Here is a 115343-nt window from a genome sequence, read left to right as displayed (position 1 = left end):
AGATCGGTCCGCGGAAGGGTGACAACGCTCCGATGGCGGTCATCGAGCTGGTCGAGCCGCTGGCCGAGCAGGTCGTGACCGAGGCGACCAGCGCCACCCGGCGCGCCGCTGCCGACGCTCCGGCCGCTGCCGCTCCGGCGGCGACGGAGGCTCCGGCCGACGAGACCGAGGCCGCTGCCGACGAGGCCGTCGCCGACGAGGCGAAGGCCGACGACGCCGAGGGCCCGGCCGAGAAGGCCTGACCCGCACGCAGCGCACTTCAGCAGCACCATGCAGCCCGCCGATCCCGAGTCCGGGGTCGGCGGGCTGCTGCGTGTCCGGCTCGACCTCGCCTACGACGGGACCGAGTTCTCCGGCTGGGCCGTGCAGCCCGGCCGGCGCACCGTCCAGGGCGTCCTCGAGGAGGCGCTGGGCCGGGTGCTGCGCATCGACCCGCCCCGGGTCACCGTCGCCGGGCGGACCGACGCCGGGGTGCACGCCCGCGGCCAGGTCTGCCACGTCGACGTCCCGGCGACGGCGTGGACGGCGGCGCCCGGCCGTTCGGACCGCACTCCGGCGGTCGCGCTGCTGCGGCGGCTGGCCGGCGTGCTGCCGGCCGACGTCCGGGTGCACGGCGCGGCCGAGGCGCCGGCCGGCTTCGACGCCCGCTTCTCTGCCGTCTGGCGCCGCTACCGCTACCGCGTCGCCGACGCACCGTACGGCGCCGACCCGTTGCTGCGCTCGTTCGTGCTGTGGCACGACCGCCCGCTCGACGTCGACGCGATGAACGCCGCGGCCGCCGGCCTGCTGGGCGAGCACGACTTCGCCGCGTACTGCCGGCCGCGCGAGGGCGCCACGACGATCCGTGCGCTGCGGGTGCTGACGTGGGAGCGGACGGCCGACGCCCTGGCCGTCGCGACCGTCGAGGCCGACGCGTTCTGCCACAACCAGGTCCGCGCGATGATCGGCGCCCTGCTGCTCGTCGGCGACGGCCGGCGCCCGGCCGACTGGCCGGCGACGGTGCTCGCGGCCGGCCAGCGCGACCCCGCCGTCGTCGTGATCCCGCCGCACGGCCTCACCCTGGAGGCCGTCGGCTATCCGCCCGACGCCGAGCTGGCCGCCCGCGCCCGCGCCGCCCGCAACGTCCGCACCCTGGGTTGAGGTCCCTCGCGAGGAGGGTGGGAAAGCTCGGGGAGATCCCTGAGGGAAAACGCGGCTCGAACGCGTAGCCTGGAGGGGTGTTGACCGATGCGATCGAGTTTGCCGTAGCCATCCTCGGACTGGGGCTGGTCGTACTGTCCGTGCGCCAGGCACGGGCGAAGGGCTGGGCGGCCTCGCTACAGATGGCGGCGGGCGGGTTCCTGCTCATGGGTGCCTCCGCCATCGGCATCGTCGGCTTCATCGCCGGCCTGGTGCTCTCGCCGGTCGCCTGGGTCGGTGTCGGCCTGCTGGCCGTGGCCGGCCTGCTGTTCGCGGCGGGCCAGAAGCTCGAGGTCCCGAAGGGCTCGGCCAAGTCCAGCGCCCTCGGCGAGTCCGGTCCCGCCCCCAAGGGCGCCGTCGACCCGGCCCCGAAGCGCGGCAAGAAGCAGCAGGCACCCGCCGACGACCCCGAGACCGACGACATCGAGGCCATCCTCCGCCGCCACGGCATCCAGTAACTCGCCGGCCGGCGGGCGCCGGTCCAGCTGACCCTGTCACCGCAGGTCAGTGTGAGTGCGCGGCTCCCTTTGCAATGAGCACCTATACGCACCAGCCGACGCCGATCCGCCGGTGGTGCGTATAGGTGCTCATTGCAAAGCGCGGGGCACATCGTCCCTGAGCTGCGGCGACTCGCAGCTCACGGCTCCAGGACGTCGCCCTCGCGGCCGACGGCGACGGGGAGTGGGGCGGCGGCGGCGTGCTTCGCGGCCAGCTCGTCCACGTCGTCGTCCGGGCGGGCGGGGGCGTGGTGGATCAGCACCAGGCGGCCGACCCGGGCACGGGCGGCCAGCGCGACCGCGTCGCCGACGGTCGAGTGGCCGTAGGCCTCGGCCCAGTACCGCTCGGCGTCGGAGAACTGGGCGTCGTGCAGGAGCAGATCGACGCCGCGGACGAGGTCGGCGGCGGGTCCGTCGCCGGCGCCGGCGGCGTGGTCGGGCAGGTAGGCGAACGAGGCGCCGTCGGCCTCGACCCTGATACCGAACGTGCGCCCGCCCTTGTGCGGCAGGTCGGCCAGCCGGATCCGCGCCCCGCCCGCCTCAAACCAGCCGGCGTCGCACGCGTCGAACCGCCACCGCCCGGCCAGCCCGTCCGGCCCGATCGGGAAGTGCGGCGGCGACATCGCCCGGCGCAGCAGCGCGGCCGCCGACCCGGCGACGCCCGGCTCGGCGCCGCTCTGGGCGGGCAGCCACAGCCGCACGTCGGCGCCGTCGACGTCGCCGGAGCGGAAGAACGGCAGCCCCTGCACGTGGTCCCAGTGCAGGTGGCTCAGCACCAGGTCACCGCGGTACGGCGCGCCCCCCAGCAGCGTCGTCAGGTTGGTGAGCCCGGTGCCCGCGTCCAGCACCAGCCGCGGGGCCGCCTCGCCCCGCACGGTGACCGAGACGCACGACGTGTGCCCGCCGGTCCGCACGAACGCGGCACCGGGTGCGGGCGTCGAGCCCCGGACGCCGTGCAGGACGACCTTCACGCCGGCACGTCCTCCCGGCGGTGCGACGCCGCGAGCTCGGCCAGCCGCTCGCGGTCGATGGCCGAGGCCTGCGCGACGGCGACCCGCACCGGCGTGACGGCGGTCAGCGTCGACGTCCGGCGCCCGCCCTCGAGGAGGGCCCGTTCGCCCAGCACCGCGCCGGGCCCGACGTCGGCCAGCCGCTGCCCGTCGACCTGGACCCGCAGGACGCCGTCGAGCAGCAGGTAGAGCTCGTCGCCGGGCTCGCCCTGCAGCGTGAGCAGCTCGCTCTCGGCCAGGGTGCGGATGCGCGGCTTCTGCGCGCCGGTCATCAGCAGTCGCGACAGCACCCGCTCGGCGGCGCTCTCGACCTCGACGGTCAGGGCGGGCGAGTCCTCCTCGCCCCACGGCGTCCGGGTGCCGAACGAGTGCGCCGACCACGCCGAGTAGTCCGTCAGCCCGGACTTCAGCGCCAGCGCACCGGCGGCGTCGTAGACCCAGTGCCGCGGGAACGGGCTGGCGCCGGCCAGGCCCGGCTCGGCGCGGCCGTCCGGGTGGATGGTCAGCGTCAGCGTCGTCCACACCAGCGGCGCCTGCAGCTTGACGAACGGCGGGTGCGGGACGGCGCGCGGCGCCGGCAGCGCGGTGCGGCCGCCGCAGGTCTGCGTGAGCACGACACTGCCGTCGGCCCGGAACTCCGGGTCGCGGCGCAGCACCGGCAGCGCGATCGCGGCGAACGTGGCGCCCAGCCGGCCGATGCGCACCGTCGTCGACCCCATCAGCACGCCCTCGGCGTCGCCGTAGCCGGCCCGGACGATCCGCCCGTCCTCGACGTCGGCCCAGCCGGTCAGCACGTTCGCGTACCGGAACCGGTCGTCGGCGCGCAGGCCCTCCAGGTCGTCGACGACATCGGGCGGCGGCGGGTCGTAGTGGGTGAAGCCGGTCTCGAAGGCGGCCTTGGTGAGGCCCGTGACGGCCTCGGACGGGATCCACGAGAGTGTCGTGGCGGTGGACTCGATGCGGGTGGTCATGTCTCCCCCCAGGTCAGCAGGTGGTATGCCTCAACGCTAGGGAGCGACGGCCCGGGCCGGCAGGGTGCAGCCTGGCCGGTCCGGAGGGGTGCTGGCACGCCCCCGTGTGACCTTGATCGCTTCGGGGTATTCCTTACGGTATGGGAGTCTTGACGCGGTATCGGACGACGACCGCCGCCGGCGTGATCGCGGTGTTCGTACTGGTCCTCGTGTTCGGCAGCCCGCCGTATGGCGACTGGGCCCGCGACAATGCGAACGGCACCGGCGCCCTTGACCTGTTCCTCTCCGTCCTCACCTGGCCGTCGTGGGACTTCTCGGCCGACCTACCGGTCCGCGACGTCGTCGCGGTGATGCTGCGGGCGATCCTCGTGGTCGCCTTCACCGCACTGTTCCTGGCCGCACTCACCGCGGCGCGCAGCGGCAGCGCGTTGGCGCAACTGTTCATCGGCTGGGCGGCCGTCGTCTTCGCAGGCGCCGCCGCCGGCCTCGTCACCGGCATCATCCAGAGCGACACCTCCGCGCTCGCGGTGTTCCAGCTGATCTCCTCCGGCGCCACGTACGGGATCTTCGCCGGTTGGATCGTCGGCCTCGCGACCCTGCGGGCACCAGCAAGGAGGTAGCCCGCACGCCCGCGGCGGGGATGCTGGCACCCCGCCGCATTCGGGTGGCTGCCGCACTGGTGCAAACGCGCCGGTAGGAGTGTCATGTCCGCATGACTTCCGCCGACGCGCGCATCACCGTGCTCCTCGCGGACGACAACCTGCTCGTCCGCGAGGGCGTACGGGCGCTGCTGCGTGTCGCCGGTGACGTCGACGTCGTCGCGATGGCCGAGGACTACGACGGCCTCGTGCAGCAGGCGATCGAGCACCGGCCGCAGGTCGTCGTCACGGACATCCGGATGCCGCCGCGGTTCGCCGACGAGGGGATCGAGGCGGCCAAGGAGGTCCGCAAGCGTCTTCCGGGAACGGGGGTCGTCGTGCTCTCGCAGTACGACGACCCGGAGTACGCGGTCGCACTGCTGGCCCAAGGGGCGGCCGGCTACGCATACTTGCTCAAGGAGCGGGTGGCGGACGGCGATCGGCTGGCCCGCGCGGTCCGCGAGGTCGCGGCGGGGGGTTCCATGCTCGACCCTGAGATCGTCCAGGCCCTGGTGACACCGGCGCGGGGCGGCGCCGGGCTGTCCGCCGACGAGGAACGGCTGCTCACCATGGTGGCCGAGGGGCGCGCCGTCAAGGCGATCGCCGCGAGCCTGCAGAGCACGCCGGAGGCGGTCGACCACGCCGTCCAGGAGCTGTTCCTGCACCTCGCCCGCGACGCCAGCTCCGGCGTGCGCGGCGCTCTGCAGCGGCTGCGCAAGCTGCACACCGCGATCCTGGAGCGCGAGGAGCAGGGCGAGACGCTCACCCGGCTGCTGCCGTCGGGGCTGGCCGACAAGCTGCGCGACGACCCCGGTGCGGTCGCGCGGACCGAGCGGCTGGTCGTCACCGTGCTGATGTCGGACGTGCGCGGCTACTCCGGCATCGCGGAGCGGTCCGACCCGTCGTCGCTGGCGCGACAGCTGAATTCGCACCGCCGGGCCATGAACGGTGCCATCCTCGACCAAGGGGGCACCGTGATGCAGTACGTGGGTGACGCCGTGATGGCGGTCTTCGGAGCACCGTTCCCGCAGCCGGACCACGCCGAGCGGGCGCTGCGCGCTGCCCACGACATGCATCGGCGGCAGGCCGTCGTCGACACCCAGTGGGCGGGCGAAGGGCTGGAGCCGTTCGGCATGGGCATCGGCCTGTCCACCGGCGAGGTGGCCGCGGCGCTGCTCGGCAGCGACGAGCGGCTGGAGTACACGCTGGTCGGCGACATCGTGAACCTGGCGCAACGCCTGCAGGACCTCGCCCGCCCGGCCGGAACGACGGTGGCCAGCGAGGCCACCGCGGCGGCCGCGCCCGCGTGGACGTTCCAGCGGCTGGACCCCGTGCGGGTCAAAGGCCGCGACGCTGCCGTCACGGCGTGCCGGGTGCTCGCGCCCGCCGCCGCGGACGACGAGGTGGAGGAGTACAGCCGATGACCGCATTGCTGGCTCGAGGGGTCCGCCGGACGTTCGAGGCGGAGCTGGCGCCCGTCCGCGCGCTGCGCGGGATCGATCTACAGGTGGACGGCGGCGAGTTCGTCGCGCTGATGGGGCCGTCGGGCTGCGGCAAGTCCACGCTGCTGAACATCTTCGCCGGGCTCGACCAGGCCGACGAGGGCAAGGTGGTCGTCGACGACCTCGTGGTGAGCGGCCGCGACGAGAACTGGCTGGCCCGGTTCCGCCGGCACCACGTCGGCATCGTGTTCCAGTTCTTCAACCTGCTCGAGGGCGTCTCGGCGCTGGACAACATCGCACTGCCGGCGATCCTCGGCGGGCTGCGCCGGAAGGCGGCCGAGTCGCGCGCTCGCGACCTGCTCGACCTGCTGGGCCTCGGCGACCGCACCGAGCAGTTGCCGTCGGTGCTCTCCGGCGGGCAGCGGCAGCGGCTGGCGATCGCCCGGGCGCTGGTGAACGAGCCGGCCGTGCTGCTGGCCGACGAGCCGACCGGCGCGCTGGACAGCGAGGGCGGCGCGGAGATCCTGGAGCTGTTCCGCCGGCTGCACGGCGACGGCCAGACCATCCTCATGGTCACCCACTCCGCCGACGTCGCGGCCGGCGCGTCGCGGGTGGTGCGCATGCGCGACGGCCGCATCGACAGCGACGACGGCGTGCGGGTCGGGCCGGCCGGCTCGGCGGCCGTGGTGGAGGAGCGCGCTCCGTGACCGCCGTCCGCGCCTGGCTGCGGCTGGACACCCGGCGCCGGTGGCGCTCGCTGCTGGTGATGGCGCTGCTGGTAGCGCTGGCCGCGGGCACCGTCATGACGGCGCTGTCCGGCGCCCGCCGCGGCACGACCGCCATCGACCGCCTGGTGGAGCGGACGCTGCCGGCCACCATCGCCGTGCTGCCGAACCAGGCGGGCTTCGACTGGGACGCGGTCCGCGCGCTGCCCGAGGTCGCGGGGCTGACGACGTTCGTGCTGACCGGCGCGTACGTGGTCGACGAGCTGCCGCAGGACTCGTACGCCGCCGGCTTCCCGCCCGGCGACGACGAGGTGTTCCGGACCATCGAGCGCCCGGTGGTCCTCGACGGGCGGCTGCCCGACCCGGCGCGGGCCGACGAGGTCGTCGTCAGCCGGAGGTTCGAGGAGACCTACGGGCTGGGCGTCGGCGACGCCATCACGCTGCGGCTGTTCTCGCCGGAGACGCAGGACAGCCTGCCGTTCGCCTCGACGGTGCTGCCCGAACCGGACGGCCCGGTCGTCGACGCCACGATCGTCGGGATCATCCGGTCGCCCTGGTTCAGCGACGTCGTCGGCGACTCCCAGGGCGGGCTGTCGCCGTCGCCTGGCCTGTTCGCTCAGTACCGCGACAACCTGCTCGGCGCCTCCGGTCAGGGCGAGCTCAACGCGCTGGTCCGGCTGCGCGGCGGCGAGGCGGACGTCGCGTCGTTCAAGGCCGGCCTGCAGGAGGTCAGCGGCCGTAGCGATATCGACTTCATGGACCTCGCCGAGGACGGCCGGCACCTGAACGACGTCCTCCGGTTCGAGGCCGACGCGCTGCAGGCGTTCGCGCTCGCGGCCGGCGCGGCGGCGATCTTCCTCGTCGGCCAGGCGGTGGCTCGGTACGCGGCGTCGGCGGCGGCCGAGCTGCAGGTCGCCCGGGCCCTGGGCATGACGGTGGGCCAGTCGACGGTGGCCGCCGCGGCCGGCCCGGTCGGCGCCGCTGTGGCCGGCACGCTGCTGGGCGCGGCCGGAGCGGTGGTCGCGTCGCGCTGGTTCCCGGTCGGCACCGCCGCGCTGTTCGAGCCCGACCCGGGCTTCGACGTCGACCCGCTGGTCATCGGCGGCATCGGGGCGGCGACGGTGCTGCTGGCCGCGGCCGGTGCCGGCATAGCGGCCCGGCTGGCCCTGCGCTCGGCCCGGACGACCCGCCGCGGCCGGCCGTCGGCGCTCGCGGCCGCGGCCCGGCGGGCGGGCGCCCCGGTGCCGGTGGTCGTCGGCGCCCGGTTCGCGCTGGAGCCCGGCCGCGGCCGGCAGGCGGTGCCGGTGCGTCCGGCGCTGGTGGGCGCTGTGGTCGGGGTGCTCGGCGTCATCGCGGCGTTCACCTTCTCCGACGGCGTCGAGGACGCGGCCGACCACCCGGAGCGGTTCGGGCAGGTGTACCAGCTGGCGTCGTTCGTCGGCGACGCCGGGGAGGACTTCGGCCCGGTCGACCAGGTGCTGTCCGTCTTCGCCGACGACCCGCAGGTGCGCGTCGTCAACGACACGCGGGTCGCGGTGGCCGTCGCCGAGAGCCGCCCGGTCACGCTGTTCACGCTGGACCAGGCCGGACGGGAGCCACTGCGGCCGGTGCTGGTGGAGGGCCGGGCGCCGGAGCAGCCGGGCGAGCTGGTGCTGGCACCGGGCAGCGCCGACGCGCTGGACGTCGGCGTCGGCGACGTCGTGACGATGTCCGGGACCGCGGGCGACCGCGACCTCACCGTCACCGGCCTCGCGTTCGTGCCCGAGGGCCCGCACAACAACTACGTCACCGGCGGCTGGGTCACCGGCGACGGCTTCGACACGCTGTTCGACCCGGCCAGCACGGTGTCGCCGGCGTTCAAGTACCACCTGGTGCTGCTCGGGCTGGAGCCCGGCGCCGATCCGATGGCGGTGATGCAGCGGCTGGAGGAGACGGTCGTGCCGGTGATCGCGGCGGCCACGGGGGAGCCGCCGGAGTCGATCACCGAGGTCGTCCTGCCGGTCGAGCCGCCCAGCCGGCTGGCCGAGCTGCGCCAGGTCAGGACGCTGCCGGTGTTTCTGGCCGGGTTCCTCGCCGTGCTGGCGCTGGGCGCGGTCGGGCACGCGCTGGCCACCGCCGTCCGGCGGCGCCGGCACGAGGTCGCGGTGCTGCGGGCGCTGGGCATGACGCGGTGGCAGTCGCGCTGGGTCGTCGTCACCCAGGCCAGCCTGCTCGCGCTGATCGGGCTGGCGATCGGCGTGCCGCTCGGCCTGGCCCTGGGCCGCACCGTCTGGCGCTACGTCGCCGAGACCACGCCGCTGCTCTACGTCGCTCCGCTGGCGGCGCTCGCGCTGCTGCTGGTGGTGCCGCTGGCGCTGGTGGCGGCGAACCTGCTGGCGGCCTGGCCGTCGCACCGGGCGGCGGCGCTGCGGGTCGGCAGTGTGCTGAGGGCCGAGTGATGACGGCGGCCTGGCTGCGGCTGGACCTGCGGCGCCGGTGGCGGTCGCTACTGGTGCTGGCGCTGCTGGTGGCGCTGGCCGCCGGGACGGTCATGACGGCGGTCGCGGGTGCCCGGCGCGGTGAGACCGCCGGCGACCGGCTGGCGGAACGGACGCTGCCGGCCGACGTCGCCGTCCTGCCGAACCAGCCCCTCTTCGACTGGGCCCCGGTGCGGGACCTGCCCGAGGTGGCGGCGCTGTCGACGTTCGGCGGCGCCGCCTACGTCGTCGACGAGATCCCGGCCGAGGCCGTCTCCGGCGTGGTCAGCGGCGAGGACGCGATGCGGGCGCTGGAGCGGCCGGTCGTCCTGGCCGGCCGGGCGCCGGACCCGGAGCGGGCCGACGAGGTCGTCATCACGCCGTCGTTCGAGGAGAGCTTCGGGCTGGGCGTCGGCGATGGCGTGACGATCCGGCTGTTCCAGCAGGAGTCGGCGGCCGCCTTCCGCGACGACCCGGCGGTGCCGCCCGACGGGCCGGTGGTCGAGGCTCGGATCGTCGGCATGGTCCAGTCGTTCTGGTACGGCGAGACGCTCGGGTCGCCGGGACAGCTGATCTTCTCGCCCGGCCTGGCCGCGCGGTATCCGGACGAGGTCGGCCCCAACTCGTCGAACGCCGTCCACAACGCGATCGTCCGCCTGCACGGCGGCGAGGCCGCGATCCCGGAGTTCCTGGCCGCGGTCGAGGGCATCGCCGGTCGCCCGATCGACACGTTCGACCTGGTCGAGATGTTCCGCAACCACGGCCGGGAGGTCACCGGCTTCGAGGCCGACGCGCTGATGGTGTTCGCTCTGGCCGCGGCGGCCGCCGCGGTGTTCCTGGTGGGCCAGCCGGTGGCCCGGTACGCCGCGGCCACGGTGGCCGACCTGCAGGCGCTGCGGGCCGTGGGCATGCTGCCGCGGCAGGTGGTGCTGGCGGCCGCGATCGGCCCGGTGCTGGCCGCCGCCGCCGGCGCCGTGGCCGGCGCGGCGCTCTCGGTGGTGGCGTCGCGGTGGTTCCCGATCGGTCTCGCGGCGACCGTCGAGCCCGATCCGGGGACGGACGCCGACGCGCTGGTGCTGGTCACCGGCCTGATCGCGGTGCCGGTGCTGGTGGCGGTGGCGGCCCTGGCCGCGGCCGCGCTGGCCCTGCGCGCGGCCCGGGCGGGGTCGTACCGCCGGCGCTCGGCGGTCGCGGGTGCCGTCGCCGCCGCCGGGCTGCCGGTCCCCGTCGTGGTCGGCACCCGGTTCGCGCTGGAGCCCGGCCGCGGCCGGTACGCGGTGCCGGTGCGGCCGGCCCTGCTGGGCGCCGTGACGGGCGTGGTCGGCGTGCTCGCGGCGTTCACGTTCTCCAGCGGCGTCGACGACGCGTCGGGCGACCTGCGCCGGTTCGGCCAGACGCATCAGCTGGGTGCGTGGTTCGGGGAGAACAACGAGCACTTCCTGCCGGAGGAGGAGCTGCCGGCCCTGCTGGCCGCCGTCGCCGCCGATCCCGACGTCGAGGCGGTGAACGACTCTCGCATCGGATCGGCCGACATCGACGGCGTGTCCGCGGCGGTCTACTCCTACGCCCCGGTCGGCGACGGCGCGCTGGACGTCGTCGTGCTGGAGGGCCGGATGCCGGTGCGACCGGACGAGATCGCGCTGGCCCCGGTGACCGCCGACGCCGTCGGAGCTGCCGTCGGCGACGTGGTCGACCCGGCCGGGACCGGCACGTCCACCGTCACCGGGATCGCGTTCGTGCCCGACGGCGCACACAACGACTACACGACCGGCGCCTGGGTCACGCGCGACGGCTACGACGCGCTCTTCGCCGACGCCTTCAAGTTCCACGAGACGCACGTCGCGCTGCGCCCGGGCGCCGACGCGGCCGCCGTGGCCGCGCGGCTGGCCGAGACCACCGGCCTTGAGCTGGCCCCGCCCGAACCGCCGACGCCGGTCGCGGAGATCCGGCAGATCCGGACGCTGCCGACGGTGCTCGCGGCGTTCCTCGCGGTGCTGGCGCTGGGCGCGGTCGGGCACGCGCTGGCCACCGCGGTGCGCCGGCGCCGGCACGAGCTGGCCGTGCTGCGCGCCGTCGGGCTGACCCGGCCGCAGGCCCGCGGCATCGTCGCCACACAGGCCAGTGTGCTGGCGCTGGCCGGGCTGCTGGTGGGCATCCCGCTGGGCATCGCGCTGGGCCGGGTGGTGTGGCGGTACGTCGCCGACACGACGCCGCTGTTCTACGTGCCGCCGGTGGCCGCGACGGCGCTGCTGCTGGTCGTGCCGGTGGCGCTGCTGGCCGCCAACCTGCTGGCGGCCTGGCCGTCGCAGCGGGCGGCGTCGATGCGGGTCGGCTCCGTGCTGAGGGCCGAGTGATGGCCGGGGCCTGGCTGCGGCTGGAGTGGCGGCGGCGGTGGCGGTCGCTGCTGGTGCTGGCGCTGCTCGTCGCGTTCGCGGCCGGCACAGTGCTGACGGCGGTCGCCGGCGCCCGGCGCGGTGACAGTGCCGTCGACCGGCTCACCGCGCGGACACTGCCGGCCACCGTCGAGGTGCGGCCCGAGGACCCCGGCTTCGACTGGGACGTCGTTCGCGACCTGCCCGGCGTCGAGGCCGTCGCCCTGGCAGCGCCCACGACGTGGACGATCGACGGGCTTCCGCCCGGCAGCGAGTCGTTCGAGTCGCCGGCCGATCGCGAGTTCTTCCGCTACGTCGAACGGGCCGTAGTAATCGACGGCCGGCTGCCCGACCCGGCCCGCCCCGACGAGGCCGTCGTCACGCCGGCGTTCGTCGAGCAGCACGGTCTGGGCGTCGGCGACACCGTCACGCTGCGGCTGCCCGTCGCGGGTGCCGTCGAGACCCGCATCGTCGGCATGATCCGATCGCCGCTGCTCAGCGACAGCCCGGAGCAGCCGGGCCGGCTGATGCCGTCCGCCGGGTTGTTCGCCGCCTACCCGGACGACTTCGCCGCGCCGGGAGGTGTGGCGTTCAGCGGGCTGGTGCGGCTGGCCGCGGACCGTACCGGGGAGCAGTTTCTGACCGACCTCGCCACGGCCACCGGGCGCAGCGACATCACCGTGTGGCCGCATGCGGCCACGATGGCCTATGTGCAGCGCATTGCCGGCATCGAGTCGGCCGGGCTGCTGGTGTTCGCCGCCGCCGCAGGGCTGGCCGCCGTCGCGCTGGTCGGCCAGGCACTGGCCCGCTACGCCGCGACGACGGCGGCGGACCTGCGGGTGGTCGCGGCGCTCGGACTGACGCCCGCCCAGGCCCGCCGGACCGCCGCTGCGGCGCCCGGGCTGGCGGCGGCCACCGGTGCGCTGCTCGGCGTGGCCGCTGCCGGCGTGGCGTCGCGGTGGTTCCCGTACGGCTTCGCGGCGTACGTCGAGCCGGACCCGGGCGCCGACCTCGACCTGCCGGTGCTCGGCACTGGCCTGGTGCTGATCCCGGCGCTGGCCGTCGCGGGTGCGCTGGTCGCGGCGCGGCGGGTCTGGTCCGGGACAGGCCCGGGCGGCCGTCCCGCCGCGGTGCATCGGCCGTCGGCCGTGGCGGCGCTGGCCAGCAGGTACGGGCTGCCGGTCCCGTTGGTCGTCGGTGCCCGGTACGCGCTGGAGCCAGGGCACGGGCCGGCCGCGGTCCCGGTGCGCCCGGCGCTGGCCGGAGCGACGATCGGCGTGCTGGGCGTCCTCGCCGCGGCCACGTTCGCCGCCGCCGTCGACGACGCCACCACGAACCCGGCCCGCTACGGGCAGGTGCACGACCTCGAGGCGCCGCTGGGCGCCGATCCCGCCTCGGCCGATGCCGTCCTCGCCGCCGTCGCCACCGACCCGGACGTCAGTGCGGTGAACGACAGCCGGATCGGCAGCGCGACCGCGGCGGGCGAGACCGTCGCGGTCTTCTCGCTGGACTCCGTCATGGGCCGGTTCGACCCTGTCGTGCTCGAGGGCCGGCTGCCCCACAGCGGCGACGAGATCGCGCTGGCGCCGTACACCGCCGAGGCGCTGGCCGCCGCGCCGGGTGACCGGATCGACCTGACCGGCACCACGGACGGCGCTCGCAGGCTGACCGTCACCGGACTGGCCTTCCTGCCCGAGAGCGCGGAGAACTACTACAACGTCGGGGCGTGGGCCACGCCCGCCGGTTTCGGTGATCTGTTCGACGGTCCCATGGCGCGGACGGCGCACATCGTGCTGCGCCCCGGGGCCGACGCCGCCGTCGTCGCCGAACGGCTGTCGGCGGCGCTGCCGGCCGCGGCCGACGGGGGCGCGGCGGTGCGGCCGCGGCTGGAGCGCGACAGCTCGCCGGAGCTGCTGCAGCTCCAGCGCCTGCCGCTGTTCCTGGCCGGGTTCCTGGGCGTGCTGGCGGTCGGCGCGGTGGGGCACGCACTGGCGTCGGCGGTGCGGCGGCGCCGGCACGACCTCGCCGTGCTGCGTGCGGTCGGGATGACCCGCCGGCAGTGCCGCGGCGTGGTGCTCACCCAGGCCAGCGTCGTCGCGGTGGCCGGGCTGCTGGTCGGCCTGCCGCTCGGCGTGGCGCTGGGCCGGACGGTGTGGCGCTACGTGGCCGACGCGACGATGGTCCACTACGTGCCGCCGGACGTGACGGCAGTCCTCCTGCTCGCCGTGCCGGTGGCGCTGCTGGCCGCCAACCTGCTGGCGGCCTGGCCGTCGCAGCGGGCGGCGTCGATGCGGGTCGGCTCCGTGCTGAGGGCCGAGTGATGGCCGGGGCCTGGCTGCGGCTGGAGTGGCGGCGGCGGTGGCGGTCGCTGCTGGTGCTGGCGCTGCTGCTGGCCGTCGCGGGTGGGGCTGTGCTGGCCACGATCGCCGGGGCCCGGCGCGGCGTCACCTCGATCGAGCGGCTCGACGCCGCGACGCTGCCCGCCACCGCTCAGGTCCACCCCGTCGACCCGCGCTTCGACTGGGACGCGGTGCGTGCGGTCCAGGGCGTCGCGGCCGTCGGCGAGGTGGCCTTCTGCTCCTATGAGCTCGACGGAACTCCGGTCGACGGGCCGGTCCCCGCCGACGGGAACGTCCTGCGGACCGTCGAACGGCCGGTGGTCCTCGACGGCCGGCTCGCCGACCCGGACCGGGCGGACGAGGCCGTGGTGACGCCACGGTTCGTCCGGACCTACGGGCACGGCGTCGGCGACACCGTCACCGTCGGCCTCTACCGGCCGGTGACGTTGGGGATTTCCGTGACGGACTGGCGCGGCCCGGTGGAGGAGGGCGCCCGTCCGCCGGCGGACGGGCCCGAGATCCGCGTCCACATCGTCGGTGTCGTCCGCTCGCCGCTGTTCACCGACATGCCGGGCGCGCCGGGCTGGCTGGTGCCCACCGCCGCCTTCTTCGCGGCGTACTCCGAGAACCTGCTCGACCCGCACGGCGCGACGGGTGCGATGGTGCGGCTGGACGACGGCGGCAGCGCCTACGCGGACTTCGCGGAGGCCGTGACGGACCTGACCGGCCGGACCGACCTCACCATGTGGAGTGAGGCGGCGGCGAGCGCCTTCAGCCAGCGCATCCTCGACATCGAAGCGACTGCGGTCACCGCGTTCGCGCTGGCGGCCGGCGCCGCCGCGGTGGTGCTGGTGGGTCAGGCGATCGCCCGCCACACCGCGGCGGCGATGCGCGATCTGCGGGTGCTCGGCGCGCTGGGCCTGTCGCCGCGGCAGCAGGTGGCGGCCGCCGCTGCCGGGCCGACCTTGGCCGGGATCGCCGGCATGACGGCCGGCGTCGGTGCGGCGGTCCTCGCGTCGGCGTGGTTCCCGATCGGGACGGCGGAGCAGCGCGAGCCCGCACCGGGGGTGGACGCCGACTGGACGGTGCTGGCCGTCGGCTGGTCCGTGGTCGTCGCCGCCGTCGCGGGCGGCTGCCTCCTCACGGCCGCCGTCGCGCTGCGGGCGTCGCGCTCCACGGCGGCGCCGCGTCGCTCGCCCGTCGCGGCCGCCGTCGCCCGCAGCGACCTGCCGCTGCCGCTGGTGCTCGGGACCAGGCTGGCGCTGGAGCCCGGCCGCGGCCGGCAGGCGGTCCCGGTGCGGCCGGCGCTGGTCGGCGCCGTCGCCGGAATCGCGGGGACGGTGGCCGCGCTGACCCTGGCGGCCGGTGTCGGCGACGCCGTGACCACGCCGGCCCGATACGGCCAGGTGCACGCGCTGGAGGCCACGCTGGACATCGGGGACGACAGGACCGGACGGGTGCTGGGCCTGATCGCGGCCGACCCCGACGTCGCCGCCGTCAACGACAGCCGGTCCGCGGTGGCGCAGGGCCGCGGCGCGAGCCCGAGGGTGTACACCTATCAGCCGGTCGCCGAGCCGCTGCCCGTCGTCGTGGACGAAGGACGGCTGCCCGCCACGGCCGACGAGGTCGCGCTGGGCCCGTTCACCGCCGAGACCTTCGGCGTCGGTGTCGGCGACACCGTCGAGCTGACCGGGACGCGGGCGGAGCGGCGGCTCACGGTCACCGGACTGGCCTTCCTGCCGGAGGGACAGGGGAACTACAACATCGACGGCGGCTGGGTCACCGGGGCCGGCTTCGACGCGCTGTTCGGCGCCGCCTCGATCCATGTCGCGCACATCGCGGTGCGCGACGGCGCGGACCCGGCGGTCGTGGCACAGCGGCTGGATCAGGCCGTGCGTGCGGTATCCGATGACGTGTCGGCGCACCCCGCTCTGCAGCGGGACCACTCGGTGGAGCTGCTCGTGATCCGGGGCCTTCCCCTCTACCTCGCGCTGTTCCTCGCGGTGCTCGCGGTGGCCGCCGTCGGGCACGCGCTGGCTGTGGCGGTCCGCCGGCGGCGGCGCGATCTCGCCGTCCTGCGGGCCCTCGGGCTGACCGGCGGCCAGTGCCGCGGCGCCGTCGTCACCCAGTCGTTGGTGATCGTGCTGGCCGGGCTGGTGATCGGTGCGCCGCTCGGCGTCGCGGCCGGCAGCTGGCTGTGGCGCTACATCACCGACGCGGAGGTGATCCAGTACGTGCCGCCGCCGGTGCTCCCGGCCGTGGCCGTCGTGGTCCCCGCGGCCGTGCTCGCCGCCGTCGCGCTGGCGGCGTGGCCGGCCCGGCGGGCGGGGTCGTTCCCGGTCTGGCAGACCCTGAGAGCGGAATGAGGAGGTGGGGACCATGAACGCGACTCCCGCTGCGGCCCGGGCCCGGAACCGGCGCGACGCCGCGCTGTGGGCCGGGTGGGCGGCGCTGGTCGCGGTCACCGCCGCGCTCGCGGTGTGGGCGCTGCGGACGCTGATCGACCTGCCGGGGGAGCTGCTGCCGTGGGCGCTGCTCGGGCTGGTCGCCGTCCCGGTGGCCGTCACGGCGGCGGTCCTGCCCCGGCTGCGGCGCCGCGCGGTCGCCGTCGCCGGGCCCACGCTGGTGCTCTGCGGCCTGGTGCTCATGGTGCTGGCGGTCTACCTGGTGGTGGTCATCGGGCTGGGCGGCGAGGTCGACGACGACGAGCAGGGCGTGCTGGCGTTCTCGATGCTGGCCGCGCTGACGGCGGTCGTGCTGGCCGAGCCGGTGCGCGGCCGGCTGCGAGAGCTGGCCGAGCAGTGGGCCGGCCGGCCGCAGCGGCCGGCGGCCTCGGCGCTGGAGACGTTCGGCTCGCGGATGACCCGCGCCGTCCCTATGGACGAGCTGCTGCTGCAGCTGGCCGAGACGCTGCGCTCGACGCTCGGCCCGCTCGGCGCGGAGGTGTGGACCGGCGAGGACGGTGTGCTGGAACGGACGGTCTCGGTGCCCGAGCGCGGACCCGGCCGGCTGACCCTCGCCGGCCCCGAGCTGGCCGCCGTCACCCGGGCCCGGGTGTCCGGCACCGCGTGGGCGGCGATGTGGCTGCCGTCGGTGCTGCCCGGCGAACGCCGGTCGGTGCGCGTCGCGTCGGTGACGCACCTGGGCCGGCTGCTCGGGCTGCTCGTCGTGGTGCGCTCCGCCGACGACCCGCCGTTCCGCGACGACGACGACCGCATGCTGGCCGACCTCGCCCGGCAGGTCGGGCTGGCGCTGCACAACGTCCGCCTCGACTCCGCGTTGCAGGCGTCGCTGGAGGAGCTGCGCCGCCGCAACGCCGAGCTGCAGGCGTCGCGGGCCCGCATCGTCTCCGCGGCCGACGCGTCGCGGCGGCAGATCGAGCGGAACCTGCACGACGGCGCGCAGCAGCGGCTCGTCGCGCTGGCGGTGAAGCTGGGGCTGGCCCGCCGGCTGGCCACCGGCGACTCCGCCGCGCTGCTGGAGGAGCTGCGCACCGACGTCCAGGAGACGCTGACCGAGCTGCGCGAGCTGGCGCACGGCATCTACCCGCCGCTGCTGCGCGAGCACGGCCTCGGCGAGGCGCTGCGCAACGCCGCCGGCCGGGCCGCCGTCCCGACCACCGTCGAGGCCGACGGCGCCCGCTACCTGCCCGAGGCGGAGGCGGCGGTGTACTTCTGCTGCCTGGAGGCCCTGCAGAACGCCGGCAAGCACGCCGGTCCGGGCGCGTCGGCGACGGTGCGGGTCGGCGGGTCCGCGTCGGGCGGGCTGGAGTTCGAGGTGGCCGACGACGGCGCCGGCTTCGACCCCGCGGCCACCAGCGAGAGCCACGGCTTCGTCAACATGCGCGACCGCCTCGGCGCGTTCGGCGGCGAACTGACCGTCGACAGCGCGCCCGGCGCCGGCACCGTCATCCGGGGCACGATCCCGACAGCCGCGCTGGCGCCGGCCGAGCCATGACCGCGTCCAGGCTGCGGTACGCGGCCGTCGCCGTGGCGGTGGCGATCGTGCCCACGGGGATCGCGCTGGTCCTGGTCTTCGACGAGCTGCTGCGCGACGCCGGACGCGGCGACCTCACGCAGGGCGTGACGAACGGGCTGGTCTACGTCCTCGCGATGGTGAGCGCGGCGACCGTCGGCGCCGGCCTGGCGCTGCACCGGCCGCGGCACCCCGTCGGCTGGCTGTTCCTCGGGCTCGCGGACCTGCAGGCGATCGGGCCCGCGCTGACCGGCTACGCGGCGTACGGGGCCATCGCGCGGCCGGGCGAGCTGCCGCTGGCGACCGCCGCCGGGCTGTTCGCCGACTCGGTGTTCGTGCTGTGGTTCGTCGCCATCGCGCTGGTGTTCCACCTGACGCCGGACGGGCGGCCGCTGTCGCCGCGGTGGGCGTGGGCGGCGCGGGCCACCGTCGTGGCCGGAGTGCTCGGCGTCGTGCTGGTGCAGCTCACGCCCTCGCTCGCGGAGCCGCCGCTGGATGGTCTGGACAACCCGTGGGCGCCCGGCGGCGCCGTCGGTGACGTGCTGGACGTCGGCCGGGGCGCCGTGATCATCGCGACCGGCGCCGGCCTGGTGGTGGCCGCGGTGTCGCTGCTCGTGCGGTTCCGGCGGGCGCGGGGGACGGCCCGGCAGCAGCTGCTCTGGCTGGCGCCGGCCGCCGTGCTGATCCCGGTGCTCGTGGCGGCGTCGTTCGTCGCGTCGTACGTGGGTTCGCAGGCCGTCCTGGGCGTGGTCGCCGGCCTGTTCGTCGTGCTGCTGCCGGTCGCGACGGCGCTGGCCATCACGCAGTACCACCTGTTCGAGGTCGACCGGATCCTCGGCCGGGCGTTGACGTACGCGCTGCTCACCGCGGTCCTGGCGGCGGTGTACGTCGTCGTGGTGGTCGTGGCCGGCGCCGCCGTCGGCGACTCGCAGCTGTCCGCCGTCATCGCCACCCTGGCCGCCGTGAGCGTGGCCGCGCCGCTGCGGGGACGGCTGCAGGACGCCGTCGACCGGCGGTTCAACCGGCGCCGGTTCGACGCCGTGCGCATGGTCCGCGACCACGTCCACGACCCGCGGCCCGGCGTGACCATCGAGCACGTGCTCCGCCGAGCGCTCGCGGACCCGGACCTGCGGGTGGCGTACTGGGTCGAGGGCCGGGGCGAGTGGGTCAGCGGCGACGGCCGGCCGGCGGTCCCGGGCGACGACGACGTCCTGCTTTCCGCGCCGGACCGGCCGATCGCGAGCGTCGGCGCCACGGCCGGCACCCCGCGGGACCTGCTGGAGGCCGCCGTCGGCGCGGCCCGGCCGGAGCTGGACAACGCCGGCCTGCGGGCCGCCGTCGCGCTGCAGCTGGTCGAGGTCCGCGAGTCGCGCGCCCGGATCATCACCGCGGCCGACTCGTCGCGGCGGGAGATCGAGCGCAACCTGCACGACGGCGCGCAGCAGCGCCTCGTGGCGCTGGCGGTGCGGCTGGGACTGGCCCGCCGGCTCGCGTCCGGTGACACCGCGGCGCTGCTGGACGAGCTGCGCGGCGACGTCGTGGAGACGTTGGCGGAGCTGCGCGACCTCGCGCACGGCATCTACCCGCCGCTGCTGCGCGAGCACGGGCTGGGCGAAGCGCTGCGCTCGGCCGCCGGTCACGCCGTCCGCCCGACGACCGTCGACGTCGCCACCGATCGCCGGTTCGCCCCCGGCGCGGAGGCCGCCGTGTACTTCTGCTGCCTGGAGGCCATGCAGAACGCCGGGAAGCACGCCGGGCCGGACGCGACGGTGACCGTCCACGTCGGGCTGAACGGCACCGGGCTGGCGTTCGAGGTGTGCGACGACGGCGCCGGCTTCGACCCGGCCACGGCCGGGCGCAGCCACGGGTTCGTCAACATGCGCGACCGGCTCGGCGCGCTGGGCGGCCGGCTGACCGTCGTCAGCGGGCCGGGCCGGGGCACCGTCGTGCGCGGGACGCTGCCGGTATGACGTCGTCCGTGACAGCGGCACCCGGTACGATCCCGCCCGTGACCACAGCCGCCAGGGTCCGCATCGTCGTCGCCGACGACGCCCTGCTGGTGCGCGAGGGCGTCCAGCGGGTACTCGGCCTGTACGACGACCTCGAGGTCGTCGCGGTGGCCGGCGACCTCGACGGCCTGCTCGCCGCCGTCGACGAGCACCGGCCCGACGTCGTCGTCACGGACATCCGCATGCCACCCACGTCGAGCGACGAGGGCATCCGCGCGGCCACCCGGCTGCGGCAGACCGCGCCCGAGACCGGCGTCGTCGTGCTGTCGCAGTACGCCGCCCCCGCGTACGCGCTGGAGCTGCTCTCCGGCGGCTCGCAGCGGCGCGCCTACCTGCTCAAGGAGCGGGTCAGCGAGCCCGACCAGCTGGCCGCGGCGGTCCGCGAGGTGGCCCGCGGCGGCAGCGTCGTCGACCCCCGCGTCGTCGAGGTGCTGGTGGCCGGCACCCGCCCGCCGGGCGACCCGCTCGCCGCGCTGACGAAGCGCGAGCTGGAGGTGCTCGAGCAGATCGCGCAGGGCAAGAGCAACGCCGGCGTCGCGGCCGCGCTGGTGCTCACCGAGCGCGCGGTCGAGAAGCACATCAACGCGCTGTTCGCCAAGCTCGGCCTCACCGCCGAACCCGACGTGCACCGGCGGGTCAGCGCCGTCCTGCTGTACCTTGCCTCGCTGCGCTGACGGGGGTGCTGGCACCCCCGCGGGTTCGGGTGCCCGCCGGATGGCACGGAGGGCACCGCACGAGCGATGCTGGTTGCATGGCCGGTAGTCCGCACACCCCCCACGCCGAGGCTCCGCCCGCCGTCGTCGACGTCCTCGTGGTCGACGACCAGGAGACCTATCTGTCCGTCGCGCGCTTCGTGGTCGGCGCCACGCCCGGGTTCCGGGTCGCCGGCGAGGCCGCCAGCGGTGAGGACGCGGTGGCCGCGGTGGCATCGCTGCGGCCGGGGCTGGTGCTGATGGACATCAACCTGCCCGGCATCTCCGGCATCGAGGCCACCCGCCGGCTGCTCGCCGCCCGGCCCGACGCCGTCGTGCTGCTGATGTCCACCTACCCGGCGTCGGACCTCCCGCAGGACGCCCGCACCAGCGGCGCGCGGGCGTACGTCCACAAGGAGGACCTCGCCCCCGACGTCCTGGTCGCCGTCATGTCCGGCGAGCAGCCGCCCGGCTTCTGACCCGCGAAAACCCCTCGACCGGTGCCGCTGGGCGGGGCGAGACTGACGTCATGGGCCACGTCGACCTCAACGCCGTCTCGTTCACCCTCCCCGACGGGCGGGTGCTGCTCGACGACGTCTCGTTCCGGGTCGGCGACGGCGCCAAGGTCGCGCTGGTCGGCGCGAACGGGTCGGGCAAGACGACCCTGCTGCGCATCGTCGCCGGCGACCTCGCCGCGCACGGCGGAGCGGTGACGCGCAGCGGCGGGCTCGGCGTCATGCGGCAGTTCGTGGCGCGCGACGCCCAGGACGTCCGCGACCTGCTGCTGTCGGTGGCGCCGCCGCGCGTGCGGGCCGCCGCTGCCGCCGTCGACACCGCCGAGCTGGCCATGATGGACCGCGACGACGAGCCCACCCAGATGACCTACGCCGCCGCGCTCGGCGAGTGGGCCGACGCCGGCGGGTACGAGACCGAGGTGCTGTGGGACGTCTGCACCACGGCTGCGCTGGGCATCCCGTTCGAGCGGTGCCGCTGGCGCGAGGTGTCGTCGCTGTCCGGCGGCGAGCAGAAGCGGCTGATGCTCGAGGCGCTGCTGCGCGGCCCCGACGAGGTGCTGCTGCTCGACGAGCCCGACAACTTCCTCGACGTGCCGGCCAAGCGCTGGCTCGAGGACCGGCTGGTCGAGTCGGCCAAGACGGTGCTCTACGTCAGCCACGACCGCGAGCTGCTGCACCGCACCGCCACCCGCGTCGTCACCGTCGAGCTGGGTGCGGCCGGCAACACCGCCTGGGTCCACCCGGGCGGCTTCGGCAGCTACCACGAGGCGCGGCGCGAACGGTTCGCCCGGCTCGAGGAGCTGCGCCGGCGCTGGGACGAAGAGCACGCCAAGCTGAAGGCGCTCGTGCTCATGTACAAGCAGAAGGCGGCCTACAACTCCGACATGGCGGCCCGCTACCAGGCGGCGCAGACCCGGCTGCGGCGGTTCGAGGACGCCGGCCCGCCCGAGGACCAGCCGCGCGAGCAGAACCTGCGCATGCGGCTGCGCGGCGGGCGCACCGGCAAGCGCGCCGTCATCGGCGAGTCGCTCGAGCTGACCGGGCTGATGAAGCCGTTCGACCTCGAGGTCTGGTACGGCGAGCGGGTGGCCGTCCTGGGCTCCAACGGCTCGGGCAAGTCGCACTTCCTGCGGCTGCTGGCCGCCGGCGGCTCCGACCCCGAGCCCGAGCACGAGCCGGTCGACGACGTCCCGATCGCGCCGGTCGCGCACACCGGGCTGGCCCGGCTGGGCGCGCGAGTGCGCCCGGGCTGGTTCGCGCAGACGCACGACCACCCCGAGCTGGTGGGCCGCACGCTGCTCGAGATCCTGCACCGCGGCGACGGCCGGCGGGCCGGCATGCCGCGCGAGGAGGCCAGCCGCGCGCTCGACCGCTACGAGCTGGCGCACGCCGCCGACCAGGCGTTCGAGTCGCTGTCCGGCGGGCAGCAGGCGCGGTTGCAGATCCTGCTGCTGGAGCTGTCCGGCGCCACGTTGCTGCTGCTCGACGAGCCCACCGACAACCTCGACCTCGTGTCGGCCGAGGCGCTGCAGGAGGGTCTCGAGGCGTTCGACGGCACGGTGCTCGCGGTCACCCACGACCGCTGGTTCGCCCGCGACTTCGACCGGTTCCTGGTGTTCGGCGCCAACGGCACCGTCTACGAGGCGCCCGAGCCGGTCTGGGACGAGGGCCGCGTCACCCGGGTGCGCTGATGCCGGCCGTCTCGATCGGTGTCGATGCGCAGGAGTTCTGGCAGCGCGTGCACGGGTGGCTGGAGCGCGATCCCGTGCTGCACTCGGTGCTGCTCACCACCGTCGATCGCGAGCGCCGCGGCGCCGGGCGGGGTGGCGTGTTCGCGATCCTGCCCGGCGGGGATGGCCGGGGCGGCGCCATCGCCGGGGTCGCCGTCTGGACGCCGCCGTTCCGTGCCTACGTTTCCGCCGCGCCGCCCGGCGCCGAGCGGCTCGCACTGGCGCTGCTCGAGCACTCCCCCGAGATCGACGGCGTCACCGGGGTCGCCGAGCAGTCCGCGGCGTACGCCGGGGCGTGGGCGGGCCGCACCGGCGGCACGGTCGCCGTCTCGATGGACCAGCGGCTGTTCGAGCTCGACACCGTCGTGCCGCCGCGGCCGTCGTCCGGTGCCGCGCGAGTGGCCGGGCCGGCCGACCGCGACCTGCTGGTCGCCTGGACGATGGCGTTCGAGGAGGAGTCCAACGCCGCGCCCGGCGCCAGCGTCGCCGAGCGCGTCGTCGACCTGCTGATCGCCGAGCAGCGCGCGTACCTCTGGGACGACGACGGCCCGGCCTGCTTCGTCGGCGTCTCACGCACGGTCGCGGGCGTCGCGCGGGTGGCGCCGGTCTACACGCCTCCGGACCGGCGCCGCCGCGGGTATGCGTCCGCGCTGGTCGCGGCGGTCAGCCAGGCGGTGCTGGACGCGGGAGCGTCGCGCAGCTCGCTCTTCACCGACCTGGCCAACCCCACCTCGAACCGCGTCTACGCCGCCCTCGGCTACCGCCCGGTCGCCGACGTGACGGCGTACTCCTTCACCCGCTGAACGGCATGGGTGAGCGTCTGCTGTCGTCCTGGCGACAGCAGACGCTCACCCATCGAAGCGGTCAGGCCGCCGGCTCGACGTTGAAGAGGTCGTCGTAGCTGTCCATGAGCATGGCGCGGCCCTTGACCTGCGAGATCACCTCGGGGCCGGCGACGCCGTCGATGCCGGGGAGTTGGCCGGCGCCGCCCTCGGGACCGAGCGGGATGGCGACCAGCGGCGGCAGCTTCTGGTAGCCGGCCACCTCGCCCTCGCCGGTGATCCGCGCGGTCAGGTTGGCCGCGACCAGCTCCGCCTGCAGCCGGGCGGTCGCCGCCATGTTGCGGTCGGCGTCGGCGATGTCGCCGATCGCGTACACGGTGTCGTGGCCGGCGACCCGCAGCTGGTCGTCGACGCGCAGGTAGCCCTGGGCGTCGCGGGCCGCGGCCAGGGCGCCGGTGAAGAACCCGGTGGCCGGGGTCACGCCGAAGGCGCGGAACCAGATGTCGGCGGTCAGCTCCTCACCGGCCTCGGTGGTGACGGTGACCGGCGCCGCCGTCGCGGCCGGGGCGTCCGGCAGCGCGTGCAGCGGGCTGCCGAGGACCAGCCTGACGCCGAGCTTGTCGAGCTGGCGGCGCAGCTCCTCGCGCAGTTCCTGGTCGTACGGGCCGGGCAGGATGTCGTCGGCCAGGTCGACCAGCGTGACGTCCTTCTCCGGGTAGGCGGACTTGATCTCGCCGGCCAGCTCCAGGCCGGCCGCGCCGGCGCCGATCACCAGGGCGCGGCCGGACTCCCGCAGCGCGTGGTGCGCCTCCAGGAACCGGCTGCGCGCGACGGCGACGTCGGTCTCGTCGGTCTTGGCCGGGAACGGGTAGGACGAGCCGGTCGCGAGGATGACGTAGTCGGCGGCCAGCCGCTCGCCGGAGGCCAGCGTGACGCCGGTGCCGTCGGCGTCGACGGCCCGGTCGCGGACGAACCGGCCGTGGGCGAGCAGCCGGTCGTACGGCAGGAAGATCCGGTCCAGCCACGCCGGCTCGACCAGCGCGCGCCAGGACGCGAGGTTGTGCAGGAACGTGTCGGACGGGTCGACCAGCGTCACGTCGGCCACCTCGTCGAGCGCCTTGGCGGCGTTGATGCCGCCGAACCCGCCGCCGACGATGACGACGGAGGGGCGCGAGCCGTGGGTCTCGGTCACGGAGTACTCCTCGGAGAGTCGAAGCTACGAGTCTTCTCGTAGCGGCTACGAAAATCGAAGCAACGTCGATCGCGTTAGTATTCCTCACATGACCGCGAGCGTCCGGGCCACCCCTGACGTGGAGGCCTGTGGGCGCACCGACGCCGCCCTCACCCGGGCCTTCACGATCCTGGGCAAGCGCTGGAGCGCCCTGGTCCTGGGCGGCCTGTCAGCGGGCCCGGCCGGGTTCCGCGAGCTGTCCCGTGCCATCGAAGGGCTCAGCGACTCCGTCCTGGCCGACCGGCTGGCCGAGCTGACGCAGCACCAGCTGGTGCACCGCCAGGTCGACGAGGGCCCGCCGGTCTCGGTCAGCTACGAGCTCACCGAGCACGGCCGGGCGCTGATGCCGGCGCTCGACCAGATTTCCGCCTGGGCCGTCGAGCACCTGCCGGAGCCGTCAGCGCAGTGACGGCAGCGGCTGCGGTGGCGGCGGGCCCTCGTACCGCCCGGTGACCCGCACCCGCAGCGCCCGCTCGTCGTACTCCTCCAGCGCGTGCGCGATCCAGCCGGCCGTCCGCGCCACCGCGAAGATCGTCTCGCCGGCCTCCGGCGGCATCGCGGCCGAGACGGACAGCGTGGCCAGTGCGAGGTCGACGTTCGCGGGCAGCGGCAGGTGGGTCGCGGCGGTCTCGGTGACGGCGTGCGCGGCGGCCAGCACGGGCGCGGCCTCGGGGACCGCCGCGAGCCGCTCGAACAGCACCTGCGCCCGCGGGTCGGTCGCGCGGTAGAGCCGGTGCCCCAGGCCGGGCAGCCGCCGCCCCGCCCGCAGGTGCTCCGCGACGACCGGCCCGGCGCCCCGCTCGAGCACGTCGGTGAGCATCCGGTGCGCCAACCCGCTGGCGGCGCCGTGCAGCGGTCCTTCGGCGGCGCCGAGGGCCGCGGAGACGACGGCGTACGGATGCGCGCGCGCCGACGCCGCCGCCCGCGCGGTGACGGTGGACGCGGCCAGCCCGTGGTCGATCAGCAGCACCAGCGCGGTGTCGAGCGTCGCGACGGCGTACGGGTCGGCCGGGCGAGTGGTCAGCCGCGGCCACAACCGCGCCGCGATCGAGTCGCCGGCGGGGTCGCCGTCGCCGCCGTCGCGGCGGGGCAGCGCGTCGACGAAGGTGGCGATGAGGCCGCGGGCCGTCGCCGCGACAGTGCGGGGGCGCAGGTCGAACCGGACCGGGTCGGCCGTGGCCGCCGCGACCGCCGCCACCCGCAAGCGGTCGACCAGCCCGGCCTGCGGCGGCAGCGCGGCACCGACCGCCCGGGCCGCGGCCAGTCCCGCGGCCGGCGCCTCGAACGCCGGCCCGGGCCGCTGGTCGCCGGTCCACAGCCACCAGGCGACCGCCTCGAACGAGACCCGCTGCGCCAGCGCCACCGGGTCGACGCCGCGGTAGAAGTAGCGGTCGCCCTCGATCAGCGTGACGGCGCTATAGACCGGGCCGGCGGCGTCCTGGTCGCGGGCCGACAGGGGAGCGGCGTCCGGGCGGCCGCGTCGCCGCCGCGCCAGCCGCTCGACCTCGTCGGGGTCGAACGTGCTGGCCCGGCCGCCGGGTCCGCGGCGGCTGCCGAGCAGGCCGCGGCTGACGTAGGCGTACACCGTCTCGGGCTTCACCCCGAGCCGGGCCGCGACCTGTTGCGTCGTCAGCCGGCGCTCTGCCATCGGCCACCCCCAGATTGACTCGAATCAATATATCTATCATGTCAATCAACCCTTGAGGGTCATGCAAGTACCGAGGGCGACGGGGGCCGAAGGCTCCCTGAGTCCTCGGTCCAGGGCGGATGCCGATTGGAGAGAGTTCGTGATCCTTGCATGACCTGAATTCTGAGATTGATTGATGCCGGTAGGAGGAGATCATGACTGCACAGGTGCCGCGTGGGCTGGCCGGGGTCGTCGTCACGGAGACGATGCTCGGCGACGTCCGTGGCCGCGAGGGCTTCTACCACTACCGCGAGTACTCCGCCGTCGAGCTGGCCGCGACACGTGGCTTCGAGGACGTCTGGTACCTGATGCTGAACGGCGCGCTGCCGTCCGCCGTCGAGGGGGCCGCGTTCGCCCGCAGGGTCGCCGAGCTGCGGGTGCTGCCCGACGAGGTGCGCGCGGCGCTGCCGGCGATCGCCCGCGCGAGCGCGGCGTCCGGCCCGATGGCCGGGCTGCGCACGGCGCTGTCACTGACCGGCGCCGCGGCCGGGTTCCGGCCGGTCTTCGACCTCACCGACGCCGAGCGGCGCGACGACGCGCTGCTGGCCGGCGCCGTCGTGCCGACGCTGCTGGCGGCGCTGTACCGGCTCGGGCAGGGGCTGGATCCGGTCGAGCCGCGCGCCGATCTCGGGCACGCGGCGAACTACCTGTACCTGCTGTCCGGCCAGGAGCCGGCGCCCGAGCACGCCCGCGCCGTCGAGCGCTACCTCATCTCCACCATCGACCACGGCTTCAATGCGTCGACGTTCACCGGCAGGGTCATCGCCTCAACGGGCGCCGACGTCGCCGCCTGCCTGGTCGGCGGCATCGCGGCGCTGTCCGGACCGCTGCACGGCGGCGCGCCGAGCCGGGCGCTGGACACGCTCGACGCCATCGGGACGCCGGACCGCATCCAGTCGTGGGTGCGCGAGCGCGTTCTGGCCGGCGACCGCATCATGGGCTTCGGCCACCCGGTCTACCGCACCGAGGACCCGCGGTCGCGGCTGCTGCGCGAGATCGCGGTCGGCTTCGGCGGCCCGCTGGCCGACTTCGCCGTCGAGGTGGAACGGCAGGTCGAGGCGATCCTGGCCGAACTCAAGCCGCACCGCGAGCTGCACACCAACGTCGAGTTCTACGCGGGCGTCGTCATGGAGCAGTGCGGGCTGCCGCGGGCGATGTTCACCCCGACGTTCGCGGTCGCCCGGGTGGTCGGCTGGACGGCGAACATCCTCGAGCAGGCCGCCGACAGCAAGATCATCCGGCCGGCGGCGCGCTACGTGGGCCCGCCGCCGCCCGTCCCTGTGCCGGCCGCCTGAGCGGCCGCACTCAGTCGATGATGATGGACTGCGCCTCGGCGACCGGGAGCGGGCCGTCGACCCAGGGGCTCTCGAGCGTCGTCGGCAGGCCGTCGATCTCGAGCGGCGCGCCGTCGTTGGTGAAGGCGATGTCGTAGACCAGCCGCATGGTGGCCGGGTAGCCGTCGGGGTGGTCGACCGACGCCTGCGCGTAGACGTGGTTGCACTCGTCGCTCTCGGCGACGGCGAACGGGCACTCCAGGACGCCGCTGCCGTCGCCGGGGTCGACCTCGATGCGGTTGGGCGTCGCGATGGCGTTGACCGCGCCGGTGGACTCGCCGATCAGCTCGCCGTCGGCCGGGCCGTCGGCCCAGTACCAGGTGGGCAGGTTGACGAAGGACTGGTCCGGCGGCGAGAACGCCAGCGTGAAGTCGGGCGTCGCGAGGTTGCCGAAGGCCTGCCAGGCGAGATCCCACAGGCTCGGGCCCTGCTCCTCGGGCGGCAGCACCCACGCCCAGTCGCCGCCGTCGCCCGGCACGCATTCGACGAACGTGACGATGTAGCCCTCGCCCGGCGAGGGCGACCCGGCGAGCTCCTCCCACTGGTCCTCGGGGAAGACCGACGGGAAGTTGCCCCAGCACGCCGTGGTGCCCTCGCACCAGAACGAAGCGCCGTCGTGGACGTCGTCGAAGATGCTGAGATCGCACTGCGGCTCGTACTCGCCGTCGCCGTTGTCACCGTCGTCGTCCTCGCCACCGCCGCCACCGGAGTCGTCGCAGTGCTCGACCCACTCGGTCTCGCCCTCGCCGGCATCGACCTCCTCGAGCCAGCAGTTCTCGCCGTCCTGGGCCGCCGCCGTCGGGACGATGGTGAAGAGGGCGGTGGCGACCAGCGCGACGCACAGCGTCAGACAGGCCGCGATACGGGTCAGCATGAGATGGTCGCCTCGCTCTGGTCGACAAGATCGACGACGATCCACTCACCGTCGATGCGCTCGAAGTCGATGACGCGAACGCGCACGCCGGTCTCCTGCGGGACCAGCTGCTCGTTGTAGTAGACGTTCCAGGGGGTCTCGTCGACGCAGCTCTCGACCCGCGCGGTGTCGCCGTCGACGCTCACCTCGGGGGCGCCGGTGTCGGGTGCGCCGTCGCGGGTGACGCCGTCGGCGACGAGGCCGCGGATGTCGGCGACCTGGCGCTGGGCGAGCTCGTCGGACATGACGCTCACCAGGGGCTCGTACGTCTCGTCGAGGTTGTTCTCGGAGGCGACCAGCACGTCCCAGTACTGCGCATAGGCGGCCTCGACCTCGGCGACCGCAGGGTCGTCGGTGGGCGTCGGGTCGGTCGTCTCAGCAGGCGTGGAGGACGTCTCGAGGCCGGTGGGCTCGTTGGACTCCCCGGAGCACGCGACGCACGCGAACACCACTCCCGCCGCGGCGAGAGTGGACACGACGACGCGAGCGGGTGTCATGACTCTCGATGATTCCATACGTCACGGCTTGGGCACACCTCGACCCATCGTTGAAAGCTTGCTGCAAGTCTTGCAACGACCGCCGGGGGTGGCTAGCGTCTCGGGCACCGTGACATCGACGTCCGCCCGGGAGTACCGATGCCGACCCTGCCGCCTGCCCGCCGTCTCCTCGTCTTCGCCGCCTCCCTGGGACTGGTCGTTCCCTTAGGACTCGTCGCCGCGACCACACAGGTCGCCGTCGCCGACCACACCCCGCCGCCGAGCGTCGTCACGCTGGCCGGCAGCCTGCAGAGCGAGCTCGGCTGCGCCGCCGACTGGGACCCGGCCTGCGCCGCCACCGAACTGACGCTCACCGACGCGGGCAGCTACGCGCGCGCCGTCGAGCTGCCGGCCGGCTCGTACGAGTTCAAGGTCGCCCTGAACGGCGGCTGGGACGAGAACTACGGCGCCGGGGGCGTCGCTAACGGACCCAACCTCCCGCTCGTGCTGGAGGCGGACGCCGAGGTCACGTTCTCCTACGACCACGGCTCGCACCGCATCGCCGTCGCGCCGACCCACCCGCAGCCCGGCCTGACCGACGCCGACCGCGAGCTGGCCGGCGACAGCCTGCGCGCCGGGCTCACCGACGAGCGGTTCTACTTCGTCATGGCCGACCGGTTCGACAACGGCGACCCGTCGAACGACACCGGCGGCCACGAGGTGCCGCCGGGGACGGCCGAGCCGCGGCTGGTGCACGGGTACGACCCCGAGGACAAGGGCTTCTACCACGGCGGCGACCTGGCCGGGATCCTCGACCGGCTGGACTACATCGAGGACCTCGGCACCACCGCGATCTGGCTGACACCGTCGTTCATGAACCGCCCGGTGCAGGGCAGCGGCGCCGACGTCAGCGCCGGGTACCACGGCTACTGGATCACCGACTTCACCCGGATCGACCCGCACCTGGGCACCAATGAGCAGCTGAGCCTCCTCATCGATGAGGCGCACGCGCGCGGCATCAAGGTGTTCTTCGACATCATCACCAACCACACCGCCGACGTCATCGACTACGAGGAGGGCGCGTACACGTACGTCCCGAAGTCGGAGGTCCCGTACGTCGACGCCGCCGGCACCGTCTTCGACGACTCGCAGTACGCGGCCGGCGACACGTTCCCGGAACTCTACCCGCAGACGTCGTTCCCGTACACGCCGTTCTTCCGGACGCCGGAGGACGAGACCGTCAAGGTGCCGGCCTGGCTGAACGACCCGACGCTCTACCACAACCGCGGCAACGCGGCCTTCGACGGCACCGAGGGCGACCTGTACGGCGACTTCGTCGGGCTGGACGACCTGTTCACCGAGCAGCCGGCGGTCCGCGACGGCATGATCGACATCTACCAGTACTGGGCCGGGTTCGGGGTCGACGGGTTCCGCATCGACACCGTCAAGCACGTCAACATGGAGTTCTGGCAGCGGTTCGCGCCCGAGGTGCTGGACGCGGCGCACGAGTCAGGCGCCGACGACTTCTTCATGTTCGGCGAGGTGTACGACGCGAACCCGGCCGCGATGTCGCGGTACACGACCGAGGGCGGGCTGCAGGCGACCATCGACTTCGGCTTCCAGGCCCGCGCGCAGGGCTTCGCGACCGGCCGCCCCACGACGGAGCTGCGCGACCTGTTCGCCGGCGACGACCACTACACCGACCCCGACTCCAACGCGTACTCGCTGCCGACCTTCCTCGGCAACCACGACATGGGCCGCATCGGGATGTTCGTCCAGGACACCGGGGTGGCGCCGGACGAGCAGCTGGACCGCTCGCTGCTCGCGCACGACCTCATGTACCTGACCCGCGGCCAGCCGGTCGTCTACTACGGCGACGAGCAGGGCTTCACCGGCGACGGCGGCGACAAGGACGCCCGCCAGGACATGTTCGGCAGCCAGGTGGCCAGTTACAACGACGACGACCTCATCGGCACCGACGCCACGACGGCGGAGGAGAGCTTCGACCCGGAGCACCCGATCTACCAGCGGCTGGGCGAGCTGTCCGCCCTGCGCGACGAGCACCCCGCGCTGGCCGACGGCGCGCAGATCCACCGGTACGCGAGCGACGACGCCGGCGTCTACGCGTTCAGCCGCATCGACGCGGAGGAGCAGGTCGAGTACGTCGTCGCCACGAACAACTCGACCGACCCGCAGACGGTCGGCTTCGCGACGTTCAACCCGCGGACGACGTTCCAGCCGGTCTGGCCGGCGGGGACGGCGTCGGTGCGGTCCGACGCGCAGGGCCGGGTGTCGGTCACCGTCCCGCCGCTGTCCGCCGTCGTCTGGCGGGCGCCGAAGCCGCTGAAGGCGTCGAAGGACGCGCCCGCGCTGCACTTCCGCACGCCCGGGCCCGGCGGCACCGTGGGCGGCCGGGCCGAGGTCGGCGTCTCCGTGCCGGCCGGCGGGTTCAACCAGGTCACGCTGGCCTGGCGTCCGCTCGGGACGTCCGAGTGGACCGCGCTGGGCACCGACGACAACGCGCCGTACCGGGTCTTCCACGACGTGACCGACCTCCCGCACGGCACGCTCCTGGAGTACCGCGCCGTGCTGAAGGACCACTCCGGCAACCTGTCCGTCGCGTCGACGTACGGCGTGGTCGGCGAGCCGCAGGACGACGGCGAGGACCCGGGCACCGGCGGGCCGGTCGAGCAGCCGGACCGCGTCACCGTCCCCGGCAGCCTGAACAGCGAGATGGGCTGCCCCGGCGACTGGGACCCGGCGTGCGCGCAGGCCGGGCTCACGCTGGATCCGAACGACGACGTCTGGAAGGGCACGTTCGCGCTGCCCGCGGGCGACTTCGAGTACAAGGCCGCCATCGACGGCTCGTGGGCGGAGAACTACGGCCTCGGCGCCCGCCGCGACGGCCCGAACATCCCGCTGCCGCTGGCCGCCGCCGGCGACGTCACCTTCTACTACGACCACGCGACGCACTGGGCCACCAGCGACGCGCAGGACCCGATCGTCACCGTGCCGGGGTCGTTCCAGTCCGAGCTGGGCTGCGGGGCGGACTGGGACCCGGCCTGCATGCGATCGTGGCTGAAGGACCCCGACGGCGACGGCGTCTACACGCTGTCGACGACGGGCATCGCCGCCGGGACGTACGAGGCCAAGGTGACGCACGGACTGAGCTTCGACAAGAACTACGGAGCCGGCGGCGCGCCGGACGGCGCGAACATCCCGTTCACCGTGCCCGCCGGTGCACGGACGACGTTCAGCTACGACGTCGCCACGCACGTGCTGACGGTGACGTCGTCGGCCGCGGAGTCGCAGGCCGACCTCACCCTGCAGAAGGCGCACTGGCTGGAGCGCGGGCTGCTGGCCTGGGACCTGCCGGCGGCCGCGGCGGACTGGACGTTCCGGCTGCACGCCGCGCCGTCGGGCGGCATGGAGGTCGACGCCGAGGCGGTGACCGGCGGGACGTCGTACCCGCTGACGCTCGGTGCGCTGCCGGAGTCCGTCCGTGAGGAGTACCCGCATCTCGCGGCCTACGACGGGCTGACCGCTGACATCAAGGGCATCGAGGACGTCCTCACCGGGCAGGTCGCCGTCGCCGCCTACGACGACCTCGGCCGGCTGGTCGACGCGACCGGTGTGCAGTTGCCCGGCGTCCTGGACGACGTCTACGCCGGCGCCGCGGACCGCGAGCTGGGCGTCGTCTGGCACGGACGGCGTCCGGACATCGCGCTCTGGGCGCCGACGGCGAAGCACGTCGACCTGCTGCTCACCCTGCCCGGGTCGGCGACCGAACAGACCGTTCCGATGCGCCGCGACCGCGACGGCGTCTGGACCGCCCGCGGCAACCCGCGCTGGGCCGGCGCGGCGTACGCGTTCGCCGTCCAGGTGTACGTGCCGGCGACCGACACCGTCGAGACCAACGTCGTCACCGACCCGTACAGCCTGGCGCTGACGACGAACTCCGCGCGGTCGCTGGTGGTGAATCTGGACGACGCCGCGTTGGCGCCGCCGGGCTGGGCCGGTCTGGAGAAGCCTGCGCTGGCCCAGCCGGAGGACTCCGCCATCTACGAGCTGCACGTGCGCGACTTCTCGATCGGCGACACGTCCGTGCCTGAGGCGCAGCGCGGCACCTACGGCGCGTTCACGCAGGCGGACGGGGCCGGCATGCGGCACCTGTCCGCGCTCGCCGACGCCGGGCTGAACACCGTTCACCTGCTGCCGGTGTTCGACCTCGCGACCGTGCCGGAGTCGCGCGCCGACCAGGCGACGCCCGACTGCGATCTCGAGGCGCTGACCGCAGCCGACCCGGCCGGCACGGCGCAGCAGGAGTGCACCGCTGCCGTCGCCGGTCAGGACGGGTTCAACTGGGGCTACGACCCGCTGCACTACACCGTCCCGGAGGGCTCGTACGCCACGAACCCGGACGGGCCTGGCCGCACGCGCGAGTTCCGCGAGATGGTGGCCGCGCTCAACGGCGCCGGCCTGCGCGTCGTCATGGACGTCGTCTACAACCACACCCACGCCGCCGGCCAGGACGACCAGTCGGTGCTGGACCGCATCGTGCCCGGCTACTTCCAGCGGCTGTCCGCGACCGGCACCGTCGAGACGTCCACGTGCTGCGCGAACACCGCGTCCGAGCACGCGATGATGGAGAAGCTGATCGTCGACTCCGTCGTCACCTGGGCGCGCGACTACAAGGTCGACGGGTTCCGGTTCGACCTCATGGGCCACCACAGCCGGGCGACGATGGAGCGCGTGCGCGCGGCGCTGGACGAGCTGACGGTGGCGCGCGACGGCGTCGACGGCGCGGCGGTGTACGTCTACGGCGAGGGCTGGAACTTCGGCGAGGTCGCGGACAACGCCCGGTTCCAGCAGGCCACACAGTTGGAGCTGTACGGAGCCGGCATCGGCACGTTCAACGACCGGCTGCGCGACGGCGTCCGCGGCGGCGGCCCGTTCGACGAGGACCCGCGGATCCAGGGCTTCGGCAGCGGCCTGTTCACCGACCCGAACGGCGCGGCCGTGAACGGCACGCCGGACGAGCAGCGCGCGCGGCTGCTGCACCTGCAGGACCTCATCAGGGTCGGGCTGACCGGCAACCTGCGCGACTACTACTTCACCGACGCCACCGGCGCGACCGTGACCGGCGCCGACGTCGACTACAACGGCTCGCCGGCCGGCTACACCGCCGACCCGGCCGAGGTGATCACCTACGTCGACGCGCACGACAACGAGACGCTGTTCGACGCGCTGGCGTACAAACTGCCGGCGGACACGCCGATGGCCGACCGCGTCCGGATGAACGTCCTGTCGCTGGCCACGACGGCGCTCGGCCAGGGTCCGACGTTCTGGCACGCGGGCGCGGACCTGCTGCGGTCGAAGTCGCTGGACCGCAACTCCTACGACTCCGGCGACTGGTTCAACCGCATCGACTGGACCGCGCAGCAGAGCACGTTCGGGTCCGGGCTGCCGCCCGCGACGGACAACGAGGCGAAGTGGGACTTCATGCGGCCGCTGCTCGCCGACCCGGCGGTCCGGCCGGGTCCGGCCGACCTGGCCGCGTCGACGACGATGGCGCAGGACCTGCTGCGGCTGCGGTACTCGTCGCCGCTGTTCCGGCTCGGGTCGGCGGCGCTGGTGCAGGAGCGGCTCTCCTTCGGCGACGGGGGACCGTCGCAGCCGGCCGGCGTCATCGTCATGCAGCTCGACGACCGCTCGGGTGCGGACCTCGACCCGGACCGCGAGCGGCTGGTCGTCGTCTTCAACGCGACGCCGTCGGCGGTGACGGCGCCGGTGCAGGACGGGGCGAGCCTGCGGCTGCACCCGATCCAGGCGGCCGGCGCCGACCCTGTCGTCCGGACCGCCACGGCGGGGGCAGCCGGCGTCACCGTCCCGGCACGGACGGTCGCGGTGTTCGAGCAGCCCTGACGGGGCGCGCGGCGGCGAGGTGCCGGGCCACGTACTCCGCGTCGGCCCCGGCGCCACCGACCAGCATGGAGCTGAACGCGCTCTGGAAGGCCAGGCCGGTGAAGTAGAGGCCGGGCGACGACGGCACCACGCCGCGCTCCTCGAGCGGCCAGCCGTCGTCGCCCAGGACCGGCAACCGGATCCAGCCGAAGTCCTGCCGGAACCCCGTGCACCAGACCACCGTCGCGACGTCGAGCACCCGGCCGCCGTCCAGGACCGGCTTCCCGTCCCGCACGCCGGCGACCCGCTCGGTCACCCGCTCGACCCCGGCGGCGGCGAGGTCGTCGGCCTGGACCCGCAGCAGCGGCCCGCCGTGCGTCCGGATCTCCGGGCGCAGCTTCCGCCCGATCGGCGTGCGCATTGTGAGCACGTGCCGGGCCAGGAACCACAGCACCGGGAACGCGGCCCGCGCCCGGCGCGACTCCAGCGGGACCGGGAGCTGCCCGTTCGTGCGGCCGCACAGGATGGTGTGGTGCTCGCGGGCCGTCTCGATCGCGATGTCCGCGCCCGAGTGCGACGCCCCGACGACCAGGACGGGCCCGTCCGTGAGCTGGTCAGGGCGGTGGTAGTCGGTGGAGTGCAGCTGCGCGATGGCCGGGTCCAGCTCGGACGCGAACGGCGGCACGTACGCCCGCGTCCCGAACGTCCCCGTCGCCACGACGACGTGGTCCGCCGTGAACCGGCGGTCGCCGCAGTCCAGGACGTACCGGCCGTCGCCGCCGGTCAGGGCCTCGACGTGGACGCCGTGCTCGACCGGCAGCTCGAACCGGGCGGCGTACGCCTCCAGATAGTCCGCGACCTGGTCCTTCGTCGGGAACGCCCGGCCGGGCCCGGGGAAGCGCAGCCCCGGCAGGCCGTCGTAGCGGGCCGGGCTGTACAGCCGCAGCGTGTCCCAGTGCCGCCGCCAGTTGTCCCCGGTCCGCCCGCGCTCGTCCAGGATCAGGAACGGCCGGCCCCGCTTCTTCAGGTGGTAGCCGACACTCAGGCCTGCCTGCCCGCCCCCGACCACGATCGTCTCGATGTGCTGGTCCATGACGCCCTCCCCGTACGTTCGGCCAGGTCAGGCCTTGACGCTAGAGAGCGCGGGGGTGTCGCCGCATCGGGCGAACCATGCATCTTCCCGGCCACGGCGGCATGGGGAGAACTGTCTAGGCGTCGCGTCCATGATCATGTGCGTTCGCGGCGTGTCAGCGACCGCGAGGGAACATGATCAAGGTGTGCCCAGGCCGACGTCCGGCGGAGCGGTCAGACCAGGCCGTGCTCGTAGGCGTAGGCGGTCGCCGCGGCGCGGGACGAGACGCCGAGTTTGGCGAAGATGTTGCTCAGGTGCCGCGCCACCGTCTTCTCGCTGAGCACCAGCGCGTCGGCGACCGCCCGGTTGGTCCGCCCGGCGGCCACCAGCCGCAGCACCTCCAGCTCACGCGGCGTCAGCCCGCCGTCCGTGGCCGCACCGCCGCCGGTTCCGGCCAGCGACCGCAGCCGCTCGAGGTCCGGGCCGGCCGACAGGCGGCGGAACGTCCGCAGCGCGGACTCGAACTCCAGCTGGGCGGCGTCGGCGTCGCCGAGGTCGCGGCAGGCCAGCCCGACCAGGACGCGGGCCCGGGCGGCGTCGTACGGGGTGTCGACCTCGCGGAAGGCGGCCCACGACCGCCGCGCGGCCGTCAGCGCACCAGCAGCGTCGCCGCGCGCGAGCCGCACCGACGCCGTCGCGTACGCCGACATCGCCGTCAGCACCGGCACCCTGGCCGCGTCGGCGATCTCGGCCAGCTCCGCCGCCGCGTCCGCCGCGTCCGCCGCGCCGCCGTCACCGTCGTCGCCGACGTCGCCCGCCACCACCAGCGCCTCGACCAGGGCCGCGAGCAGGCCCGGCCGCTCGATCGGGCTCGGCGTCTCGTCCAGGGCCCGGCGCAGCCCCGCGACGGCGGCCGCCACCTGCCCCTGCGCCAGCCGGAGCAGCGCCAGCCCGGGCTGCGGGTCCAGTCCGCCGAGCCCGGCCCGCCGGTACGCGTCCTCGGCGGCCGCCGCCTCGCCGCGCAGCCGGTGCAGTTCGGCCTGCTCGTAGTGGGCGGCGCCGGCGGCCGGCTGGCCCGGCGGGTCGGACAACTGGCGGCACGCGCGCCCGGCCTCGGCCAGCGCGTCGGTCCAGGCGCCCTGGTCGCGCAGCACATGGACACGGTGCACCTGACACTCGCCGCGGAACGGCACGAGGTCCGGCTGCGCGTCGCACCACCGGGTCAGCGCCGCCGTCCACTCGCGGGCCCGGCGCACGTCGAACGTCGCCCGGCAGGCGTCGATGACCGTGCAGTACACGATGCCGGTGAGCAGCGGGCCGGCCGCGCCCGCCGTCACGTCGACCATGGCCTCGTCCAGCAGCGCGACACCCTCGGCGACCTTGCCCATGCCGACCAGCGCCCGGCCGCGGCCCATGCGGCCGAGGATCACCAGATCGACGTCGTGGTGCCGCTGACCGGCGGCGACGGCCTCGGCGAACATCTCCGCCGCCACCGCGGGGTCGCCGGCGGCCACCGTCTGCCGGGCCCGGGCCGCGAGCAGGTAGCCGCTCTCGGCGCAGTCGCGCCCGGCGTCGTCGAGGAGCCGGTCCGCGCGGGCCAGCCAGCCGCCGGCCCGGGCGAACTCACCCTGGTTGAGCAGGACGACCGCCAGCCAGAACGCGCAGCGGACGGCCGCCAGCGGCCGGCTCTCGCGCACCAGCTCGCGGTAGCCGCGCTCCTGCAGCGCCGCGCTCTCGGCGTCGTGGCCGGCCAGGAACGCGGCGAGGGCGAGCAGCTCGAGGTCGCGGGTGGGCAGCGGCGACGCGGCGTCGGCGGCCGTGAACTGCGCGTACGCCTGCTCCCAGGCTCGCGTCTCGAACGCGGCCCGGCCCTGTTCCCGTGCCTCGGCAGTCGTCATGGGCGCCCCCGGCCGATCCTGTCGACACGCTACTCCTGTGGCCGGGGCACAATCGGAGGATGGCCGCCGCCGAGGAGATCCCCACCCGGGCCGGCGTGCTGACGGCGCGCCCGGTCGCAGCGCTGACGTCGGAGCAGGCGGCCGAGGCGATGACGCGGTCGTTCGAGGGCTACATCGTGCCGGTGTCGGTCGACGGGCCGGCGTTCGAGCGGCGGTTCGGCGCCGAGCACCTCGACCGCTACCTGAGCGAGGTCTACACCGCCGGCGACGACCTCGTGGGCATCTGCCTGATCACCCGGCGCGGCGCCACGGCGCGCATCGGCGGGTTCGGCTGCACGCCGGCCTACCGTGGCGTCGGCGTGGGCCGGGCGCTGATGGAGCGGGCCGTGGTCCGGTGCGTCGAGGCCGGTGCGACCAGGATCACGCTCGAGGTGATCACCAGCAACGCGGCGGCTGTGCGGCTGTACGAGCGGCTCGGCTTCCGCATCGCCCGGACGCTGGTCGGCTACCGCTGGGACCGCCCGGGCGCGGCCGGGCCGGTGCCTCAGACGGCGCCGGCGGCGATCGACCCGTCGCGGTTCGCCCGCGGGGTGGCCGCGGGGCTGAGGAGTGCGGACGAGCCGCCGTGGCAGCTCGCGCCCGAGACGCTGGCCGCCGCCGGGCCGCCGCGCCAGGCGTATGCCCTGGGGCCGGCCTCGGCGCTGATCAGCATCACCGAGACCGCCGCGGTGCTGAGCGCCGTCCACACCGATCCGGCCGCCCGGCGGCGGGGTCACGGACGGGCGCTGCTGGCCGCGCTGCGCGACGCGTTCCCGGGACGACGCTGGACGGTGCCGCCGCTGGTGCCGGAGCCGGACGGGGCCGAGTTCTTCCGCGCGACGGCTGGGTTCGCGAGGAACTGGCGCAGTATGAGATGGTGCACGGGAACGTGTGACCGGCGTCCGGTGGGGATTCTTCACCGTTTTGACCATGCGGCGCCCGCACAGGTATCCTGTCGTGTCGTTGTGCGTACCGGAGCGCGGCACGCCGACCACCCATCCAGATCCATCCTCTCGACCTCAGCGAAGGCTTACACCGTGCGCACGTACAGCCCCAAGCCCGGCGATGTCCAGCGCCAGTGGCACGTCATCGACGCCACCGACATCGTTCTCGGCAGGCTCGCCAGCCAGACCGCGACCCTGCTGCGTGGCAAGCACAAGCCCGTCTACGCGCCGCACGTCGACACGGGCGACTTCGTCATTGTCGTGAACGCCGAGAAGGTCGCGCTCACCGGCAGCAAGCTGGAGCAGAAGATCGACTACCGGCACTCCGGCCGGCCGGGCGGTCTGCGCTCCACGACCTACCGGGACCTCCTCGACAAGAACCCGCGCCGAGCCATCGAGAAGGCCGTCAAGGGGATGCTCCCGCACAACAGCCTGGGCCGGCAGATGCTGTCCAAGCTGAAGGTGTACGCGGGCCCGGAGCACCCGCACCAGGCCCAGCAGCCCGTGCCGTACGAGATCGGCCAGGTCGCGCAGTGAGTGAGGACATGACTGAGACCACCGTCGACGAGGTCGACACCGACGAGGCGCCCACCGAGGCTCCCACCGAGAGCTACACCTCCGAGTCCGCGCCGTCGCGCGTCTCGAACATCGAGCCCGGTGCGGCCACCGGCCGGCGCAAGCAGGCCATCGCCCGGGTCCGCATCGTTCCGGGCACCGGCCAGTGGACCATCAACGGCCGCACGCTCGACACCTACTTCCCGAACAAGGTGCACCAGCAGCTGGTCAGCTCGCCGTTCGTCGAGCTCGAGCTCACCGACCGCTACGACGTCATCGCCCGCATCGGCGGCGGCGGCGTCACCGGCCAGGCCGGTGCGCTGCGGCTGGGCATCGCCCGCGCGCTGAACGCCGTGGACACCGAGAACAACCGCCCGGCGCTGAAGAAGGCCGGCTTCCTCACTCGCGACGCCCGCGTCATCGAGCGGAAGAAGGCCGGTCTGAAGAAGGCCCGCAAGGCTCCGCAGTACAGCAAGCGCTGATTCGCGCACCTGCGCGAATTCCGCGAACGGCCCCGGGGGTACACGAACTCCGGGGCCGTTCGCGTTTCCACCTCTTCCGCCGCCCCCACTAGGAGCACCCTCAGTGGCTCGTCTCTTCGGCACCGATGGCGTTCGCGGCCTGGCGAACTCCGATCTCACGGCCGAGCTCGCCCTCGACCTCTCCGTCGCCGCCGCCCACGTGCTGGGCGAGATCGGCGCGTTCGGCTCCGGGCGTCGCCCGGTCGCGGTCGTCGGCCGCGACCCACGGGCCTCCGGCGAGTTCCTCGAGGCGGCCGTCGTGGCCGGCCTCGCCAGCGCCGGGGCCGACGTCCTCAGGGTCGGCGTGCTGCCCACCCCCGCCGTGGCGTTCCTCACCGGCATGCTCGACGCCGATCTCGGCGTCATGCTGTCGGCCAGCCACAACCCGATGCCCGACAACGGCATCAAGTTCTTCGCCAAGGGCGGCCAGAAGCTCGACGACGCCATCGAGGACGCCATCGAGGCCCGGCTGCGCGAGCCGTGGAACCGGCCCACCGGCGCCGAGGTCGGCCGCGTCCACGAGCACCCCGAGGGCCTCGAGACGTACATCTCCCACGTCGTGGGCACCGCGCCGGGCCGCCTCGAGGGGCTGCGCGTCGTCGTCGACTGCGCGCACGGCGCCGCCTACCGCGCCGCTCCCGAGGCGCTGCGCCGCCTGGGCGCCGATGTCGTCGCGGTCTGCGCCGAGCCCGACGGCCTGAACATCAACCACAACTGCGGCTCCACCCACCTCGACGTCGTCGCGGCCGAGGTCGTTGCCGCCGGCGCCGACGTCGGCATCGCGCACGACGGCGACGCCGACCGGTGCCTGGCGGTCGACGCCACCGGCGAGGTCGTCGACGGCGACCAGATCCTGGCCATCCTCGCGCTGGCCATGCGGTCCCAGGGGGCGCTGCGCCGCGACTCCGTCGTCGCCACCGTCATGTCCAACGAGGGCTTCCGGCTGGCCATGCGCCAGGCCGGCGTCAACGTCATCGACACCGCCGTCGGCGACCGCTACGTCCTCGAGGCCATGAAGTCCGGCGGCTACAACCTGGGCGGCGAGCAGTCCGGTCACGTCGTCATGCTCGACCACGGCACCACCGGCGACGGCGTGCTGACCGCCGTCCACCTGCTCGCCCAGGTCGCGTCGACCGGCACGCCGCTGGCCGAGCTGGCCGGGGTCGTGCAGCGGCTCCCGCAGGTCCTGGTCAACGTCAAGGGCGTCGACAAGAGCCGGGTCACGCTCGACGAAGGCGTCAAGACCGCCCTCGCCGAGGCCGAGGCCGAGCTCGGCGCCACCGGCCGCGTCCTGCTCCGCCCGTCCGGCACCGAGCCGCTCGTGCGGGTCATGGTCGAGGCCGCCACCCCCGAGCAGGCCGAGACCGTCGCCCGCCGCCTCGCCGCCACCGTCCAGGCCGAACTGGCCCTCTAGCGAAACCGAGTCGGAGGGGCGGAGGACGCGGAGCCGGCGTCAAGAGCGCACGCGGCATGCTTCACCGCCGCGAAGCGGAGCCGGCGCAGCGTCCTGCGCCCCTCCGACCCGCGAAAACCGGTTGCCGTGCCGGGGCGGCACGGGCGAGGCTCGACGGGTGCAGATCCGACCGATCCACGCCTCCGACCCCGACTTCGCCGCCTGGTACGAGGTCTACCTCGGCGCGCGCCTGGCCGACCACCCCACCGGCCCGCAGTGGCTCGAACCCGAGCTGAAGGTCGTCTACGCGGGCACCGAGCACCACGCCGCGAAGCTGTGGCTGGCCGAGGACGGCGGCAAGGCCGTCGGCGCCGCACTGCTGGGGCTGCCGCTGCGCGACAACCTCACGCTCGCCGAGCCGGAGGTCTTCGTCCGGCCCGACGACGCTCACCGGGGCGTCGGCAGCGCGCTGCTGGCCACCCTCGACGAGGCGTCGAAGGCCGCGGGGCGCACCAGCCAGCTGCTCTACATCGAGGGACCCACGGGCAGCGACGGCACGTCGGGCACGGTGTTCGCCGAGAAGCACGGTTTCACCCGCCGCATGACCGAGATCACCCGGGTGCAGCGGCCGCCGTTCGACCTCGACGGCATCGCCCGGGCGGAAGAGGCGGCCCGGCCGCACGCCGCCGACTACCGCATCGTCACCTGGCGCGACAGGGCACCCGACGAGTACGTCGACGAGTACGCCCGGCTCGAGGGGCGCATGAGCACCGACGCGCCGCTCGGCGAGCTCGACTACGAGCCCGAGGTCTGGGACGCCGCGCGCATCCGCACCTCCGAGCAGCGACGCGAGCGCATGAACCGCGCGACGTGGGTCGCGGCGGCCCTGGCCCCTGACGGCGACATGGCCGGCGTCACCGAGATCACGGTGTCGCGCGACAGCGACGTCAGCGGCTTCCAGGACGCCACCATCGTCGACCCTCGCCACCGCGGCCACCGGCTCGGCCTGCTGCTCAAGGCGGCCAACCTGCGTCAGCTGTTGGCTGACCGGCCCGGCGTGCAGACGGTGTGGACGTGGAACGCCGACTCCAACACGCACATGATCGCCATCAACGAGACGCTCGGCTACCAGGTCGCGGGCTGGTCCGCCGCCTACCAGCGGGATATCTGAGCGCGTCGTTCAGATCTTGCGCAGCCTGATGCGCTGCACCGAGTGGTCCGGGCCCTTCGTCAGCGTCAGCGTGGCCCGGCCGCGCGTGGGCAGGATGTTCTGCGCGAGGTTGGGCCCGTTGATGGTGTCCCAGAGCTGCTCGGCCTGCGTGACGGCGGCGTCGTGGTCGAGGTCGCCGTAGCGGCGGAAGTACGACTCCGGCCGCTGGAACGCCGTCTCGCGCAGCCGCAGGAACCGCTCGACGTACCAGCGGCGGACGTCCTTGGGCGAGGCGTCGACGTAGAGGGAGAAGTCGAAGAAGTCGCTGACCGCCAGGCCGGCGACCCCGTCGGAGCGGGGACGGGCCGGCTGCAGCACGTTCAGCCCCTCGATCAGCAGGATGTCCGGCCGCTCGACGCTGGTCCGCTCGTTCTCGACGATGTCGTAGGTCAGGTGCGAGTACACCGGCGCCGTCACGACCTGCTCGCCCGACTTCACCGCCGTGACGAACCGCAGCAGTGCCCGCCGGTCGTAGGACTCGGGGAACCCCTTGCGCTGCATGAGGCCGCGTCGCTGCAGCTCGGCGTTGGGCAGCAGGAAGCCGTCGGTCGTGACCAACGCCACCCGGGGATGTTCGGACCAGCGGGCCAGCAGCACCTTCAGCAGCCGGGCCGTCGTCGACTTCCCGACCGCGACGGAGCCGGCGATGCCGATGACGAACGGGGTGCGCTCGGCGAACCCGCCGAGGAACGTCGTGGTCGCCTCGTGCAACCGCGCCGTGGCCCGGAACCGCAGGTTGAGCAGGCGCGACAGCGGCAGGTAGACGTCGCGCACCTCGTCGAGGTCGACGGCGTCGCCGAGCCCGCGCAGTTCCTCGAGCTCCGCCGCCGTCAGCGACAGCGGCGTCTCGTCCCGCAGCCGCGCCCAGTCGGCGCGAGACAGGTCGACGAACGGTGAGGAGTCACGGACGACAGTCATGATGGCCCTCATTCTGGCCGACTTGTCCTGGCGATGCGCGCTCCGGGGTCGACTGCGATTACAGTGACCGCCGTGTGCGGGATCGTGGGATACACAGGACATCGCGCAGCGCTCGACGTCGTCGTCGAGGGGCTGCGCCGGCTCGAGTACCGCGGGTACGACTCCGCGGGTGTGGCGGTCGTCGCCGACGGCGCGCTGGCCTCGGTCAAGCGGGCCGGGAAGCTGGTGAACCTCGAGAAGGCGCTCGAGGAGCGGCCGCTGCCGGTGTCGGGCACCGGGCTCGGCCACACCCGCTGGGCCACGCACGGCTCGCCCACCGACCGTAACGCCCACCCGCACCTCGACGAGTCCGGCCGGGTCGCCGTCATCCACAACGGCATCATCGAGAACTTCGCCCGGCTGCGCGCCGAGCTCGAGGACACCGGCGTCCGGTTCGAGTCCGAGACCGACACCGAGGTCGTCGCGCACCTGCTGGCGGCAGAGGTCGCCGCCGGGTCCGACCTGACCGACGCCATGCGCGCGGTCTGCCGCCGCCTCGACGGTGCCTTCACGCTGCTCGCCGTGCACGCCGACGTCCCCGACCGCGTCGTCGCCGCCCGCCGCAACTCGCCGCTGGTCATCGGCGTCGGCGAGGGCGAGAACTTCCTCGCCTCCGACGTCTCCGCGTTCATCGCGCACACCCGCGAGGCGCTCGAGATCGGCGACGGCCAGATCGTCGAGATCACGCCCGACGACGTCACGCTCACCGACTTCTTCGGCAACGCCGTCGAGGGGAAGCACTTCCACGTCGACTGGGACGCGTCGGCCGCCGAGAAGGACGGCTACGACTACTTCATGCTCAAGGAGATCGCCGAGCAGCCCAAGGCGGTCGCCAACACGCTGCTCGGGCGCATCGGCAAGGACGGCCTGCTCGCGCTGGACGAGATGCGGCTGTCCGACGAGGAGCTGCGCGAGGTCGACAAGGTCGTCGTCGTGGCCTGTGGCACCGCCTACCACGCCGGCATGGTCGCCAAGTACGCCATCGAGCACTGGACCCGGCTGCCCTGCGAGGTCGAGCTGGCCAGCGAGTTCCGCTACCGCGACCCCGTCGTCGACCGCCAGACGCTGGTCATCGCGATCAGCCAGTCCGGCGAGACCATGGACACCCTGATGGCGCTGCGGTACGCCCGCGAGCAGGGCGCCCGCGTGCTGGCCATCTGCAACACCAACGGCGCCACCATCCCGCGCGAGTCCGACGCCGTCCTGTACACCCACGCAGGCCCCGAGGTCGCCGTCGCCTCCACCAAGGCGTTCCTCACGCAGATGATCGCCTGCTTCCTGGTCGGCCTCTACCTCGGCCAGGTCCGCGGCACCAAGTGGGGCGACGAGATCCGCTCCGTCGTCCGCGACCTTTCCGACCTGCCGGCCAAGGTCGACCTCGTTCTCGAGACCATGGAGCCGGTGCGCGAGCTGGCCCGGCTGCTGTCGAACTCGACGTCGGTGCTGTTCCTCGGCCGCCACGTCGGCTATCCGGTCGCCCTGGAGGGCGCGCTCAAGCTCAAGGAGCTCGCCTACATGCACGCCGAGGGGTTCGCCGCCGGCGAGCTGAAGCACGGCCCCATCGCACTGGTCGAGGAGGGCGTCCCGATCATCGTCGTCGTCCCGTCGCCCAAGGGCCGGTCGGTGCTGCACGACAAGATCGTCAGCAACATCCAGGAGGTCCGCGCCCGCGGCGCCCGCACCATCGTCATCGCCGAAGAGGGCGACGAGGACGTCGTGCCGTACGCCGACCACCTGATCCGCGTGCCCGAGTGCCCGGTGCTGCTGCAGCCGGTCGTCTCGACGGTGCCGCTGCAGGTGTTCGCCTGCGAGATGGCCAGCGCCCGCGGCTTCGACGTCGACCAGCCGCGCAACCTCGCCAAGAGCGTCACGGTGGAGTGAGCGGCGCTCAGAAGTCGCTCGACAGCAGGTCCATGACGAAGCCGTCGCGCCCGGTCATCAGCCCGACCGGGCGGAAGCCAACGGCGGCGTAGCAGCGGATCGCGACCTCGTTCGTCGCCGCGGTCTCGACGACGATGCGGTGGTGGTCGCAGGAGTCGAACAGGTGCCGGGCCAGCGTGCCGACGGCCTCGCGGCCCAGCCCGCGGCCGTGAAGGTCGGGGTCGAGCAGGATCTCCATGCCGGCGTGGCGGTCGCGCGGGTTGTCGATCTCCCAGTACTGGATCAGCCCGGCGATGCGCCGCCCGGCCAGGATCGTGTACCGCGTCGTCGAGCTGTCATCGAGCAGCCAGCCGTCGCCGAGGCCGGCCGGATCCCACCACTGTTTGACCTCCGGCGTGCTGATGATGTGCAGCAGCATCGGCACGTCGTCGGCGGCTACTGGGCGCAGGACGACATGCTCGCCGGCCAATCCGCCCACGAGTGTCAATTCGCCCATACGCGCGAGTGTAGGTCGACCATGGCGTATCGGCATGCGGAACGCCCCGTGGATGCACCCCCTAGGGTGGTGCAGGTGATCGTGGGCGTGGGTATCGACGTCGTGGACGTGCGGCGGTTCGCCGAGACGCTGGAGCGGACGCCGCGGCTGGCGGTCCGGGTCTTCACCCCGGCGGAGCGGTCCCGGTCGATCGCGTCGCAGGCCGCGCGGTTCGCCGCCAAGGAGGCGCTGGCCAAGGCGCTCGGCGCGCCCAAGGGGCTGCTCTGGCACGACGCCGAGGTGGTCAGCGACGCCGACGGACGGCCGTGGTTCGAGGTCCGCGGGACGGTCAAGGCCCGCTGCGAGCACCTGCGCGTCGAGACGGTGCACCTGTCGCTGTCGCACGACGCCGGGGTCGCGTCGGCCATCGTGATCCTCGAGGGGGCGGGCCGGTGATCGGCGTCCACACCGTCGAGGAGATCCGGGCCGCCGAGGACGCGCTGATGGCCCGGCTGCCCGACGGCGCGCTCATGCAGCGGGCCGTCGCGGGGTTGGTGACGGTGTGCGCGGGACTGCTCGACGGGGTGTACGGCGCGCGCGTGGTCGTGCTGGCCGGGGCCGGCAACAACGGCGGCGACGCGCTGTGGGCCGGCGCGCGGCTGGCCCGGCGCGGTGCGCACGCCGACGCCGTCCTGCTGAACCCCGATAAGGCGCACGCCGAGGGGCTGGCGGCGTTCCGCGCCGCCGGCGGGCGGCTGGTGGACCTCGGCGCCGCCGCCGGCGCCTTGGCCGCGGCCGACCTGGTGCTCGACGGCATCCTCGGCATCGGCGGGCGCGGCGGGCTGCGCGGCGACGCGGCCGAGCTGGCGGCGCTACTGCGGGCGGGGCGCACGGCCGGCGCCGTCGTCGCCGTCGACCTCTCCAGCGGCGTCGACCCGGACACCGGCGAGACCCCCGGCGAGCATGTCGTCGCCGACCACACCGTCACGTTCGGGACCGGCAAGACGGCGCTGGTCGTCGACCCGGCGGCCACGGTGGCCGGCGTCGTGCACCACGTCGACATCGGGCTCGGGCCGTACCTGCCGTCGCCGGAGCTGACGGTGCTCGACGACGCCGACGTCGCGACGCTGCTGCCCGATCCGGGCCGCGAGTCGGACAAGTACTCCCGCGGCGTGGTCGGCGTGCTGGCCGGATCGGCGCAGTTTCCGGGCGCGGCGGTGTTGGCGGTGGGCGGTGCGCTGCACGGCGGCGCCGGGATGGTCCGCTACGCCGGGCCCGACGCCGTCGCCGTCGAGGTGCGGCAGCGGTGGCCCGAGGCGATCGCCGGGCCGTCGCCGGACGTCGTCGGGCGCGTACAGGCATGGACGGTCGGGTCCGGGCTGGGCGACGGCCGCGAGGACGACGTCCGCGCGGCCCTGGGCGCCGGGCTGCCCGTGCTGGTCGACGCCGACGGGCTGCGCGGGCTGCCGGAGCGGTTCGCCGGCCCGGCGCTGCTGACGCCGCACGCCGGCGAGCTGGCCCGGCTGCTGGGCGTCGAGCGGGCCGAGGTCGAGGCGCGCCGGCTGCACCACGCGCGGGCGGCTGCGACGCGGTGGAACGCGGTCGTGCTGCTCAAGGGCTCGACGACGGTGGTCGCGGCGCCGGACGGGCGGGTGCGGGTCAACCCGACCGGCACGTCGGCGCTGGCCGCCGCCGGGACCGGCGACGTCCTGGCCGGGCTGGCGGGATCGCTGCTGGCCGGCGGGCTGTCGCCGCTCGACGCGGGCAGCGTGGCGGCGTACGCGCACGGGCTGGCCGGGCAGCGCGCGGCGGCCGGTTCCGGCTACCCGAGCGCCGCCGACGTCCTGGCCGCGCTGCCCGGGGTGTTGCGGTCCCTGCGCGGCGTTGTCGGTGCGGGTGCCGTCCACCCCTTGACCGCTGAGTAGTCGTCCGCGCCTTTGCAATGAGCACCTATACGCACCGCTGCCTGATGCGCGGCCCCGGCGGCGACCTCGGCCGCCTCTGTGCGGCGCGGCTGTGGGAACGGTGTGGGTGCGCTACGGCCCTGACGACAGCGCGGCCGCACGGTGGCGGCCGGGCAGCCACAGCGCCGCCGCACAGTGCTTGCGAAGAGCTCCTCTACGCACCGCCGCCGCCTGGAGCCCGGGTGGTGCGTATCGGTGCTCATTGCAAAGGGCGCAGCGACCACCCCGCCCGCCCGGTCGCGAGGGGCGGACAGTCGTTGTCGGCGGCGGCTGACACAATCGGGGACGTGGTGACCGATCAGTACGGCCCCGGGCCCGTGCCGCACGCGGAGGTGCGGGTCGACCTGGCCGCCATCCGCGACAACGTCGCCGAGCTCGCCGTTCGGGCCGCTCCCGCGCAGGTCATGGCAGTCGTGAAGGGCGACGCGTACGGCCACGGGCTGGTCCCGTCGGCGCGCGCGGCGCAGGCCGGCGGCGCCACCTGGCTGGGCACCGCCACGCTGGCCGAGGCGCTCGCACTGCGGGCCGCCGGGGTCGGCGGACGGCTGATGGCCTGGCTGTGCGCGCCCGGCGAGCGGTGGGCCGACGCGCTGGCCGCCGATGTGGACGTGTCCGCGTCGGCGCCGTGGGCGGTCACCGAGATCACCGCCGCGGCCCGCGAGACCGGCCACACCGCCCGGCTGCACCTCAAGGCCGACACCGGCATGGGCCGGTCCGGCGCGCCGCTGGCCGACTGGCCGACGCTGGTCGACGACGCGCTGAAGGCCCAGGCCGAGGGGCTGGTCGAGGTCGTCGGCCTCTGGTCGCACCTGGCCTGCGCCGATGAGCCCGAGCACCCCGCCAACGCCCAGCAGCTGGCCGCGTTCCGCGACGCCGCCGCGCTGGCCGAGTCGCGCGGCGTCCGGCCCGAGGTCCGGCACCTCGCCAACTCCGCCGCCACGCTGACCCTGCGCGACGCCCACTTCGACCTCGTCCGGCCGGGCCTGGCCACGTACGGGCTGTCGCCGGTGCCGCAGCAGGTCGGGCCGGCCGACGTCGGGCTGCGCCCGGCCATGTCGGTGCGGGCCCGGCTGGCGCTGGTCAAGCGGGTCCCGGCCGGTCAGGGCGTGTCGTACGGGCACCTGTACGTCACCGACCGCGAGTCCACGCTCGGGCTGGTGCCGCTCGGCTACGGCGACGGCGTCCCGCGGCACGCGTCCGGCGGCTCCGCCGGTCCGGGCGGGCCGGTACTGGTGCGCGGCGTCACCCGGCGCATCGCCGGCCGGGTCTGCATGGACCAGTTCGTCGTCGACCTGCGCGACGACGACGTCCGGGCGGGCGACGAGGTCGTGCTGTTCGGCGACGCCGAGGCCGGCGAGCCCACGGCGCAGGACTGGGCCGACGCCGCAGGTACCATCTCGTACGAGATCGTCACCCGGTTCGCCCCGCGGCTGCCCCGCGTCTACGTCAACGGAGAGCTGTGAGCAGGCTCGTCGCGGCCGGGCGCACCGCCGGCCTGATCGGCGCCTGGGTCGGCGTGGCGACCGCCGGCGCCGCCGTCGGGTTCGCCGCCGAGCGCTACGCCATGGGCCGGTCGCTGAAGAAGGACGACCCGTACGCCGACGAGCCGTTCGGCTCGCTGCGCGGCGCCGCCCGTACCGTCACCACCGACGACGGCGTCGACCTGCACGTGGAGGTCGACGAAGCGCCCGACGCCCGCGACGCACCCACGCTGGTGTTCTGCCACGGCTTCGCCCTCACCACCGACGCCTGGCACTTCCAGCGCCGCGACCTGCGCGGCACCGCCCGGCTGGTGTTCTGGGACCAGCGCGGGCACGGCCGGTCCGGCCCCCTGCCCGACGACGGCGAACTGTCGTTCCGCCGGCTCGGCGCCGATCTCGGCCAGGTGCTCGACGAGGTGGTGCCGAAGGGGCCGATCGTGCTGATCGGGCACTCCATGGGCGGCATGACGCTGCAGGCGCTGGCCGAAGACCGCCCCGAGCTGTTCGGCAAGCGGGTCGTCGCCGTCGCGCTCATCGCCACCAGCGGGCAGAAGCTCGACGTGTCCGGGCTCGGCCTGCCCGGCTACCTCGGCCGGCTGGCCGGGCGCGCCGCACCCGCCGCCGTCTCGATCCTTGCCCGCAAGCCCGAGCTGGTCGAGCGCGGCCGCAAGATGGGCAGCGACCTCGCCTACGTACTGACCAGGCGCTACGCGTTCGCCGAGGGCGGCTCGCCGAAGCTGGTCGAGTTCACCGCCATCATGAACGCGGCCGTGCCGATCGACGTCGTCGCGCGGTTCTTCCCGCTGTTCGGCGAGCTCGACGCCGCCGGGGCGATCCCCGTCCTGTCGAAGATCCCGGTGCTGGTCATCGGCGGCGAACGCGACCAGATGACGCCGGTGCAGCACGGCCGCGACCTCGCCGACGCGCTGGTCGACGTCGAGTACATCGAGGCCACCGACGCCGGGCACATGGTGCTGCTGGAACGGCACGAGGTGGTCACCGACGCGCTGCGCACCCTGATCGACCGGACCCGCCGCGGCGGCCGGCCGCGGCGGCTGAGCAGCCGCATCGCGTCCGTGCGCCGGCGGCGCAGCAAGGAGGACGAGCGGTGATCGACCTCGACGTCCCCGACGCCGAGTCCATGACGGCGCTGGGTGAGCGGCTCGCGGCCGTACTGCGGGCCGGCGACCTCGTGCTGCTGGGCGGCGACCTCGGGGCGGGCAAGACGACGCTCGCGCAGGGCGTCGGCGCCGGGCTCGGCGTGCGCGGCCCCGTCACGTCGCCGACGTTCGTCATCGCGCGCGTGCACCCGTCGCTGGTCGACGGCCCGCCGCTGGTGCACGTCGACGCCTACCGGCTGGGCGGCTGGGACGAGCTCGAGGACATCGACCTCGAGGCGACGCTGGACGAGGCGGTCACGCTGGTCGAGTGGGGCGAGGGCGTCGCCGAAGGGCTGGCCGGCGAACGGCTGGAGATCCACATCGACCGCTCCCACGGCGGCGACGACGCGGGGCCCGAGGGCGCCGAGGTGCGGCACGTGCACGTCCGCGCCGTCGGCCCCCGATGGGACGAGGCGGCGCTGGCCGTGGCGGTGCGGCCATGACCGACCGGCAGCCGCTCACCGACGACGAACTGGCCGCGTTGCTGGCCGCCGGCGCCGACGTCGAGAACGCCGACCTCGCCGGACGCGACCTGTCGGAGCTGCTGGAGCAGCCCGGGCCGGCGCCACGGGTGTTCCGCCGCTGCGATCTCACCGAGGCCCGGCTGACCAACGCCGCCCTCGTCGGCGCGACGTTCGAGGCTTGCACCATGGACGCCGCCGGGTTCGGCCGCGCCGACCTCGACGGCTCGGTGTGGAAGGGCGGCACGGCGCCGAAGGCGGCCTTCTCGCACGCCGACCTCTCCGACGCCACCTTAGACGGCGTCGACCTCGCCAACACCACCTGGCGCGGCACCCTGATCGCCGGCACGGCGTTCACCGGCTGCCGCATGGTCGGCGCCCGGTTCGACGAGTCGCGCGGCCTGGGCGCCACGTTCCAGCGCTGCAACCTCATGCTGGCCGGGCTGTCCGGCATCAGCCTGCGCGGCCAGCAGCTCGACGGCCTGCGCATGGACGACGCCGTGCTGTCCGGCGCCGACCTGCGCGACACTGTCTGGTCCGACTCGCGGCTGCGCGGCGCGGTGCTGCGGGCGGCCGAGCTCGACGGCGCCGACCTGCGCGGCGCCGACCTCGGCGACTTCTCCTGGCAGGAGGCCTACCTGCTGGCCGGCGCCACGATCTCGGGTGAGCAGGCGGCGAAGCTGCTCGCCCAACTCGGCATCGTTGTCGACTGACGGCTCAGCGCGGCGGCCTTGCGCCCACCTTCGTCAGGTCGATGTCGATGTCGTACGGCACCGACAGCACCAGCCGATCATGGTAGATCCCGCCCAGGCCGTAGCCGCCGGTCGCCGGGTCGATCTCATAGGCGTAGACGACCGTCCGGCCCTGCTCGTGCTCGACCCGCCAGAAGTACTTAATTCCCGCAGCGGCGTAGCGGCGCGGCTTGGTGTCGCGGTCGCGCTCGACAGAGTCGGCCGACACCACCTCGACCGCGAGCAGGACGTCGGCGGCGTTGTAGAACGTGAACGGCTGCTCGCGGTCGTAGGCGCGCGCCGCAACGACCAGGACGTCCGGCTCCGGCACCTGACGTACCGCAAGTCGCACGGACATCTCGCGGTCAGCCCGCAGCTCCGGTGGCGCCTGCCTGTCGAGCGCGTCGAGCAGGAGATTGATGACACGCACGTGCCAACTTGTTTGCGGGCTCACGAAGACGAGGCTCCCGTCGATCAGCTGGGTGTGCTTCGGTAGCCCCTCGAGCTTCAAGAACTTCTCTGCGGTGAACCCCCCGGGTGGATACACCCAGGTCGGCACCGGTTCCGCGACCGGCGCGGACAGTGTTTCGGCGACCATGCGACACCTCCTTCCGACTAGGCACCCACCGCTTCGAGGGTATCAACGAACGTCCGCGGCTGTCGCGTCCGCGCACGTCAGCCGGTTGTGTCCAGCTGGGCCGGCCGGTCACCAGGATGCCGCAGCGCGATGACGAACGCGACTGCCAGCGCCACCGCCATCGCGATGAGCACGGCGCGCATGCCGACGGCGAAGTCGTGGGCCACGGCCCGCTCGACGGCGCCGCGCGCCGAGGCGGGGACGTCGCCCAGGTCGGTGCCAGTGCCGCCGCCGGACGCCGCGCGCCCGGCCAGCTCGTCGGCGGTGCTACGGCCGAGGCCGAGACGGACCAGCGACGACGAGAAGCGATCGGTGAACACGTGGGTGGCCAGCGTGCCGAGCACCGCGAACCCGAGCGCCGACCCGTAGTTGCGGATGGTCTGGTTGATGCCGGTGACCTCGCCGTAGGACGCGTCGTGCGTGCGGCTGACCGCGTCGGCGCTGGACGGCCCGAGGAGGAACCCGATCCCGGCGCCGGCCAGCAGCAGCGGGTGGTGCTGGGCCGAGCCGTCCAGCGTCGTCACCTGCGTCGCCCACCACACGTAGCCGGCGACGGCGGTCACGCAGCCGAGCAGGATCGTCGGCTTCGCGCCGCGGGCGTCGAAGATGCGCCCGCCGACCTGCGCCGCGATCAGGAAGCCGAGGAAGTACAGGAGCAGCAGGTGGCTGGCGTCGGCCGCGTCGAAGCCGAGCGACACGCTGGCGTAGACGCTGAGGAAGTAGGACACCGGGACGAACGCGATCATGGCGAAGAACAGGACGCCGGAGTCGACCCGGAAGCCGCGCAGCCGGAAGATGTCCAGCCGGATCAGCGGTGGCCGACGCCGCCGCTCGACCCCGGCGAACAGCACCAGCAGGCCCGCGCCGCCGGCCAGGCAGGCCCAGGTCCGGACGCTGCCCCACCCCCATTCCGTCGCCTGCGAGAAGCCGACCACGCTGAGCGCCATGCCGGCCGCCACGATCGCCGCGCCGAGCCAGTCGATCCGGCCCGTCCGGCGGCGCTCGTCGATGGGTGCCAGGGCGACGGTGACGAGCGCGGCCGCCGCGACCGGCAGGTTGATCCAGAAGATCGTCCGCCACGACCACTCCAGCAGATAACTGCCCAGGATCGGGCCCAGTGCGGTGAACGCGCCGGTCAGGCCGAAGAACATCGCCATCGACCGGCCGCGCCTCTCCGGCGGCGCGGCGCCGTACACGATCGAGATCGCGGCCGGCAGCAACACCGCCGCGAAGACGCCCTGCGCCGTCCGCGCCGCGATCAGCCAGGTCTCGGCCCACGACGTGTCCGGCGTGGCGCCGCACAACGCCGAGGTGACGGCGAACCCGGCGACGCCGATCAGCACCATCCTCCGCGCGCCCCAGACGTCGGCGACCCGGCCACCGAGCGCGAAGGTGGCCGCGAGCGCGACCAGGTAGGCGTTGATCACCCATTCGCCCTGGTTGCTGGTGAGGCCGAGGTCGCGCTGGAGGTCCGGCGACGCGATCGCGACGATCGTCTGGTCGATGAACGACATGGAGACCGCCAGGATCATCGACACCAGCACGAGGACGGACATCCCGGCGGTGCGGGTCTGATCGCTCATGGACGTCCAGCCTCCGGCCGGGCCGCCGCGAGCGTGTCACCCGAACTGGGTGAGGTAGGCGCCGCGGACGTAGGGTAGGCGGGTGCTGTTGCTGGCCCTCGACACGTCGACGCCCGCGGTGACCGTCGCTCTGCACGACGGCGAGCGGGTGCTGGCCGACGCGACCACCGTCGACCCGCGCCGGCACACCGAGCTGCTGATGCCGCTGGTCACGTCGGTGCTGGCCGAGGCCGGCGCCGGCCGCCGCGACCTCACCGAGCTGGCCGTCGGCGTCGGGCCGGGGCCGTTCACCGGGCTGCGGGTCGGCCTGGCCGCCGCGCGCACCATGGGCGCCGTCCTCGAGCTCCCGGTCCGCGGCGTCTGCAGCCTCGACGTGCTCGCGTACGGCGCGCTGGTCACCGACCCGCCGGGCGAGCCGTTCGCCGTCGCCACCGACGCGCGCCGCCGCGAGGTGTACTGGGCCACGTACGATGCCGACGGCGCGCGCACCGGCGGGCCCGACGTCGGCCCGGCCGACGCCCTCGGCGCACAGGACCGGCCGGCCGCCGGCGCGGGTCCGCGGCTCTACCCCGGCGCGTTCGCCCGCGCACTCGACCCCGAGTACCCGTCTGCCGCGCACCTCGCCGCCGCGGTCGTCGCGCGGGCCGTCGAGATCCTCCCGCCCGACCCGCTCTACCTGCGCCGCCCCGACGCCACGCCGCCGAGCGCGCGCAAGAGCGTCCTCGCGCGGTGACGGCCGCGCTGCGGCCGATGACCCCGGCCGACCTCGATGTCGTCGTGGCGCTGGAGCAGGAGCTGTTCGCCGGCGACCCGCCGTGGTCGGCCGAGCAGTTCCGGTCCGAGCTGGCCGGCGTCCCGGACACCCGCTGGTACCTCGTCGCCGAGGCCGGCGGCGAGGTCGTCGGCTACGCCGGCCTGCAGGCCCCGGTCTTCGCGGGCGACCCCGCGGACGTCATGACCATCGCCGTCAGCCCAGCCCACCAGCGCGGCGGCGTCGGCACGCTGCTGATGACGGCGCTCGAGACGGAGGCCCGCCGCCGCGGCGCCACCGAGCTGCTGCTGGACGTGCGCGCCGACAACGAGCCGGCCAAGACGTTCTACGCGCGGCACGGATTCGAGCGGATCGCCGTGCGGCGCCGGTACTACGGCGGCGGCCGCGACGGACTGGTCCTGCGGAAGTGGCTGCGGGCCGCGGCCGAGGCGGAGCGATAATCAACGGCGTGAGCGACCAGCCCCTGATCCTCGGCATCGAGACCTCCTGCGACGAGACCGGCGTCGGCCTGGTGCGCGGCACCACGTTGCTCGCCAACGCCGTCGCCAGTTCCGTCGACGAGCACGTCCGCTTCGGCGGCGTCGTCCCCGAGGTGGCCAGCCGGGCGCACCTCGAGGCGATGGTGCCGACGCTGCACCGGGCGCTGTCCGAGGCCGGGGTGACGCTCGCGGACGTCGACGCGGTCGCCGTCACCGCCGGGCCGGGCCTGGCCGGCGCGCTGATGGTCGGGGTGTCGGCGGCCAAGGCGCTGGCCGTCGCCCTCGGCAAGCCGCTCTACGGCGTCAATCACCTGGTCGGCCACGTCGCCGCGGAGCAGCTCGAGAACGGCCCGCTCACCGAGCCCGTCGTCGCGCTGCTGGTGTCCGGCGGCCACACCGAGATCCTGCTGGTCGAGGACATCGCGACCTCGGCCACGCTGCTCGGCCAGACCCTCGACGACGCCGCCGGCGAGGCGTTCGACAAGGTCGCCCGGCTGATCGGGCTGAAGTACCCGGGCGGGCCGAACATCCAGAAGGCGGCGGTCGGCGGCGACCCCGCGGCGATCCGGTTCCCGCGCGGCCTCACCAGCCCGCGCGACCTGGAGCGGCATCGCTACGACTTCTCCTTCTCCGGGCTCAAGACCTCGGTCGCGCGCTGGGTCGAGACGGCGGAGCGGGCCGGTGAGACCGTGCCGGTCGCCGACGTCGCCGCCGGCTTCCAGGAGGCGGTCGCGGACGTGCTCACCCGCAAGGCCGTGCTGGCCTGTCAGGAACGCGGCATCTCGACGATGGTCCTGGCCGGCGGGGTGGCGGCCAACGCCCGGCTGCGCGACCTCACCCGCGAGCGCTGCGCCGCGGCCGGCATCGAGCTGCGGCAGCCGCGGTTCTCGCTCTGCACCGACAACGGCGCGATGATCGCCGCCCTCGGCGCCGCCGTCGTCGAGCGCGGGCTGCCGCCGTCGTCGCTGGACTTCGCCTCCGACTCCTCGCTCCCGGTCACCCAGGTGCTGGTCGGTTAGAGCTTGTCGAGCGCGGCCGGGAGGGTGGCGATGTCGTCGAGGACGGCGCTGGCGGTCGCGGCGAGGACGTCCGGGTCGGGCGGGAAGTGCGGGTTCGGCACCGCGATGACGGTCATGCCCGCGGCGTGGGCCGAGCGCAGCCCGTTGGTAGAGTCCTCGACTGCGGCGCAGCGCCGCGGGTCGGCGTCCAGGCGGCGGGCGGCCTCGAGGTAGACGTCCGGGGCAGGTTTGCCGACGGCGACCTCTTCGCTGGACACCACAACCGGCACCAGCTTCGTCAGACCGGCGTACGACAGGAACGACGCGATCAGCACCGGCGGGGACGAGCTGGCGATGCCGACCGGCTGCCGCGCGGCGACCGCCCGCACGGCGTCGACCGCGCCGTCGATGACCGGCGGCGCGTCGGCGTACCGGCGGGCCATCTCGTCCACGACGGCCTTCGCGACCTCGTCCGGCGTCAGGTTCGCCCCGAGGTCGTCGACCAGGTACCGGGCCCACTCCTGCGTGCTCATCCCCTGCATGGCCCGCGTCGCGGCGTCAGTCCACGCCCCGCCGTGCTCCGCCACCACCGCCCGCCGCACCTCGTCCCACGCCCGCTCGGAGTCGACCAGCACGCCGTCGAGATCGAAGACCACCGCATCCATGCCGCCACGTTATCGACCCCGGTCGGCGCGGGGCCGGGAGGTCAAGGTGCGTTCGCGCCTGTTGACTTGAGCGCCAACAGTTGGCGCTCAAGTCAACACGTCCGAACGGATGCACCGACTCCAGCGCGGCGACGCCGCAGCTAGCGGGGCTCGGGGATCAGCCAGAGACCGCCGCGGGGTCGGAGGGTGATCAGCGGGTCCAGCCGCAGCGGTCGGCCGGGGACGGGGCGCAGCCGCCAGCGCCGCGCGATGGTGGCGAGGCCGAGTACCGCCTCGGTCCAGGCGAACCCCTCGCCGATGCAGCGGCGCAGCCCGGCGCCGAACGGGAAGAACGCCCACCGCGGCCGGTCGCCCGAGCCCGAGCCGGCCCCGGCGCCGTCCAGCCAGCGCTCCGGGTCGAACGAGAACGGCTGCGGCCACCAGCGCGGATCGTGGTGGACGACCCACTGGGGCAGGAGGACGAGGTCGCCCGGCTCGATGACTTGGTCGCCCACCTGGTGCGAGACGAGTGCTTGGCGGCCCATCATCCACGACGGCGGGTAGAGGCGCAGCGCCTCGGAGACGACGGCGCGGCACAGCGGCAGCCGGTCGGCATCGGACGGCTCCGGCCGGGCGTCGTCGGCGCCACGCCCGCCGACCACCGCGTCGACCTCGTCGTGCACGGACGCCTGCACGGACGGGTGCGACGCCAGCAGGTGCAGAGCGAACGCCAGCGTGTTGGCCGTCGTCTCGTGGCCGGCCAGCAGCAGCGTCGTCGCCTCGTCGCGCAGTTCCTCGTCGGACAGCCGCTCGTCCGGCGAGCCCAGGACCAGCGCCGACAGCAGGTCGCCGCCGTCGCGGCCGGACGTCTCGCGCTCGGCGACCACCGCGTCGACCACGCCGTGCAGCCGCTTCCGCCCGCGCCGCAGCCGCCGCATCGGGCCGACCGGCAGCCCCTGCAGCCGCTGGCTGAACGGCAGGAACGCCAGCTTGTAGGCGCTGAGGAAGTCCGCCAGCGCCCCCTCGACCGTCCCGACGTCCACCGACGCGCCGAGCAGCGTCGACCCGGCGGTCTCGACCGTCATCCGGACCGTCGCCGCGTGCACGTCCAGCGGCTCCCGCGCCGGCCACGACGACGCGACGGCCGAGGCGCGGTCGATCATCACCGACCCGTAGCCGGTGATCCGCCGCGAGTGGAACGCCGGCTGCACGAGGTCGCGGTGGTGACGGTGCACGTCGCCCTCGGCGGTGAGCAAGCCGTCGCCGAGCACGACGCGGGCGCGCTGCAGCACCATGCCCTTGCGGAACCCGGCCGCGTCGGTCACCAGCACCTGACGGACGTAGTCGGGATGCGCCAGCTGCCACACCGGGAACGGCCCGAGCCGGAACCGGGCGACGTCGCCCTGGTCGCGGTGCATCGAGGTGACGAAGCGGAGCCGATCGGACTGGAACGCGAGCAGATCACCGACGACCGGCAGCGGGCGGCGCATACCCTGACGCTACGAGCGCGCCGCCGCCACCGCCACCCGTTCGCTCACGGGGCGGACGGCCGGCGTGGCAGACTGGCGGAAATGCGGCGACTGATCCTCCTCCTCGCCGGCGCGGTGCTGCTGGCCTCCTGCGGTTCCGGAGGCGACGGCGACACCGGCGGCTCCAGCGACGACGACGCCGACACCCCGGCCACGACGTCGAGCGCACCGACCACCAGCCCGTCGCCGACCCCCACGACCGCCCCGCCGCTGGCCTGGGGACCCACGCAGGACGAGTACGACCAGGCCGCCGCCATCGTCGCGGACCTGCCGGTCGAGCGGCAGGCCGGCCAGGTCATCGTCGCGCGGTACGCGGGCCTCGAGCCGCCGGTCGAGCGCATCGCCGACCTCGGGCTCGGCGGCGTCATCCTCATGGGCGACAACGTCGAGTCGCCGCAGCAGGTCACCGACGCGACCGCGGCCATCCAGGAGGCCGGCGGCGACCGCGGCTACCCGGTCATCGTCGGCATCGACCAGGAGGGCGGCACGGTCGCGCGGATCACCGAGCCGGCGACGGAGTTCCCCGCCTACATGACGCTGGGCGCGTCCCGCGACACGGAACTGGCTGCGCAGGTCGCGCAGGCCAGCGGCGAGGAGCTGCGCGCCATGGGGCTGACCATGGTGTTCGCGCCCGACGCCGACGTCACGACCGGCGCCGACGACCCCACCATCGGCACCCGGTCGGCGTCGTCGGACCCGCAGGTCGTCGCCGAGACCGTCCAGGCGTCGCTGCGCGGCTACGCCGAGTCGGGCATCGTCGCGGTGCCCAAGCACTTCCCGGGGCACGGCTCGGTGCCGGCCGACAGCCACGAGGAGCTGCCGGTGCAGACGTCGAGCCTGGACGAGCTGCGTGCCCGCGACTTCGTCCCGTTCCAGGCGGCGGTCGAGGCCGGCGCCGAAGCGATCATGGTCGCCCACATCGACGTCGAAGCCGTCGACCCGGGCGTGCCGTCGTCGCTGTCGCCGGAGGTCATCGGCCTGCTGCGGGACGAGCTCGGCTTCGAGGGCGCGGTCGTCACCGACGCGCAGGACATGGCCGCGATCAGCGACGGCTACGGCTCCGGCGCGGCCGCCGTGCGGGCGCTGGCCGCCGGCGCGGACATCGTGCTCATGCCGGCCGACGTCGAGGCCGCGCACACCGCCATCGTCGACGCGGTCGCGAGCGGCGAGCTGCCCGCGGACCGGCTGGCCGAGGCGGCCACCCGCGGCGTCGCGCTCATGCTGCACGAGGCGGCCGGCCCGGCGCCCGACGCGGCCGCCGTCGGCTCGCACGAGGACCTCTCCTACGCGGAGTCGCTGGGCGGCGTGACGGTGGTCGCCGGAGCCTGTGCGGGGCCGCTGGTCGACGGCGTCATCCGGGTGGTGGGCGGTGAGGAGGCCGACCGCGTCCGCTTCGACGAGGCCGCGGCCGCCGCCGGGCTCACGACCGATGCCGGCGCGCCGACCACGGTGCGGCTGCTCGGCGGGACGGAGCCCGGCTCGGGCGACGTCGTGGTGGCGCTGGACCGCCCGTACGCCCTGGGCGCCAGCGACGCGCCGGTGAAGATCGCGCTGTACGGGCGGACGCCCGGAGCGTTCCGGGCCTTGGCCGAGGTGCTGGCCGGCACGTCACCGGCCCGCGGCACCCTGCCGGTCCCCGTCGACGGCGCCGAGCAGCAGGGCTGCCCGGGCTGAAAGCCACAAGGGGTTTATGCGTTTCATCATGGGGTAGTTAGTGGAAATGTAACTACGTGTTCCCACATTGAAATGGAGAAACTACCGTGAAACGGGCAATTGTGTCGTGCGCCGTCGCCGCGGTGACCGCAGGCGGCCTGCTGGCCGGCGGTGCGGCAGCCCCGGCCGCGGCGGTGCCACCCCCATGCGGCTACTACCAGGTGGGTACCGCATTCGTCCACGTTTCCGGCTATTTCCGTGACCCGATCGTCAACGCCTATTCGGAGGGGGAACCGTGCAGCGATCCCGACGAACCCTGGGGCTGAGCGCGGCGGCGGCCGGACTCGTGGCGAGCCTGCTGGCCGCCGGGGTCGCTCCGGCGCCCGCCTCCGAGGTCTGCGGAACCTACGTGGTCAACGGCAACCGCTACTGGTCGAACTGCACGTCACAGGGGCAGGAGGTCCGCTGGCACATCGTCCTGCCGCCGGCGCCGTTCAACTACGACTGCGTTCCCGCCGGCGAGAGCCAGTACATCGGCCCGGCCGCCACCGTGTGGGAGGTCGTCGCCACCGGCGACCCCTGTTAGCCGGCGAGGTCAGCGCGACGCGGTCAGCGCGGCCAGCGCCGTGCTGACGAACGCCCGCACGCCGTAGCCCAGCGCCTTCTCGTCGATGTCGAAGTCGCCCTGGTGGAGGTCGCCCATCTTCGCCAGCGCGCTGCCGTGCACGCCGATGCGGGCCAGCGCCAGTGGCACGTGCTCGCCGTACCAGGCGAAGTCCTCGCCGCCCATGCTGGTCGACGTGCCGGTGACGGCGTGCGCGCCGAGCTCGGCGGCGAGGGCCTGGCGCATCAGCGTGACACTGGCCTCGTCGTTCACCACCGGCGGCACACCGCGCTCGTAGTCGATCTCGACCCGGGCGCCGCTGGGGTGCGCGAGGTCGCGGACGACGGCGCGGACGTACTTCTCCGCGTCGGCCCAGGCCGCGTGGTCGAGCACCCGGACGGTGCCCCGCAGGACGCCCTCGGACGGGATGGCGTTGGGCGGGCCGCCGGCCTGGACCGACCCCCACACCAGCGAGAACCCGGCGCGGATGTCGATCTGCCTGGCCAGCAGCGCCGGCGCGTCGACCGCGATGCGCGAGATGGTGTCGACGATGTCCACGGTCAGCTGCGGCCGCGCGGTGTGGCCGCCGGGGCCGGACAGGCGCACCTCGACGAGGTCGCAGGCCGCCGTGATGGGCCCGGACCGCACGCCGACCTGGCCGACCGGCAGCCGCGGGTCGCAGTGCAGCGCGAACGCCCGCTCGACGCCCTCGAGCGCGCCGGCGGCGATGACCTCGCGGGCGCCGGCCATGATCTCTTCGCCGGGCTGGAAGATCACCCGCACCCGGCCGGGCAGCTGCGGCACCTTCGCCAGCGCCATGGCCGCGCCGAGCGCCATGACGGTGTGCGCGTCGTGGCCGCAGGCGTGGCAGACGCCGTCGACGGTGGAGCGGTACGGGACGTCCTTGAGGTCCGGGAGCGGCAGAGCATCGATGTCGGCGCGCAGCGCGACGGTGCGCGAGCCGGTGCCGATGTCGACGACCACGCCGGTGCCGCGCGGCAGGACCCGCGGCTCGAGGCCGGACATCGTCAGCTGCCGGACGAGCAGGTCGGTGGTCTGGTGCTCCTTCAGGCCGAGCTCGGGCCGCGCGTGGATCATGCGGCGCAGCGCGATGAGTTCGTCGGTATGAAGATCGAGCCAGCTCGCAAGCCAGTCGTAGGTCACTCGGTCACAACCCCGTTGCCATCTCTTCCAAGAGGCTGTCGACGACCTTGGTCAAATCACCGCCGTTCGCCTCTGCAATTGTCCGTTGCCGCTGATAGCTGGCACCTTGCGCGACAATGCGTTCGATGCCGGCGAGTTCGGCGGTGCAGGACAGTCTACGGGCAATGGGCATGAGTTCGTCGGCCAAATCGAGCAACGCCCTGCGCACGGGCACGACGGTGTCCTGGTCGTCGACGATGATCTCCGCGTCGAGGCCGAACCGGGCCGCGCGCCACTTGTTCTCGCGGACCACCCAGTTCTTCGGCGACGGCAGCCGGTAGCCGCGGTCGATCTCGCGATCCAGCCGTTCGACCAGACACTGGGCCAGCGCGGCGATGGTGCACACCTCGTCCAGCGTGGGCAGGCCGTCGCAGATGCGCAGCTCGACGGTGCCGAAGTCGGGGTGCGGGCGGATGTCCCACCAGACCTCGCGGACCGAGTCGATGGTGCGGGTGGAGATCAGCGTCCCCATGTAGCTCTCGAACTGGTCCCAGCCGGACAGCTGGTACGGCAGCCCGGCCGTCGGCAGCGCCTCGAACACCTTGCTGCGCGCCGACGCCAGTCCGGTGTCGTGGCCCACCCAGTACGGCGACGAGGCGGACAGCGCCAGGAAGTGCGGCACGTACGACGTCAGCGCGTTGACAATCGGGATGACTTTCTCCGGCGAGCGCACGCCGACGTGGACGTGGACGCCGAAGATCTGCAGCCGGCGGGCCAGCCACTGCAGATTCTCGACGAGTTGCTCGTAGCGCGGCTTCGGGCTGATCTTCTGGCTGTTCCAGTTGGTGATCGGGTGGGTGCCGGCGCACATCAGCGCCAGGCCCCGGCGGTCGGCGGCCTTGGCCACCGTGCGCACCGTCTCGGCGAGGTCGGCCCGGGCCTCGCCGACCGTCTGGCACACCCCGGTGACGACCTCGATGGTCGACTGCAGCAGCTCGTGCTTGGCCTTGGGGTGCTCGTCGGCGCCGGCCGGGCGGATCTCGTCCAGGATCTCGACGGCTCCGGAGGTCAGTTCGCGGGTCTCGGGGTCGACCAGTTGCAGTTCCCATTCCACGCCCAGGCTGCTGTGGGTGGACGACGTGAAGGGGATCTGCATGTCCGGAAGTGTTACACGCCTTCCGCTAATTACGGAATGCCCAATCTCACGCCTTTTGCGTAGTGAAACCACTCAACGCATTGACAAGAGGCATCGCTTCGCCAGCGAGTGCGAGTCACAGGCATCGCGCCTGGCGGGGACGACGCGCACCCGACGCGGCCAGCGGCGGGCATGGGCAAGCGGTGAGCGGGCTGGCTCAAGATCCAATCCTCGCAGCACGACCACGTCGTGACAAGGGTTGAGAGGATGCACCGATGAGCGTCCCCAGGATCCCGCCCATCACGTTCGCGCACCGTGGCGCCATGGCGCGGGAGCGCGAGAACACGCTGTCGGCGTTCGAGCTGGCGCTGCGCCTGGGCGCGTCGGGCCTCGAGAGCGACGCCTGGGTGAGCGCCGACGGCGTCGTCGTGCTGGACCACGACGGCGTGGTGGGGCCGCGGTTCCGGCGCCGGCCGATCGCGGAGCTGCCGCGCTCGGAGCTGCCGGCGCACGTGCCGTCGCTGGCGGAGCTGTACGCCGCCTGCGGCACCGACTTCGAGCTGTCGCTGGACGTCAAGGACCCGGCCGCGTTCGCGCCAGTGGTCGCGGCGGTCCGAGCGGGCGGCGCGCCGGAGCGGACCTGGCTGTGTCACCCGTCACTGTCGGTGGTGACCGCGTGGCGGGCGCAGGCGTCCGACGTCCGGCTGGTCGACTCCACCCGGGTGAGCCGCCTGCAGGACGGCGTCCGCGGCCGGGCCCGCACGCTGGCGGCGCGCGGCGTCGACGCGGTCAACCTGCACCGGCTGGATTGGACGCCGATCTACGTGGACCTGTTCCACGAGGTCGGCGTGCACGCGTTCGGCTGGGACGCGCAGAGCCGCTCGGCCATCGACCAGCTGCTCGCCACCGGCGTCGACGCCGTCTACGGCAACCACGTCGACCGCCTGGTCGCGGCGGTCGCCCGCTTCAGCTGACCAGCCCGGCCAGGCGGTCGAGGAAGGCGGCCTGGGCCTTGACGATCTTCTCGCGGGCGACGTCGAGCGGGAACCACGCGACGCGGTCGACCTCGGGGAACTCCTGGGTGTGGCCGGAGCGCGGCGGCCACTCCAGCTCGAACGTGCCGGGCACGACGGCGCCGGGGTCGAGGTCGCCGCGCAGCGCCCACGCCGTCACCGTCTTGCCGCCGGACTGCTTGACGGTGCCCAGCTCGACCAGCTCGCCGGCCGGCACCGGGAGGCCCAGCTCCTCGGTGAACTCGCGCCGCGCGGCCGCCTCCGGCGTCTCGGTGTCGTCGTACTCGCCCTTCGGCAGCGACCACGCGCCGGCGTCCTTCTTCGCCCAGAACGGCCCGCCCATGTGCCCTAGCAGCACCTCGACGCCGTCCGGTCCGGCCCGGTGGAGCAGGATCCCCGCGCTCTGCTTGCCCGCCATGTCCACAAGGATCTCAGAGCGGGTCGGCGACGATCACCGTCGCCGTGCCGGCCACCCGGGTGACGACGAACGTCGCGGTCCGGTCGCCGCGCGGCCGGACCGCCGCCCGCAGCTTCTCCGGCTCGACGCCGACGCCGCGCTTCTTCACCGTCAGCACGCCGATGCCGTGGTCGCGCACGTACCGGCGCAGCGCCTTGACGTCATAGGGCAGCGTGTCGAGGACGAGGTAGCCGCGGGCGAACGGGGTGCTGACGGCGGCGTCGGCGGTGACGTACGCGATGGACGGGTCTATCAGGCCGCCGCCGACCCGCGCGGCCGCCGCCGTCACCAGGCCGGCCCGGATGACGGCGCCGTCCGGCTCGTACAGGAACTCGCCCAGCGGGCGGACGACCGGCCCAGGATCGTCCCGGTCGGTGAGCGTCGCCCCCGACGGGAGCAGCGTCGCCCGCCGCCCGACGCGGGCGCCGTCGCCGGCGAGTCCGCCGGACCAGAGCGCGGCCTCCTTGACCTCGCCGCGCTCGGACACCCACTCCGCCTCGACGCGGCCGGGGATCCGCTCGTGCGGCAGTCCGGGCGCGACCTTGACGCACGCCGTCCCGGCCAGCAGCTCCAGCACGAACGACCACGGCGGCCGGTACGCGTCGGGGTCGAACACCCGGCCGCGGCCGCCGCGGCGGGCCGGGTCGCAGACGACCGCCGCGTACGCCGTCCGGTCCACGGTCGTCGCGTCGGCGCACACGACCTCGGCCCGCACGCCCAGCGCCTCGGCGTTCGCCGTCGCCATGTCCGCCGTCAGCGGGTCCACGTCGACGCCGGTCACCGTCAGCCCGGCCCGGGCCAGCTCGACGAGGTCGCCGCCGACGCCGCAGCACAGGTCCGCGACGGCCGCGCCGGGCCCGAGCGCCGTCGCCAGCCGCGCCGCCCGGTGCCGGGCGACGGCGACCCGGGTCGCCTGCTCGTAGCCGTCCACCGTGAAGAACATCCGGGCCGCGTCGGCCGGCGCGAACTTGTCCGTCGCGCGGGCCCGCAGCCGGGCCTGCGTCAGCGCCGCCGCCACCAGGTCCGGGTCGTGCGTCCGCCGCAGCCGGGTGCCCAGCGCGAACCCGTCCTCGCGCCCGTACGCCGCGGTCGCCTCGGCCAGCAGCGCGGCGCCGGCGGCGGTCCGGAGCGCGTCGAACGTGGCCGTCTGCACGGCCGTCAGCCTCTCACCAGGTGCGGACTAGCACTCATCTCGACCGAGTGCTAACTTGAGGACTGGCACCCTCACCATGAGAGTGCCAACGGTCGAGGTCGCCGGCACCCGCGACGGCGGCGGCATGCGGCCGGTCCACAGAAGCATTCGTGACATCCCGCGAAAGGGGAGGTCAGACAAGTGTCGGTCTCCATCAAGCCACTCGAGGACCGCATCGTGGTCAAGCCGCTCGAAGCGGAGCAGACCACGGCGTCCGGGCTCGTCATCCCTGACACCGCCAAGGAGAAGCCCCAGGAGGGCGAGGTCGTCGCCGTAGGCGAGGGCCGCTGGGACGACGAGGGCGAGAAGCGCATCCCGCTCGACGTCAAGGTCGGCGACGTGGTGCTCTACTCCAAGTACGGCGGCACCGAGGTGAAGTACGGCGGCGACGAGCTGCTCATCCTCTCCGGCCGTGACGTTCTGGCGATCGTCCAGAAGTGACGCGCTGACGCCCTGACCCGACTCGGCCTCGTTGCCGGCTCGGGTCGGGGCGTTTTTCACGTTCAGCAAGACCCTCCGAAAGGGACCGGTTCCCCATGCCCAAGATCCTCGAGTTCGACGAGGAAGCCCGCCGGCGCCTGGAGCGCGGTGTCGACGCCCTCGCGAACACGGTCAAGGTGACGCTCGGCCCCAAGGGCCGCAATGTCGTCCTCGACAAGAAGTTCGGTTCTCCCACCATCACCAACGACGGCGTCACCATCGCCCGCGAGGTGGAGCTGGAGGACCCGTACGAGAACCTCGGCGCTCAGCTGGCCAAGGAAGTCGCCACCAAGACCAACGACGTCGCCGGCGACGGCACCACCACGGCGACGGTGCTCGCGCAGGCCATGGTGCACCGCGGCCTCAAGTCCGTGGCTGCCGGCGCGTCCCCGCTCGGCATCAAGCGCGGCATCGACGCGGCCGTCGAGGCCGTCCGCGCCCGCCTGGTCGAGTCGGCCCGTCCGGTCGACGAGAAGTCCGAGATCGCCGCGGTCGCCGCCATCTCCGCGCAGGACCCGACCATCGGCGAGGTCATCGCCGACGCGTTCGACCGGGTCGGCAAGGACGGCGTCATCACCGTCGACGAGTCGCAGACCTTCGGTACCGAGCTCGAGTTCACCGAGGGCATGCAGTTCGACAAGGGCTACCTCAGCCCCTACTTCGTCACCGACGTGGAGCGTCAGGAGGCCGTCCTCGAGGACGCGTACATCCTGATCCACCAGAACAAGATCTCGTCGGTCAGCGACCTGCTGCCGCTGCTCGAGAAGGTCGTCCAGGCCGGCAAGCCGCTGCTGATCGTCGCCGAGGACGTCGACGGCGAGGCGCTGTCCACGCTGGTCGTCAACAAGATCCGCGGCACGTTCACCTCGGTCGCCGTCAAGGCGCCGGGCTTCGGTGACCGCCGCAAGGCGATCCTGCAGGACCTCGCCGTCCTCACCGGCGGCCAGGTCGTCGCCGAGGAGGTCGGCCTCAAGCTCGATCAGGTCGGGCTCGACGTGCTCGGCTCGGCCCGCCGCATCGTCATCACCAAGGACGCCACCACCGTCGTCGACGGCGGCGGCGCCCAGGCCGACATCGACGGCCGGGTGTCGCAGATCCGGGCGGAGATCGACAACACCGACTCCGACTGGGACCGCGAGAAGCTGCAGGAGCGGCTGGCCAAGCTGGCCGGCGGCGTCGGCGTCATCAAGGTCGGCGCGGCCACCGAGGTCGAGCTCAAGGAGCGCAAGCACCGCATCGAGGACGCGGTGTCGGCCACTCGTGCGGCCATCGAGGAGGGCATCGTCTCCGGCGGTGGCGCGGCCCTGGTGCACGCGCGGTCGGCCATCGACTCGCTCGACCTCACCGGCGACGAGGCCACCGGCGCCTCCATCGTGCGCGGCGCGCTGGTCGAGCCGCTGCGGTGGATCGCCGAGAACGCCGGCGAGAACGGCTACGTCATCGTGGCCAACGTCGAGAACGGCACGCCGGGCCACGGCTACAACGCCGCCACCGGCGAGTACGGCGACCTCATCGCCCAGGGCGTCCTCGACCCCGTCAAGGTGACCCGCTCCGCGGTCGCCAACGCGGCGTCGATCGCCAGCCTGCTGCTCACGACCGAGGTCATCGTGGTCGACAAGCCCGAGGAGCCGGTGGCCGAGGGTGGCCACGGCCACGGTCACGGCCACTGAGGTTCTGCCTCTCTGTTCGACGACGGCCCGGGTCCCCTGCGTGGGGGCCCGGGCCGTTCGCTTGAGAGCATGGCCGGCATGAGGGTGTTGCGACGCTTGGTGGTGCCGCTGGCTGTGCTGGTCGTGGCCGCGTGTGGTTCGGAACCGGCCGACGGGGACGAGCTGGCCTCCCGCGCCGCCTCGATCGGCGTCGATCCGGACGCCGTCTACGCGGTCTCGCTGGACGGGTTCGAGCCGGCCTCACAGTCGGTCGGCGTGTCCGGTGACGCCGGGTTCAGTACGGCGTACGTGTCGCCGGAGGGCGGCATCGCGATGCTCACCACCGACCCGAGCGGCGGGGCCGACGCCGGCTGCGTCGTCGCGGGCGACCAGCACGAGTGCGTCGCCGTGCACGACGGCGTCGCGGTCACCCTGAGCGCGCCGGTCGAGTTGGTCGACGAGGACACGCTGCGCGCCGCGGTCGACGATGCGCGCCCGCCGAACGCCGAGGAACTGGACGAGCTCCTTCCAGGCGTCGATGGCGGCACGCCGGTGGAGCGGGGAGACCTGCCACCGTCGGGTGACGGCGCGCCGCTGGATCCCGAGGGGGCGGCCGGGTGATCGACCGCCTGGACGTGCTGGGCGAGAACGCGGCCGCCTACGCCCGCACCGCGCTGACCTGCATCGGCCGCGAGTACCCGCACCTGCCGATGATCTACGCCGTCGAGCCCGGACCGTACCGGCAGCACCGCGACCAGCACCCGGCGTTCTACGGCTCGCTCGACTGGCACTCGGCGGTCGAGATGCACTGGGTGCTGATCCGGCTGCTGCGGCTGGCCGGCTCTGACCTGCCTCCGGCGCTGGCCGACGAGGTCCGGGCGGGCCTCGGCGCGCACCTGGCCCTGTCGAACCTGGAGCGCGAGGCCGAGTTCTTCGCCTCCGGGTACGGCCGCGCTCGCGAACGGCCGTACGGCTGGGGCTGGCTGCTCACGCTGGCGCACGAGCTGCGCCTGTGGTCCGACCCTGACGGTGTCGCGTGGGCGGCCGCGGTCCGTCCGCTGGCCGACGTGCTGACGGCGAACCTGCTGGCCTGGCTGCCGTCGCAGACCTACCCGGTGCGCGGCGGGCTGCACCCGAACTCGGCGTTCGGGCTGCTGCGCTCGTACGACTGGGCGTCGGCGGACACGGAGCTGCGGGCCGCGATCGACGACGCCGTCCGCCGCTGGTACCTCGCCGACACCGACTACCCGGCGCACTATGAGCCGTCCGGCAGCGACTTCCTGTCGCCGGCGCTGGCCGAGGCCGAGCTGGTGGCACGGGTGCTTCCGCCGGACGAGTTCGGCGGGTGGTTCGCCGCGTTCCTGCCCGGCGCCGCGACGTCGTCACCGGCGCAGCTGTTCGCGCCGGTCACCGTCTCCGACCCGTCGGACGGGCAGTTGGCGCATCTGGCCGGGCTCAACCTCAGCCGGGCGTGGTCGATGCTGGCGGTCGCGGGCGCGCTCCCGGCCGGCTCACTCGCCGCGCCCGCCCTGACGGAGTCGGCCGCGGTGCACGCCGAGGCCGGCCTGCCCTACGTCGTCGTCGGCGACTACATGGTGGAGCACTGGCTCGCCGCCTACGCCGTCGGCTACCTGACGGAGTAGGCACGAAGAAGCCCCGGCGCGCGGCCACAACAGCACGCACCGGGGCTTGGCCGGGATCAACGGTGTTAGAGCACCTACTCCAGCCACTGCCCATGGTAGCCGTTGACGGGCTGATTGTCCGAATGTCATGATGGTCGGCTAACTACATCGGGAATTCGCCCGGCGTAGTCCAGAGATGGGCTACCGGGCGGACTGTTAGAGCGGTTCACCGGTGCCCTCAGCACTCAGGAAGGCATCCGAGTGGCCCACAACAACAGGCGAGAGCGATCGATGCTGAGCAGGCTACGAAAGCTGCGCCAGCACACCGAGGTCATCGGACAGATCCTGAGGGATCTGCGGCCGTTGGTCATCGGAGCGTTCTCGGTTCTGGGTGTCACCTTGCACCAGTTCGTTGCGTTGCTGAGGTAGCGGGCGAGCCGCAGGGAGCGATCGGGGTCGGCGCGAGCCGGCCCCGTCGTGCGTCGCTCCTAGAACTCGGCCTGCCAGACGCGGGGGGTGCGGATGCCGGGGCCGACCTCGCCGCTGGCGACGACCAGGTCGCCGTCCCAGTTGACGGCCGGGGTGGTGGCCGGCGGCGGGCCGGGGAACCAGCCGTCCGTGGTCCAGCGGTCGCGCCGGGTGTCGTAGCGCAGCAGCTCGCCGTTGAAGCCGGTGTGGTGGTCGTAGATCCAGGTCACGATGTCGTTCTGACGGTGCCACTCCGGCGACCCGGGCGGCGCGGCGGCCCGCAGCGCGACGTGGTGCTCGATGAGGTTCCAGCGATCGATGTCCTTGTCGCCGCCGACGACGACCAGCCCGGTGCGGCCGGTGGGATGCGCGAGGCCTGCCGTCACGCACCACGGCAGGTCGGCGATCCGCTCCCACGACCGGCGCCGCGGCGAGTAGGCGTAGGCGTCGCGGTAGAACGTCCACGACTTGTCCGCGTGCTGGGCCCGGCCGCTGAGCAGGAAGAACCGGCCGTCCTGCGCGGCGCCGACGGCGACGGTGCGGGGGTCGCCCGGCCATCGTGGCAGCGTCGTCCAGCCACGGTCCGGGTGGTCCAGGCCGAGGGCGACGAAGTCCCCGCCCTCGGCGACGTACACGACGTCGTCGACGATGCCGGCGACGGCGTAGGACATCGGGCGGGGGAGCGGCGGCAGGTCGATGCGGACGAGGCGCCCGCCGCGGGCGTCCCAGCGCAGGTAGTAGACATCGGCGAACTTCTCGGCCGGACGCTGCAGGGTGCCGCCGGGACCGCCGCGGTAGCCCTCGCCGCCGATCACCAGCACGCCGTCGCCGGTGCTCACCGTCGCCGCGTAGCCGACGGCGTCAGGCAGCTGACCGGCCGCCTGCCAACCGCCTGTCCGCCGCGAGTAGACGAACGCGTCGGTCCAGTAGACCTTGCCGAGCGTGTTGGCCCGGGTCGCGGTCAGCGCCGTCTCCGGGAAGTTCGCCCCGCCGGCGACGATCAGGTGGTCGCCGTGCGCGCCGGCGAGCGGCCCGGCCAGGCCGAGCTGCGTCCAGTACGGCTCGCCGACGGGGATCGCGTCGTGCCAGTCCGTGGTGTTGGCCGGGACGTCCGGCAGTCGGCGCCAGGTCGCCCCGCCGCCAGCACCCGTCGCCGCGCCCGCTGTCGTCGTCGAGGCCGCCGCCCATGTCACCGGGCCGGCCGCCGCTGCCAGGGCGAGGGCCGCTCGCCGCGTGAGGTCCGTCATGTCGGATATGGAACAAGTTGCGCGACCGCTCGTCAATGGGTTCGACACAATCTTGACACATATCCGATATGTGATGTGGGATGAGTCTTCCCCGACGAAGGAGGACCCCATGCGCCTGCCCGTCGTCCTCGCTCTCACGCTCGCCTTGCCGGCGAGCGTTCTTGCTGCTCATGCTCCTGCTCAGGCGGCGACGCCGGCCGCGGTCCGGCAGACCGTCGTCTTCGAGTCAGGCACCGAGGGCTACGACACGTTCCGCATCCCCGCGATCGTCCGGTCCGAGGAGGGGACGCTGCTGGCGTTCGCCGAGGGCCGGGTCGGCGGCGGTGGCGACACCGGCGACATCGACCTGGTGCTGCGCCGCTCCCACGACAACGGCCGCACCTGGGGGCCGTTGCAGGTGGTCGGCGACAACGGCCTGAACGTGTTCGGCAACCCGACGCCCGTCGTCGACCCCGCGACCGGCGACATCGTCCTGCTCAGCACGCACAACGCCGGCGACGCCACCGAGGCGGAGATCATGCGCGGCGAGGTCACGCCCGAGCAGAGCCGCCGCGTGTCCGTCCAGCGCAGCACCGACGACGGCGCCACCTGGTCGGCGGCGCAGGACATCACCGCCGCGACGAAGCTGCCGGAGTGGCGCTGGTACGCGACCGGACCGGTGCATGCCATCGCGCTAGAGCACGGCGAGCACCGCGGCCGGCTGGTCGCGCCGGCCAACCACTCGACCAGCCCGCCGGCCGGTTCGTCCGACACCGGGCAGGAGGCGAAGTATTACGGCGCGCACTCCCTCTACAGCGACGACGGCGGCCTGACCTGGCAGCTCGGCGACATCGACACGCCGCTGACCGGCGTCGTGAACCCGAACGAGAACACCGTCACCGAGCTGGCCGACGGCACGCTCTACTTCAACGCCCGCGACCAGAACGGCACCGGCGTCGGCACCCGAGCGACGACCACGAGCAGCGACGGCGGCGAGACGTTCGACGCGCCGTTCGTGCTGGAACCGGCCATCGTGACGCCGGTCGTCCAGGGCTCGGTGCTGCGGCTGCCGCGCGCCGACGACCGGCTCGTCTACGCAGGCCCGTCGAACCCGGCGGCGCGGCGGACGCTGCAGCTGCGGTACAGCCTCGACGCCGGCGCGACGTGGACCGCCGGGCCGGTCCTGCACGACGGGCCGGCCGCGTACTCCGACCTGGTCGAGGCGGGCGGGCGGACGCTCGGCGTGTTGTACGAGAACGGCGACACCGGCACGTACGAGCGGATCACCTTCGCCCGGGTCCCGCAGGCGCAGCTCGACCACGGGGTGGCGCCGGTCGTGACGACGCCCGACGCGTCCGGCGGCGGGCAGGACGGTGTAGTCGGCGGCGCGCCGGTGACGGTGTCCGACGGCGCCGTCAGCGGTGCCCTGCGGCTCGCGGCCGCCGGCGACCACGTCGCCGTACCCCGGACCGAGCGCCTCGACGTCGGGGACGGACCGTTCACCGCGGCCGGCTGGTTCCGGACCGGCGTCGCCGCCGACCAGGCGCTGTTGTGGGCGTACAACACCGGCAGCGGGCGGTCGCAGTGGTGGGTCCGGCTGGAGCCGGGCAGCAACCGGATCCGGGCGCTCGTCGACACCGACCTCGGCGCCGCCACGCTGACGGCGCCGGGTTCGTTCGCCGACGGCGCGTGGCACCACGTCGCGCTCACCCGCGGCGCCGGCGGCCTCGCGCTGTACGTCGACGGCGTCCTGGCCGCGTCGGCCGGGCCGGTCGCCGGCTCCGTCACCACCGACGCGACCGTCGGCCTGCACCTCGGTCAGCGCCCGGACGCCGCCAACCAGCTGCTCGGCGACCTCGACGACGTCTGGCTGCTCGGCCGCGCCGCGTCGGCGGACGAGGTGGCCGCGCTGGCCGCGGGCGACACCGTCGCAGACGCGCTCGTGCACCTGCCGCTCGACGAGTTGCGCCGGGCGTCCTAGGGGCCTTGGGCGGTCCAGGACATGAAGTTCGCCGAGGAGGGCGCCCGGGTCGACCTCGTCGGCTGACGGCCCAGCATGGGCCACCGGAGCCGCTCGACCCGCTGGAGGTCTGCCGTCGGATGAGACGGCAGACCTCCAGCGGCACGACAGCGTCTCCTCGTCCCGGCAGCCCGGAAGCTCAGGGACCCGCTGGACCTCGTGGATCAGCATGAGCCTTAGGTTTGCCGCAGCGATCGGTTGACATCTGCCGGAACGCCGATCGTCCAGCTGCCGCTGCGCGGATCAGGCACCGTACAGGCCTGGCCGGTGCGCGGCGATACTGGATCCGTTGAGGTCCGACCGCCGGGAAGCCGGTGACATCGGTAGGCGAAGGGGAGACGATGAGCCGTGCGCGGGTCGGGTACTCGGCGATGCTCGAGCGGTTCGCGCCGTCCGAGGTGGTGCGGCTGGCGGTCGCCGCCGAGGCGGCCGGGTTCGACGGCGTCATGGCCGACGACCACTTCCAGCCGTGGACGCCGCAGCAGGGGCAGGCCGGGTTCGTCTGGAACGTCATGACGGCGATGGCCGAGCGCACCCGCGGCTCGGTCGGCGTCGGCGCGACCTGCCCGTCGTTCCGCTGGCACCCGGCGGTCGTCGCGCAGGCGGCGGCGACGCTGGAGCAGCTGTACCCGGGCCGGCACTGGCTGGGCATCGGGTCCGGCGAGGCCATCAGCGAGCACGTCGTCGGCGGCTACTGGCCGGAGGCGCCGCAGCGGATCGCCCGCATGTTCGAGGCCGTCGAGATCATCCAGAAGCTCTTCACCGGCCGCGACGTCCGCCACGACGGCCGGTTCTTCACCCTCGAGCGCACCCGTATGTGGACGATGCCCGACACGCCGCCGCCGGTCTACATCGCGACGTCCGGCCCGATCACCGCCCGCCGGGCCGGCGCCTCCTGCGACGGCATGATCACCGTCGCCAGCACGCCCGACAAGGTCGCCGCGCTCTTCGGCCGGTTCGACGAGGGCGCCCGCTCGGCCGGCAAGGACCCGTCGGCGCTGGCGAAGATCGTCCAGGTGCACCTGTCGTGGGCGCCGGATCCGGCCGAGGCCGCCGCCCAGGCGCTGCGCGAGTGGCCGAACGGCGCCATGCGCTTCTCGAAGGCCGACATCCGCTCCCCGCACGACGTCGAGCAGATCGCCCGGATGGTCCGCGTCGAGGACTTCGACGGCCGGGTCACCATCTCCGCGGACCTCGACGTGCACCGGCAAGAGATCCAGCGCTACCTCGACGCCGGCGCCACGCACATCTACCTGCACGACGCCGGCCCCGACCAGGTCACCTGGATCGACGTCTTCGGCCGCGAGGTGCTGCCCAAGCTCACCGCCTGACAACGCCGTCGACGCTGTACCGGCCGGCGCCCATGCCGACCAGGGCGAGGGACGCGGCGAGCATGATGAACGCGAAGCCCGACCCGGAGCCGTCCTGACCCATGACCAGCGGCTCGCCCCGGTGGACCCAGATGAGCGCGCCGGCCATGACGGTCGCGAGGCCAAGCCCGACCAGCCGGGTCAGGCCGCCCAGGATCAGCGCCGCACCGCCGATGAGCTGCAGGTAGGCGCCGTACCAGGCGCTCAGCTCGGGGAGCGGGATGCCGGCGCCGCGGTAGTTCTCGACGTTCGCGCCGGCGCCGCCGGGCTGCGTCGCGTCACCCCAGCCGTGGGCGATGAAGACCGTGCCGACCGCGAGGCGCAGGACGACCAGGCCGAGGTCGTGACCGGTGCGCCTGGTGCCTTCGTCGAGGGTGAACCGGCCGAGCCGGCGGGTGATCGTGTCCTTCGTCATGCCTTCACCGCATCACCGCCGGGTGGGCGACGAGAAGGACCGATGCGCTCTGGACTCATACTCTGGCGGTATGGATTCGCTGGAGCTGCGAGACCTGCGCTACTTCGTCGCCGTGGCCGAAGAGCTGAACTTCTCCCGGGCGGCCGGTCGCCTCGGCATCGCCCAGCCGCCGCTGTCGCGGGCCATCCGCCAACTGGAGCGCCGGCTGGGCGCGCCGCTGTTCCACCGCGACACCCGCTCGGTCGCGCTGACCGACCTCGGGGCGGGCATGCTGGACGACGCGCGCCACGCGCTCGACGTGGTCGCCGCCGTCTCTCGCCGCGCCCACCGCGCGGCGCAGTCCGAACCGACCTTGGTGATCACCGCGAAGCCGGGCATCGCGACCGGCATGGCGCGCCGCATCGTCGACGCCTACAGCGCACTGCCCGGCGCGATCCGCGTCACCACCGCCGTCAGCGGCTACCGGGAGCAGGCCGCCATGGTGCGCGACGGACGGGCCGACGTCGGCCTGCTCAGCACGTACTTCGACGCCCGTGGCCTGGACAGCGAGCCGCTCACCGTCGAACCCCGCGTGGCCGCGGTGCCGATCGGGCACCGCCTGGCCGCCAGGACGCGGCTGCACTGCGCGGACCTGCGCGGCGAGCCGATCCCGCACTGGCCCGGCGCCTCCCGTGCCGAACGCGCCTACTGGGCCGGCCAGGACCACCCCGGCGCCGGCGCCGGCGAGCCCGGGCCGGCCGGGCCGCTGGTGCACGACCCCGCCCAGCTCATCGAGGTCGTCGCGCTCGGCCAGGCGGTCGCGCTGGTCCCACGGTCGCTCGCGGCCCAGCACCCGCGCGCGGACGTCGCCTATCGTCTCGTCGTGGACGCCAGCCCGTACACGATCGCCGCCGTCTGGCCGGAGCACTCCCGCTCACCGCAGATCGCCGGATTCGTCCGCGCCGCCACCGAGCTCTACGCCGACGGTGCGGTCGCCGCGCATCACCTGGCGTCCTGAGGGGGTAGGGGCAAGCTCCCACCCCACCGGCCGCGGACCGGACGGTCAGAGCGGCGAGAACGTCAGCACCGGCCGGCCCGTGCGCGGGTTGAGGTGGATGTCGGCGTCGACGCCGAAGACGGAGCGGACGACGTCGGGGACCAGGACCTCGGCCGGCGAACCGGCGGCCGCGACCCGGCCGCCGGCCAGGACCACGACCTGGTCGCAGTAGGCGGCGGCGAGGTTGAGGTCGTGCAGGGCGGCCAGGGTGGTCACGCCGAGCGACCGGACGTGCGTCAGCAGCGCCAGCTGGTAGTGGATGTCGAGGTGGTTGGTCGGCTCGTCGAGCAGCAGCAGCTCAGGCTGCTGGGTGATCGCGCGGGCCAGGTGCACCCGCTGCCGCTCGCCGCCGGACAGCGTGTGCCAGTCACGGCCGGCGAGGTCGCGCATGCCGACGGTCTCGAGGGCGGCCAGCGCCAACGTCTCGTCGGACGCCGAAGCGCGGTGCGGCGTCCGCCCCAGCAGCACGACGTCGAGGACCTGCAGTGGGACGTCCGTGGTCGATTCCTGCTCGACGACGGCGACGCGGCGGGCGCGGTCGCGGCGGCGCATGCCGCCGAGGTCGAAGCCGCCCAGCAGCACCCGCCCGCCGTCGGGGCGGTAGGTCCCGGCGACGGTGCGCAGCAGGCTCGACTTCCCGGACCCGTTCGGCCCGAGCAGCCCGGTCATCGTGCCCGGCGCGACGGTCAGCCCGACGCCGTCGACGATCAGCCGGCCCTCGGCCGACCAGGAGACGTCGACAACGGACAACGACGGGGCGGTGACGTCCGCGGGAACACGAACGATGGGAGTGTCGAGAACGGTCATCGGCCTACCCTTCGGCGGCGCAACAGGACGGCGAACGCGGGCGCGCCGAGGAAGGCGGTGACGACTCCCACCGGCAGCTCGCGCGGATCGAACAGCGTGCGGGCCAGCGTGTCGGCCCAGATCATGAAGCTCGCCCCGGCCAGCGCCGCCAGCGGCAGCACCCGCCGGTGCCCGGAGCCGACGACGAACCGGACGGCGTGTGGCAGCATCAGCCCGACGAACCCGATGGCGCCGCTGACGGAGACCGCGGCGCCGGTGAGCAGCGCGACGAGCGTCAGCAGCGTCCACCGGGTCGCGTTGACGCTGATGCCCAGCGTCGAGGCAGTGCTGTCGCCGAACGCGAACGCGTCGAGCGTCCGGGCCCGCGACACCAGCACCGTTCCCACCACGACGACGGCCACCCAGACGATCGCGGCGTCGGTCCACGACGCACCGCCGAGCGAGCCCAGCAGCCAGCTGAGGATCTCGCGGTAGGAGTCGCCGGTCGCGGACCAGAAGATGACGAACGACGTCGCCGCCGAGCACAGGTACGACACCGCCAGCCCGGCCAGCACCGTCCGCGTCGGCGCGAGCTCGCCGCGCCGGTTGGCCAGCGCGAACGTCACCAGCAGCGCGAGCAGCGCACCGGCGAACGCGGCCGCCGGCAGCCCGAGCGACCCGGCACCGAGGATCAGCACCGCCACCGCGCCCACCGACGCGCCCGACGACAGCCCCAGCAGGTACGGGTCGGCCAGCGGGTTGCGGGTCAGCGTCTGCATGACGGCGCCGCAGAGGGCCAGCGCGGCGCCCACCGCGGCCGCCGTCAGCACCCGCGGCAGCCGCAGCTCCCACACGATGCCGTCGCGCAGCTGCGACAGCGACGACGAGGACAGCCCCAGGTGGTCGCCGATCGAGCGCCACACGTCCAGCGGGTGCAGGTCGGCCGAGCCGATCGTCACCGCCAGGGTCACCGACGCGGCCAGCACGACCGCCATGACGGTGATCCAGGCGGTCGTGCGCGCACCCGCCCTCCGGGCCGGCGGCGCGGCCGGCACGGAGGGAGGAGCGGCGGTCGCCGTCACAGGCCCAGCTCCTCCAGCTGCGCGGCGAGGTCGACGACGGCCTGGGCGTTGCGGACGCCGGCCTCGGCGGCCGGGAACGGCAACGTCAGGTACCGCTGCTCGGCGACGGCCGGCAGCGCGGCGGTCGCCGGGTTGCCCTCGAGCCGCTCGATCTTGCTGTCGGCGGTGTTCCACGCGGCGTCGACCAGGACGATCACGTCGGGGTTCCGGTCGATGATCTGCTCCCAGCTGACGTTCGACCAGGTGGCGTCGACGTCGGCGAAGATGTTCTCGACGCCGAGCTCGCGCATCATCATCGCGGGCGCGCCGATGTCACCGCCGACGAACGGCGCGTCCTCGCCGGAGGAGTACCAGAGCGCCGTCAGGCCGTCGCCGGGCGCGTCGACCTGGTCCAGCAGCGCCTGCTGCTCCGCGACCAGCGCGTCGGCGGCCTCGGTGGCGTCGAAGAACGAGGCGACCTCGTGGATCTCGGCGAACAGCTCGTCGAACGTCATCGGGTTCGGCTGATACTCGGGCTCCTGGCAGGCGGCCGGCGACACGTACGTCGCGACGCCGAAGTCGGCCAGCGACGGCCGCTCACCGGCGGTGTCGGCGCCGAAGTTGCTCTCCCAGCCGCCGTAGACGAAGTCGGGCTCGACGTCGAGCAGCGCCTCCTGGCCGGGGGCGTCGTCGGACAGGACGGGGACGTCGTCGAGGTCGCCGGCGTACTCGTCGGGGACGGGGCCGTCGGCGAACGCGGTGCCGGCCAGCCGGTCGGCGAGGCCGAGGGCGAGCATCATCTCGGTGGCCGTCGACTTGATGGTGACGACGCGCTCGGGCGGGCTGTCGACGGTAACCTCGAAGCCGCAGTTGTCGACGGTGACCGGCGCGAACTCACCGGCGCCGGCGGTCGACGCGGCCTCGGTCGCGTCGTCGTCGTCGCCATCGGAGGACGAGCAGCCGGCCAGCGCGAGCGCGCCCGCCGCGACGACGACGAGGGCAGCACGCAACGATCGGGAGGGGGATAGCGCCACTGGGTCTCCACACGGGGGCAGGGTTGGTTGGAGACGGTCCAAGGTGACCGCCGAACCAGCTGCCCAGTGACCGGGCAGACGCATCAGAGCACAAGTGGTGCTCCGGGGCTTCGTTCATCTTAAGCGGCCGAACCCGCGGAAATCATCCCTCCGGACCGAGTTTTATCCAAAATCCATCGTCAACGTGTCGAGGAAGCCGGCGAGGAACGCCACCCGGTCCACGTCGGTCACGACGACCGGCGGGCCGGGACGGCTCGCCGTGATCCAGTCCGGTCGCAGCAGCAGCGCCGCGGCCAGCACGTCGTGCACCGGGGTGACCGTGCGTTCCCGGATCGACCGGTACCGCTCGACCAGCGCGGCGGCGAACCCGGCCGGCTCCCTCCCGGCGGCGCGCAGCCGCCGCACGGCGTCGTCGCCGACCACGACAGTCGCGGTGACGTCCACCCCGACGACGGTGAGCCGGCCAGCCGGCGCGGGCGCGCGCAGCACCCGGCCGGCCGCCTCGGGGTCGCGCCGGACGTTGGTCTCGTCCGGCCCCGGCCCGCCCATCACCACGACCGACCGGAACAGCGTCAGCAGCGCCGGCTCCAGGTCCAGCGCCAGCGCGACGTTGGTCAGTGGGCCGAGCGTCAGCAGGTCGTAGTGGCCGGGCCGGTCGCGGGCGAGGCCGGCCAGGTACTCGGCGGCCGGTGCGTCGACGACGACCCGCGGCGGCGTCCTCGCCGCGACGACGTCGCCCAGTCCGTCGGCGCCATGCGTCCCCGGCGCGGTCCGCAGCGGCGCGCCGCCGAGCGGTCCCGCCGCGCCTACGGCGTCCGGCACGTCCGCCCGCCCGGCCAGCCCGAGCACGTGCCCGGCGTTCGCGACCACGGCGTCGACCGGCGCGTTGCCGTGCACCGTCGTGACGGCGCACAGCTCACCCTCCGCACGCCGTCCGGCCAGGTAGAGCAGGGCCAGTGCGTCGTCGATGCCGCAGTCGGTGTCGACAACCACGCGCAGGTACGGTGAACGCGTGCCACCACGCCGACCCGCGCTCGTCGAGCGGATGCGCCCGTTCACGTCGACCATCTTCGCCGAGATCACCGCGCTGGCGACCCGCACCGGCGCGATCAACCTCGGCCAGGGCTTCCCCGACACCGATGGCCCGGCGGTCATCCTCGACGCCGCGAGCGCGGCCATTCACGGTGGGCAGAACCAGTACCCGCCCGGTCCCGGTGTGCCGGTACTGCGCGCGGCGATCGCCCGGCACCAGCAGCGCTTCTACGGCCTCGACGTCGACCCCGGCAGCGAGGTGCTGGTCACCGCCGGGGCGACCGAGGCGATCGCGGCCACGATCCTCGCGCTGTGCGAGCCGGGCGACGAGGTCGTCACGTTCGACCCGGTCTACGACTCCTACGCGGCATCGATCGCGCTGGCCGGCGCTGTCAAGCGCACCGTCACGCTGCGCTGGCCGGACTTCGGGCTGGACGAGGCGGAGCTGCGGGCCGCGTTCGGGCCGCGCACCCGGGTCGTCCTGCTCAACACGCCGCACAACCCGACCGGCAAGGTGTTCGACCGGGCCGAGCTGGAGTTGATCGGCGCGCTGGCGGTCGAGCACGACGCCGTGGTCGTCACCGACGAGGTCTACGAGCACCAGGTCTACGACGACGCCGTCCACGTGCCGATCACGACGCTGCCGGGCATGGCCGAGCGCACCGTCACGGTCTCGTCCGCGGGCAAGACGTTCTCCGTCACCGGCTGGAAGGTCGGCTGGCTGCACGGGCCGGCCGAGCTGGTCGCCGCCGCCCGCGCCGTCAAGCAGTTCCTCACGTTCGTCAGCGCCGGGCCGCTGCAGCCGGCGGTCGCGACCGGCCTCGGCCTCGGCGACGACTTCTACGCCGGGCTGGCGAACGGGCTGCAGGCCAAGCGCGACCTGCTGGTCGACGGCCTGCGCGCGGCCGGGTTCGCGGTGTCGGTGCCGCGCGGGACGTACTTCGTCGTCGCCGACGCCGCGCCGCTCGGGTTCGCCGACGGCGTCGAGCTGTGCCAGCGGCTGCCCGAGCTGATCGGCGTCGCGGCGGTCCCGGTCTCTGTCTTCCACGACGACCCGAAGGCGGCGGCGTCGCTGGTCCGGTTCGCGTTCTGCAAGCGTGACGATGTGCTTCACGACGCCGTCGAGCGGCTGAGTCGCCTGGCGAAGCTGGTCTGACGGCGCCGGCTCGCCGGCTCAGGCCAGCACGAACTCCAGCGCGGCCCGCACGCCGGCCGCGGGTGCGCCGTCGGCGACCTCGCGCAGCGCCGCGCGCCAGGCCGCGACCAGCGGCACCGCGGCGACTCGGACGTCGTCGGGCAGCAGGTCGGCCAGGGTGTCGCGCACCGGGTCCGCCGCGCCGCTCGGAGCGGTCTCGCCGAGCAGCCGGCACACCCCGAACCGCACCGTCGCGTCGAAGGCCACGAGCAGCGCCGCCCGTGCCGCCGGCCGGCCCGGCCCGCCCACCGTCTCGGCCGCACCCTCCATGCGGTCGGTGATGCGCTTCTCGAGGTCGTCGCGGACCATCGTGTAGAGGCCGAGCTTCGAGCCGAAGTGGTGGTAGAGCGAGCCGGTCGTGACGCCGGCCTTCGAGGCCAGGTCGGTGACGGTGGCCGCCTCGAAGCCGGCCTGCTCGAAGTGGTGCATGGCGGCCTCGATCAGCCGGGCCTTCGCCGTCCCGGGTACGGGGATCCACTCGTGCATACGACTCACCGTAACACGTTGACGGCTGGACATAACATGGTTACGGTCTGGGCCATGAAGCTCACCTTCATCCACGCCGCCGGCTGATCCGGCCCCACGGCTTGAAGACCGACAGCAGGAACGCGACCAGCAGCAGGGTCGTCGACACGACCGGCGGGTAGATCATGTCGGCGGGCTCCAGCTGGACGGTCACTCCGGTGCCCAGCAGCCGGCCCTGCTCGGCCGCCTCCTGCACGCCGGGACGTAGCGCCAGCAGCACCAGGGTCGACAGCAGCACGTTGAGTACCAGCTTCACCGCGACCCACCAGAACCGCACCAGCCCGTACTTGCTGCCCAGGCCGAGCAGCACGCCGCTGGCCAGGCACACCAGACCGGCGATCGCGAGCGGCCAGATGGCGAACAGCTCCAGCGCCTGGAAGACCAGGGCGCGGGTCTCGTCGGAGTCGGTGCCGATCGCGGTGAACACCAGCACGGCCATGACGATGTCCATGCCGAACCAGGCGCCCGCGGACAGGATGTGGGTGACCAGCACGGCCTTGCGGGTGCGGCCGCCGAGCCGCCACGGCCGGCGGGCCGGTGCAACGGGGGCGGCTGGGCCAGGGGTCGCCGGCGCTGCCTGCGCCGCGGGAGGCGTCTCGGTGTGCGTCGTGGTCGTCATGGTGCCAGCGTGGCGGCGAGCCGCCGTCGCCGTCGTCGGGTGCTGGACGTATCCGGGCATACGCGGGATCGCGTACGCCGCGCCGCGCGTCAGGCAGCCGCTCCCTGCCCGATTTGTAAGGAAATGTCCCCGGCGTCAACCGGGGTGACGGGTCGCGCGTCATCTGGGTCATCACCATCGGGCACCAGGGGGATCATCATGAAACGCACCATCACCATGCTCACCGCATTACTGACCGCCGGCCTCGCGTTCCTCGCGGCTCCAGCCGCCGCTGACGCTGGGCCGTACTGCGGCCTGCGCTGGGGATCGCTGCCGGAACGCGCGGCCGTGACGCAGACCGCGCCGCTCACCGACGTCCGGGCCGGGCGGCACGCCTGCTTCGACCGCCTCGTCCTGGACTTCGCCGGCGACGCCGACGGCTACAGCGTCCGCTACGTCTCGTCCGTCAGCATGGACGGATCGGGCCAGCTGGTGCCGCTGCGCGGCGCTGCCGACCTCGAGGTCGTCGCGGTCGCGCCGGCCCACGACGCCGGCGGCCACGCCACCTACACCCCGGCCGTCCGGGCCGAGCTCGTCCGCGTCACCGGCTGGCGGACGTTCCGCCAGGTCGCGTGGGCCGGCAGCTTCGAAGGGCAGACGACCATCGGGCTCGGCGTGCGGGCCCGGCTGCCGTTCCGGGTGTTCACGCTGGACGGTCCGGGCGCCGGCTCGCGCCTGGTCGTCGACGTCGCCCATCGGTGGTGAGGGCCGGCCCGCGGTGCCCGGACGAGCGGTCCGGGCACCGCGGCGGTCAGCCGCACAGGAGCCAACGGGCCTTCGACGGTGAGGTTTAGCAGGGACGGCGTCGCCGACCAGCGCCCGTAGCTGCCATCCCCACACCATTGACTCCTGCCTTGTGGTCCGGTTGCATGCCGATGAGAGATCTCGCGACCGCAGCGGCACGTCGGTCGCGGATCGTCGCCAAGGGGGGCGGTCGATGGAGGGGCTGAACCCCGACTCGTCAGGGGGACTCCATGACATCCGACTCGACCCTTCCCAAGCTCGCCGACGCGTCTGCGCTGCGCGACTCGTGCGGAGCCGTACATCTGCCCGACGATCCCGGCTACGACGTGGCCCGCATGCCGTGGAACGTCGCCTTCGACCAGCGCCCCGCGGCCGTGGCGTTTCCGGCCGACGCGGCCGAGGTGGCCTCCGTCGTCCGGGCCGCGGCCGCCGCGGGCCTGCGCGTCGCGCCGCAGGGCGCCGGTCACAACGCCGGCGCGCTCGCCGGCGACCTGGACGACGTCGTCCTGCTGCGCACGGCTGGAATGACCGGTGTGACGGTCGACGCCGACGCCCGGATCGCCCGGGCCGGTGCGGGCGCGTTGTGGCTCGATGCCGTCGACGCCACTGCCCCGTACGGTCTGGCGACGCTGCACGGATCCTCGCCCGATGTCGGCATCGTCGGTTACTCCCTCGGTGGTGGGCTCGGCTGGTACGCACGCGAGCTGGGTCTGCAGGCCAACAGCATCACGGCGGTCGAGCTCGTGACGGCGGACGGGTCACAGGTACGCGCCGACCCCGATCACGAGACCGAGCTGTTCTGGGCGCTTCGCGGCGGCGGCGGGAGCTTCGGCGTCGTCACCGCGCTGGAGTTTCGGCTCTACCCCATCCCCGTCGCGTACGCGGGCATGTTCGTGTTCGACTGGACGCATGCCGCCCGCGTGCTGCCTCGGTGGGCGGAGTGGGCCGTCGAGGCGCCGGACGCCGTCACGACGTCGTTCCGCATCCTGCAACTGCCGCCGTTCCCCGAGATCCCGGAGCCGGTCAGGGGCAGGCAGCTCGTCGTGATCAACGGAGCCGTGCTCGCGGACGACGCGCGCGCCGCCGCGATCCTCGAGCCGCTGCGCGAGCTCGGGCCCGAACTGGACACCTTCGCGACCGTGCCGTCCGCGTCGCTGGTGCGATTGCACATGGACCCGGAGGGGCCCACCCCGGCGGTGTCGGACAGCTCACTGCTGGCCGGCCTGCCCACCGCGGGTGTAGACGCCTTCCTCGCCGCCGCGGGACCGGACTCCGGCTCGTCGTTGCTCATGGCCGAGCTCCGGCAACTGGGCGGCGCGCTGTCCCGGCCACAGCTGGACGCGGGTGCCCTGCCGATGCTCGACGGCCAGTTCCTCCAGTTCGGGGTCACCATCGCGGCGACACCCGAGCAGGCGGCGCAGGGCACGATCGAGGCGCGCAATCTGGTGGCCGCCATGTCGCCGTACGCGACCGGAACGCAGTACCTCAACTTCACCGAGACCCCGACCGACGCTCGCACCGGATATGGCGAGGCGGCGTGGCCGCGGCTGCGAGCGGTCCGGTCGGCCGTCGATCCGGAGGGTTTGCTCGTGGCCAACCACCCGATTCCGCCGGCGTAGCGATCGCGGGAGCGAACGAGTCGGTGGATCCGCGGTCGGGGTCGGCCATACGATGGAGGCACCGCCCACGCCGACTCAGGAAAGTGTCATGGACCCCATGCAGTCCGCCCTGTCCGACTCGTTCGCGCCTCTCGCCCTGACCTTCGACGACGTCCTGCTGCTGCCCGGCGAGTCCGACGTCATCCCCAGCGAGGTCGACACCACCTCGCGGGTCTCGCGGAACATCTCGGTCAGCATCCCGTTGCTGTCCAGCGCCATGGACACCGTCACCGAGGCCCGCATGGCCATCGCCATGGCGCGTCAGGGCGGCCTGGGCGTCCTGCACCGCAGCCTGTCCATCCACGACCAGGCGCACCAGGTCGACCTCGTCAAGCGGTCCGAGTCGGGCATGGTCACCGACCCTGTCACCATCGGCCCCGAGGCCACGCTGGCCGAGATGGACCGCATGTGCGGGCAGTACCGCATCTCCGGGATCCCGGTCACCGACGACGACGGCAAGCTGCTGGGCATCATCACCAACCGCGACATCCGGTTCATCCCGTCCGCGGAGTTCGCCGAGCGCCGGGTGCGCGAGATCATGACGAAGCAGCCGCTGGTCACCGGCCCGGTCGGCATCAAGTCCGACGACGCGTTCGCGCTGCTGGCCAAGCACAAGATCGAGAAGCTGCCGCTGGTCGACGACGCCGGCCGGCTCAAGGGGCTCATCACCGTCAAGGACTTCGTGAAGTCCGAGGAGTACCCCAACGCCACCAAGGACTCCGAGGGCCGGCTGGTCGCGGCCGCCGCCGTCGGCTTCTTCGGCGACGCGTGGGAGCGGGCCATGACGCTGGTCGAGGCCGGCGTCGACGTGCTCGTCGTCGACACCGCGCACGGGCACACCAGCCTGCTGCTCGACGTCGTCCGCCGGCTCAAGGCCGACCCCGCCGCCCGCGGTGTCGACGTCATCGGCGGCAACGTCGCGTCGCGCGCGGGCGCCCAGGCGCTGGTCGACGCCGGCGCCGACGGCATCAAGGTCGGCATCGGGCCCGGCTCCATCTGCACCACCCGCGTCGTCGCCGGCGTCGGCGTCCCGCAGGTCACCGCCATCCACGAGGCGTCGCTGGCGGCCAAGCCGGCCGGCATCCCCGTCATCGGCGACGGCGGCCTGCAGTACTCCGGCGACATCGCCAAGGCCCTCGTGGCCGGCGCCGACACCGTCATGCTCGGCTCGCTGCTGGCCGGCGTGGCCGAGAGCCCGGGCGAGCTGATCTTCATCAACGGCAAGCAGTTCAAGTCCTACCGCGGCATGGGCTCGCTCGGCGCGCTACGCAAGCGCGGCGCCGAGACCACCGGCTCGCGCGACCGCTACTTCCAGGCCGACGTCACCAGCGACGACCAGCTGATCCCCGAGGGCGTCGAGGGCCAGGTGCCGTTCCGCGGCCCGCTCGGCAGCGTCACCCACCAGCTCATCGGCGGGCTGCGGCAGTCGATGTTCTACACCGGCGCCCGCACCGTCACCGAGCTGCAGGAGCGCGGCCGGTTCGTCCGCATCACGTCGGCCGGGCTCAAGGAGTCGCACCCGCACGACATCCAGATGACCGTCGAGGCGCCGAACTACAGCTCGCGCCGGTAGACGGGGCGCCGTCGCGACTCCGATATCCTCTGCAGGTGGCGGAGATCGAGATCGGCCGTGGCAAGCGCGGCCGCCAAGCATATGCCTTCGACGACGTGGCGATCGTGCCCTCGCGGCGCACCCGCGACCCCGAAGAGGTGTCGACGCACTGGCAGATCGACGCCTACCGGTTCGAGATCCCGCTGCTCGCCGCGCCGATGGACTCCGTCATGTCGCCGGCGACGGCCATCGAGCTGGGCCGGGCCGGCGGGCTGGGCGTGCTCGACCTCGAGGGTCTGTGGACTCGCTACGACGACCCCGAGCCACTGCTCGAGGAGATCGCCGGGCTCGAGGAGGGCAAGGCGCTCAACCGGCTGCAGGAGATCTACGCCGCACCGGTGCGCGAAGACCTCATCGCCGACCGGCTGCGCGAGATCCGCGAGGCCGGGGTCACGGTGGCCGGCGCGCTGTCGCCGCCCCGCGTCAAGCGCTACCACGAGGCCGTCATCGACGCCGGCGTCGACATCATGGTCATCCGCGGCACGACGGTGTCCGCCGAGCACGTCTCCGGCCGGGCCGAGCCGCTGAACCTCAAGCAGTTCATCTACGAGCTCGACGTCCCGGTCATCGTCGGCGGCTGCGCCACGTACCAGGCGGCGCTGCACCTCATGCGCACCGGCGCGGCCGGCGTCCTGGTCGGGTTCGGCGGCGGATCGTCGCACACCACCCGTTCGGTGCTCGGCCTCACCGTGCCCATGGCGACGGCGGTGGCCGACGTCGCGGCCGCCCGGCGCGACTACCTCGACGAGTCCGGCGGCCGGTATGTGCACGTCATCGCCGACGGCTCGATCGGCCGGTCCGGCGACATCGCCAAGGCCATCGCCTGCGGCTCCGACGCCGTCATGGTCGGCTCGCCGCTGGCCCGGGCCACCGAGGCGCCGGGGCGCGGCTGGCACTGGGGTTCGGAGTCGCACCACGCCGACCTCCCGCGCGGCGAGCGGGTGCACGTCGGCACCATCGGGCCGCTGTCTGAGATCCTCGGCGGGCCGTCCTACCTCGCCGACGGCTCCATGAACATCGTCGGCGCGCTGCGCCGGGCCATGGCCACCACCGGCTACACGGAGGTCAAGGAGTTCCAGCGGGTCGAGGTCACCGTCCTGCGGTAGCCGTAGGCTGGGCTCGATGAGCAGCACAGTCAGCGTCGACACCGTCGTCGACCGCGCCCTCCTGGACCGTCTGACCGACCGCGTCGTCGCCCGGCCACGAGCCGAGCGCGTCGCCACCGTCGCGCCGTTCAGCGGCACCCCGCTGGCCGAGGTGCCGCTGTCCACCACCGACGACGTCGCGACGGCGTTCGCGGCGGCCCGCGACGCCGCGCACTGGTGGGCGGCCCGGCCGGTCGCCGAGCGGGCCCGCATCATCGGGCACATCCACGACCTCGTGCTCGACCGCCGGGCCGAGATCGCCGACCTCGTCCAGGCCGAGGCGGGCAAGGCCCGGCGCGACGCGTTCGAAGAGGTCGCCGACGTCGCACTGGCCGCCCGCTACGTGGCGGTCCGCGCCCCGCGGGTGCTGCGCGAGCGGCGCCGGCTGGGCCTGCTGCCCGGCCTGACCCGGGCCATCGAGGGCCATCGCCCCAAGGGCGTCGTCGGGGTCATCTCGCCGTGGAACTACCCGCTGACGCTGGCCATCTCCGACTGCCTGCCCGCGTTCGTCGCCGGCAACGCAATCGTGCACAAGCCCGACCAGCAGGCGGTGCTGACGGCGCTGCTGGCGCGGTCGATCGCGATCGAGGCGGGGCTGCCCGAGGCGTTGTGGCAGATCGTGTCCGGCGACGGCCCGGTCATCGGCGGCGCCGTCGTCGAGCACGCCGACTACGTGTCGTTCACCGGCTCGACCGCCACCGGCCGCGTCATCGCGGCGCGGCTGGGCGAGCGGCTGGTCGGCGCCTCGCTGGAGCTGGGCGGCAAGAACCCGATGCTCGTCCTCGACGACGCCGACCTCGACCGCGCCGCCGAGGCCGCCGTCCGGGCCTGCTTCTCCAACGCCGGCCAGCTGTGCATGTCGATGGAGCGGGTGTACGTCGCGGCGTCGGTGCGCGAGCCGTTCCTGGAGCGCTTCCTCGCCCGGGTCGAGTCGATGCGGGTCGGTGCGGCGTTCGACTACTCGCGCGACATGGGCTCGCTGATGTCGCAGGCTCAGCTCGACAAGGTCCGCGCCCACGTCGACGACGCCGTCGCGAAGGGCGCACGCGTGCTGACCGGCGGCCGGGCCCGGCCCGACCTCGGTCCCTGGTTCCACGAGCCGACGGTGCTCGACGGCGTCCGGCCCGGCATGCTCGCGGCCGACCTCGAGACGTTCGGCCCGGTCGTCTCCGTCTACCCCGTCGCCTCCGACGACGAGGCGCTGCACCTGGCCAACGACACCCCGTTCGGGCTCAACGCCAGCGTCTGGACGTCCAACCTCCGCCGCGGCGTCGACGTCGCCCGCCGGCTGCGCTCCGGCATCGTCAACGTCAACGAGGGCTACACCGCGGCCTGGGGCAGCCACGACCTCCCGATCGGCGGCATGGGCGCCTCCGGCCTCGGCCGGAGGCACGGGCGCGAGGGCATCCTGCGCTACACCGAGCCGCAGGCCATCGCCGTCCAGCGGGTGCACAACATCGCCCCGCCGGCCGGCATGTCCTACGACACCTTCACCGAGACCATGGCCAAGTCCCTCCGTGTCCTCCGCCGCACCGGCCGCGCCTAGCCCGTTCCCCATGATCATGTTCCCTCGCGGTCGCTGAGGCGCCGCGAGGGAACATGATCATGGGGAAGGCGGTGGAGTTGTCCACAGATCGCGTCGGGCCCCTCGCGGCGACCTCGTTGGCGGCGGACGATCGTGCTCATGGATCTGCCGCAGACGTACGACCGCGCGAGGCTGCGTGAGCTGCTGCAGCGGCAGCTGGGCCTGGTTAGCGCCGGCCAGCTGCGTGGCCTCGGCCTCGACGCCCGCGTCGCGCGGCGCTGGGTCGCGGCGGGACGCTGGCAACGGCCGCACCCCCGAGTCTTCGCCACCTTCAGCGGCCCGCTCGACCGGGCCGCGTGCACCTGGGCCGCCATTCTCTGGGTGTCGGAGGACGCCGCGGCCAGTCACGCGACAGCGGCGGAGCTGCATGGCCTGACCGGCCGCGTCGACGATCGCATCCACGTCACCTCCCCGGTCAGCCGACGGGTCCGCGGCAGGGCTGACGACGTCGTCGTGCACTATGCGCACCGGCTCCCGCTGACTCGGCACCCGACGGCGAACCCACCGCGCACACGGGTGGACGACACCGTCCTCGACCTGGTCGATGTCGCTGCGCGCGCCCGCGACGTCGAGTCCTTCGTGACGGCGGCGATCCAGAAGCGGCTGACCACACCCACCCGGCTGGCGGCGGCGTTGCTGCGGCGCAAGAAGATCCGCTGGCGGGCGATGGTCGAGGCGATGCTCGTCGACGTCGCCGACGGTGCGCAGTCGCCGCTGGAACTCCAGCACCTGCGTGCGGTCGAGCGGGCACACCGCCTGCCGCACGGGTGCCGTCAACGCCGCCGCGCGGGCGCGCGCGTCATCTGGATCGACGTCGACTACGAGCGCTACCACACCAGGGTGGAGCTGGACGGACGGATCGGCCATGACGGAGAGGGCCGGTTCCGCGATCGTCGCCGCGACAACGCCGCCACCATGAGCGGGGCGTGGACCCTGCGCTACGGCCACACCGAGATCTTCGGTGAGCCGTGCCAGGTCGCGCAGCAGCAGGCCGGCGTCCTGCGCGACCGCGGCTGGACAGGTCGCGCCCGTCGATGCGGTCCCACCTGCCCAATTCCATGATCATGTTCCCTGGCGGTCGCTGAGGCGCCGCGAGGGAACATGATCATGGGTCAGCGGGCTTCGGCTGACGCTGACGACCCGTGCCAGGACTCCCAGAGGGCGGCGTAGGCGCCACCCTCGGCGACGAGGTCGTGGTGGGAGCCGAGCTCGGCGATGCGGCCGTTCTCGACGACGGCGGCGCGGTCGGCGTCGTGGGCGGTGTGGAGGCGGTGGGCGATCATGATGACCGTCCGGCCGTGCAGCACCGCCGACAGCGACCGCTCCAGGTGCCGGGCCGCCCGCGGGTCGAGCAGCGACGTCGCCTCGTCGAGGACCAGCGTGTGCGGGTCGGCCAGGACGATGCGGGCCAGCGCGATCTGTTGCGCGAACGCCGGCCCCACCGGGTGGCCGCCCGAGCCGACGACGGTGTCGAAGCCGTCGGGCAGCGCGTCGGTCGCCTCCAGGGCGTCGACGGCGGCCAGCGCGCGGCGCAGATCGTCGTCGGACGCGGACGGGGCCGCCAGCGCGAGGTTGTCGCGCAGCGTGCCGACGAACACGTGGTGCTCCTGGGTGACCAGCACGACCTCGCGCCGCAGCTGGTCGACGTCGAGGTCGACGAGGGGGACGCCGCCGACGTCGACCCGGCCGGTGCGCGGCGGGTGGATGCCGGCCAGCAGCCGCCCGAGCGTCGACTTGCCCGCACCCGACGGGCCGACCATGGCCAGCCGCTCGCCGTGCGCGAGGTCCAGCGACACCCCGTGCAGGACGTCCTGTCCCTCGACGTAGGCGTAGCGCACGTCGGATGCCGCGATGTCCTCGCCCGCGGGCAGCTCACCCGTCGGCGTGCGGTCCGGCGGCACGTTGGCGATGCCGACCACCCGGGCGAACGACGTCAGCCCGACCTGCAGCTCGTCGAGCCACGAGACCAGGCGGTCGACAGGGTCGACGATCTGCACCATGTAGAGGACGACGGTGGTGATCTGCCCGACGGTGGCGTGGCCGGCCGACGCCAGCCAGGCGCCCCACGCCAGCGTGGCCACCACCGGCAGCACGTACGCCATCTCGGCCGTCGGGAACCAGACGCTGCGCAGGAACAGCGTCCGCTTCTCCGCCGCGAACGCCTCGCGCAGGTCGTCGTCGGCGCGGGTGACGCGGACGTCGCCGAGGCCGAGCGCCTCGATGGTCCGGGCGCCGTCGACGGTCTCGGTGATGGTGCCGTTGATGGTCGCGTACGCCGCCCGCTCCCACAGATAGCCGGCCCGCGCGCGGTTGAGGTACCAGCGGGTGCCGAGGATCAGCAGCGGCGCGCCGACGATGGCGCCCAGCGCCACCAGCGGCCCGGCCAGCACGGCGGCCGCCAGCGTCAGCACCGTCGTCACGACCGCGACCAGGATCTCCGGCACCGCGAACCGCACGGTGCGCGACAGCGCGTCGATGTCGCCGGTGGTGCGAGCGACGAGGTCGCCGGTGCCGGCCCGCTCGACGGTGGACAGCGGCAGGCTCAGCACCCGCGTGATGAAGGTGTCGCGCAGTTCGGCGAAGACCCGCTCGCCCAGCACCAGCGAGCGCTGGATGGCGACCCGGGTGAGCAGCGCCTGGACGACGATGCAACCTGCCAGGATGGCGGCCAGGACGTCGACCCGGGTCTGCGAGCCGTCGCCGGTGACGGCGTCGACCATGCGGCCGAGCAGGAACGGCCCGGCCAGCCCGGCGGAGGCCGCCAGCACGTGGACGGTCAGCGCGACGGCGAGCGGCGTGCGGTGCCGGCGGAACAGCAGGCCGGCCTCGCGGCGGACCTCGGCGGGGGTCGCGACTGGCAGCGCGCCCGCGCGCGCCGCCCCGGTCGGGGGCGTCGTGGTGCTCATTCCGGGTCCTCCTCTCGGGTGACGGTGCGGCGGTAGGCGGGGGTGGTGCTCATCAGCTCGTCGTGGCTGCCGGTGGCGACCAGCCGGCCGTCGTCGAACCAGACGACGGTGTCGGCCTTGGCCAGCATGAGCGGGCTGGCGGTGACGACGACGGTGGTGCGCCCGGCACGGGCGTCGCGCAGCCGGCCGGCGATGGCCGCCTCGGTGTGCGCGTCGACGGCGCTGGTCGGCTCGACCAGCACCAGCACCTCGGGCTCGCGCACCAGCACGCGGGCCAGCGCGACCCGCTGCCGCTGCCCGCCGGACAGCGACCGGCCGCGCTCCTCGACCGTGGCGGCGAGCCCCTCGCGCAGCGTCTCGAGCACGTCGCCGGCCGACGCGGTCTCCATGGCCGCGGTCAGCTCGGCGTCGTCGTGCCGGCCGTGCGGGTCGAGCCCGCCGCGCAGCGAGCCGGTGAACAGCGTCGGCTCGGGGTCGCTCACCACGATGCGGCGGCGGACCTCGGCGATCGGCAGCCCGTCGAGCGGCACGTCGCCGAGCCGCACGCCGTTGCCGGGCACCAGCCGGCCCAGCCGGTCGGCCAGCGCCGCGGTGAACGCCGGCTCGTCGGAGACCAGCATGGTCAGCGAGCCCGGCTCGACCCGCAGCCCGGTGGCGTCGTCGACCAACGTCCCCGACGGCGCCTCCACGGGCGCGTCCGCCGCGGTGTCGACGACCTCGCGCTCGACCGCCAGCACCGCCAGCACCCGGCGCGCGGCCACGACGGCCCGCGTGGCGGCGAACGCCATCTCACCGGCCGTGCGCACCGGCATGAGCAGGAAGAACGCGTAGCCGTACAGCGCCACCAGCGCGCCCGGCTCGATGTCGCCGCTCAGCACCAGCCGCGCGCCGACCCAGGTCAGCAGTACCAGGAACACGCCCGGCAGCAGCACCAGCACGGCGTCGAGCAGCGCCTGCGTGCCGGCCAGCCGGACGCCGGCCGCCCGGACGGTCTCGGACCGCTCGGCGTAGCGGCGGATGAACACCTTCTCGCCGCCGATGCCGCGCAGCACCCGCAGGCCGCCCACGGTGTCGGCGCCGAGCGCGGTGAGGTCGCCCAGCGCCTCGCGCTGGCGCCGCTGCCGTTCCTGCAGCGGGCGGATGAGCGGGCCCATGGCGACGACCAGCAGCGGCACGCCGATGAGCACCATGAGACCGATCGGGGTCGACGTGTTCAGCACGATGAGCGCCACGACGACGTAGGACACGATGGCGCCGGCGAACCGGGGCACGACCTCCATCATGTGGCCGATGTGCATGGAGTCGCTGGACACGGTGGCCACGACCTCGCCGGTGGACATCGTCTTCGGCACCGCCGGCCCGCCCCGCGCGGTGTGCCGCGAGACCAGCTGGATGACCCGGAACGCCGCGTACAGCCAGTTGGCCACCGACGCGCGGTGGCGCATGACGCCGGCCAGCGCCTGGATCAGTCCCAGGCCGCCGACGAGCGCCGCCCAGCGGGCCGTGCTGGCGTTGTCGTCGTCGATGATGCCGTCGATGCCGTGACCGATGGCCCACGGGATCAACGCCTGCGAGACCATCCAGACGATGCCGAAGAATGCGCCCACCAGAAGCGTGCGCCACTGAGCCCGCGCCACCCAGGTCAGGAACCTGGCGCGGGAGCGGGTGTCGGGGATGCCGGGATCGGCGAAAGGAAGGGCGCGCACGAGATACCACGGTACGAACTGCGCGACGCCGGACGCACCTGGTTTTCGCCCGCTGAGATCGTTCCCAGCGCCCGATCGGTCCTGGACGTCCGGCCGTGACTCTGCTGGACGTGCGGCGTCCTGCCGAGGTCTGCACTACGCTCGGGCAGGTGGCCGAGACCTCCCATGACACCGTTCTCGTCGTCGATTTCGGCGCCCAGTACGCGCAGCTGATCGCCCGGCGCGTCCGTGAGGCGCGGGTCTACTCCGAGATCGTCCCGCACACCATGCCGGTCGCCGACCTGCTGGCGAAGAACCCGAAGGCGATCATCCTGTCCGGCGGGCCGTCCAGCGTGTACGCCGAGGGCGCGCCGGCCGTCGACCCCGCGCTGTTCCAGGCCGGCGTCCCGGCGTTCGGCATCTGCTACGGCTTCCAGGCCATGGCGCGGGCGCTCGGCGGCACCGTCGCGCACACCGGGAAGTCCGAGTTCGGCCGCACCGACCTCTCCGTCGCCCAGCAGGGCACGCTGCTGCAGGGCGTCGGCACCGGCGCCAAGGTCTGGATGAGCCACGGCGACTCCGTCACCGACGCGCCCGACGGGTTCCTGGTGCTGGCCGGCACGCCCGACACCCCGGTCGCCGCGTTCGAGGACACCGCGCGCGGCCTGGCCGGCGTGCAGTGGCACCCGGAGGTGCTGCACTCCGAGCACGGCCAGGCGGTCCTGCAGCACTTCCTCTACGACATCGCCGGCGCCCGGCCGACCTGGACCATGGCGAACGTCGTCGACGAGACGGTCGCGGCCGTGCGGCAGCAGGTCGGCGGCAAGCGGGTCATCTGCGGGCTGTCCGGCGGCGTCGACTCCGCGGTGGCCGCCGCGCTCGTCCAGAAGGCCGTCGGCGCCCAGCTGACCTGCGTCTACGTCGACCACGGGCTGATGCGCCAGGGCGAGTCCGAGCAGGTCGAGCGCGACTACGTCGCCGCGACCGGCGTCGACCTCCACGTCGTCGAGGCCGCCGACCGCTTCCTCACCCAGCTCAAGGGCGTCGAGGATCCGGAAGAGAAGCGCAAGATCATCGGCCGCGAGTTCATCCGGGTGTTCGAGGCGGCCGCTCGCGACATCGTCGCCGCCGCGGGCGAAGATGGTGTCGAGCCTGTTGAATTTCTTGTCCAGGGCACGCTCTACCCCGACGTCGTCGAGTCCGGCGGCGGCGAGGGCACCGCCAACATCAAGAGCCACCACAACGTCGGTGGCCTGCCCGACGACCTCCAGTTCACCCTCATCGAGCCGCTGCGCACCTTGTTCAAGGACGAGGTCCGCGCGGTCGGCGAGGAACTGGGCCTGCCGCCCGAGATGGTCTGGCGGCAGCCGTTCCCGGGCCCGGGCCTGGCCATCCGCATCGTCGGCGCCGTCGACGCCGACCGGCTGGCCATCCTGCGCCGGGCCGACGCCATCGCCCGCGCGGAGCTGACCGCGGCCGGCCTCGACCGCGACGTCTGGCAGTTCCCGGTCGTGCTGCTCGCCGACGTCCGGTCGGTGGGCGTGCAGGGCGACGGCCGCACCTACGGCCACCCGATCGTGCTGCGCCCGGTGTCGAGCGAGGACGCCATGACGGCGGACTGGTCGCGGCTGCCGTACGACGTGATCGAGCGCATCTCCACCCGCATCACCAACGAGGTGCGCGAGGTGAACCGCGTCGTGCTCGACGTCACCAGCAAGCCGCCGGGCACCATCGAGTGGGAGTGATCCGCAAACGTCTCAGGTGTCTGATTGTGCGCGTGCGTTGGGCAGCGCGTCACGCCCAGTTCGAATCGGCGTGGTCGGCGGGACACGGTCGGTGCCTAGCCTGACCACATGTCGGACACCCTGGGGCCCCTCGTCATCGCGCACCGTGGCGCGTGTGGCTATCGGCCGGAACACACGCTGGACGGCTACCAGCTCGCCGTCGACCTCGGTGCCGACTTCCTCGAGATCGACCTGCAGCTCACCCGCGACGGCGCCCTGGTCGCCCGCCACGACGCCGAGCTGTCGGCGTCCACCGACGTCGCCGAACGGCCCGAGTTCGCGCACCGGCGCCGCCGCGGGCTGGTCGACGGCCGCGAGCTGACCGGCTGGTTCGTCGACGACTTCACGCTCGACGAGGTCAGGTCGCTGTACGCGCGCGAGCGGATCCCGCGGCTGCGCCCGGCCAACCAGGCCTATGACGGGCGGCTGCGGGTGCCGACGTTCGACGAGATCATCACGCTCGCGGTCGAGGCCGGCCGGCGCCGCGGCCGCCCGGTCGGCCTGTATCCCGAGCTCAAGCACCCGACGTACTACGCCGAGCGCGGGCTGTCGGCGGAGGACGCGCTGATGGCGGCGCTGCTGGCGTTCCGGCTGGAGCGCGCCGGCATCCCCGTCTTCGTCCAGTCCTACGAGCCCTCGGTGCTGCGCCGGCTGGCCGCCCGGACGTCGGTGCCGCTGGTGCAGCTGGTCGACATCACCGGCCGGCCGTTCGACTGGGAGCGAGCGGAGGACGGGCGCCGGTTCGTCGACCTGCTCACCCCGACCGGCCTGCGCGAGGTGGCGTCGTACGCGACGGTGCTGGGGGCGCACAAGTCGCTGGTGGTGCCGCGCGACCCGGAGGGCCGGCTGGGGCACCCCGGCCGGCTGGTCTCCGACGCGCACGACCTCGGGATGGCGGTGCACGCCTGGACGTTCCGGAACGAGAACTCGTTCCTGCCGGCCGATCGTCGCCGCGGCCGGGAGGCGGCCGGCCACGGCGACGCGCTGGGGGAGTTCGGGGTGTTCTTCGGGGCCGGGGTGGACGGCGTGATCACCGACCACCCCGACACGGCGGTGGCGGCCAGGGATCAGGCCTTCGGCGCGCGCTCGCGACGCAGCTTGCTCAGCGACGCCAGCAGCCCGGCGAGGCCGATCGAGACCAGCAGCACCGGCATGGCGACTTCCAGGCCGGACAGGCCGAGCACGTCGTAGTGCACGAACGGCCACATGGCGCTCACTCCTAGGAAGAGAAGTCCGAAGATCAGGGAGACGACGTCCGTGTCGTGACGCTTCATCGGTTCACCTCCAGGCTGCCGAGGCCCATCTCGAGGTCGAGCACGATCCGGCCGCCGCCGGGACCGTCGGCGCCGGTGTCGGTCAGGTCGGTGAACTCCTGCCCGGCGCCGTCGCGCGACTCGCCGAGGATGGACATGTCGCCGGCACCGATGGACGCGGACGACACGGTGACGTCGGCGTTCGGGGGGACGAGGACGGTGAGCTCGCCGACACCCTGCTCGACGCTGAGCCGCACGGTCTGGGTGTCGGTGAGGGTCAGGCCGGAGAGGTCGTACACGTTGTCACCGACGCCGTGGGACTGCGGCTCCGTGGGCACCGCGCTCGGCGTCGCGTACGTGTAGGTGGCGTCGCCGACATCTTGGAGGTCCCACTGTGACAGCCAGGTGGCCGGGACCAGCGCGATCGACAGCAGGAACCCGAGGAAGATCAGCCCGCGGGACCGGCCGTACCAGGCGCCGACGAGCAGCCCGACCGCGACGATGCCCAGCGGCACCGCGACGTACATGGCCGGCGGGTAGGTCGCCCAGGTGGCGTCGTTCACGGCGAGCACGCCGACGGACACCATCGCGAGGCAGAACGTGATGAGGCCGAGCGCCGAGCGCTGCTTGGCCGGCCGCGCGGGCGGCGGCTGCGGCGCCGGGGTGGGCGGCTCGGGCGGCGGGCCCCAGTCAGGGCCCTCCGGCCAGCCGCTGGTCGGGCCGAGCGGACCGGCGGCCGTGGCGGGGCCGGTCGCGCCGGCGGGGCCGGTGCCGCCGGGGGTCGTGGCGGTGCTGGTGCCCGTGCTGGTGGCCGTGCCACCCGGGGCCGCCGCGGCCACGGTCGCCGGGGCGACGCTGGGGTCGTAGACGTACGAGTCGAACCCGGCCTCCTGCGGGACGTCGTCGCGGGCCAACTCGTCGTCGGCGCGGCGGCGCAGCAGCAGGTACACGCCCATGACGGCGAGGAGCAGCAGCACGGCGCCGTCCCACGTGCCGGCGATGATGCCGATGCCGGCGATGAGGCCGATGCCCGCCAGCAGCAGCGCCAGCGGGACGGTGCCCGACCGGCGGTACTCGCCGCGGCCGAGCGCCTGGTCGAGGATCGAGCGTTCCTCGTCCTCGGCCGGCACCACCAGCCAGCCGATCGCGTACAGCAGGACGCCCACGCCGCCGAAGATCGACAGGACGACGATGGCGACACGGAGGATGACGGGGTCGATGCCGAGCCGCCGGCCCAGTCCGCCGAGCACGCCGGCGACGACTCGGTCCGACCGGCTGCGGCGCAGCGACCGGAACTCGTCCGAGACGCTGGGCCCGGCGCCCGCGGCGGGCGAGGCAGGAGGCAGATCACTCATGCCAACGATGATGCCGAGGTGACGGCCCGAATGCATCGGGGATGACCCGGAACGGCCCCCGAGTCGGGATCTCCGGGAGGTCCCTCATAGCGGCGCGCGCTCGCGCGTGTGACCATCGATGTCATGAGCACTGTGCCGACGCCACGTGCTGCCGGTCCGGCAGCGCGCGGTTCGGCGCGCCCCGGCGAGGCTGCCGGCGACGCCGTCGACGACACCACCACGGCGGCTGCTGCCTCGGTCGATACCGAGCCTGTGCTGGAACAACAGCCCGAGGCGGGGCCTGAGCACGAGCCGGAGACGCCGGCCGCCGCGGCCACCGAGCGGGGGCCACGCGAGCTGCCGCCCGCCGATCCGCCGCCGGCCGGCCGCGCCGGCGCCCGCACGCCCGGCCCCGCCGACGACCCGGGCGCGCCGCCGCGGTTCGCCCGGTCCTCCGACGGCCGCATGGTCGCCGGTGTCGCCGTTGCGCTGGCCGCGCAGTTCAAGGTGCAGCCGCTGGCCGTCCGCATCGCGTTCAGCCTGCTCAGCGCCGTCTCCGGGTTCGGCGTCGTGCTCTACCTCGCGCTCTGGATCTTCACCCCGCTCGACCAGACCGTCCAGCGCGAGGCCGAGGAGGCGCGCACCCCGGCCGGCCTCGCCGCCGCCACCCGCACCGGCAAGCGCCGCCGCCGGTCGTTCTCGCAGCGCACCGGCGACCTCGGCCAGCTGGCCGCGCTGGTCGTGCTCGGCGCCGGCGTCTGGCTGCTGGTCCAGCAGACCCCGCTGGGCGTCAGCCCGGCCGTGTTCTTCCCGCTGCTGCTGGCCGCCGCCGGCCTGACACTGGTGTGGCGGGCCGCCGACGAGCAGGAGCGCAGCCGGCTGTCGGCCATCTCGCCGCGACTGCCGTGGCTGGCCGCGCTGACCGGCAAGGGTGGCTGGATCGCCGGCATGCGGGTCGTGGCCGGCGCCGGTGTCGTCGTGGCCGGTGTGGTCGTGTTCCTCGTCGGCCAGGGCCAATTCGACCGGACCATGGACGCGCTGGGCGGCGTGCTGGTCATCCTCGTGGGCGTCGGGCTGATCATCGGGCCGTGGCTGTGGAAGCTGTGGCGCAACCTCGAGACCGAGCGGCGCGCCCGCATCGTCTCGCAGGAGCGCGCCGACATGGCCTCCCACCTGCACGACTCCGTGCTGCAGACGCTGGCGCTGATCCAGAAGCAGGCCAACGACCCGCGCGCCGTCGTAAGGCTGGCCCGCAGCCAGGAGCGTGACCTGCGCGCCTGGCTCTACAGCGACCTCGTCGACGACGGGTCCTCGCTGGCCGCCGCACTGACGAAGATGGCCGCCGAGGTCGAGGACGCGTTCGGCACGCCGGTCGAGGTGGTCACCGTCGGCGACGCCGAGATCGACGATGTCGCCCGGGCCGTGCTCAAGGCGGCCCGCGAGGCGACCGTCAACGCGGCCAAGCACTCCGGCGCCGACAAGATCGACATCTTCGTCGAGGCCGGCGACGACGGCGTCGAGGTGTTCGTCCGCGACCGCGGCGCCGGGTTCGACCCCGACTCCGTCCCCGAGGACCGGCTCGGTGTGCGACGCTCGGTCATCGGGCGCATGGAGCGGCACGGCGGCGAGGCCACCATCCGGTCCGCGCCCGGCGAAGGCACGGAAGTCCGACTGTCGACGAGGAGAAGCTCGTGAGCGAGACCAAGCCAGACGAGACCAGGCCGGCTGACGCGGGCCCGGTGACGGTCGTGCTCGTCGACGATCACGCCATGTTCCGCACGGGGGTCCGCGCCGAGCTCGCGCAGGCGCCGACCGTCGACGTCGTCGGCGAGGCGGCCGACACCGCCGAGGCCGTCGCGGTGGTGCTGCGGACCAAGCCCGAGGTCGTGCTGCTCGACGTGCACCTGCCCGGCGGCGGAGGTGCTGAGGTGATCCGCCAGGTGCACCCGAAGGAGCCGGCCGTCCGGTTCCTGGCGCTGTCGGTGTCCGATGCCGCCGAGGACGTCATCGGCACCATCCGCGCCGGCGCCCGCGGCTACGTCACCAAGTCCATCACCGGCGACGACCTCGTGTCCGCCGTGGGCCGGGTGGCCGACGGCGACGCCGTCTTCTCGCCGCGGCTGGCCGGGTTCGTGCTCGACGCGTTCGCCGGCACGGAGGCGCCGTCCGTCGACGACGACCTCGACCGCCTCACCCAGCGCGAGCGCGAGGTGCTGCGGCTGATCGCGCGCGGGTACGCGTACAAAGAGATCGCCAAAGAGCTGTTCATCTCGGTCAAGACGGTCGAGACGCACGTGTCGGCGGTGCTGCGCAAGCTGCAGCTGTCCAACCGGTACGAGCTGACCCGGTGGGCGACCGACCGCCGCCTCGTCTAACCCCGTCGCGGAGAAGTACGACACGGCGTAGTAGGCTGCCCGATCATGGAGTTCGTCTACGACCTCGTGCTCGTGCTGCACTTCTTCGGCCTGGCCAGCCTGCTCGGCGGCATCATGGTGCAGCTGAGCGCGCGCGGCGGCCGCGTCGTGAACCTCGCGATGCTGCACGGCGCGCTGACGCAGCTCGTCACCGGCGTGGCGATGGTGGGCATGGCGTCCGGCATCGACTCTCTCGACAAGGACATCGACAACGCGAAGATCGGCGTGAAACTGGTCATCGTGCTGATCATCACCGCGCTGTGCTTCGCCAACCGGAAACGCACGACGATCGCCGACGGACTGTTCTTCGCCCTGTTCGGGCTGTCCGCGGCGAATGTCGTGATCGCCGTCTTCTGGAGCTGATCCCCGGCGGTTCACCGATGCGCGGCCGTCGGTTAGGGTGGCGGGCAGCCGAGTGCGAACTGGAGGTCCGCGAGTGACGCCGATCCGGCGCCTGGCCGCCGCCGCGGCCGCGACGATCCTGACGAGTGTGCTGGTCACAGGCGTGACACCGCCAGCCTCCGCCGCCGAACACGACGGCGGGTGCCACGGTCTCGAGCTGTGCCTCTACTACAACTCCGGCCAGGCCGGTGCCCTGCATGACTTCCGCTACCGGGTCAGCGACTTCGCGCCGTACCGCTTCCTCGGCTCCGGCAAGGGCTCCGGCGTCACCGTGAAGAACAACGCCGCGTCGGCGTCGAATCGCGACGGCTATTTCACCGCGCGCGTCTACTTCAATTCCGGTTACGCTGGCCCGGCTGACGACGTGCCGCCGCTGGCCAAGCGGAATCTCGGCGACACGTACAACGACAACGCATCGTTCAACTGGTGCCACCAGCAGCCCCTGGTGTGCGGCTGACCGGTGGCCATCGAAAGGCCGTGGCATGACCGCCCGAGTGCTCCTCCGTTCCGCCGTCCTCCTCGCCGTTCCCGTCGCCGTGTGCGCGGCCGCGTGCGGCGCCGCGCCCGCTGACGTCGCCGTCGAGTCGTCCGGTGGTGGCGCCGTTCCGGGTGCGGAGGTGGCGCGGGCCGATGACGTCGCGCCGGGTGCGGCGCCGTCGGAGCCCGGGTTGACGCTGCCACTCGACGCGTATGCGTTCACCGCCGCCGAGGACGAGCTGCTCGGCCGGGTCGGCGAGGCGCACGTGCGCGACTGCGCGACGTCGCTCGGCCTCGACGCCGCGGCCATCGACCCGCTGCCGTTCGGCACCGCCGCCGAGACCGCGTCGGCCGCGGCCGGCCGCCACGACCGCCGCTACGCCGTCGCCGACCCCGAGGTCGCCGCCGCCCACGGCTACCACCCGCCGTCCACCGCCGACGTGCGGCGCGAGTTCTACGAGGCGCACACCGACGCCGAGCTCGAGGTGCTGGTCGGCGTCACAGCCGACGGCGAGCCGGCCGCTCGCGACGACGTCCCCGAAGGCGGCTGTCTCGGCTCGGCGACCCGCGCGACCGCCGTCGCGCCGGCGTCGGCGTCCGCGCTCCGCGACGGTCAGGAGCTGGTCTCCACCGTCCAGGCCGACGCCTGGCACGCCGCGTTGGGCGACCCTCGGGTGCTCGACGCGTTCGCCGCGTGGTCCGCGTGCATGGCCGAGGCGGGGTTCCGGTATGCCGCGCCCATGGACGCCAACGACGACCCGCGCTGGTGGACGTCCGACACCGCCGGCCCCGACGAGATCGCCACCGCCGTCGCCGACGTCGCCTGCAAGCAGTCCACCGGCCTGATCCCCGTCTGGTCCGCCGTCGAGGCCGACTACCAGGCGCAGCTCATCGCCGGTCACCGGGCGCAGCTCGACGACTATCGCGCCCTCCTCGACCAGCAGGTGGCGGCCGCGTCCACGGCCAGGTGAGCAGGGCCCACACGGCCACCACGAGCGCCGTCTCGACCACCACGTACCAGGGCCAGGGGCCGAACACGTCGAGCAGCGACGCGGAGTCCGGCTTGGCGTTGAGGAAGCCGTAGTTCGTGCCGGCCGCCGCGTTGAACGCGAACACCGTCACCGCCCACGCGGCCGTCGCGGCCACCGCCACCCGGTACGAGTCCCAGCCGGGGCGCAGCCCCAGCCCCCAGGTCAGGAAGATCGCCGTAACGACGGTCAGGCCGTGCATCGACCAGTAGAGGACGAACGCCGGGTCGGGGAACTCCGCGTCCAGGTCGGGGGTGAGGATCGGCTGGATGCTGAGGGTGAGGCCCCAGTAGTACGTCAGCGCGGCCGACCAGCGCCGGCGGGTCAGGAGCGCGTGGATCGCCGCCAGCCAGGCGAGGTCGCACAGCTGTATCGGCAGCGAGAGGCCCACGTCGAAGCGGCCGGGCAGATTGAAGTACACCTGCAGCGGCAGCGTCAGCGCCAGGAAGACGACCGCGAACCCGGCGCTGAGCCGGTCCGCCGTGCGGGTGCTGCGGGCCGCGCGTCCCCGCCGCACCAGCCACCAGGCCAGAGCGGCCAGGACCACCAGTACGGCCACGTGGGAGGGGCCGTACGGCGTGAAGGTGTCGCCGAGCATCGCCACAGCTCCCACCCGTGATGGTTCCCGTCTGGCGCGAAGTCATGCGCACGACCAGGCGACCGCCCCGGCGTTCGTAAGCGTGTTCGGTCGGAGTCTGTCGGCGGTCGGGCATAGGCTGGGTGCGCCAGCGCCAAGCGAGTGAGAAGGCGAGTGTGACCGCCGGCAATGAGCGCCCTGTTCGACGACCTCACCCTGACCGAGTCGGCCACGCCGAGTAAGCCGGCCAGGCGGCGGTCGCGCGACCCCGAAGCGCTGCTCGACGGCCTGAACGGGCCGCAGCGTGACGCGGTGATCCACCAGGGGTCGCCGCTGCTCATCGTCGCCGGGGCGGGGTCGGGGAAGACCAGGGTGCTGACGCGGCGCATCGCGTACCTGCTGGGCGAGCGCAACGCGCACCCGGGCTCCATTCTCGCCATCACGTTCACCAACAAGGCCGCCGGCGAGATGAAGGCGCGCGTCGCCGACCTCGTCGGGAAGCGCTCCGACATCATGTGGGTGTCGACGTTCCACTCGGCGTGCGTGCGCATCCTGCGGCGCGAGGCGAAGGTCTTCGGCTACACGTCGACGTTCTCCATCTACGACCAGGCCGACTCCCACCGGCTGATGGCCATGGTGTGCCGCGAGCTCGACCTCGACCCACGCCGCTACCAGCCGCGGCAGTTCAGCTACGCCATCAGCAACTTCAAGAACGACCTCATCGACTACGAGACCGCCATGGCCCGGGCCGACACCCACCACGAGAAGATGGTGGCCGAGGCGTACGAGCTGTACCAGCGCCGGCTCACCGAGGCCAACGCGTTCGACTTCGACGACCTCATCATGACGACGGTGCACCTGCTGCAGGCGTTCCCCGACGTCGCGGAGAACTACCGGCGGCGGTTCCGGCACGTCCTGGTCGACGAGTACCAGGACACCAACCACGCCCAGTACGTGCTGGTGCGCGAGCTGGTCGGCGCCGGCGTCATCTCCGGCGAGGACGAGCCCGCGGTGCCGCCGGCCGAGCTGTGCGTGGTGGGCGACGCCGACCAGTCCATCTACGCGTTCCGCGGCGCCACCATCCGCAACATCCTGCAGTTCGAGGAGGACTACCCCGACACCCGGGTCATCCTGCTCGAGCAGAACTACCGCTCCACCCAGACCATCCTGTCCGCCGCCAACGCCGTCATCGCCCGCAACTCCGGCCGCAAGCCGAAGCGGCTGTGGAGCGACAGCGGCGACGGCGCCAAGATCGTCGGGTACGTGGCCGACGACGAGCACGCCGAGGCGCAGTTCGTCGCCGACGAGATCGACCGGCTCACCGACGAGGGCGAGGCGCGCACCGGCGACGTCGCGGTGTTCTACCGCACCAATGCGCAGTCCCGGGTGCTGGAAGAGATCTTCGTCCGGGTCGGCCTGCCGTACCGCGTCGTCGGCGGCACCAGGTTCTACGAACGGCGCGAGATCCGCGACTCGCTGGCGTACCTGCGGTTCCTCGCCAACCCCGAGGACTCCGTGTCGCTGCGGCGCATCCTCAACGTCCCCAAGCGGGGCATCGGCGACCGCGCCGAGGCCATGGTCGAGGCGCTGGCCCAGCGCGACCGCACCACCTTCTTCCAGGCGCTGCGCCGGGCCGCCGACGCACCCGGCATCGCCACCCGGTCGGTCAACGCCATCGAGGGGTTCGTCCAGCTGACCGACGAGCTGCGGGCGCTGGTCGAGAACGGCATCGGGCCGGCCGCCGTCCTCGAGGCGACGCTCGACCGCACCGGCTACGTCGCCGAGCTGTCCGAGTCCGACGACCCGCAGGACGAGACCCGCCTCGACAACCTCCGCGAACTGGTCGCCGTCGCCGGCGAGTACGAGGCGAGCGAAGACTCCGACGGCTCGCTGCCCGGGTTCCTCGAGCAGGTCAGCCTGGTCGCCGACGCCGACGAGATCCCCGAGGGCGACGACCACGACGGCATGGTCACGCTGATGACGCTGCACACCGCGAAGGGACTCGAGTTCCCGGTGGTGTTCCTCACCGGCCTCGAGGACGGCGTCTTCCCGCACCAGCGCTCGCTCAGCGGCAACACGCAGGAGCTCGAGGAAGAGCGCCGGCTCGCCTACGTCGGCATCACCCGGGCGCGCGAGCGGCTGTACCTGTCGCGGGCGTTGCTGCGCAGCGCGTGGGGGTCGCCGGCGCACAACCCGGCGTCGCGGTTCCTCGCCGAGATCCCCGACGAGCTGATCGACTGGCGCCGCACCGAGGCCGACCAGGTCAAGTGGAACACCCCGCCGCCACCGCGGCGCCAGGCCGTCAGCGGCCGCGCCACCGGCGCCGGCAACCGCCCGGTCATCTCGCTGTCCGCCGGCGACCGCGTCACCCACGACGCGTTCGGCCTGGGCACCGTCGTCGCGACCAACGGCCAGGGCGAGCACGCCCAGGCCACCGTCGACTTCGGCGAGTCCGGCCTGAAGACGCTGCTGCTGCGCTACGCGCCGGTCGAGAAGCTCTGAGCCAGCTCCGCCGCCCGCCGCCGGCCGTTCCGGTACAGGACGACGGCGGTGACGACGGCCACGACGGCCACGGCGCCGAGCACGGCCCACGCGGCGATCGGCGTGATGACCGCCCCCTCGGTCCGGCAGGCCTCGTTGTACGTGCCGTCCGACGACCCCGACCCCGAGCACACCTCGGTGCCGCCACCGGACATGAACGAGAACGTGAAGAACACCACGCCGGTGGCCGGCAGCAGGAACGTGCCGGCGAACTTCTCGCCCACGGTCCACAGCGGCGAGATCCAGAGCAGCGACCACCCGGTGACCAGCAGGAACGGCAGCAGCAGGATGCCGCCGAACGAGACGAAGAACGGCAGCACCAGCGGGCCGAGCAGCAGCGCCACCACCACGGCGCCCGGCACCCAGTCGCGCTGCAGCACGGGCACGTCGCGGCGGCGGCCGTCCTCGGAGCCGGCCACACCGGCCGCGCCGGCCACACCGGCCGCACCGGGGCCGCCGCCGGTCCCGTCGTCGCCGGTCGCCTCGGCCGCGATGGCCAGCGGGTCGCCGAGCGCGCGCAGCACCTCGTCGACGTCCGCGTCGGTGACGGGCGACCGGCCGGTCAGGGCGGCTTCGACGTGCTCGCGCACCCCGGCGACGACGTCGTCCCGCTCGCTCTCCGGCAGGGCGCCGAGCGCGCCGGCCAGCTCGGCCAGGTAGCGGTCGACGCGCTGGTGCTGGGTGGCGGTCAGCATGGGCTCCTCCATGGCGGTCACCCTCGCCCGTCGGCGAGAACGCGGTCGACGGCGTCGCGGAACGGCCGCCAGGTCTGCTCGAACGTGTCCAGCGCCGCCCGCCCGTCGGACGTCAGCCGGTAGTAGCGCCGCGGCGGCCCGGAGTCGGACTCCTGCCACGACGACGCCACCAGCCCGCCCTTGCGCAGCCGCGACAGCAGCGGGTACAGCGTGCCCTCGCCGGCCATCAGCACGCCGTCGGTCAGCTCGCGGGCGATGTCCAGCCCGTACCGTTCGCCGTCGCGGACCAGGGCGAGGATGCAGTACTCCAACGCCCCGCGCCGGAGGTTGGTCATGATCTGACCCTCGCCAGGTACCATGCGACACAAGATACCAGGTTCGCCGATGTCCACAAGGGCCGTCGATTCGGGCCGTCGTCCACAAATCCGGCTCGGCCCCTGGCGACCGCGCCGACTGGTCGCTGGGCTGGTCCTCATGACAGCGGATCCACCGGGCGCGAGGTGCGACGGCGAGACGTTCGCGCGTCTGCTGGAGGCCGAGGCGGGCGTGCTGCACCGCCGCGAGGTGCCGCCGGACTTCGCTCGCCACGTCGCCGTGAGCTACGCGCGCGTCGGTGGCAGCGGATCGGCCGGGACGTCTTCGTCAGCCACAACGGCGCGCTCGGACGGGCTCAGCGGCTGCAGGCGGCCGTGAAGGGCTCGCCACGTGGCTCGGCGCTCGCCGGGCCGACCGCCGCCGCGCTCGATGGGCTGCAGGGGTTCTCGACCAGCGACATCGACGTGACGCAGCCCTGCGGCACCCGCGATCCGCGGCTGCCCGGCGTCGTGGTGCACTACTCCAGGTTCCTCGACGAGGCCGATGTGCATCCGCTCAAGGTCCCGCGGCGATGCCGGCTGTCCAGGAGCATCGTCGACGCCGCGGCGTGGGCGGCTCGCGACGACCGGGCACGCGCGATCGTCCTCGCCGGATTACAGCAACGTCTGGTGACGCCGGAGCAACTGCACGACGCCCTGTCACGGCGTGGCCTGTGTCTGCGTCACGCCCTGATCGTGGAGACCATCGACGAAGCCGCCGGCGGTATCGCGTCCGTCCCGGAGCGCGAGTTCGCCGTCATCGTCCGCGCCTTCCACCTGCCCGAACCGGCCCGTCAGCGGGTCCTTCCGCGGCCTGACGGGCGCCGCTACCTCGACGCGGACTGGGCGGACTACCGGCTCTCGGTCGAGGTCGACGGTCGTGGTCACCTCGACGTCGTCACGTGGGACTCCGACCTGGACCGGGCGAACGACATCCTGATCGACGGCCGGACCCTGCTCCGATCCACGTCGTACGCCATCAGGCATCGGCCGGAGTCGGTCGGCGAGACGCTGATCCGTGCGCTGATCGCCCGAGGATGGGACGGACACACCGACGCCTGATGATCAGGTGACCTAACGCTGCCCTCACTGCGCGTTTGGTCACCTGATCGTTTTCTGTCCACATGCTGGAGATGATCAGGTGACGAACTGGGCGGGCGAGGGGCGAGGGCGGGGCGAGGCGGTCGACCGTCAGACGCGGCGGAAGAGGAGGGCGCGCTTGACCTCTTGGATGGCCTTCGTCACCTCGATGCCGCGCGGGCAGGCGTCGGTGCAGTTGAACGTCGTGCGGCAGCGCCAGACGCCGTCGCGGTCGTTGAGGATCTCGAGGCGCTGCTCGGCGCCCTCGTCGCGCGAGTCGAAGATGAACCGGTGGGCCCCGACGATCGCCTGCGGGCCGAAGTACTGGCCGTCGGACCAGTACACCGGGCAGGAGGTCGTGCAGGCGGCGCACATGATGCACTTCGTGGTGTCGTCGTAGCGGGCGCGGTCCTCGGGGGACTGACGGCGCTCGCGGGACGGGTCGTTCCCGGTGGTGACGAGGAACGGCATGATCGACTTGTAGGCCTCGAAGAACGGGTCCATGTCGACCACGAGGTCCTTGAGCACCGCGAGGCCCTTGATCGGCTCGACGGTGACCGGCTTGTCGAGCGGCAGGTCCTTGAGCAGCGTCTTGCAGGCCAGCCGGTTGCGGCCGTTGATGCGCATCGCGTCGGAGCCGCAGATGCCGTGCGCGCACGACCGCCGGAACGTCAGCGAGCCGTCGATCTCCCACTTGATCTTGTGCAGTGCATCGAGCACCCGGTCGGTGCCGTGCATGGTGACGGTGTGCTCCTCCCAGCGCGCCTCGGTGTCGCTCTCCGGGTTGAACCGGCGCAGCCGCAGCGTGACCTGGAAGGACGGGACGGCGCCGGCGACCGGCGCGTCGGCAACAGCAGCAGTCATCAGAACTTGCGCTCCATCGGCTGGTAGCGGGTGACGACGACGGGCTTGAAGTCGAGGCGGACCCCGTCGTCCTCGGCAGAGCGGTACGCCATGGTGTGGCGCATGTAGTTGACGTCGTCGCGGTTCTGGTAGTCCTCGCGGAAGTGGCCGCCGCGCGACTCCTTGCGCTCCAGGGCGCCGACGACGATGACCTCGGCGAGGTCGAGCAGGAAGCCGAGCTCGACCGCCTCGAGCAGGTCGGTGTTGAACCGGCGGCCCTTGTCCTGCACGGACACGTTCGCGTACCGCGCCTTCAGGGCGTGGACGTCGGAGAGCGCCTGCTTCAGCGTCGCCTCCGACCGGAAGACCTGCGCGTTCGCGTCCATCGTCTCCTGCAGCTCGCGGCGCAGGACGGCGACCCGCTCGCCGTCGGCGCGGTCGCGGATCCCTTCGAGCAGCGCCTCGGTGTCGGCCGACGGCGCGTCCGGCAGCTCGACCAGCGGCGCCTTCTCGGCGAACGCCGCCGCCGCCAGGCCGGCCCGCCGCCCGAACACGTTGATGTCCAGCAGCGAATTGGTGCCCAGGCGGTTCGCGCCGTGCACGCTGACGCAGGCCACCTCGCCGGCGGCGTACAGGCCCGGCACGACGTGCGTGTTGTCGCCCAGCACCTCGGCGTCGATCGTCGTCGGCATGCCGCCCATCGCGTAGTGGGCCGTCGGGAAGACCGGCACCGGCTCGGTGTACGGCTCGACGCCCAGGTAGGTGCGGGCGAACTCGGTGATGTCGGGCAGCTTCGCGTCGATGTGCGAAGGCTCCAGATGGGTGAGGTCGAGCAGCACGTAGTCCTTGTTCGGGCCGGAGCCGCGGCCCTCGCGGACCTCGTTGGCCATGGCCCGGGCGACCACGTCGCGCGGCGCGAGGTCCTTCAGCGTCGGGGCGTAGCGCTCCATGAACCGCTCGCCCTCGCTGTTGCGCAGGATCGCGCCCTCGCCGCGGGCGGCCTCGGACAGCAGGATGCCCAGGCCCGCGAGGCCCGTCGGGTGGAACTGGAAGAACTCCATGTCCTCCAGCGGCAGCCCGCTGCGCAACGCGATGGCCATGCCGTCGCCGGTCAGCGTGTGCGCGTTCGACGTGGTCTTGTAGACCTTGCCGGCGCCGCCGGTCGCGAACACGACCGCCTTCGCGCGGAACACGTGGATCTCGCCGGTGGCCAGCTCGTACGCCACCACGCCGGCCGTGCGCCGGACGCCGTCGACCTCGGTGAACAGCAGGTCGAGCACGTAGAACTCGTTGTAGAACTCGACGTCGCGCTTGATGCACTGCTGGTAGAGCGTCTGCAGGATCATGTGGCCGGTGCGGTCGGCGGCGTAGCAGGACCGTCGGACGGCGGCCTCGCCGTGCTTGCGGGTGTGCCCGCCAAAGCGGCGCTGGTCGATCAGCCCGTCCGGCGTGCGGTTGAACGGCAGCCCCATCTTCTCCAGGTCGAGGACCGCGTCGATGGCCTCCTTCGCCATCACCTCGGCGGCGTCCTGGTCGACCAGGAAGTCACCGCCCTTGACGGTGTCGAAGGTGTGCCACTCCCAGTTGTCCTCCTCGACGTTGGCCAGCGCGGCGCACATGCCGCCCTGGGCCGCGCCGGTGTGCGACCGGGTCGGGTAGAGCTTGGTCAGCACGGCGGTGCGGACCCGCTGGCCGGATTCGAGCGCCGCGCGCATCCCGGCGCCGCCGGCGCCGACGATCACCACGTCGTACTGATGGGTCTGCATGGGTTGATCAGCCTTTCGGAACGAACACAGTGCTACGGCACCGGGCAGAACGACGGCAGCAGGTCGGCGGCCGCGTCCGGCGGGCACGGGTCGAACGTGAAGATCACCAGCGTCCCGAGCACGATGGTGATGGTGGTGGCCGTGTACAGGCCGACCTTCAGCCACAGCCGCAGCTGGTCGCGCTCGGCGTAGTCGTTGATGACCGTGCGCATCCCGTTGGTGCCGTGCAGCATCGCCAGCCACAGCATCATCAGGTCCCACACCTGCCAGACCGGGTTGGCCCACTTGCCGGCCACGAAGCCGAAGTCGAGCGCGTTGATGCCGTCGCCGGTCACCAGGTTCACGAACAGGTGCGTGAAGATCAGGATGACCAGCAGCACACCGGACGCGCGCATGAACATCCACGCGTACAGCTCGGTGTTGGTGCGGCCGCGCAGCCGCCGCGGCGTTCGCGGGGCGGGAATCGTCGTCGTCATCGGGTCAGCCCCCGAACACGTGGGAGAGGTGGCGGATCGTGAACGGCACCATCAGGACCACCCAGAGGACCAGGACGCTGGCGAACAGCTGCTTCTGGAACCGCGGCCCCTTCGACCAGAAGTCGACGAGAACGATGCGCAGGCCGTTGAACGCGTGGAACACGATGGCGGCCACCAGCCCCACCTCCATGAGCCCGACGATCGGGTTCTTGTAGGTGGCGATCACCTCGTTGTACGCCTCCGGCGACACCCGGACGAGCGCGGTGTCGAGGATGTGCGCGAAGAGGAAGAAGAAGATGCCGATGCCGGTGACCCGGTGGGCCACCCACGACCACATGCCTTCGCGGCCGCGATAGAGCGTGCCAGCAGGCGCCTTGGGCACGAACGTGCTGCCTTCCGATTGCGACGGGGGATGCCGGGCGTACGCGCCCGGCCGCCGGTCATGTTAGCCCCGCCGCCATGGTCGGGTCCGTGGCCAATCTCACGTCTGGCCTGTTCAGAGCCCTGTTTCGACCGTGACAATTCTCACTGAGGGTACCCTAACCCGCAGGACATCTTATGCCGCGGGAGCCGCCTGGCGCTTCCGCGCGATCGCCGTCGCGTAGTGGTCGAGCAGCTGGTCGCAGATCGCCGCCCACGACCGCCCGTACACCGACTCGCGGGCGGCGGCGGCCATCCGGACCCGGCGGACCGGGTCGGCGGCGATGCGCCCCACCGCGGCCCGCAGCTGCTCGCCGTCACCGGTGTCGACGAGGTAGCCGGACCAGCCGTGGTCGACGAGGTCGACGGGGCCGCCCGCGTTGGGCGCGACGACGGGGACGCCGGAGGCCAGCGCCTCCTGGACCGCCTGGCAGAACGTCTCGGCCGGGCCGGTGTGCACGAACACGTCGAGGCTCGCGTACGCCTTGGACAGCGGCTCGCCGGTGCGGAAGCCGAGGAACGCGGCGTCGGGCAGCGCGGCCCGCAGCGACTGCTCGCTCGGCCCGCCGCCGACGATGGCCAGCTTGACGCCGGGCAGCCCGGCCAGCGCGGTCAGCGAGGCGACATGTTTCTCCGGGGCGAGTCGGCCGATGTAGCCGACGATGACCTCGCCGTTCGGGGCCAGCTCGCGGCGCAGCTGCTCGTCGCGGTGGGCCGGGTGGAAGCGGACGAGGTCGACGCCGCGGCCCCAGCGGCCCAGGCGCGGGAAGCCGTGGTCGGCCAGCTGCCGCAGGCTCGCCGTCGACGGCGCCAGCGTGAGGTCGGCCTGGTCGTGGATGCGGCGCATCCAGGACCAGATGGCCTCGTCGCCGAGGGTGCGCCACAGCCGGTAGCCGCGGGCGAACCCGGCCACGTCGGTCTGGTAGATCGCCACCGTCGGCAGCCCCAGCCGGGTGGCGGCGTTCATGCCGGCCCGGCCCAGCCAGACCGGGGCCGCCAGGTGCACGACGTCGGGGTCGAAGTCGCGCAGGATCTTGCTGATGCGCCGCCGGGTGGAGATGCCGACGATGCTGTCGTCGTTGCCCGGCAGCGCGAACGACGGCACCCGCACCACCTGGTGGCCGTCGTACTCCGACACGCCCTCGCCGGGGGCGATCACGAGGGCCGTGTGACCGCGTCGCGTGAGATGCTCCACGACGCGGCAGACCGAGTTCGTGACGCCGTTGATCTGGGGGAGGAACGACTCTGCGACGATCGCTACCCTCATGTCCGCAACGATGCTGGCGCCCGGTGGCGCGACGGGGATGGCCGCATGAACGGCGGTTGACGCTATGGCGTCGGCTCAGCCGTGGCAACGACGGTTCGAGACGCAAGGTTCTCACTATGAGAGACGCACAGTGACGCTGAGTGATGCCGACCCGCAAGATCGATACTACGAGTGCGCCTGCCGGCTTCGCGCCGGGCACGGGCGTCTGGGCCGTGACAGGGCGACCTGGGGGTAGCGAGTGACGACCGAGATCGGGACTCCGGCACGCGTGTTGCTGGTCGGGAAACGAGTACGGGTCCTCGACGAACTGGGCCGGGCACTGCGCGAGGCGGGCATGGTCGTCCGCGAGGAGACCGACGCCGACCGCGTCCGCTACGGCGTCGACGGCGCCACCATCGACATCCTGGCCCTCGGCCGGGCGGTCACCGGCCCGAAGCGGGACCGGATGATCTCGTCGCTGAAGGCGCAGAACCCGACGCTGCGGGTCGTCGACGGCCTGGCGCCGATCCCGTCGATCATCGTGGCGCAGATCCGCGAGGTCGTCACGGCGCCCAACCGCGACACCCGCATCGTCGGCGCGGCCGCCTACGAGTCCGGCGACAACAGCATCGTGCTGCTGCTGCGCCGGCCCGCCCACATCGACGTCACGCTGCACCGGCTCGACCCGCTCTACCGGGTGCACGAGACCGACGTCTACACCGGCCCGCTCGACCGCGGCCGGCAGCGGCTGCCGCTGGGCCGGCGGGTCGGCCGGGGCGAGCGGTTCCTCGTCGTCGAGGCCGACCACGAGACGACGGTGCATCCGCTCGGCTGAGCTGGTGTGCAGAAAGTCACCACCCACGCACCGTCGTGGAGCTCTACGGTGGGCAGCATCATGAGCACCACGGAGTCCGGGCTCCCCATCGAGCCCGTCTACGGTCCGGATGCGCTGGACGGCTGGCCGGCGGCGCAGCGGCTGGGCGAGCCCGGCGGCTACCCGTTCACCCGCGGCGTCTACCCGACGATGTACACCGGCCGGCCCTGGACGATGCGCCAGTACGCCGGGTTCGGCACGGCCGCGGAGTCCAACCGCCGCTACCACCAGCTGGTCGAGGCCGGCACCGGCGGGCTGTCCGTCGCGTTCGACCTGCCGACGCAGATGGGCTACGACTCCGACGCCCAGGTGGCGGCCGGCGAGGTCGGCAAGGTCGGCGTCGCGATCGACTCGCTCGAGGACATGCGGGTGCTGTTCGACGGCATCCCGCTGGGCGAGGTGTCGACGTCGATGACGATCAACGCGCCGGCGTCGCTGCTGTTGCTGCTGTACCAGCTGGTGGGTGTGGAACAAGGAGTGCAGGGCGACCGATTGACCGGCACGATCCAGAACGACGTGCTCAAGGAGTACATCGCCCGCGGCACCTACATCTACCCGCCGGCCGCGTCGTTGCGGTTGACCAGCGACATCTTCGGCTACTGCCAGCGTGAGCTGCCGCGCTGGAACACCATCTCGATCTCCGGCTACCACATGGCCGAGGCCGGCGCGACGCCCGTGCAGGAGGTCGCGTTCACGCTGGCCAACGCGCGCGAGTACGTCCGCGCGGCGCTCTCGGCCGGCCTGGGCGTCGACGAGTTCGCGCCGCGGCTGTCGTTCTTCTTCGTGTCGCGCACGACGATCCTCGAGGAGATCGCCAAGTTCCGCGCCGCACGGCGCATCTGGGCCCGCGTCATGCGCGACGAGTTCGGCGCGACGAACCCGAAGTCGCAGATGCTCCGGTTCCACACGCAGACGGCCGGGGTGCAGCTCACGGCGCAGCAGCCCGAGGTGAACATGGTCCGGGTCGCGGTGCAGGCGCTGGCCGCGGTGCTCGGCGGCACCCAGTCGCTGCACACGAACTCCTACGACGAGGCCATCGCGCTGCCGACGGAGAAGGCGGCCCGGCTGGCGCTGCGCACCCAGCAGGTGCTCGCCTACGAGACCGACGTCACCCGCACCGTCGACCCGTTTGCCGGCTCGTACGCCGTCGAGTCGCTCACCGACGAGCTGGAGGCGGCCGCCGTCGGGCTGATGACGCAGGTCGAGGACATGGGCGGCGCCGTCGCGGCGATCGAGCGCGGCTTCCAGAAGGACCAGATCGAGAACTCCGCCTACGACGTCGCCAAGCAGATCGACGCCCACGAGCGCACCGTCGTCGGCGTCAACCGGTTCGTCACCAACGACGACGAGCCGTACGAGCCGCTGCGGGTCGACCCCACGATCGAGGAGGCCCAGGCCGCCAGGCTGGCCGCGCTGCGGTCCTCGCGCGACGGCGACACCGTCGGCCGGGCGCTCGACGCGCTGGCGGCGGCCGCGGCGGGGACGGACAACGCGCTGGTGCCGATGCGCGACGCGCTGGCCGCCCGGGCCACCGTCGGCGAGGTCTGCGACGCGCTGCGCGAGGTGTGGGGCACGTACACGCCGCCCACCGGAATCTGAGGCCCTGTCGGGGGTGGAACGTACGATGTGCCCACCCGTACCCCGACGGAGGACACATGAGCCGACGCGTGCTGGCGCTGGGCGCCACCGTGCTCGTGTTCCTGCTGCCCGCGTCGTGTTCGTCGGCCGGTGAGGAGCCCGCCGGCCTCGGCGACGGAACGGCCACCGGCCCGGCCACCGCATCCGCGTCGCTCCCGTCCGAGCCGTCAGACGAGCCCGACGACAGCCCGTCCGCCCCCGCACCCGAGCCGGGCGCCACGTTCACCCCGCCGTACCAGCTCGAAGGCGAGGAACGCGTCGTCGAGCTCCCGAGCGAACTGCCGATCGAGCCGCCCGACGGCGCCACCGACGACGAACGCGCGGTGCTGCAGGCCGCCGGCCGGTTCATGGCGAGCTGGGACGCCGTCTTGTTCGGCGCCGGCGACGAACAGTCCGGCATCATGCGCACCGCCGTCGACCCGCAGCTGGGCCGGCTGCTCAACTACCTCGTCGAGTCCGTCTCGAAGCGGCGGGTCATCGTCGGTGAGCCCACGCAGATCGAGCTGCGCGACGTCACCGTCGACGACACCACGGCCGAGGTCGACATCTGCACCATCATGCGCGACTGGGTCCAGTACACCGACGGCGCGGCCGAGCCACAGCCCGAGGTCGAGCGCCTGGTGCTGACGATGACGCTGGTCGACGGCGTGTGGCTGGCGTCCGACACCGAGCAGACCGACCCCGAGTCCTGCGAGTGAGACGGCCTCCTGACGCCGTTCGCCGCCGATGGTAGGGTCCGGTTTCCACAGTTGTGACCATGTATGCCACCGGA

The 115343-nt window shown here is 73.5% G+C and carries 100 protein-coding genes and 1 pseudogene (1 of these 101 only partly in view); 64 read left to right on the top strand and 37 right to left on the bottom strand.

From position 1 onward, the window contains the following. The 3 genes from rplQ to BLV05_RS35130 all read left to right on the top strand — a co-directional run. Window positions 1–242: the final stretch of a 50S ribosomal protein L17 gene (rplQ, locus tag BLV05_RS38440; RefSeq protein WP_046772641.1), read on the top strand. The gene continues 295 nt to the left of window position 1, outside the view; 242 of the gene's 537 nt are visible here — the last part of the coding sequence; its start codon lies beyond the left edge, outside the window; the stop codon is at window positions 240–242. A gap of 28 nt (window positions 243–270) precedes the next feature. Then, window positions 271–1140, top strand: coding sequence for a tRNA pseudouridine(38-40) synthase TruA (gene truA / locus BLV05_RS35135; RefSeq protein ID WP_172860759.1), 870 nt, complete (start codon window positions 271–273; stop codon window positions 1138–1140). Between the two features lie 77 nt (window positions 1141–1217). Continuing rightward, window positions 1218–1637 carry a hypothetical protein gene (locus BLV05_RS35130; protein WP_046772642.1) on the top strand — a complete coding sequence of 140 codons (420 nt, stop codon included), beginning with the start codon at window positions 1218–1220 and terminating at the stop codon, window positions 1635–1637. Window positions 1638–1816: 179 nt separating this feature from the next. On the opposite strand, the gene BLV05_RS35125 is transcribed toward BLV05_RS35130, so the two are convergent. Continuing rightward, window positions 1817–2647 carry an MBL fold metallo-hydrolase gene (locus BLV05_RS35125; protein ID WP_046772643.1) on the bottom strand — a complete coding sequence of 277 codons (831 nt, stop codon included), beginning with the start codon at window positions 2645–2647 and terminating at the stop codon, window positions 1817–1819. After that, window positions 2644–3657, bottom strand: a complete 1014-nt coding sequence (locus BLV05_RS35120) for a cyclic nucleotide-binding domain-containing protein (RefSeq protein ID WP_052763144.1) — start codon at window positions 3655–3657, stop codon at window positions 2644–2646. Before BLV05_RS35120 ends, BLV05_RS35125 begins: the two co-directional genes overlap by 4 nt. Before the next feature lie 149 nt (window positions 3658–3806). Between BLV05_RS35120 and BLV05_RS35115 the strand changes: the two genes are divergently transcribed. The 13 genes from BLV05_RS35115 (at window position 3807) to BLV05_RS35055 (ending at window position 23353) form a co-directional block, all read left to right on the top strand. Further along, window positions 3807–4277 carry a hypothetical protein gene (locus BLV05_RS35115; protein WP_052763145.1) on the top strand — a complete coding sequence of 157 codons (471 nt, stop codon included), beginning with the start codon at window positions 3807–3809 and terminating at the stop codon, window positions 4275–4277. Between the two features lie 92 nt (window positions 4278–4369). Further along, on the top strand, window positions 4370–5719 hold the full coding sequence (locus BLV05_RS35110; protein WP_046772645.1) for an adenylate/guanylate cyclase domain-containing protein: 1350 nt from the start codon (window positions 4370–4372) through the stop codon (window positions 5717–5719). After that, a complete protein-coding gene (locus tag BLV05_RS35105; protein ID WP_046772646.1) occupies window positions 5716–6444 on the top strand; it encodes an ABC transporter ATP-binding protein in 729 nt (242 codons plus the stop codon). Before BLV05_RS35110 ends, BLV05_RS35105 begins: the two co-directional genes overlap by 4 nt. Further along, window positions 6441–8900, top strand: a complete 2460-nt coding sequence (locus tag BLV05_RS35100) for an ABC transporter permease (protein ID WP_046772647.1) — start codon at window positions 6441–6443, stop codon at window positions 8898–8900. Before BLV05_RS35105 ends, BLV05_RS35100 begins: the two co-directional genes overlap by 4 nt. After that, entirely contained in the window at window positions 8900–11272 is a 2373-nt protein-coding gene (locus BLV05_RS35095; RefSeq protein WP_083421471.1) for an FtsX-like permease family protein, read from the top strand. Before BLV05_RS35100 ends, BLV05_RS35095 begins: the two co-directional genes overlap by 1 nt. After that, complete coding sequence (locus tag BLV05_RS38340) at window positions 11272–13611, top strand: ABC transporter permease (RefSeq protein ID WP_083421470.1); 2340 nt, start codon at window positions 11272–11274, stop codon at window positions 13609–13611. Before BLV05_RS35095 ends, BLV05_RS38340 begins: the two co-directional genes overlap by 1 nt. Next, window positions 13611–15995, top strand: coding sequence for an FtsX-like permease family protein (locus tag BLV05_RS38335; protein WP_083421469.1), 2385 nt, complete (start codon window positions 13611–13613; stop codon window positions 15993–15995). Before BLV05_RS38340 ends, BLV05_RS38335 begins: the two co-directional genes overlap by 1 nt. A 13-nt stretch (window positions 15996–16008) precedes the next feature. Beyond that, window positions 16009–17586 carry a sensor histidine kinase gene (locus BLV05_RS35080; RefSeq protein ID WP_052762501.1) on the top strand — a complete coding sequence of 526 codons (1578 nt, stop codon included), beginning with the start codon at window positions 16009–16011 and terminating at the stop codon, window positions 17584–17586. Continuing rightward, window positions 17583–19574 (top strand): sensor histidine kinase, encoded by a 1992-nt coding sequence (locus BLV05_RS35075; RefSeq protein ID WP_052762500.1) that lies wholly within the window; start codon window positions 17583–17585, stop codon window positions 19572–19574. Before BLV05_RS35080 ends, BLV05_RS35075 begins: the two co-directional genes overlap by 4 nt. Then, a complete protein-coding gene (locus tag BLV05_RS35070; protein ID WP_046769014.1) occupies window positions 19571–20287 on the top strand; it encodes a response regulator transcription factor in 717 nt (238 codons plus the stop codon). Before BLV05_RS35075 ends, BLV05_RS35070 begins: the two co-directional genes overlap by 4 nt. A 77-nt stretch (window positions 20288–20364) precedes the next feature. Beyond that, window positions 20365–20784: a response regulator gene (locus BLV05_RS35065; protein ID WP_046769013.1), complete on the top strand. Its 420-nt coding sequence runs from the start codon at window positions 20365–20367 to the stop codon at window positions 20782–20784. Between the two features lie 50 nt (window positions 20785–20834). Further along, window positions 20835–22511: an ABC-F family ATP-binding cassette domain-containing protein gene (locus BLV05_RS38955; protein ID WP_046769012.1), complete on the top strand. Its 1677-nt coding sequence runs from the start codon at window positions 20835–20837 to the stop codon at window positions 22509–22511. Then, window positions 22511–23353: a GNAT family N-acetyltransferase gene (locus BLV05_RS35055; RefSeq protein WP_046769011.1), complete on the top strand. Its 843-nt coding sequence runs from the start codon at window positions 22511–22513 to the stop codon at window positions 23351–23353. The genes BLV05_RS38955 and BLV05_RS35055 overlap by 1 nt, the downstream gene beginning before the upstream one ends. Window positions 23354–23414: 61 nt before the next feature. Here BLV05_RS35055 and BLV05_RS35050 read toward each other — a convergent pair whose 3' ends face one another. Beyond that, window positions 23415–24524: an NAD(P)/FAD-dependent oxidoreductase gene (locus BLV05_RS35050; protein ID WP_046769010.1), complete on the bottom strand. Its 1110-nt coding sequence runs from the start codon at window positions 24522–24524 to the stop codon at window positions 23415–23417. A gap of 88 nt (window positions 24525–24612) precedes the next feature. On the opposite strand from BLV05_RS35050, the gene BLV05_RS35045 reads away from it, so the two are divergent. Next, complete coding sequence (locus BLV05_RS35045; protein WP_046769009.1) at window positions 24613–24972, top strand: winged helix-turn-helix transcriptional regulator; 360 nt, start codon at window positions 24613–24615, stop codon at window positions 24970–24972. Here BLV05_RS35045 and BLV05_RS35040 read toward each other — a convergent pair. Beyond that, on the bottom strand, window positions 24961–26211 hold the full coding sequence (locus tag BLV05_RS35040) for a citrate synthase (protein ID WP_046769008.1): 1251 nt from the start codon (window positions 26209–26211) through the stop codon (window positions 24961–24963). The two genes, BLV05_RS35045 and BLV05_RS35040, sit on opposite strands and share 12 nt — an antisense overlap. A gap of 194 nt (window positions 26212–26405) precedes the next feature. Here BLV05_RS35040 and BLV05_RS35035 point away from each other — a divergent pair, with 194 nt between their 5' ends. Further along, window positions 26406–27545: a citrate synthase/methylcitrate synthase gene (locus BLV05_RS35035; protein WP_046769007.1), complete on the top strand. Its 1140-nt coding sequence runs from the start codon at window positions 26406–26408 to the stop codon at window positions 27543–27545. A gap of 10 nt (window positions 27546–27555) precedes the next feature. Here the strand turns inward: BLV05_RS35035 and BLV05_RS35030 are convergent, their stop codons facing one another. Next, window positions 27556–28458 (bottom strand): hypothetical protein, encoded by a 903-nt coding sequence (locus BLV05_RS35030; protein WP_046769006.1) that lies wholly within the window; start codon window positions 28456–28458, stop codon window positions 27556–27558. Next, window positions 28452–28994, bottom strand: coding sequence for a hypothetical protein (locus BLV05_RS35025; RefSeq protein WP_152690769.1), 543 nt, complete (start codon window positions 28992–28994; stop codon window positions 28452–28454). Before BLV05_RS35025 ends, BLV05_RS35030 begins: the two co-directional genes overlap by 7 nt. A 138-nt stretch (window positions 28995–29132) precedes the next feature. On the opposite strand from BLV05_RS35025, the gene pulA reads away from it, so the two are divergent. Then, entirely contained in the window at window positions 29133–34898 is a 5766-nt protein-coding gene (gene pulA, locus BLV05_RS35020) for a pullulanase-type alpha-1,6-glucosidase (RefSeq protein WP_046769004.1), read from the top strand. Here pulA and BLV05_RS35015 read toward each other — a convergent pair. Beyond that, window positions 34855–35970 (bottom strand): flavin-containing monooxygenase, encoded by a 1116-nt coding sequence (locus BLV05_RS35015; protein ID WP_046769003.1) that lies wholly within the window; start codon window positions 35968–35970, stop codon window positions 34855–34857. The genes pulA and BLV05_RS35015 overlap by 44 nt on opposite strands. 212 nt (window positions 35971–36182) lie before the next feature. Continuing rightward, window positions 36183–37847 carry a response regulator transcription factor gene (locus BLV05_RS38020; RefSeq protein ID WP_046769002.1) on the bottom strand — a complete coding sequence of 555 codons (1665 nt, stop codon included), beginning with the start codon at window positions 37845–37847 and terminating at the stop codon, window positions 36183–36185. A 59-nt stretch (window positions 37848–37906) separates the two neighbouring features. On the opposite strand from BLV05_RS38020, the pseudogene BLV05_RS38015 reads away from it, so the two are divergent. From BLV05_RS38015 to BLV05_RS34990, 5 genes and pseudogenes are all read left to right on the top strand, one after another. After that, window positions 37907–38326, top strand: a pseudogene (locus tag BLV05_RS38015) (GNAT family N-acetyltransferase); the annotation flags it as partial. 597 nt (window positions 38327–38923) lie between these two features. Then, the gene (gene rplM / locus BLV05_RS38010) at window positions 38924–39367 is read left to right on the top strand and encodes a 50S ribosomal protein L13 (RefSeq protein WP_046769047.1); all 444 of its coding nucleotides are present in this window, start codon (window positions 38924–38926) and stop codon (window positions 39365–39367) included. Window positions 39368–39375: 8 nt separating this feature from the next. Further along, on the top strand, window positions 39376–39867 hold the full coding sequence (gene rpsI / locus BLV05_RS35000; protein WP_046769001.1) for a 30S ribosomal protein S9: 492 nt from the start codon (window positions 39376–39378) through the stop codon (window positions 39865–39867). A 103-nt stretch (window positions 39868–39970) separates the two neighbouring features. Beyond that, window positions 39971–41320, top strand: coding sequence for a phosphoglucosamine mutase (gene glmM, locus BLV05_RS34995; RefSeq protein WP_046769000.1), 1350 nt, complete (start codon window positions 39971–39973; stop codon window positions 41318–41320). A gap of 157 nt (window positions 41321–41477) precedes the next feature. Beyond that, the gene (locus BLV05_RS34990) at window positions 41478–42470 is read left to right on the top strand and encodes a GNAT family N-acetyltransferase (RefSeq protein ID WP_052762499.1); all 993 of its coding nucleotides are present in this window, start codon (window positions 41478–41480) and stop codon (window positions 42468–42470) included. A 9-nt stretch (window positions 42471–42479) separates the two neighbouring features. On the opposite strand, the gene coaA is transcribed toward BLV05_RS34990, so the two are convergent. Further along, the gene (gene coaA, locus BLV05_RS34985; RefSeq protein WP_052762498.1) at window positions 42480–43427 is read right to left on the bottom strand and encodes a type I pantothenate kinase; all 948 of its coding nucleotides are present in this window, start codon (window positions 43425–43427) and stop codon (window positions 42480–42482) included. A 72-nt stretch (window positions 43428–43499) separates the two neighbouring features. Between coaA and glmS the strand changes: the two genes are divergently transcribed. Then, window positions 43500–45347, top strand: a complete 1848-nt coding sequence (gene glmS, locus BLV05_RS34980; protein WP_046769045.1) for a glutamine--fructose-6-phosphate transaminase (isomerizing) — start codon at window positions 43500–43502, stop codon at window positions 45345–45347. Window positions 45348–45354: 7 nt separating this feature from the next. Here glmS and BLV05_RS34975 read toward each other — a convergent pair whose 3' ends face one another. After that, on the bottom strand, window positions 45355–45843 hold the full coding sequence (locus BLV05_RS34975; protein ID WP_046768998.1) for a GNAT family N-acetyltransferase: 489 nt from the start codon (window positions 45841–45843) through the stop codon (window positions 45355–45357). Window positions 45844–45918: 75 nt separating this feature from the next. Between BLV05_RS34975 and BLV05_RS34970 the strand changes: the two genes are divergently transcribed. From BLV05_RS34970 to BLV05_RS34945, 6 genes are all read left to right on the top strand, one after another. After that, on the top strand, window positions 45919–46278 hold the full coding sequence (locus BLV05_RS34970; RefSeq protein ID WP_046769044.1) for a holo-ACP synthase: 360 nt from the start codon (window positions 45919–45921) through the stop codon (window positions 46276–46278). Next, window positions 46275–47747, top strand: coding sequence for an NAD(P)H-hydrate dehydratase (locus BLV05_RS34965; RefSeq protein WP_152690766.1), 1473 nt, complete (start codon window positions 46275–46277; stop codon window positions 47745–47747). The genes BLV05_RS34970 and BLV05_RS34965 overlap by 4 nt, the downstream gene beginning before the upstream one ends. 329 nt (window positions 47748–48076) lie before the next feature. Further along, window positions 48077–49249 carry an alanine racemase gene (gene alr / locus BLV05_RS34960; RefSeq protein ID WP_407717000.1) on the top strand — a complete coding sequence of 391 codons (1173 nt, stop codon included), beginning with the start codon at window positions 48077–48079 and terminating at the stop codon, window positions 49247–49249. After that, on the top strand, window positions 49246–50379 hold the full coding sequence (locus BLV05_RS34955; protein ID WP_083421468.1) for an alpha/beta fold hydrolase: 1134 nt from the start codon (window positions 49246–49248) through the stop codon (window positions 50377–50379). The genes alr and BLV05_RS34955 overlap by 4 nt, the downstream gene beginning before the upstream one ends. Then, window positions 50376–50870, top strand: a complete 495-nt coding sequence (gene tsaE / locus BLV05_RS34950; RefSeq protein WP_231948664.1) for a tRNA (adenosine(37)-N6)-threonylcarbamoyltransferase complex ATPase subunit type 1 TsaE — start codon at window positions 50376–50378, stop codon at window positions 50868–50870. The genes BLV05_RS34955 and tsaE overlap by 4 nt, the downstream gene beginning before the upstream one ends. Next, the gene (locus BLV05_RS34945; RefSeq protein WP_082155253.1) at window positions 50867–51601 is read left to right on the top strand and encodes a pentapeptide repeat-containing protein; all 735 of its coding nucleotides are present in this window, start codon (window positions 50867–50869) and stop codon (window positions 51599–51601) included. The genes tsaE and BLV05_RS34945 overlap by 4 nt, the downstream gene beginning before the upstream one ends. Window positions 51602–51605: 4 nt before the next feature. Here the strand turns inward: BLV05_RS34945 and BLV05_RS34940 are convergent, their stop codons facing one another. Together BLV05_RS34940 and BLV05_RS34935 are read right to left on the bottom strand one after the other, a co-directional pair. Continuing rightward, window positions 51606–52217: a Uma2 family endonuclease gene (locus tag BLV05_RS34940; protein WP_046768997.1), complete on the bottom strand. Its 612-nt coding sequence runs from the start codon at window positions 52215–52217 to the stop codon at window positions 51606–51608. Between the two features lie 77 nt (window positions 52218–52294). Beyond that, on the bottom strand, window positions 52295–53839 hold the full coding sequence (locus tag BLV05_RS34935; protein ID WP_046768996.1) for an MFS transporter: 1545 nt from the start codon (window positions 53837–53839) through the stop codon (window positions 52295–52297). An 82-nt stretch (window positions 53840–53921) separates the two neighbouring features. Between BLV05_RS34935 and tsaB the strand changes: the two genes are divergently transcribed. Genes tsaB through tsaD form a run of 3 tightly spaced genes read left to right on the top strand, consistent with a single transcriptional unit; the run spans window position 53922 to window position 56109 of the window. Beyond that, the gene (gene tsaB, locus BLV05_RS34930; RefSeq protein WP_046768995.1) at window positions 53922–54572 is read left to right on the top strand and encodes a tRNA (adenosine(37)-N6)-threonylcarbamoyltransferase complex dimerization subunit type 1 TsaB; all 651 of its coding nucleotides are present in this window, start codon (window positions 53922–53924) and stop codon (window positions 54570–54572) included. Further along, window positions 54569–55051: a ribosomal protein S18-alanine N-acetyltransferase gene (gene rimI, locus BLV05_RS36385; protein ID WP_231948663.1), complete on the top strand. Its 483-nt coding sequence runs from the start codon at window positions 54569–54571 to the stop codon at window positions 55049–55051. Before tsaB ends, rimI begins: the two co-directional genes overlap by 4 nt. A gap of 8 nt (window positions 55052–55059) precedes the next feature. Continuing rightward, window positions 55060–56109, top strand: a complete 1050-nt coding sequence (gene tsaD, locus BLV05_RS36380; protein WP_046768994.1) for a tRNA (adenosine(37)-N6)-threonylcarbamoyltransferase complex transferase subunit TsaD — start codon at window positions 55060–55062, stop codon at window positions 56107–56109. On the opposite strand, the gene BLV05_RS34920 is transcribed toward tsaD, so the two are convergent. Together BLV05_RS34920 and BLV05_RS34915 are read right to left on the bottom strand one after the other, a co-directional pair. Further along, window positions 56106–56753, bottom strand: a complete 648-nt coding sequence (locus tag BLV05_RS34920) for an HAD family hydrolase (protein WP_046768993.1) — start codon at window positions 56751–56753, stop codon at window positions 56106–56108. The two genes, tsaD and BLV05_RS34920, sit on opposite strands and share 4 nt — an antisense overlap. Before the next feature lie 140 nt (window positions 56754–56893). After that, the gene (locus tag BLV05_RS34915) at window positions 56894–58222 is read right to left on the bottom strand and encodes a cytochrome P450 (protein ID WP_046768992.1); all 1329 of its coding nucleotides are present in this window, start codon (window positions 58220–58222) and stop codon (window positions 56894–56896) included. Window positions 58223–58303: 81 nt separating this feature from the next. Between BLV05_RS34915 and BLV05_RS34910 the strand changes: the two genes are divergently transcribed. From BLV05_RS34910 to BLV05_RS34905, 3 genes are all read left to right on the top strand, one after another. Further along, window positions 58304–59935: a glycoside hydrolase family 3 protein gene (locus tag BLV05_RS34910; RefSeq protein WP_082155251.1), complete on the top strand. Its 1632-nt coding sequence runs from the start codon at window positions 58304–58306 to the stop codon at window positions 59933–59935. An 86-nt stretch (window positions 59936–60021) separates the two neighbouring features. Next, window positions 60022–60240 (top strand): hypothetical protein, encoded by a 219-nt coding sequence (locus BLV05_RS36795; protein ID WP_160312747.1) that lies wholly within the window; start codon window positions 60022–60024, stop codon window positions 60238–60240. Beyond that, window positions 60210–60500, top strand: coding sequence for a hypothetical protein (locus BLV05_RS34905; RefSeq protein WP_152690765.1), 291 nt, complete (start codon window positions 60210–60212; stop codon window positions 60498–60500). The genes BLV05_RS36795 and BLV05_RS34905 overlap by 31 nt, the downstream gene beginning before the upstream one ends. A gap of 9 nt (window positions 60501–60509) precedes the next feature. On the opposite strand, the gene BLV05_RS34900 is transcribed toward BLV05_RS34905, so the two are convergent. Then, the gene (locus tag BLV05_RS34900) at window positions 60510–61682 is read right to left on the bottom strand and encodes an amidohydrolase (RefSeq protein ID WP_046768990.1); all 1173 of its coding nucleotides are present in this window, start codon (window positions 61680–61682) and stop codon (window positions 60510–60512) included. Window positions 61683–61686: 4 nt separating this feature from the next. Continuing rightward, window positions 61687–62817, bottom strand: coding sequence for a glutamate--cysteine ligase (locus tag BLV05_RS34895; protein ID WP_046768989.1), 1131 nt, complete (start codon window positions 62815–62817; stop codon window positions 61687–61689). A 254-nt stretch (window positions 62818–63071) separates the two neighbouring features. Between BLV05_RS34895 and BLV05_RS34890 the strand changes: the two genes are divergently transcribed. Further along, entirely contained in the window at window positions 63072–63770 is a 699-nt protein-coding gene (locus BLV05_RS34890; protein ID WP_046768988.1) for a glycerophosphodiester phosphodiesterase, read from the top strand. Here the strand turns inward: BLV05_RS34890 and BLV05_RS34885 are convergent. Both BLV05_RS34885 and BLV05_RS34880 read right to left on the bottom strand, forming a co-directional pair. After that, window positions 63763–64227 carry an NUDIX domain-containing protein gene (locus BLV05_RS34885; protein WP_046769036.1) on the bottom strand — a complete coding sequence of 155 codons (465 nt, stop codon included), beginning with the start codon at window positions 64225–64227 and terminating at the stop codon, window positions 63763–63765. The genes BLV05_RS34890 and BLV05_RS34885 overlap by 8 nt on opposite strands. Before the next feature lie 13 nt (window positions 64228–64240). Then, window positions 64241–65419: a class I SAM-dependent methyltransferase gene (locus BLV05_RS34880; protein WP_052762496.1), complete on the bottom strand. Its 1179-nt coding sequence runs from the start codon at window positions 65417–65419 to the stop codon at window positions 64241–64243. 180 nt (window positions 65420–65599) lie between these two features. Here BLV05_RS34880 and groES point away from each other — a divergent pair, with 180 nt between their 5' ends. From groES to BLV05_RS34860, 4 genes are all read left to right on the top strand, one after another. Continuing rightward, complete coding sequence (groES, locus tag BLV05_RS34875) at window positions 65600–65899, top strand: co-chaperone GroES (protein WP_046768987.1); 300 nt, start codon at window positions 65600–65602, stop codon at window positions 65897–65899. A gap of 95 nt (window positions 65900–65994) precedes the next feature. Then, a complete protein-coding gene (gene groL / locus BLV05_RS34870; protein WP_046768986.1) occupies window positions 65995–67608 on the top strand; it encodes a chaperonin GroEL in 1614 nt (537 codons plus the stop codon). 78 nt (window positions 67609–67686) lie between these two features. Then, entirely contained in the window at window positions 67687–68208 is a 522-nt protein-coding gene (locus BLV05_RS34865) for a hypothetical protein (protein WP_063932552.1), read from the top strand. Beyond that, entirely contained in the window at window positions 68205–69230 is a 1026-nt protein-coding gene (locus tag BLV05_RS34860; RefSeq protein ID WP_052762494.1) for a DUF2891 domain-containing protein, read from the top strand. Before BLV05_RS34865 ends, BLV05_RS34860 begins: the two co-directional genes overlap by 4 nt. A gap of 467 nt (window positions 69231–69697) precedes the next feature. Here the strand turns inward: BLV05_RS34860 and BLV05_RS34855 are convergent, their stop codons facing one another. Continuing rightward, window positions 69698–70924, bottom strand: coding sequence for a galactose oxidase (locus BLV05_RS34855; RefSeq protein WP_046768984.1), 1227 nt, complete (start codon window positions 70922–70924; stop codon window positions 69698–69700). A 109-nt stretch (window positions 70925–71033) separates the two neighbouring features. Here BLV05_RS34855 and BLV05_RS34850 point away from each other — a divergent pair, with 109 nt between their 5' ends. Further along, window positions 71034–72884, top strand: coding sequence for a sialidase family protein (locus BLV05_RS34850; RefSeq protein ID WP_046768983.1), 1851 nt, complete (start codon window positions 71034–71036; stop codon window positions 72882–72884). Window positions 72885–73264: 380 nt separating this feature from the next. Continuing rightward, the gene (locus BLV05_RS34845; protein ID WP_046768982.1) at window positions 73265–74254 is read left to right on the top strand and encodes a TIGR03557 family F420-dependent LLM class oxidoreductase; all 990 of its coding nucleotides are present in this window, start codon (window positions 73265–73267) and stop codon (window positions 74252–74254) included. Here BLV05_RS34845 and BLV05_RS34840 read toward each other — a convergent pair. Continuing rightward, entirely contained in the window at window positions 74244–74708 is a 465-nt protein-coding gene (locus BLV05_RS34840; RefSeq protein WP_046768981.1) for a DoxX family protein, read from the bottom strand. The two genes, BLV05_RS34845 and BLV05_RS34840, sit on opposite strands and share 11 nt — an antisense overlap. Window positions 74709–74778: 70 nt before the next feature. Here BLV05_RS34840 and BLV05_RS34835 point away from each other — a divergent pair, with 70 nt between their 5' ends. Beyond that, window positions 74779–75705 carry a LysR family transcriptional regulator gene (locus BLV05_RS34835; RefSeq protein ID WP_046768980.1) on the top strand — a complete coding sequence of 309 codons (927 nt, stop codon included), beginning with the start codon at window positions 74779–74781 and terminating at the stop codon, window positions 75703–75705. 45 nt (window positions 75706–75750) lie between these two features. Here the strand turns inward: BLV05_RS34835 and BLV05_RS34830 are convergent, their stop codons facing one another. From BLV05_RS34830 to BLV05_RS34815, 4 genes are all read right to left on the bottom strand, one after another. Beyond that, window positions 75751–76551 (bottom strand): ABC transporter ATP-binding protein, encoded by an 801-nt coding sequence (locus BLV05_RS34830; RefSeq protein WP_046768979.1) that lies wholly within the window; start codon window positions 76549–76551, stop codon window positions 75751–75753. After that, a complete protein-coding gene (locus BLV05_RS34825; protein ID WP_231948662.1) occupies window positions 76548–77612 on the bottom strand; it encodes a putative F420-0 ABC transporter permease subunit in 1065 nt (354 codons plus the stop codon). The genes BLV05_RS34830 and BLV05_RS34825 overlap by 4 nt, the downstream gene beginning before the upstream one ends. After that, the gene (locus tag BLV05_RS34820) at window positions 77609–78601 is read right to left on the bottom strand and encodes a putative F420-0 ABC transporter substrate-binding protein (RefSeq protein WP_197683474.1); all 993 of its coding nucleotides are present in this window, start codon (window positions 78599–78601) and stop codon (window positions 77609–77611) included. Before BLV05_RS34820 ends, BLV05_RS34825 begins: the two co-directional genes overlap by 4 nt. A gap of 186 nt (window positions 78602–78787) precedes the next feature. Next, on the bottom strand, window positions 78788–79618 hold the full coding sequence (locus tag BLV05_RS34815; protein ID WP_052762493.1) for a nucleoside hydrolase: 831 nt from the start codon (window positions 79616–79618) through the stop codon (window positions 78788–78790). Between the two features lie 19 nt (window positions 79619–79637). On the opposite strand from BLV05_RS34815, the gene BLV05_RS34810 reads away from it, so the two are divergent. Continuing rightward, window positions 79638–80813: a pyridoxal phosphate-dependent aminotransferase gene (locus tag BLV05_RS34810; protein WP_231948661.1), complete on the top strand. Its 1176-nt coding sequence runs from the start codon at window positions 79638–79640 to the stop codon at window positions 80811–80813. An 18-nt stretch (window positions 80814–80831) separates the two neighbouring features. Here BLV05_RS34810 and BLV05_RS34805 read toward each other — a convergent pair whose 3' ends face one another. Together BLV05_RS34805 and BLV05_RS34800 are read right to left on the bottom strand one after the other, a co-directional pair. Further along, window positions 80832–81338, bottom strand: coding sequence for a TetR/AcrR family transcriptional regulator (locus BLV05_RS34805; protein ID WP_046768976.1), 507 nt, complete (start codon window positions 81336–81338; stop codon window positions 80832–80834). A 67-nt stretch (window positions 81339–81405) separates the two neighbouring features. Continuing rightward, window positions 81406–81996 (bottom strand): hypothetical protein, encoded by a 591-nt coding sequence (locus BLV05_RS34800; protein WP_197683473.1) that lies wholly within the window; start codon window positions 81994–81996, stop codon window positions 81406–81408. Between the two features lie 198 nt (window positions 81997–82194). Between BLV05_RS34800 and BLV05_RS34795 the strand changes: the two genes are divergently transcribed. The 6 genes from BLV05_RS34795 to BLV05_RS34770 all read left to right on the top strand — a co-directional run bounded on the left by BLV05_RS34795 (window position 82195) and on the right by BLV05_RS34770 (window position 89841). Beyond that, complete coding sequence (locus BLV05_RS34795) at window positions 82195–82740, top strand: AMIN-like domain-containing (lipo)protein (RefSeq protein ID WP_046768975.1); 546 nt, start codon at window positions 82195–82197, stop codon at window positions 82738–82740. A gap of 269 nt (window positions 82741–83009) precedes the next feature. Then, window positions 83010–84398, top strand: coding sequence for an FAD-binding oxidoreductase (locus BLV05_RS34790; RefSeq protein ID WP_046768974.1), 1389 nt, complete (start codon window positions 83010–83012; stop codon window positions 84396–84398). An 88-nt stretch (window positions 84399–84486) separates the two neighbouring features. Beyond that, window positions 84487–86010 carry an IMP dehydrogenase gene (gene guaB, locus BLV05_RS34785; protein ID WP_046768973.1) on the top strand — a complete coding sequence of 508 codons (1524 nt, stop codon included), beginning with the start codon at window positions 84487–84489 and terminating at the stop codon, window positions 86008–86010. 35 nt (window positions 86011–86045) lie between these two features. Further along, window positions 86046–87155, top strand: a complete 1110-nt coding sequence (locus BLV05_RS34780) for a GuaB3 family IMP dehydrogenase-related protein (RefSeq protein ID WP_046768972.1) — start codon at window positions 86046–86048, stop codon at window positions 87153–87155. Between the two features lie 16 nt (window positions 87156–87171). Then, entirely contained in the window at window positions 87172–88740 is a 1569-nt protein-coding gene (locus tag BLV05_RS34775; protein WP_046768971.1) for a succinic semialdehyde dehydrogenase, read from the top strand. A 138-nt stretch (window positions 88741–88878) separates the two neighbouring features. Next, window positions 88879–89841, top strand: a complete 963-nt coding sequence (locus BLV05_RS34770) for a type IV toxin-antitoxin system AbiEi family antitoxin domain-containing protein (protein ID WP_046768970.1) — start codon at window positions 88879–88881, stop codon at window positions 89839–89841. A 50-nt stretch (window positions 89842–89891) separates the two neighbouring features. On the opposite strand, the gene BLV05_RS34765 is transcribed toward BLV05_RS34770, so the two are convergent. Then, window positions 89892–91685 (bottom strand): ABC transporter ATP-binding protein, encoded by a 1794-nt coding sequence (locus BLV05_RS34765; RefSeq protein ID WP_046768969.1) that lies wholly within the window; start codon window positions 91683–91685, stop codon window positions 89892–89894. Next, window positions 91682–93391: an ABC transporter ATP-binding protein gene (locus BLV05_RS34760; protein ID WP_046768968.1), complete on the bottom strand. Its 1710-nt coding sequence runs from the start codon at window positions 93389–93391 to the stop codon at window positions 91682–91684. Before BLV05_RS34760 ends, BLV05_RS34765 begins: the two co-directional genes overlap by 4 nt. A gap of 149 nt (window positions 93392–93540) precedes the next feature. Between BLV05_RS34760 and guaA the strand changes: the two genes are divergently transcribed. Continuing rightward, on the top strand, window positions 93541–95115 hold the full coding sequence (gene guaA, locus BLV05_RS34755) for a glutamine-hydrolyzing GMP synthase (RefSeq protein ID WP_046769030.1): 1575 nt from the start codon (window positions 93541–93543) through the stop codon (window positions 95113–95115). Window positions 95116–95223: 108 nt separating this feature from the next. Next, window positions 95224–96345 (top strand): glycerophosphodiester phosphodiesterase family protein, encoded by a 1122-nt coding sequence (locus BLV05_RS34750; protein WP_052762492.1) that lies wholly within the window; start codon window positions 95224–95226, stop codon window positions 96343–96345. A gap of 79 nt (window positions 96346–96424) precedes the next feature. Here BLV05_RS34750 and BLV05_RS34745 read toward each other — a convergent pair whose 3' ends face one another. Then, window positions 96425–97762: a PspC domain-containing protein gene (locus tag BLV05_RS34745; protein WP_046768967.1), complete on the bottom strand. Its 1338-nt coding sequence runs from the start codon at window positions 97760–97762 to the stop codon at window positions 96425–96427. Window positions 97763–97885: 123 nt separating this feature from the next. Here BLV05_RS34745 and BLV05_RS34740 point away from each other — a divergent pair, with 123 nt between their 5' ends. The 5 genes from BLV05_RS34740 (at window position 97886) to BLV05_RS34720 (ending at window position 102005) form a co-directional block, all read left to right on the top strand. Next, window positions 97886–99436, top strand: a complete 1551-nt coding sequence (locus BLV05_RS34740; RefSeq protein WP_082155247.1) for an ATP-binding protein — start codon at window positions 97886–97888, stop codon at window positions 99434–99436. Further along, window positions 99433–100116, top strand: coding sequence for a LuxR C-terminal-related transcriptional regulator (locus BLV05_RS34735; RefSeq protein ID WP_046768966.1), 684 nt, complete (start codon window positions 99433–99435; stop codon window positions 100114–100116). Before BLV05_RS34740 ends, BLV05_RS34735 begins: the two co-directional genes overlap by 4 nt. A gap of 45 nt (window positions 100117–100161) precedes the next feature. Next, on the top strand, window positions 100162–100518 hold the full coding sequence (locus BLV05_RS34730; protein ID WP_046768965.1) for a hypothetical protein: 357 nt from the start codon (window positions 100162–100164) through the stop codon (window positions 100516–100518). Between the two features lie 73 nt (window positions 100519–100591). After that, the gene (locus BLV05_RS34725; RefSeq protein ID WP_052762491.1) at window positions 100592–101014 is read left to right on the top strand and encodes a peptidase inhibitor family I36 protein; all 423 of its coding nucleotides are present in this window, start codon (window positions 100592–100594) and stop codon (window positions 101012–101014) included. Between the two features lie 25 nt (window positions 101015–101039). Further along, window positions 101040–102005: a hypothetical protein gene (locus BLV05_RS34720; RefSeq protein WP_052762490.1), complete on the top strand. Its 966-nt coding sequence runs from the start codon at window positions 101040–101042 to the stop codon at window positions 102003–102005. On the opposite strand, the gene BLV05_RS34715 is transcribed toward BLV05_RS34720, so the two are convergent. Then, the gene (locus BLV05_RS34715; RefSeq protein WP_046768963.1) at window positions 101923–102660 is read right to left on the bottom strand and encodes a YwaF family protein; all 738 of its coding nucleotides are present in this window, start codon (window positions 102658–102660) and stop codon (window positions 101923–101925) included. The genes BLV05_RS34720 and BLV05_RS34715 overlap by 83 nt on opposite strands. 168 nt (window positions 102661–102828) lie before the next feature. Here BLV05_RS34715 and pcrA point away from each other — a divergent pair, with 168 nt between their 5' ends. Next, entirely contained in the window at window positions 102829–105141 is a 2313-nt protein-coding gene (pcrA, locus tag BLV05_RS34710) for a DNA helicase PcrA (RefSeq protein ID WP_046768962.1), read from the top strand. Here the strand turns inward: pcrA and BLV05_RS34705 are convergent. Both BLV05_RS34705 and BLV05_RS34700 read right to left on the bottom strand, forming a co-directional pair. Continuing rightward, window positions 105117–105887: an HAAS signaling domain-containing protein gene (locus BLV05_RS34705; protein ID WP_152690764.1), complete on the bottom strand. Its 771-nt coding sequence runs from the start codon at window positions 105885–105887 to the stop codon at window positions 105117–105119. The two genes, pcrA and BLV05_RS34705, sit on opposite strands and share 25 nt — an antisense overlap. Before the next feature lie 5 nt (window positions 105888–105892). Then, window positions 105893–106234 (bottom strand): PadR family transcriptional regulator, encoded by a 342-nt coding sequence (locus BLV05_RS34700; RefSeq protein WP_046768959.1) that lies wholly within the window; start codon window positions 106232–106234, stop codon window positions 105893–105895. A 330-nt stretch (window positions 106235–106564) separates the two neighbouring features. On the opposite strand from BLV05_RS34700, the gene BLV05_RS34690 reads away from it, so the two are divergent. Beyond that, entirely contained in the window at window positions 106565–107290 is a 726-nt protein-coding gene (locus BLV05_RS34690; protein ID WP_052762487.1) for a PDDEXK family nuclease, read from the top strand. A gap of 129 nt (window positions 107291–107419) precedes the next feature. Here BLV05_RS34690 and BLV05_RS34685 read toward each other — a convergent pair whose 3' ends face one another. The 5 genes from BLV05_RS34685 to BLV05_RS34665 form a co-directional block, all read right to left on the bottom strand. Beyond that, window positions 107420–108172, bottom strand: a complete 753-nt coding sequence (locus BLV05_RS34685) for a succinate dehydrogenase iron-sulfur subunit (protein WP_046768958.1) — start codon at window positions 108170–108172, stop codon at window positions 107420–107422. Continuing rightward, the gene (sdhA, locus tag BLV05_RS34680; protein ID WP_046768957.1) at window positions 108172–109917 is read right to left on the bottom strand and encodes a succinate dehydrogenase flavoprotein subunit; all 1746 of its coding nucleotides are present in this window, start codon (window positions 109915–109917) and stop codon (window positions 108172–108174) included. Before sdhA ends, BLV05_RS34685 begins: the two co-directional genes overlap by 1 nt. A gap of 32 nt (window positions 109918–109949) precedes the next feature. Next, the gene (gene sdhD / locus BLV05_RS34675) at window positions 109950–110393 is read right to left on the bottom strand and encodes a succinate dehydrogenase, hydrophobic membrane anchor protein (protein ID WP_046768956.1); all 444 of its coding nucleotides are present in this window, start codon (window positions 110391–110393) and stop codon (window positions 109950–109952) included. A 4-nt stretch (window positions 110394–110397) separates the two neighbouring features. Next, complete coding sequence (sdhC, locus tag BLV05_RS34670) at window positions 110398–110775, bottom strand: succinate dehydrogenase, cytochrome b556 subunit (protein ID WP_082155245.1); 378 nt, start codon at window positions 110773–110775, stop codon at window positions 110398–110400. Between the two features lie 174 nt (window positions 110776–110949). Further along, a complete protein-coding gene (locus tag BLV05_RS34665; protein ID WP_046768954.1) occupies window positions 110950–112080 on the bottom strand; it encodes a glycosyltransferase family 4 protein in 1131 nt (376 codons plus the stop codon). 238 nt (window positions 112081–112318) lie between these two features. Between BLV05_RS34665 and BLV05_RS34660 the strand changes: the two genes are divergently transcribed. Genes BLV05_RS34660 through BLV05_RS34650 form a run of 3 tightly spaced genes read left to right on the top strand, consistent with a single transcriptional unit; the run spans window position 112319 to window position 115269 of the window. After that, window positions 112319–112894, top strand: coding sequence for a hypothetical protein (locus BLV05_RS34660; protein WP_152690763.1), 576 nt, complete (start codon window positions 112319–112321; stop codon window positions 112892–112894). A 60-nt stretch (window positions 112895–112954) separates the two neighbouring features. After that, window positions 112955–114532, top strand: a complete 1578-nt coding sequence (locus BLV05_RS34655) for an acyl-CoA mutase large subunit family protein (RefSeq protein ID WP_046769026.1) — start codon at window positions 112955–112957, stop codon at window positions 114530–114532. 56 nt (window positions 114533–114588) lie between these two features. Beyond that, entirely contained in the window at window positions 114589–115269 is a 681-nt protein-coding gene (locus BLV05_RS34650; protein WP_046768952.1) for a hypothetical protein, read from the top strand. The last annotated feature ends 74 nt before the right edge of the window (window positions 115270–115343 follow it).

The sequence above is a fragment of the Jiangella alkaliphila genome, assembly GCF_900105925.1.
GTDB lineage: Bacteria > Actinomycetota > Actinomycetes > Jiangellales > Jiangellaceae > Jiangella > Jiangella alkaliphila.
The sequence above is the reverse complement of the archived record's forward strand: the minus strand, read 5'-3'. Positions and strand labels throughout refer to the sequence as shown.

Excerpts from the sequence above, each read along its gene's own strand:
- truA (WP_172860759.1), top strand. The coding sequence starts at position 271 with ATGCAGCCCGCCGATCCCGAGTCCGGGGTCGGCGGGCTGCTGCGTGTC.
- BLV05_RS35120 (WP_052763144.1), bottom strand. The coding sequence starts at position 3,657 with ATGACCACCCGCATCGAGTCCACCGCCACGACACTCTCGTGGATCCCG.
- BLV05_RS35110 (WP_046772645.1), top strand. The coding sequence starts at position 4,370 with ATGACTTCCGCCGACGCGCGCATCACCGTGCTCCTCGCGGACGACAAC.
- BLV05_RS35105 (WP_046772646.1), top strand. The coding sequence starts at position 5,716 with ATGACCGCATTGCTGGCTCGAGGGGTCCGCCGGACGTTCGAGGCGGAG.
- BLV05_RS35095 (WP_083421471.1), top strand. The coding sequence starts at position 8,900 with ATGACGGCGGCCTGGCTGCGGCTGGACCTGCGGCGCCGGTGGCGGTCG.
- BLV05_RS38340 (WP_083421470.1), top strand. The coding sequence starts at position 11,272 with ATGGCCGGGGCCTGGCTGCGGCTGGAGTGGCGGCGGCGGTGGCGGTCG.
- BLV05_RS38335 (WP_083421469.1), top strand. The coding sequence starts at position 13,611 with ATGGCCGGGGCCTGGCTGCGGCTGGAGTGGCGGCGGCGGTGGCGGTCG.
- BLV05_RS35080 (WP_052762501.1), top strand. The coding sequence starts at position 16,009 with ATGAACGCGACTCCCGCTGCGGCCCGGGCCCGGAACCGGCGCGACGCC.
- BLV05_RS35075 (WP_052762500.1), top strand. The coding sequence starts at position 17,583 with ATGACCGCGTCCAGGCTGCGGTACGCGGCCGTCGCCGTGGCGGTGGCG.
- BLV05_RS35070 (WP_046769014.1), top strand. The coding sequence starts at position 19,571 with ATGACGTCGTCCGTGACAGCGGCACCCGGTACGATCCCGCCCGTGACC.
- BLV05_RS35065 (WP_046769013.1), top strand. The coding sequence starts at position 20,365 with ATGGCCGGTAGTCCGCACACCCCCCACGCCGAGGCTCCGCCCGCCGTC.
- BLV05_RS38955 (WP_046769012.1), top strand. The coding sequence starts at position 20,835 with ATGGGCCACGTCGACCTCAACGCCGTCTCGTTCACCCTCCCCGACGGG.
- BLV05_RS35055 (WP_046769011.1), top strand. The coding sequence starts at position 22,511 with ATGCCGGCCGTCTCGATCGGTGTCGATGCGCAGGAGTTCTGGCAGCGC.
- BLV05_RS35045 (WP_046769009.1), top strand. The coding sequence starts at position 24,613 with ATGACCGCGAGCGTCCGGGCCACCCCTGACGTGGAGGCCTGTGGGCGC.
- BLV05_RS35040 (WP_046769008.1), bottom strand. The coding sequence starts at position 26,211 with ATGGCAGAGCGCCGGCTGACGACGCAACAGGTCGCGGCCCGGCTCGGG.
- BLV05_RS35035 (WP_046769007.1), top strand. The coding sequence starts at position 26,406 with ATGACTGCACAGGTGCCGCGTGGGCTGGCCGGGGTCGTCGTCACGGAG.
- BLV05_RS35030 (WP_046769006.1), bottom strand. The coding sequence starts at position 28,458 with ATGCTGACCCGTATCGCGGCCTGTCTGACGCTGTGCGTCGCGCTGGTC.
- BLV05_RS35025 (WP_152690769.1), bottom strand. The coding sequence starts at position 28,994 with ATGACACCCGCTCGCGTCGTCGTGTCCACTCTCGCCGCGGCGGGAGTG.
- pulA (WP_046769004.1), top strand. The coding sequence starts at position 29,133 with ATGCCGACCCTGCCGCCTGCCCGCCGTCTCCTCGTCTTCGCCGCCTCC.
- BLV05_RS35015 (WP_046769003.1), bottom strand. The coding sequence starts at position 35,970 with ATGGACCAGCACATCGAGACGATCGTGGTCGGGGGCGGGCAGGCAGGC.
- BLV05_RS38020 (WP_046769002.1), bottom strand. The coding sequence starts at position 37,847 with ATGACGACTGCCGAGGCACGGGAACAGGGCCGGGCCGCGTTCGAGACG.
- rpsI (WP_046769001.1), top strand. The coding sequence starts at position 39,376 with ATGACTGAGACCACCGTCGACGAGGTCGACACCGACGAGGCGCCCACC.
- coaA (WP_052762498.1), bottom strand. The coding sequence starts at position 43,427 with ATGACTGTCGTCCGTGACTCCTCACCGTTCGTCGACCTGTCTCGCGCC.
- BLV05_RS34975 (WP_046768998.1), bottom strand. The coding sequence starts at position 45,843 with ATGGGCGAATTGACACTCGTGGGCGGATTGGCCGGCGAGCATGTCGTC.
- BLV05_RS34945 (WP_082155253.1), top strand. The coding sequence starts at position 50,867 with ATGACCGACCGGCAGCCGCTCACCGACGACGAACTGGCCGCGTTGCTG.
- BLV05_RS34940 (WP_046768997.1), bottom strand. The coding sequence starts at position 52,217 with ATGGTCGCCGAAACACTGTCCGCGCCGGTCGCGGAACCGGTGCCGACC.
- BLV05_RS34935 (WP_046768996.1), bottom strand. The coding sequence starts at position 53,839 with ATGAGCGATCAGACCCGCACCGCCGGGATGTCCGTCCTCGTGCTGGTG.
- BLV05_RS34920 (WP_046768993.1), bottom strand. The coding sequence starts at position 56,753 with ATGGATGCGGTGGTCTTCGATCTCGACGGCGTGCTGGTCGACTCCGAG.
- BLV05_RS34915 (WP_046768992.1), bottom strand. The coding sequence starts at position 58,222 with ATGCGCCGCCCGCTGCCGGTCGTCGGTGATCTGCTCGCGTTCCAGTCC.
- BLV05_RS34910 (WP_082155251.1), top strand. The coding sequence starts at position 58,304 with ATGCGGCGACTGATCCTCCTCCTCGCCGGCGCGGTGCTGCTGGCCTCC.
- BLV05_RS34895 (WP_046768989.1), bottom strand. The coding sequence starts at position 62,817 with ATGCAGATCCCCTTCACGTCGTCCACCCACAGCAGCCTGGGCGTGGAA.
- BLV05_RS34890 (WP_046768988.1), top strand. The coding sequence starts at position 63,072 with ATGAGCGTCCCCAGGATCCCGCCCATCACGTTCGCGCACCGTGGCGCC.
- BLV05_RS34885 (WP_046769036.1), bottom strand. The coding sequence starts at position 64,227 with ATGGCGGGCAAGCAGAGCGCGGGGATCCTGCTCCACCGGGCCGGACCG.
- groL (WP_046768986.1), top strand. The coding sequence starts at position 65,995 with ATGCCCAAGATCCTCGAGTTCGACGAGGAAGCCCGCCGGCGCCTGGAG.
- BLV05_RS34865 (WP_063932552.1), top strand. The coding sequence starts at position 67,687 with ATGAGGGTGTTGCGACGCTTGGTGGTGCCGCTGGCTGTGCTGGTCGTG.
- BLV05_RS34855 (WP_046768984.1), bottom strand. The coding sequence starts at position 70,924 with ATGACGGACCTCACGCGGCGAGCGGCCCTCGCCCTGGCAGCGGCGGCC.
- BLV05_RS34850 (WP_046768983.1), top strand. The coding sequence starts at position 71,034 with ATGCGCCTGCCCGTCGTCCTCGCTCTCACGCTCGCCTTGCCGGCGAGC.
- BLV05_RS34845 (WP_046768982.1), top strand. The coding sequence starts at position 73,265 with ATGAGCCGTGCGCGGGTCGGGTACTCGGCGATGCTCGAGCGGTTCGCG.
- BLV05_RS34840 (WP_046768981.1), bottom strand. The coding sequence starts at position 74,708 with ATGACGAAGGACACGATCACCCGCCGGCTCGGCCGGTTCACCCTCGAC.
- BLV05_RS34835 (WP_046768980.1), top strand. The coding sequence starts at position 74,779 with ATGGATTCGCTGGAGCTGCGAGACCTGCGCTACTTCGTCGCCGTGGCC.
- BLV05_RS34830 (WP_046768979.1), bottom strand. The coding sequence starts at position 76,551 with ATGACCGTTCTCGACACTCCCATCGTTCGTGTTCCCGCGGACGTCACC.
- BLV05_RS34805 (WP_046768976.1), bottom strand. The coding sequence starts at position 81,338 with ATGCACGAGTGGATCCCCGTACCCGGGACGGCGAAGGCCCGGCTGATC.
- BLV05_RS34800 (WP_197683473.1), bottom strand. The coding sequence starts at position 81,996 with ATGACGACCACGACGCACACCGAGACGCCTCCCGCGGCGCAGGCAGCG.
- BLV05_RS34795 (WP_046768975.1), top strand. The coding sequence starts at position 82,195 with ATGAAACGCACCATCACCATGCTCACCGCATTACTGACCGCCGGCCTC.
- BLV05_RS34790 (WP_046768974.1), top strand. The coding sequence starts at position 83,010 with ATGACATCCGACTCGACCCTTCCCAAGCTCGCCGACGCGTCTGCGCTG.
- guaB (WP_046768973.1), top strand. The coding sequence starts at position 84,487 with ATGGACCCCATGCAGTCCGCCCTGTCCGACTCGTTCGCGCCTCTCGCC.
- BLV05_RS34775 (WP_046768971.1), top strand. The coding sequence starts at position 87,172 with ATGAGCAGCACAGTCAGCGTCGACACCGTCGTCGACCGCGCCCTCCTG.
- BLV05_RS34770 (WP_046768970.1), top strand. The coding sequence starts at position 88,879 with ATGGATCTGCCGCAGACGTACGACCGCGCGAGGCTGCGTGAGCTGCTG.
- BLV05_RS34765 (WP_046768969.1), bottom strand. The coding sequence starts at position 91,685 with ATGAGCACCACGACGCCCCCGACCGGGGCGGCGCGCGCGGGCGCGCTG.
- BLV05_RS34750 (WP_052762492.1), top strand. The coding sequence starts at position 95,224 with ATGTCGGACACCCTGGGGCCCCTCGTCATCGCGCACCGTGGCGCGTGT.
- BLV05_RS34745 (WP_046768967.1), bottom strand. The coding sequence starts at position 97,762 with ATGAGTGATCTGCCTCCTGCCTCGCCCGCCGCGGGCGCCGGGCCCAGC.
- BLV05_RS34740 (WP_082155247.1), top strand. The coding sequence starts at position 97,886 with ATGAGCACTGTGCCGACGCCACGTGCTGCCGGTCCGGCAGCGCGCGGT.
- BLV05_RS34730 (WP_046768965.1), top strand. The coding sequence starts at position 100,162 with ATGGAGTTCGTCTACGACCTCGTGCTCGTGCTGCACTTCTTCGGCCTG.
- BLV05_RS34720 (WP_052762490.1), top strand. The coding sequence starts at position 101,040 with ATGACCGCCCGAGTGCTCCTCCGTTCCGCCGTCCTCCTCGCCGTTCCC.
- BLV05_RS34715 (WP_046768963.1), bottom strand. The coding sequence starts at position 102,660 with ATGCTCGGCGACACCTTCACGCCGTACGGCCCCTCCCACGTGGCCGTA.
- pcrA (WP_046768962.1), top strand. The coding sequence starts at position 102,829 with ATGAGCGCCCTGTTCGACGACCTCACCCTGACCGAGTCGGCCACGCCG.
- BLV05_RS34705 (WP_152690764.1), bottom strand. The coding sequence starts at position 105,887 with ATGGAGGAGCCCATGCTGACCGCCACCCAGCACCAGCGCGTCGACCGC.
- BLV05_RS34700 (WP_046768959.1), bottom strand. The coding sequence starts at position 106,234 with ATGGTACCTGGCGAGGGTCAGATCATGACCAACCTCCGGCGCGGGGCG.
- BLV05_RS34685 (WP_046768958.1), bottom strand. The coding sequence starts at position 108,172 with ATGACTGCTGCTGTTGCCGACGCGCCGGTCGCCGGCGCCGTCCCGTCC.
- sdhA (WP_046768957.1), bottom strand. The coding sequence starts at position 109,917 with ATGCAGACCCATCAGTACGACGTGGTGATCGTCGGCGCCGGCGGCGCC.
- sdhD (WP_046768956.1), bottom strand. The coding sequence starts at position 110,393 with ATGACGACGACGATTCCCGCCCCGCGAACGCCGCGGCGGCTGCGCGGC.
- BLV05_RS34665 (WP_046768954.1), bottom strand. The coding sequence starts at position 112,080 with ATGAGGGTAGCGATCGTCGCAGAGTCGTTCCTCCCCCAGATCAACGGC.
- BLV05_RS34655 (WP_046769026.1), top strand. The coding sequence starts at position 112,955 with ATGAGCACCACGGAGTCCGGGCTCCCCATCGAGCCCGTCTACGGTCCG.
- BLV05_RS34650 (WP_046768952.1), top strand. The coding sequence starts at position 114,589 with ATGAGCCGACGCGTGCTGGCGCTGGGCGCCACCGTGCTCGTGTTCCTG.